Source organism: Paraburkholderia bannensis NBRC 103871, assembly GCF_000685015.1.
GTDB lineage: Bacteria > Pseudomonadota > Gammaproteobacteria > Burkholderiales > Burkholderiaceae > Paraburkholderia > Paraburkholderia bannensis.
This window is the reverse complement of the sequence record NZ_BAYA01000019.1, coordinates 55,763-151,563: the sequence shown is the minus strand read 5'-3', so window position 1 is coordinate 151,563 and position 95,801 is coordinate 55,763. Positions and strand designations below refer to the sequence as shown.

Below are 95,801 nucleotides of genomic sequence, written 5' to 3'. Positions count from 1 at the left end.
ACTGCTGTCGGCCACGCCCGCGATCTTCGAGGCAGACCGGCGCGTGAAGATCCGGCTCGAAGGCGAATTGCCGTCGCCGCTGAATCCGCCGTCGGGCTGCACGTTCCATCAGCGTTGCCCGTATGCGATCGAACGCTGCCGCCAGGAGGTGCCGCAACTTCGCGAAGTCGATGGGCGTCAGGTATCCTGCCATCGTGCTGAGGAGGTGGGGGAATAGCAGGGCATCGTGCAGGGCCGCCGCGCCCTGCACGCGTAAATCCCCATGTGTTCGCATCGCGCGCAGAGAGGGTGGTTCGCTGCCTTCTGATTTGAATCTAATAAATAGTTTGCAATCCGAATAATAATAAAACCTGAGCCTGCGAGGTCATGCTGCGCTGCTATGCCGATTGATTCGCATGTGCACGAACCTTGGTGTATTGATTGACCGGATGCGGGGCGGATAGATGTGCAACGCCATTTTGCATCCTGGTTGCTTGCGCTCAGCGTAATCTGATAGTCTGTTTTATAAGCAAGGCAAGCTGAATCGAAAGCGTGGCGCGCATGATCGTATGCCGTTAATTAACGTTTTGAGAGGTGGCTGCGTGATTGATTCAGAAATTAAAACTATAAGCTGTGCTTGCTATGAAAGCTGGCAATCCGCACGTGCAAATGCATTTTCCCCATCGGCTGCCGACAACGCGAATAAGATCGTCAATCTGTTAAATCAGGTGGCATCGCTAAATCGTCATAGCCACGTCGCATCGGGCTATTTTGATAGCGGTGCAAGCACTGATGATTTTCTGCTGGGCACGGCGTTGCATCTACGAGCGCCGACGGTGCAACAGTTCACGGCTGGATGTCTGTCATGAGCCGGCGCCCCACTTGCCTGCAATGGGCGGCGGCACTCATGCTCCTTCATGCCGCGTCAGTGCATGCCCAGGAGTTTTCGCTCTTTGGAGGTGGCTCGCGCGCTGGAAGCACAAACACATACACGTGGGCATTCAACTATCAGGAAGGTCTCGGCAAGTACTTTGCCGCGAGCTTTACGTGGCTCAACGAGGGCCATATACCCGACCACCATCGGGATGGACAGATAGTCCAGGTTTGGGCTCGCATTCCTGTCGGGAGTCCTCAATTTGTGCTGCAGGCAGGCGTAGGCCCATACCGGTACTTCGATACAACGACTGCTGACCAGGGCGGCAGTTATTCGGACGTACACGGCTGGGGCGTTGTCTACAGCGTGCGTGCGGCGTATTACGCTTCCAGTCGCTGGATTACCCAATTGCAGCTAAACCGCGTCCACGTGCAACGCGGCCCGGATTCCACGGGCGTGATGCTGGGCATCGGCTACCAGCTCGATGCGCCGGGAACGCCGGGCCCGTTGGACTGGGCAGCAGGCTCGGCATCAAAAGTGACGAACAACGAGGTCGCTGTGTATCTGGGGAAGACCATCGTGAATTCGACCAGTTCTCCGGCGGCATTAGGCGGCGCAATTGAATACCGGCGCGGCTTGATGAAATATATGGATATCACTGTCGGCTACCTGCACGAGGGCAGTAGCAAGACGGCGCGTCGCGATGGCATCACTAGCCAGTTGTGGGCGACACGGGCGTTCCTGAACGATCAGGTGACGCTGGGAGTGGGCGCGGGCGCGTACTACGCGATCAACGAAAACGAGAACAGTGAATCACCTGGGCCTGGCGCGGGGAAGTTTTCTGGTCTCGTTACTATTGCCGCCTCATATCGGTTCACCAGTCATTGGGACGGTCGGCTTGAGTGGAACCGCGTAGTCACCCGTTACAACCGCGATACGGATGTCATTTTTGCGGGGCTTGGATACCGGTGGTGATTCGACAGGCATGCCGGAGCCGATGCGGGCAAACATGCGGCTGTATCGCCTCCTGACCAGGCGCGATACAGCCTGCCGAGGGCCCGTGAATTACGGACGGCGGACGCTTTCAACGTAATGCTGCGCCTGCGCATCCCAGATCAAAGTGGCTCCCGAGGTGCTAACGGTTGTCGGCACCAGGCGTAACTGCGGCCATTCGGTCAGAATGCCTGAATATCCATCGCCGTTATCATTTTTATGCTTATTGGGAATGTCGTCGACCAGAACATCTAGCGGAATATCGGACGATGCGCAGCGACATGGTTCTACGCATGCAAGCAGACATGGCTCTTTTCTTACCCTGGAGCATCTCGTATATTTCGGCGTTTCCGAAATGATGGAATCCACAGCGAGACGGGGTATCTACGTGAATATCAGAGAATACGAATCTGGCGATCTCGACGAGATGGCGCAGCTTTTCAGCGACTATCGTGTGTTCTACGAGCAGCCGCGAAACCCCGACTTGGCAAAGCAGTTTATTGCTGAACGAAGCCGCGCAGGCGAGTCGGTCATTCTCGTCGCGGACTCCGGACACGGAGAACTGCTCGGATTTTGCCAGCTATATCCGACGTTTTGCTCAGTTGCCGCTGCGCCAATTTACGTACTTTACGATCTGTTTGTCTCCCCGGCGGCGAGGCGCTCGGGCGTAGCAACACGGTTGCTGCAAGCTGCAGCGGCGCGCGCGAGAGCGGACGGCAAAGTACGCATGGACTTGACGACCGCGAAAACCAATTTGCAGGCGCAGGCGCTTTATGAATCGCTCGGCTGGACGCGAGATGATGTTTTTTTCACTTATAACCTCACAATCCGCTGAATAAAAAACAGCCGCTATCTGACGCTCTTTGCGCCTTATTTCGCATGGCAGAACCGGCACTTGCGTCTACGACGCACAGAATCCCGATGTACTGAGGCAACGTGAGTGGCTGCGCCAGAGCAACGCAGCCTATCGCAGCGGCGATGGCGTCGCCACTAGCGCAGCAGCCATCAACGCGGCGGCGCGTCCTTCCAGACCATCCAATTGCCGCTCGATGTGCTTCATCAGCACAATGCAGGCAACCGGCGGCCATGTTGAACAATGCCAGCTTGAATCGTTGGCCCCCGGACTGAACAGCACGAACGCAAGCTAGCCTCTGATAAGCGGCGTTGGACGTGTTCGCAGACGGTGGGTAAAGTCGGCCATTTTGGTGTCGTTAACTTGCAGACATCGCGCAACGCTTGAATGGAGCGGCGTGTTACGTCTGACGATTGGCCGGGGCATGGCGACTGACGCGCTCCGTTCCTGTCGCCTTGCCTTTGTCTGAAGATCTGGAACTTTCTCCAGGCTTACAGGCTGCTTTTTACCCTGAGGTATGAGGAGTTTCATGGTCACACCCGCAGTGTCTTTTCCCCGCTCTGTCGGCACTTCAACGCGCATTGCGTGTGCGGACGGCCTCGTTGCTCATGTGTTCATGGTGGATGCCACGGTGCCGCTCTTCAACGTGGTGTGCGGGACGCTGAAGTTTCTCGCGAATCGCGAGCAGGTCGAGTCGCAGGTCGCAGGAGTCACGGGAGGCCGGATGCCCGCACCCGATTGGGAGTGGGTGCTGGACACCGGTTTCGATTCGTCAGTCGACGGTGCGGCTAGCAAGCAATGGCGGATGAAGCCTGTGGGGGCGGGGAAGGTCTGACGCCTGACGGGCGCGTGGCTGAACTACGCGACGCGGCGATGGAAGGCGAGGCGGACAGGTGGAGCGCACAGGCTATGCGCGTCGGCCGCCTCACATCGCCTTAAACCGATTCAAGCCGATTCAAACCGCCCGACTAACCAGCAGCGGATCGACTGCCCCAATCGCGTCGATATCGCGGCTCGCATACGGCAGCTTCTGAAGCACGTAGCGCATCGCATTCAAGCGTGCGCGCTTCTTGCAATCGGAGCGGATCACCGTCCACGGCGCTTCGGCCGTATCGGTCTGCGCGAACATCGCTTCCTTGGCCTGGGTGTAGTCGTCCCATTTGTCGAGCGACGCGAGATCGACAGGACTGAGCTTCCACTGCTTGAGCGGGTGAACCTTGCGCTCCTTGAAGCGCCGCCGCTGCTCGGCACGGCTCACCGAGAACCAGAACTTGATGAGGTGGATGCCGCTGCGAATGAGTTGACGCTCGAACTCTGGCGCCTGCTGCATGTAGTCGGCGTATTCGTCGGGCGAGCAGAAGCCCATCACGCGCTCCACGCCCGCGCGGTTGTACCAGGACCGGTCGAACAGAACGATCTCGCCCGCGGACGGCAGGTGCTGAACATAGCGCTGGAAATACCACTGGCCGCGTTCGAGTTCGGTGGGCTTCTCCAGCGCGACGACGCGCGCGCCACGGGGATTCAGGTGTTCCATGAAGCGCTTGATCGTTCCGCCCTTGCCGGCGGCATCGCGGCCTTCGAAGATGATCACGACACGCTGGCCGGTCTCGCGCACCCACGCCTGGAGCTTCAGCAGCTCGACCTGAAGCCGGTACTTTTGACGCTCGTACGCGCGTCGCGACATGAGGTTGCGATACGGATAGGTGCCTTCGCGCCAGCCGCTTGCAAGTTCATCGTCAGGGTGGCGCGTCTGGGAGCTCGCCCAGTCCGCGGGATTGCCTTCGAGAACAAGGCTGCGCAGGCGCGCACTCTCGTCGGGAGACAGCCCGCGCATGAGCGCGGTGATGGATTCGAGCAGTGTGGCGGGTGTCTGGGCATGGGTGGCGATCACATCGTGCATGGCGCCTGCGATGGCCTGCGAGGCGGCTTCGAGCGAGGCATCGACGGCGCGCAATTCCGCGCTGTGCGGCGTGACGCCGGGCTGGAGGGCGCCTGGGCCGTGGGCGTCATCATCCAATGGTTGCGCGATCGGTTTTGCAATAGGGGCTGGGCTCAGGCTAAGCGATTGTGACGCGGTCTTTGGCATAGTTTTTCTCGCGATTCTGGCTGGGCAAAGCGGGCAAACGTCCAGGCGACGGCCCGGATTGGCGTTCTCGCGCGGCAGGCGCAAGGGCATGCCGCGTAGCGAGAAGCGTTCTTGATGCTGGTAAATAGACGAGGCGCGTGAAGCTTAGACGTCAGCGGTCTTGCGCAGGATCGTGTAGAGCGAATCCTTGAGGTGCAGCTTTTCTTTCTTCAGATGCTCGATGGCCATGCCGTGGGTGGGGACGATGCCCGCTTCCATGTTCTTGATCTGTTGATCGAGTTCGTTGTGGCGATTGAAAAGCCGCGCGAAATGTTCGTCGTGGACTTTAAGGTGCGAGATCTGCTCTCTGTATTCGGGGAACACTCAATACTCCTTATAAAAATGAGATCTTTCAAAAACGGGATCCAGCCATTCTTCCACTTTCGCTGTGTGCCGTTCTTGATCGCCGTCAGTCTGCGCGGGCGAAGGTGGGCGAAGACAGACGAACAGGCCGGCTGCGTCCGAATGAGGCAAAACGCTGACGTCGTGTACTATCGGAGCGGAAACGCCGTCGCGCCAACGAGCCCCTGGAGCGTTCATGATCCGTCGTCTGGAACTCGTGCTGGATGTCATGCATATCGTGTCGCACGCCCCGGCGACTGCGAGTCGGGCTCCCCATTCGCGCGCTAGTGCGGCGGCGTTGCGCGCTGCACTACCTTCTCTCGCGGTTCAGGCCGAATCAGCCGGATCGTTCGCAACCGTAAGCTTCGACCGTGATGGCGCGCTTGCGAAGGCGGGCTGGCGCATTGCGGTCGAAACGCGCGCAACCGCGCGTTGTGTCATCGTGTCCAGCCGACGCACCTTGACGCCAGGCATCGTCGTCGTCGAGCCGATATTCTCGGCGCATCTCGAAACGAAAGGTCTTGACGATGCGCTTTTCGAGGCTGCGCCCGACGCGTTTCGCGAGGTGCTGGCGGCGGCGGGGCCGCTTGAGCCGTCGGCGTCGGTGGCGGCGGTGCGCACTGCATGGGTCTGGCCGCATGACGGCGCGCAAGTCGAGCTCCATCTCGACGCCGATGTGCGTGCGCCACGCGACGAAATGGCGCGCCTGGACGAAGTGCAACTGAGCGTGCCCTGGCCCGAGGACGCGCAGGCGTGGCCGCTCGTCGACGCGTTGTTTGCGTGCGCGCACGAACTGGTCGATGTCCTTCCCGTATTCGCGCGCGTGACCGACGCGCTCGAACGCGCGGCGCAAGGCGACCTTGCCGGTGACGCGCAGGCGGCCCACGCTGTGCCCGTCGATCTGCGCGGCGCGTCGAGCGCGCAGCAGGCGCTCGTGGCGATCGGCGCCAATATCAGCGCGCAATGGTTCGGCAACGATGCGGGCGTGCGCGACTCCGCCAATACCGAGTTCATCCATCAGATGCGCGTGTCGCAGCGGCGCCTGCGCACGGCCATGCGCATCTTTTCGCGCTGGCAGGACGCCGCGTGGCGCGAGCGCATCGCGCCCGATCTCAAATGGATTGGCGCGCTGCTTGGCGAGGCGCGCGATCGTGATGTTTTTGTCGAATCGACGCTGCCGGCCCTGGCGTGTGCCGACGACGATGCCGCGCGCTGGCAAGCCGTGCGCGACGAGGCCGAAGCCGGGCGGCTCGCCGCGCGTGCGAGAGTGAGCGAGGCGCTGGCGTCGCCGCGTTATGCGCACGCGGCGCTCGCCTGGCTGCACTGGCTGGCGAAGCTGGCGCAGCGTACGGACGCGCCGGATGAGTCGAGCGAGTCGGACGACGCCGGGCCGTCGCTGCATCGCCATGCCAAAAAACGTGTGCGCCGCTACTACGAGCGGCTCGCGCAGGCGCAGAAGCTCACCACCATCGACGAAGCGAGCCGCCATCGCGTACGCATCAACGCGAAGTATCTGCGCTATACGCTGGAGTTCTTCGCGCCCGTTACGTCGCGCCGCACGCGCACGCAGACCGCGCGCACGCTCGCGCGCCTTCAGTCCGTGCTGGGCGATGGCAACGATGCGGCGGTGGCGCTGCGTTTTCTCGAACACATGGACGCCGGGCCGTATCAGCTCGGCTTTGCGCGTGGCTGGTGCGAAGCTGTGAAGCGCTATACCGCGAAAGAGGGTGAGCGCCTGTTGCGCGAGCTGCGAGCGCCGAAGGTCGGGCGCGGAACCCCCTCTCTATAATCGGCGTCTTGCTTTGGCACTCGACTACTGCGACGCGCGATGAATACCGCTTCCTCAACTCCTTCTGATTTCGATTCCGACGATCGCGGCGCTGTGCCCGAACTGGGGCTCGGCGGCTCGGTCTGGTTTCAGGCCGGCCCGCAGGTGCTTGGCGGCAGCGCGCGCATTGCGCTGCTCGCGGCGATTCGCGATACCGGCTCGATCACGGGCGCGGCCAAGGCCGTCGGCATGAGCTACAAGGGCGCGTGGGACGCCATTGACGCCATGAACAACCTCGCGGGCGAGCCGCTCGTGGTGCGCGCGACGGGGGGCAAGGGCGGCGGAGGCACGACACTCACGCCGCGCGCGCTGCGCCTCATCGACACGTTTGCAGCGCTAGAGCACGAGCATCGGCGGTTCCTGGAGCGCGCGGCGCAGGCCGTTGGCGCGCGGGATGTGCAAGCGCGGCACAGCCTGTCCGGTGACCTGGCGGTGCTGGGACGCCTGGGTTTGCGCACGAGTGCGCGCAACCAGCTCTATGGAACGGTCGCTGCGCTCGTACGCGGCGCGGTCAACGACGAGGTGTCGATCGAGTTGCCGGGCGGCCAGCGCCTGGCGGCCACGGTCACGCGAGAGAGCGCTGAAGCGCTGGGCCTGGCCGAAGGCGCGGCGGTGGTCGCGCTGGTCAAGGCGTCGTCGGTCGTGCTGGTGGCGGGCGGGGAAGAGGCGGCGGCGCGACTATCGGCGCGCAACCGCTTGAGCGGCGTGGTGAATGGCGTGCGGCGCGGCGTGGTCAATGCCGAGGTGACGCTGGAATTGCCGGGCGGCATCGTGATCGCCGCGGTCGTCACCGACGCCAGCGTCGAGGCGCTCGGCCTCGACATCGGCGCAAGCGTGACGGCTGTTTTCAAGGCGTCCAGCGTGCTATTGGGCGTAGGAAGCTAGACGGCGCGTAGCGCGCCGCTGCACATTACGCGTTGCGCTGCGTGGCGGGCGTGAGGTTATCTCGCGTCTGGGAAATCGGCGCGGTCGGGGTGCCCGGCGTGCGCAGCGGCCGGTTGGCTTTCCACCTGGCGCGCACATACGGTTGATCGTGGCCCGACACAGTCAGAGCGATATCCGTGACCCAGCGGTGGGTAGGCACGCGCACATCATGCAGCGCGACGGTGAGCGCCGCGAGGCTGACCGTGACCACGGCCGTCGAAATCCCGCCCGAGCGAGCTTCCCACCAGTAGCGCACGAACACCAGCGCCGTCAGTGCGCCGACGATCGTGCCGGTCACCGCTTCCGACGGCGAATGGGCGTCCAGCACGACGCGCGAGAACGCCACCACCACGCCCACGACCAGGCCCAGCGCGACGCCCGCCGCGCGCAGCGTGGGCCGCGCGCCTTGCAGCATCAGGAAGAACGCTACCGGGTAAACCGAGGTCGACATCATCGCGTGGCCGCTCAGGCCCGTGAAATCGTACGAGCGAACCCCGACGCCCCAGCCCAGAAAGGCGATTTTCGTCAACGTGACGAGACCGATTGCCGCGCCGAGCAGCGCCACCCAGCTGGCCGCCATGCGCCACGAATAGCCTGCGGCGAGCCACAGCGCGATTGCTGCAGCAAGCGGGAACGTGAGACCGGCGCCACCGAGGTTGGTGATCGAAGTCCAGAGGTTGAGGGGCAAGTCGGGCATGAGTCGGCGCCGCGGCGGCGCATTCGCTAGAGGGTGTCGATTGAGTAACGCACGAGTGGCGGGTTGGGCCGACAGCGCGTCGCGGGAATTTCCAGTATAGCCGCGATTCATTGCGCTTAATGCGATGCAGCGAACCTCAAATTCTCTTTAGAACTCATTCGACTGCAGTGCTGTCAGATTGATGTTATTGTGCATCGCACAACAAGCGTATGTAGTGGATTTTTACTACGTATCCGACCCCTTTCAAGAGGCCCCTGATGACGAAAGATCTGACGAAGCTGTGGACGGGTGGTATGCGACGTCTGTTCGCCATCCAGAATCGGGCAGCACGCACCGCACTGCGTGAAGCCGGTTTGCGCGCCTCCGACGCCCAGGCATTGTGGCTCGGCGCGCAGGGCGCTGCGACAGCGCCTGCACCCACCGCAGACAAAACGAAACCGCGTCCGGCTGCCGCGCGCCCGGTTGCGCCGGTGCGCGAATCGCGCGTCGGCCCCCGCGCTGCAGCATGGGCGGCGGGCGAATGGCAACGCGCCGAACATCTGCCGAAGGGCGCATCGCGCGCGCTCGCTTACGGCCTTTATCTGCCGCCCGATCGCCCCACTGAAGGCATGCCGGTCGTCGTGATGCTGCATGGCTGCAAGCAGACCATGGATTCATTCGCCGAAGGCACGCGCATGAACCTGCTGGCCGACCGCCATGGCTTTGCTGTGGTGTATCCGGAACAGTCGATGCAGGCGCACCCGCACCAGTGCTGGCACTGGTACGACGCGCGCCAGCCGGCGGGCGGCGGCGAGATTGCGGCGATCGTTTCGCTTGTCGATACGCTCGTGCAGGAACGCGGCTTCGACCGCTCGCGCGTCTATCTGGCCGGGCTGTCGGCGGGTGCCGGTCTCGCGTCGCTGCTCGCGATGCGCGCGCCGGGCCGTTTTGCGGCGGTCGCATTGCATTCGGGGCCGGCGTTCGGCGAGGCGCGCTCGGGCGTGGCCGCGCTCGACGTCATGCGGCGCGGGCTGCACCACGATCCGGCTGCGCTGGTCGATGGCGAACTGGCGGGCCGCAAGCATCCCGGCATGCCCGCGCTGATCGTGCAGGGCGGCAACGACGCGGTCGTGGCGCCCATCAACGCCGAACAGCTGACCACGCAATTCCTGCATCTCAACGATCTCACCGATGGCGAAGGCGTACGCCAGGGTGTCGTCTCGCACGAACACGATGGCGACGGCTACACCGTCCACGACTACCTGAGCAATGGCGCGAGCGTCGTGCGTCTGTGTCGTGTGGATGCGCTCGATCATGCCTGGAGCGGCGGCGACGACACCGTGCCGTTCCACTCGTCCACGGGGCCGGACGCGAGCGCGATGATCTGGGACTTTTTCGAAATGCAACGCCGCGCCAAGGTCGACGACGCCTTCGACGACGAGCTGGCGCAGGGCGCAGGCTGATCTACAAGGGTTGCGCGGGGCGGCCCGCACCGGGCCTGCGACAATCCGCGTCAACTCAAGGGTTTGCCCTAATCAGGGTTTTCCCTATAATGGCTCTATTCCTTCCGAGGGCATGTGCCCGATAACCGGAGCCAGACCATGTACCTGCTTAGCCGCCTTTTCCTGTTCCTCACGAAATCGTCCGACGTCGCCCGCAAGGAGCGCGAGGAAGCCTACCTGGCCGAATCGGCCGACATCTATGACCTGGAATTCCGCATGCGCAAGCTCGACCGCGAGAAGACCGGCCGTCACCCGTCGTGGATGAACCACTACGGCTAAGCCGTAGCTGTTGTTGCGGCACCAGAGGCAGCAGCAATAAAAACGGGGCGCATGCTGGCGCCCCGCAGGTGTGTGTCCGGTGGTGTATCTGGTGTATCGATACCGCTGACGACGCCTAGCGTCCCGAATCGGGCGCTTCCTCGGCCGGTTTCTCCTGCACGCCGTAGCAGCCACGGTACGTGGCATAGAACGAGCAGTAGATCATCGTCGTCACGAGGATCAGCGCCGGCATCACGATCGCCAGTGCGTAATCGCCCGCGCCCAGCGCACGCAGCAGATTCGACAGGCCGATGGCCACGCCCATCGACAGCGCAAACCACAGTGCGCCGTACACGATGAACGCGCCCTTGTTGCGCCAGCAGCTCACGATGCTGAAAAACATCGCCTTGACGGGCGGCACGTCGTGCCACGCTGTCAGCACCGGCGCAAACCAGAACAGCATCGACACCGGCAGGTAGACCGCCAGCGACGCCAGCACGGCGAGCGGCACGTTGCTGTTTTCGATCGCCTCCGTATCCAGCGTCCCGCCCAGCGTCATCAGACGCAGCAGCTCGCCGCCGTCCACCAGGGCCGACGCCGCGAGCACCAGCGTCATCGCGACCACATAGATCCCGCCCAGCATGAACAGATGCTTCGTGACGTTAGGCCCGTACGAACGGAACCCGTCCACGAGGATGGTCGGAAAGACCGGCTTGCCCGCGATCGTGTCGCGGCACGCGGCCATGAAGCCGACCGCCACGCCCGGCACGAAGATGAGCGGCAGTACGCCGCCGATCAGCGGCACCGCCGAGATCAGCGTCATGGCCAGCAGGTAGGCGAAGAACAGCGTGAGAAACGCCAGCGGATTGCGGCGGAACAGCCAGATGCCCTGGCGGAACCACACATAGCCCTGCTTGGCGGGGACTTCGATCAGTTGCATGAGCGGGGCAGGCCAGAAAGTGCCTGGATCTCGCCAGGCGTGTGAGCGCGGCGCTCGCGCAGAATGCGTTCGAAATGGCCGGGATCGTGCGGCTTGAGCAGTTCGGCCGAGCGCGGCAGATAAAAATCATACAGGCGCGAGACCCAGAAGCGGTACGCGCCGGCGCGCAGCATGTCAGTCCAGTGGGCGATCTCAGCGGGCGCGAACGGACGCACCGTCTGGTAGGCGCGCAGCAGCGCTTCGACGCGGGCCGCGTCGAGCGTGCCGGTCGCGAGATCGACGCACCAGTCGTTGACCGTTACCGCCACATCGAACACCCATTTGTCGCAACCGGCGAAATAGAAGTCGAAGAAACCGCCCAGGCGCACCGTATGGCCCGTCGCTGGATTGGCGTGCGCGAACAGCGCGTTGTCGCGGAACAGGTCGCAGTGGCACGGGCCCCCCGGCAGCGCGGCATAGTCGTCGCTGGCGAAGAAAGCCTGCTGGTGCGCGAGTTCGCTCGTGAGCAGTTCGCGCTGTGCGTCGTCGAGGTACGGCAGCACCGTCGGCACAGTTTCTTCCCACCACGACAGGCTGCGCAGGTTCGGCTGGTCGCCTGCATAGTCGCGGCCCGCGAGGTGCATGCGCGCGAGCATCTGGCCGACTTCGGCGCAATGCTCGACCTGCGGGGCGAGTTCGGGCGCACCGTCGAGCTTCGTGACGATGGCCGCGGGCTTGCCGTGCAACATGCCGAACAGCGAACCGTCGGCGCGCGGCATCGGATCCGGCACCGGCACGCTGTGCGACGCGAGGTGGCGCATCAGGTCGAGATAGAACGGCAACTGCTGCGCCGTCAGCTTTTCGAAGATCGTCAGGACGTATTCGCCGCGCGTCGTCGTCAGGAAGAAGTTGCTGTTTTCAATGCCGGACTGAATGCCGCGAAAATCGACTACGTCGCCAAGATCGTAGTCGCGCATCCATTGGGCGAGCTGGGTGTCGGTGACAGCGGTGAAGACGGCCATGCGAGAGGTCGTGTGGTATTCGTAATGGGGCCCGGCTCGTGGGCGCTCAGGTGCGCTCAAGCACGATGGCCGGGGCGGGCTGGTGCGCCCGAGCGGGAGGCGGCGCGGACAGCGCACGCCGCCCACGCGCGAGGGCGGTGTGTCAGTAATGCAGGTTGATCGACGGCAGGCGCGTGCTGGCCTGGCCGTTCGGACGGACTTGCGGCGAGGTGTCGGGGCTGGAGCTCATCGTGTAACGCGTGCCGAAGTTCGAGTGCACGTTGATTTCGACGGGCTTGCCCTTGTCGCGGTATTCGGTGATTTCGGTGCCGGTCGGGCTCACTTCATGAAAGCTCGGCGTGCGCGGCACGTCGTTGATGTCGACCTTCGAGCTGACCTTCGCAGCAGGACGGTTGATTGCCGCGAGATCGGGCAGACCGGCCCGCTCGTTCTCGGACTGCGCGGACTGGGCCTCGACCGCCGTTTGGGCGTCGTCGGCCGGCGCCGCCATGGCCAACCCGCTAAACGCAAGCGTCGCGGCGAGGGCGGCAAGAAGATGCGACTTCATGGTGATTCTCCGATGGGATTCTCGGATTCTAGCAAATCCGCGCCGCGTCACCCGCCCCGGCCAACTGGCGGCGCGCGGGCCGGGGCGGGTGACGCGAACGCCCAGGGCGCGGTGCGGGGTTCCCCGCGCCGGATGAAGGGCGATGTCAGATTTTCCTGCTTCCGTGCTAATGTCGTTCAAACGAACCGAGGCGAACGACAATGAACAACGATACCAACCGGCGAACCTTCATGACGCCCCCGCACGATTTCCCGACCGAAGCCTTCGAAGATGCCGCCGACGCCGTCGCGCGTCTCTCCGCCATCTACGAAGCCAACACCGCGTTCCTGCGCGACGCCTTTGCGCGTTATCGGCGCGGCGAGTCGTTCGAGCGCCACGTGCGTGCCTGCTATCCGTTCGTGCGCATCCACACCGAAGTCAATACGCACATCGACTCGCGCCGCTCGTACGGCTTTGTCGCGGGCCCGGGCGTGTTCGAGACGACGATCACGCGCCCGGATCTGTTCGGCAACTACTACCGCGAACAACTGCGCCTGCTCGCGAAGAATCATCACGTGTCGATCGAAGTGGGCGTATCGGAACAGCCGATCCCGGTGCACTTCGCGTTTGCCGAGGGCATTCACCTCGAAGGCGATCTCGACCGCGAGCGTCTCTTTGCGATGCGCGACGTGTTCGATGTGCCTGATCTCGCGACGCTCGACGACCGCATCGTCAACGGCACGTATGAACCGCTGCCCGGTGAGCCGTTCCCGCTTGCGCTTTTCACGGGCGCGCGCGTGGACTTCTCGCTGCATCGGCTCAAGCACTACACGGCGACGTCGCCCACGCACGTGCAGAACTATGTGCTCTACACGAACTACCAGTTCTATATCGACGAATTCGTGAAGCTTGGCCGCGCGATGATGGCGCGCACCGACGACGCCGACCTGCGCAACTATCGCAGCGAATACACCTCGTTCGTGGAGCCGGGCGACGTGGTGACGTACAACGCGAACCTCGGCGAACAGGACGACGAGGGCACCGCGCCCGCGCGCCTGCCGCAGATGCCCGCGTATCACCTCAAGCGCGCCGACGGCAGCGGCATCACGATGGTCAACATCGGCGTGGGGCCGTCGAACGCGAAGACGATCACCGATCACATCGCCGTGCTTCGTCCGCACGCGTGGATCATGCTGGGGCACTGCGCGGGGCTGCGTAATACGCAGCGCCTGGGTGACTATGTGCTCGCACACGGCTATGTGCGCGAGGATCACGTGCTGGACGACGACCTGCCGCTGTGGGTGCCGATTCCGGCGCTGGCGGAAGTGCAGCTCGCGCTGGAGCGCGCGGTGGCCGACGTCACGCGCCTCGAAGGGGCTGAGCTCAAACGCGTGATGCGCACGGGCACGGTGGCGAGCGTCGATAACCGCAACTGGGAACTGCGCGATCACCGCGAGCCGGTGCAGCGTCTTTCGCAAAGCCGCGCAGTTGCGCTCGATATGGAAAGCGCGACGATTGCGGCGAACGGTTTCCGCTTCCGCGTGCCGTACGGCACGTTGCTGTGCGTCTCCGATAAACCGTTGCATGGCGAGCTCAAGCTGCCGGGCATGGCCGATTCGTTCTATCGCGCGCAGGTGGATCAGCATTTGCAGATCGGCGTGAAGGCGATGGAGATTCTGCGCACCAACGGGCTGCATAAGCTGCACAGTCGCAAGCTGCGTAGTTTTGCCGAGGTGGCGTTCCAGTAAGGCGCGTTACGTTGCGCGCTTCAGCGCTTCAGCGCTTCCGATTCCTGAGCGGGATATTGCATGCTTCATTCGGAATACGTACGACTACCTTCTGGGTCTAGCGGTCAGAGGTGAGTCACTGAACGCGATCCGGAACAAGCATGGGACATCGTTCGAATCGGGAACGCTTTCGCGTGCCGGCGGCCTTTGCTAACATCGCGGCACGGCACAGGCGCCGTAGCGGCTCGCAATCGGGCCCTGATTCGATGGTTTTGAGCTCGCCAGGCGTCGCTCGTTATCCGTATCGAGCGGCGCCTTTTGGTTTAACGCTCAAACGATCCGATTCACGCATGATTTCCAGGCCCGTTCTCATTGTTGCAACCGGAAGCACCTTTCCGCAGATCGCCGAATCCCAAGGCGACTTTGGGGCGTGGATCGCCAGAGGTCTGGGCGAAGACGTGCCCCATCGGCTGCTCGACGCACAAACCGCCGGGGTCTTGCCCAATCCTTCTGAAATTGCCGGGGTCGTGCTGAGCGGATCGCATTCGATGGTGAGCGATCGCGAGCCTTGGAGCGAGCGCCTGGCGCAATGGCTGACAAAGTGCGTCGAGGCGGACGTGCCGGTACTCGGCATCTGCTACGGCCATCAGTTGCTCGCGCATGCGCTTGGCGGCGTGGTATCGGATCGAACGAATCATGAGTTCGAGATCGGCACCCACACGGTCACGTTGAACGCGAACGCAGAAGGCGATCCGTTGTTCGACGCCATGCCGGCGCGCTTCGATGCGCAACTGGTGCATCGCCAGTCGGTTTCGCGCCTGCCGGACGGTGCGTTGCTGCTCGCGGGCAGCGAAGGCGAAGCGTGCCAGGCATTCCGCATCGGGCGTGCGGCATGGGGCGTGCAGTTCCATCCGGAGTTTTCGGCGCACGCCATGCGCGCTTACATCCACGAAATGCCGGTCGAAGCGCGCGACAAAGGCTACGACGCCGACGCGTTGAGCGCCGGCGTGAAAGAAACGTCCGATGCCGCGCGTCTTCTGCCTCGATTCGCAGCCATCGTCGAAGCTCACGAAAGCAAAGGCAAAAGCCTCGCGGGCGAAGCCGCTTAAACGGGATTGACAGGCCAGCCTGGCCGACCTACTGCCCGAACCCCGTCAACCCGATCAAACTCCCCGCCGCAAGCAGCCAGAGCGGGTGAATCTTCGTGCGGAACGCCAGCACCGCGCACACGCCGGTGATGGCCCACGCGATCCACGAAGGATCGGAGGCTTTCGCGATCAGCACCGCGCTCGCGGCCACGAGGCCCGCCGTCACCGGTACGAGCCCGCGCTGGGCGATGCCTCGCCAGGGCCTATCCTTGAAGCGATCCCACGCGTGCAGCGCCGCGATCGTCACGAGCGACGACGGCCCGAACTTCGCCACCGACGTTACCAGCATCCCCGCCCAGCCGGCCACGTGCCAGCCCACCAGCGTCACGATCATCATGTTCGGCCCGGGCGCGGCCTGCGCGAGCGCGAAGAGCGCGCTGAACTCGCTCGCGGGCATCCAGTGATGCACCTCCACGACCTGGCGCTGCATTTCCGGCAGGATGGTATTGCCGCCGCCAAATGCGAGCAGCGAGAGCTGGCTGAAAATCGTGGCGAGCGCGATCAGTGTGGCATTCATTGCGCGGCTCCTGAACGGCGCGCGGCACGCGCGGCCACGACAATGCCGATGGGCGTGAGCACGAGCATGGTCGGCAGGAGCGGCACGCGCAGCAGCGCGATGGCGACGAAGCCGAGCGCGGCGATCACGGCAGCGGCCGGATCGCGGCGCAACGGCAGGATGATCTTTATGGCCATCGATATCAGCAAACCCGCCGCAGCAGCAGCCAGGCCCACGAACAGATGCCGTACATGCGGATCGTTCTGCGTGCGCTCGTAAAGCACGCCCAGCCCGATCACCACCAGCGACGGCCCGGCAATCAGCCCGAGCAGCCCGGCGAGCGCGCCGCGCCAGCCTTGAAAGCGCATGCCGAGCGCGACCGACAAATTGATGACGTTGCCGCCGGGCAGGAACTGGCACAGGCCGAGCAGATCGGTGAATTCGGCGCCCGAAAGCCAGCGACGTTGCTCGACGATGGTGCGTCGCGCGAGCGGCAGCGCGCCGCCAAACGACGTGAAACCCAGACCAAGAAAGCCGAGGAACAAGTCCTTGACGCTGGGCGTCACGAGCGCGTCGTGAGCGTGGGCTTCGCTATAGGAATCGGGATGTGAGCCAGGATGTGGTTCGGCGTGTGGGGCGGGAGTGTGTTCCATGCTGGGGCCTCTGAGACAAGCTGGGAGCGTAGCGCCGAATCGCCCGGCGGCAAAACGATTTTTCCGCCGTTCCTTTGTGACTTAGAATCACAAGCATGGCACGTTCCCTCCCTCCGTTTCCCGCGCTGCGCGCGTTCGAAGCCGCCGCACGGCATAACAGCTTCACTGCCGCCGCGGCGGAGCTCCATGTGACTCACGGTGCAATCAGCCGGCAGGTTGCCGCGCTGGAGGCATGGGTGGGCGTGCAGGTGTTCCATCGGCATGGCAAACGTGTCGCGCTGACCGAGGACGGACGGCGTTACCTCGATGCGGTGCAGTCGGCTTTCGACAATATTGCGCGCGCGACCGAACAGTTGCGCGATACCGGTGTGGTTCACGTCCTGCGCGTGAATGCGTTGCCGACCTTCGCGATGAAGTGGCTGCTGCCGCGCCTGTCGCAATTCCAGCGCCTCAATCCCAATGTCGAACTGCGGCTGGCGACCTCGAATGCGCCGGTCGAAACGCTCGACGCCTTCGATGTCGCCGTGCGGCGCGGCCCTTCGCATTGGCCCGATTGCGCGAGCGGGCACTTTCTCGGCGAAACGGAGCTGCCCGTGTGCAGCCCGGCGCTGCTCAAACGCGTGCCGATCCAGAGCGCCAACGATCTCGCGCGCCATGTGCTGCTGCATTCCGATACGCGTCCCGACGCGTGGCGCACCTGGCTTGCCGCTGCGGGCGTGACGGCGAAGTGCCGCAAGAAACAGTCGTTCGACCATTTCTATCTGGCCTTGCAGGCGGCGGTGGATGGTCTGGGCGTCGCGCTCGGGCCGTTACCGCTGCTGGACGATGAGCTGGCGTCAGGGCGTCTCGTTGCGCCGCTCGCGGGGCCGCATCTCGATGCGCGTGGCTATTGGTGGGTGGCGCGACGTGAGGTGGCCGATACGCCGATCGTCGCGCAGTTTTGCCGCTGGCTGGAGGAAGAAAGCAAAGGAGGAGCAGTGCGCAATCTTCGCGCCTGAAAGCGTGAGGAAAGGCAGGCGGCGCGCAGAACGCGCGCCGCAGACAGCGTCAGGCCAGGCGATGAAACGCGGGCCGAAACCCGCGCCGCCGTGCATCAAGACGCATGCATCAGAGGTAGAACATGCGGTCTTCGTCCGAATCCGGACGGGCGGGATGTTCCTGGTCGTCGACTTCCTCGCCGCTGTCCTCGTAGAACTTCAGCACCGCTTCGAGCACCTGGTCGGGGTCGTCGATCACCTGCATCAAGTCCATGTCTTCCGGATTGATGAGACCCATCGGCACGAGCGCCGAGCGGAACCAGCCCAGCAGTCCTTCCCAGAACTCCGCGCCCACGAGAATGATTGGCACGTGGCGCGATTTCTTCGTCTGGATCAGCGTGAGGACTTCGGCCAGTTCGTCGAGCGTGCCGAAGCCGCCCGGCATGACGATCACCGCGTCCGAGTTCTTCACGAACGTGACTTTACGCGTGAAGAAATGGCGGAACCGCAGCGAGATGTCCTGCCACTGATTGCCCGACTGCTCGTGCGGCAATTCGATGTTCAGACCCACCGAAGGCGACTTGCCCGCGTGCGCGCCCTGGTTCGCGGCTTCCATGATGCCGGGGCCGCCGCCGGAGATCACCGCGAAGCCCGCGTCCGAGACTTTTCGCGCGATCGTGGAGGCCAGCTGGTAGTACTTTGAGTCCGGTTTCAGGCGGGCCGAGCCATAGATGCTGACCGCTGGCCGGATCTCGGACAGGTATTCGGTCGCCTCGATAAACTCTGCCATAATCGTGAACATCTGCCACGATGCGCGCGCCTTTTTGGCCGTTGCGCGCTCTTGATCTGCGAGTGAACGCAGACTCGGAATCACTTTTCTCTTGTCCATAATGCCTGAAGAACTACGCGTGGAAACGAAGCTACAAAATGAGCTGGAAGGTAAGACCTTGTTGCTGGTCGACGGTTCTAGCTATCTCTATCGGGCCTTCCATGCTATGCCGGACCTGCGTGGTCCCGACGGCGAACCCACAGGTGCACTGTACGGCATCATCAACATGCTGCGTCGTATGCGCAAGGACGTTACGGCAGAGTATAGCGCGTGCGTGTTCGATGCCAAGGGCAAGACGTTTCGTGATGACTGGTATCCCGACTATAAGGCCAACAGGCCTTCCATGCCGGAGCCGCTTGCTGCACAGATCGAGCCGATCCACGCAGCGGTGCGCGCGCTGGGCTGGCCGCTGCTGATGGTCGAAGGCGTGGAAGCCGACGATGTGATCGGCACGCTCGCCGCCCAGGCTGAAAAGCTCGGCATGAAGGTGATCGTTTCCACGGGCGATAAAGACCTCGCGCAGCTCGTGACGGACCACGTCACGCTCATCAACACGATGACGAACGAGTTGCTCGATCGAGAAGGCGTGATCGCGAAGTTCGGCGTGCCGCCGGAGCGCATCGTCGACTATCTCTCGCTGATTGGCGACACCGTCGACAACGTGCCGGGCGTGAACAAGTGCGGCCCCAAGACGGCGGTGAAGTGGCTCACGCAATACGGCTCGCTCGACGGCATCGTGGAGCACGCCGACGAAATCAAGGGCGCCGTGGGCGGCTACCTGCGCGATGCGCTCGACTTCCTGCCGATGGCGCGCAAGCTCGTCACGGTGGAAACGGCGTGCGATCTCGCACCGCATCTGGAGTCGATCGAAACCTCGCTCGCCACCCGCCCCGAAGCGCGCGAGGAAATGCGCGATATCTTCGCGCGTCATGGCTTCAAGACCTGGCTGCGTGAAATCAACGAGGCCGGTGTACAGAGCGAGACGGTAGCAGCGGCGACCAGCGGCAACGCGCCCGAGAAAGACGCGAACGTGCAGCCCGCGCTGTTCGTCGACGCGCCGCGAAACTACGAAACAATCCAGACGTGGGAGCAGTTCGACGCCTGGTTGAAGAAGATCGAAGCCGCGAAGCTCACCGCGTTCGATACCGAAACCACGGCGCTCGATCCGATGCAGGCAAAGCTCGTCGGCATGTCGTTTTCGACGGAGCCGGGCAGCGCCGCCTATCTGCCGCTCGCGCATCGCGGGCCGGACATGCCGGATCAATTGCCGATCGATGAGGTGCTCGCGCGTCTGAAACCGTGGCTCGAAAGCACGCAGCACCAGAAAGTCGGTCAGCACATGAAGTACGACGAGCAGGTGCTCGCGAATTACGACATCGAGCTGAACGGCGTCGAACACGACACGCTGCTCGAATCGTATGTGCTCGAATCGCATCGCACGCACGACATGGACAGCCTCGCGCTGCGCCATCTCGGCATCAAGACGATCAAGTACGAAGAAGTGGCGGGCAAGGGCGCCCAGCAGATCGGGTTCGATGAAGTCTCGCTGGAAAAGGCCGCTGAATACGCGGCTGAAGACGCCGACGTCACGCTGCAACTGCACCTCGCGCTGTATCCGCAGATCGAGCCGGAAAAGGGCCTGGAATACGTCTATCGCAACATCGAGCTGCCCACGGCGCGCGTGCTGCGCAAGATGGAACGCAACGGCGTGCTGATCGACACGGCGCGCCTTGAAAAGCAGAGCGCCGAAATCGCCGTGCGTCTCGTCGAGCTTGAAAAAGAGGCTTATGTGCTGGCGGAAGGCGAGTTCAATCTCGGCTCGCCGAAGCAGATTGGCCAGATTTTCTTCGAGAAGCTGCAACTGCCCGTCGTGAAGAAAACGCCGAGCGGCGCGCCGTCCACCGACGAGGAAGTGCTGCAGAAGCTGGCGGAAGATTACCCGCTACCGAAGCTGCTGCTCGAACATCGCGGCCTCTCGAAGCTCAAGTCGACCTACACCGACAAGCTGCCGCGCATGGTCAATGCGCAGACGGGCCGCGTGCATACGAATTACGCGCAGGCCGTGGCGGTCACGGGCCGTCTTGCTTCGAATGATCCGAATTTGCAGAACATTCCGGTGCGTACGGGCGAAGGCCGGCGCATTCGCGAAGCATTCATCGCGTCGCCGGGCTGCAAGATCGTGTCCGCCGATTATTCGCAGATCGAGCTGCGCATCATGGCGCATATCTCGGGCGACGAATCGCTGCTGGCGGCGTTCGCGCGCGGCGACGATATTCACCGCGCGACGGCCGCCGAAGTGTTCGGCGTGACGCCGCTGGAAGTGAGCAACGATCAACGCCGCATCGCCAAGGTCATTAATTTCGGCCTGATTTACGGCATGAGCGCGTTCGGGCTGGCGTCGAATCTCGGCATCACGCGCGATGCAGCGAAGCTCTACATCGACCGCTATTTCGCGCGCTATCCAGGCGTCGCGCGCTACATGGACGAGACGCGCATGGACGCGAAGTCGCGCGGCTATGTCGAGACCGTGTTCGGCCGCCGCCTGTGGCTGCCCGAGATCAACGGCGGCAATGGCCCGCGCCGCCAGGCCGCCGAGCGCGCCGCGATCAACGCGCCGATGCAAGGCACGGCTGCCGATCTCATCAAGCTGTCGATGATCGCCGTGCAGAAGTGGCTCGACGAACGCAAGATCGGCACGAAGATGATCATGCAGGTGCACGATGAACTGGTGCTCGAAGTGCCGGACGCGGAGCTGTCCGAAGTCCGCAAGTGCCTGCCGGAACTGATGTGCTCGGTCGCGAAGCTCAAGGTGCCGCTGGTCGCCGAAGTCGGCGTCGGCGCGAACTGGGAAGAGGCGCATTGATCGCGCGTCAGCGCGTGGTCACGATGTCATAGCCGTACGCGTGGCAATGCACAAGCGGGTGCGACACATTATCTCAATGCGCCCGCTGCGTCTTGCTGTCGCGTACTCCGTCAGCCGACAATGAACCGAAGGCCGACGCCGCAGCGCCGCTTCATGCGCGCGCGAGCGTCGGACGTTCTAACGCCCATCGACATGCACGGAGAAACTATGCATCGCTTTATCGTTGTAGGTGGGGGCGCAGGCGGGCTGGAACTGGCCACACGGCTGGGCGACCGCTATGGCAAGCCGGGCCGTGGCCGGCAGCCGCGCGCGACGGTCACGCTGGTCGACCGCAATCCGACGCACATCTGGAAACCGCTGCTGCACGAAGTCGCGGCGGGCAGCATGGACCCGTTCACTCAGGAACTCGAATATGCAGCGCAGGCGCGCTGGCATGGCTTCGAATTCCAGCAGGGCGAACTGGTCGAACTCGATCGCACTGCGAAACGAATCACGCTTGGCGCCGTGCAGGACGAAGACGGCGCGGCGATGCTGCCGGTGCGCGAACTCGAATACGACACGCTCGTGCTGGCCATCGGCAGCACGACGCACTTTTTCGGCGTGCCGGGCGCGGCGGAAAACTCCATCGCGCTCGATACGGTCGAGCAGGCCGAGCGTTTCCGCAAGCGTCTGATTGCAGCGTGCATGCGCGCCGAGCATCAGACCGATCCCGTCATCACGCGCGACCACGAAGGCAAGGAAGAGCCGCGCGTGCAGGTGGCCATCGTCGGCGCGGGCGCAACGGGAGTGGAGCTGTCCGCCGAGTTGCGCAATACCGCGCAGGTGCTTTCGGCGTATGGTCTGCACAAGCTCGATCCGAGTCATGACGTGGGCATTGCGCTGATCGAATCGGGGCCGCGCATTCTGCCCGCGTTGCCCGAGCGCGTTTCCACCGCAACGGCCGAATTGCTGGCGAAGCTCGGCGTGCGCATTCTGACTGGCGAACGCGTGACGGATGTTGCGCCTGGCGTCGTGCGCACGGCGAGCGGCAAGGCGATTCGCGCCGACCTCACGGTGTGGGCGGCGGGCATCAAGGCGCCGGCGGTGCTTTCGCAACTCGACGGCCTGCCCGTGAACAAGCTCGGCCAACTGGTCGTGCGCCGCACGCTGCAAACGGAAATCGACGATAGCGTCTTCGCGCTCGGCGACTGTGCTGCCTGCGTGTGGCCCGGCACCGAACGCAACGTGCCGCCGCGTGCCCAGGCCGCGCACCAGCAGGCATCGTTCCTGTTCAAGTCGATGGGCAACCTGCTCGATGGCCGTCCACTGCCTGAATTTACCTATCGCGACTTCGGCTCGCTGGTGTCGCTGGGGCACTTCAGCGCGGTCGGCAACCTGATGGGCGGGCTGATCGGCGGCAGCATGCTGATCGAGGGCCTGTTCGCGCGCTTCATGTATATGTCGCTGTACCGGCTGCATATCGCGGCGCTGCATGGCTATGCGCGCATGGTGCTCGACACCGTTGCGCACTGGCTGCGGCGCACGACATTGCCGCGCGTCAAGCTGCACTAATCGCTGAATCCACAATGCGCCCCAGGGCGCATTGTCTTTTTGATGGCGCTGTTTTTACGCAAGGAGCACTGCATGCTCAAGCCTGAAATCGATAGCCTCGTCCCGCATGTGCCGTTCGATCGGCGCACCTTCCTCAAGGCCGCGCTCGGCAGCGGTTTTGCCGCCGCCGTGCTGCCGGTTTCCGCCCAGACGATTCATACGGATGCCGAAGGACTGGAGGCCGGTGAGGTCGGCTTTGAATCGAACGGCACGCTCGTGCCCGCCTATCGCGCGCAACCGCGCGGCAAGACGCATCTGCCGATCATCATCGTGATTCATGAGATTTTTGGCGTGCACGAGCATATCGCCGATGTGTGCAGGCGCTTTGCGAAGCTCGGTTACCTGGCCATTGCGCCGGACTTTTTCGTGCGCGAAGGCGATGCGTCCGTGTATCCGACGATCCAGCAGATCACGCAGAACATCGCGAGCAAGGTGCCGGATGCGCAGGTGATGGGCGACATCGACGCGGCCATCGGCTGGGCGGGCGAGCACGGCGGCGACGTGAAGCGCGTGGGCATCAATGGCTTTTGCTGGGGCGGGCGCTATACGTGGCTCTACGCGGAGCACAATCCGCGCGTGAAGGCGGCGGTGGCGTGGTACGGGCGCGTGGTGGGCGACCACACGGCGAACACGCCGCAGAATCCGCTCGATCTCGCGGGCACGTTGCAGGTGCCGGTGCTCGGTCTTTATGGACGGCAGGACACGAGCATTCCGCAGGATACGTTAGAGCAGATGAAGGCGGCTATCGCACAGGGGCCGCAGGGCGGGCGCGGCTCGCAGATCGTCGTGTACGACGATGCGGGCCATGCGTTCTTCGCCGACTATCGGCCGAGCTACCGCAAGGCCGATGCCGAAGACGGGTGGAAGCGCGCGACGGCGTGGTTCAAGGAGCATGGCGTCGGGTGAGGCCGACGCCGCGCGATGCCGATAGCGTGCTCAGGGATTCGGGCCCGTCGCCACTGGCCGCGACGGATCTGCGACCCACTCGCTCCACGAACCGCCGTAGAGCGCCGCGCCGTGCATGCCCGCAATCTCCATCGCAAGCGCGTTGTGACATGCCGTCACACCCGAGCCGCATTGCAGCACCACATGCTCGGGCGTGACGCCCGGCAGCAGCGCGGTGAACTCTTCGCGCAACGTATGCGCCGACTTGAAGCGGCCATCGGCGGTGAGGTTGTCCTTGAAGAAGCGATTCTTCGCGCCGGGGATATGGCCGCCGACCGGATCGATCGTTTCGTTCTCGCCGCGATAGCGGTCGTTGGCGCGCGCATCGACGACGGTCAGTTCATGCGTAGCCAGATTGCGCACCACGGCGGCGACGTCGATGGTCACCTGCAACGGCGCCGCGGCCCTGAAGGTGCCTTGCGTCGCAGCCGGCACGTCCTTCGAGAGCGGATAACCCGCTGCTTCCCAGGCCTGCAGTCCACCGTCGAGCACGGCGACCGAATCGTGGCCTAGCCAGCGCAGCAGCCACCACAGGCGCGCGGCGTACGAGCCGCCCTGGGCATCATAGGCGACCACTTGCTGGCCTTCGTTCAAGCCCCAGTCGGCCAGCGTGGCGACGAGCGAGGCGCGATCGGGCAGCGGATGGCGGCCGTTCTTGCCGGTCTTGGGCCCGGAAAGGTCGCGGTCGAGGTGGAGGTAGCGCGCGCCCGGCAGGTGGCCGGCGGCGTAGGCGGCTTCGCCCGCTGCGGGATCGAGCAGATCGAAGCGGCAATCGACGACCAGCACGCTGCCCGGCGCAGCGGTCATGCGCTCGTGCAGGTTGGCGGCCGAGATCAACGTGGTGTAGTGCGTGTGGGGCATGACGGCTCCTTTGCCTGGATCGTGCGTGGCCGGCCCAGCGTGCGACTGCAGGAGTTGCGCGTGCTGGTGATGTGCCGGCCCGATGCCGTCAGTCTAAACAAAAAGACGGGCCGAAGCCCGTCTTTCCGTGAAGCGATCCAGTGGCCCTGGAGGCCGTGGACGTCAGATTTCGCCCAGCTCGCGGCGCAGGAACTCGTGGAAGTGCTGCATGCCGTCTTCCATCGGGCTCTGGTACGGGCCGACTTCCGACACGCCGCGCTCGAACAGTGCGCGGCGGCCCGCGTCCATGCGCTCGGCGATCTCGTCGTCCTCGACGGCCGTTTCCATATAGGCGGCGCGCTCGGCCTCGACGAACTCGCGCTCGAACAGCACGATTTCCTCGGGGTAATAGAACTCGACGATGTTCGTCGTCTTCTGCGTGCCGTTCGGAATCAGCCACGAGCAGATGAGCACGTGCGGATACCACTCGATCATCAGGCCGGGGTAGTAGACCATCCAGATCGCGCCGAACTCGGGCGGCTCGCCGTTACGGAAGCGCAGGACTTCGTCGTGCCACTTGCGGTACGTCGGGCTGCCCGGCTTGCCGAGCTGGCTGTGCACGCCGACCGTCTGCACGCTGTACCACTCGCCGAACTCCCACTTCAGGTCGTCGCACGAGACGAACTGGCCCAGCCCCGGATGGAACGGGACGACGTGGTAGTCCTCCAGATAGACCTCGATGAAGGTCTTCCAGTTGTAGTTGCACTCGTGAACCTCGACGTGATCGAACATATAGTCCGTAAAGTCGAGGTGTCTGGCCGGCCCCAGGCGTGCGAGATCGCGCGCGACATCGCGCCCGGCCGACTCGAACAGCAGGCCGTTCCACTTTTGCAGCGGGGTGCTGTTCAGGTTCAGGCAGGGCTTGTCCGCGAAGTGCGGCGCGCCGAGCAGTTCGCCCTTGAGGTCGTACGTCCAGCGATGCAGCGGACATACAATGTTGTCTGCCGTGCCGCGACCGTTTAGCATGATGGCCTGACGGTGGCGGCAAACGTTGGAGAGGAGCTCGATCTCGTTGCTCTTGTTGCGAACGAGTACGCGACCCTCTTTCTCGCCGGGCAGCGCAAAATAATTCCCCGCTTCAGGCACCATCAATTCGTGCCCGACGTAGCGAGGACCTTTCTGGAAAAGCGTGTCGATTTCGCGCTTCAGAAGCGCTTCGTCAAAGTAAGCCGTGACTGGCAGCTGACTGTGAATGGACTTCAGCTGCAATGCATTGCTCAGATTGGACATTCCCACTCCCGATTAGACGTGAAAGCAGTGAACAACCCAACCATCGAAGATTCGATTTAGGGAGCCGGCTAGTATATCCGGTTTACCCTTAAAAGGGTAGCTAAGTGGCTGATTTTTGCCGGAATTGCATCGAAAATCAGTCAGAATCCAGGTGGCACTGCGGGCAGTATCGGACGGGAAGGCGGCAGGAACGCGGTGCCAACCGCGCATAAAACGCCGTGAAAATAGCCTTCTGGAACTGATTTGGGCAACCCGCGGTAATGTGGTCGAGCGGGCACACGAGCCGGCGAGCGGGGCGGCCGGGGTGCTTTTGCCGTAGAATGTCCGCCTTGTTTCATTTTGGCGACCCCAGATGGCGAAATCCGCATCGAAAGACAGTGGAGCGCTCGGCGCAGCGGCGTCTCAGGCAGCCGCCGAGGCCCTGCCCGAGAGCTACGAAGCCGCTCTGGCGGAACTCGACGCGCTGGTGGCGCGCATGGAAGGCGGCAGTCTGAGCCTCGAGGAATCGCTGGGCGCGTACCGCCGCGGCGCGGTGCTGGTGAAGTTCTGCCAGCAGCAGCTCGAAAAGGTTGAACAACAGGTGCGCGTGCTCGACGGCGAGACGCTTCGGCCCGTGCCCCTCAATACGACATCCGCAACGGGCGGAGACGACGATCTATGAATTTTGACCAATGGACCCGGACGGTGCTCGATCGGGTCGAGAGCGCGCTTGATCACTATTTGCCGGCTGCCGACGTGCAGCCCGCTCCGCTGCATGACGCCATGCGTTATGCCGTGCTGGGCGGCGGCAAGCGCGTGCGCCCGCTCCTGTGCCACGCCGCAGGCGAACTCTCGAACGCCACGCCGGAGGCGCTCGACGCCGCCGCTTGCGCGCTGGAGATGATCCACGTCTACTCGCTGGTGCACGACGACATGCCGTGCATGGACGACGACGACATGCGCCGCGGCAAACCGACGGTACACGTCAAATATGACGAACCGACGGCGCTGCTGGTAGGTGACGCACTGCAATCGCAGGCGTTCGTCGCGCTGACGTCGGACGTGCTGGATGCACAGCGCCAGGCTGCGCTGGTGCGCGAACTCGCGCTGGCCAGCGGCTCGATCGGCATGGCTGGCGGCCAGGCGATCGACCTCGCGAGCGTGGGCCATTCGCTCACGCGCGAGCAGCTCGAAACGATGCACCGCCTGAAGACCGGCGCGCTGCTGCGCGCCGCAGTCCGCATGGGCGCGGTGGCGGGCGACACGCCCTCCGCTGAAACCCTCGCCGCGCTGGACAAGTACTCCGCGGCCGTGGGCCTGGCCTTCCAGGTAGTGGACGATATTCTCGACGTGACCGCCGACTCGGCGACTCTGGGCAAGACCGCTGGCAAGGACGCGAAGGACGGCAAGCCGACCTACGTGTCGATCATCGGTCTGGATGCCTCGCGTGCCCTCGCGCAGCAGCTGCGCGCCGATGCACACGCGGCACTCGAACCGTTCGGTGCGCGCGCCCAGCGCCTCGCCGAACTCGCTGACCTGGTCGTGAACCGGGTCAGCTGATTGCGCCAACCCGCCCGCGCGCATGAACGGGAAGTAATGCGCGACAGAAGTGCGGGAGCGCCCGATTTCCTACAATGGAACGACGATGTACGACTTGCTGAAAACCATTGACGACCCGGCGGATTTGCGCCGCCTCGATCGCCGCCAGTTGCAACCGCTTGCCGACGAACTGCGTGCCTTCGTTCTCGACAGCGTGTCGCAGACGGGCGGCCACCTGTCGTCCAACCTCGGCACGGTCGAACTGACGATCGCGCTGCACTATGTGTTCGACACGCCGCGCGACCGTATCGTCTGGGACGTGGGCCATCAGACCTATCCCCACAAGATCCTGACGGGCCGCCGCGACCAGATGTCCACGCTGCGCCAGCTCGGCGGCATTTCGGGTTTCCCGAAGCGTGACGAGTCGGAATACGACACGTTCGGCACCGCGCACTCAAGCACGTCGATTTCGGCGGCGCTCGGCATGGCCGTCGCGAGCAAGCTCAAGGGCGACAACGCCATGGGCATCGCTGTGATCGGCGACGGCGCGATGACCGCCGGCATGGCCTTCGAGGCGCTGAACAACGGTGGCGTCGAAGACGACGTGCCGCTGCTCGTGATCCTCAACGACAACGACATGTCGATCTCGCCGCCGGTCGGCGCCCTGAACCGCCACCTCGCGCGCCTGATGTCGGGCCGCTTCTACGCTGCCGCTCGTGCGGGCGTGGAACGCGTGCTGCGCCATGCGCCGCCGGTGCTCGATCTCGCCCGCAAGCTCGAAGAGCACGCGAAGGGCATGATCGTGCCGGCCACGCTGTTCGAGGAATTCGGCTTCAACTATATCGGCCCGATCGACGGTCATGACCTCGATTCGCTGATCCCCACGCTGCAAAACATCAAGGAACTGCGCGGCCCGCAATTCCTGCACGTGGTGACGAAGAAAGGCCAGGGCTACAAGCTCGCCGAAGCCGACCCGGTTCTGTACCACGGCCCCGGCAAGTTCAACCCGGCCGAAGGCATCAAGCCGTCGACGGCGCCCAGCAAGAAGACCTACACGCAAGTGTTCGGCGAATGGCTGTGCGACGCGGCGGAACTCGACTCGCGCGTGGTCGGCATCACGCCGGCAATGCGCGAAGGTTCGGGCATGGTCGAATTCGAGAAGCGTTTCCCGGATCGCTACTTCGACGTCGGTATCGCCGAGCAGCACGCGGTGACGTTCGCGGGCGGTCTCGCAGCCGAAGGCATGAAGCCGGTGGTCGCGATTTACTCGACCTTCCTGCAACGCGCGTATGACCAGCTGATCCACGACGTGGCGCTGCAGAACCTGCCGGTTGTGTTCGCAATCGATCGCGCGGGCCTCGTCGGCGCGGACGGTGCAACGCACGCAGGCGCGTACGATCTCGCCTTCATGCGCTGCATCCCGAAGATGATGGTCATGGCGGCGTCGGACGAAAACGAATGCCGTCAGATGCTCTACACGGCGCTCCAGCAGGACTGCCCGACGGCCGTGCGTTACCCGCGCGGTGCGGGCACGGGCGTGGCGACCGTCAAGCAGATGGCCGCGCTGCCGGTGGGCAAGGGCGAAGTGCGCCGCGAAAGCAACGCACCGGCTGGCAAGCGTGTGGCGATCCTCGCGTTCGGCACGATGGTTGCGCCGTCGCTGGCTGCTGCGGAAGAGCTGGACGCCACCGTGGCGAACATGCGCTTCGTGAAGCCGGTCGACGCGGAACTCATCAAGCAGCTCGCCGAGACGCACGATTACCTCGTGACCGTCGAAGAAGGCTGCATCATGGGCGGCGCGGGTTCGGCCTGCGTGGAATCCCTGCTTGAAAGTGGGGTTATCAAGCCCGTACTACAATTGGGCCTTCCCGACACCTTCATCGATCACGGCGATCCGGCGAAGCTGCTCGCGGGCGTCGGCCTCGACGCGGCAGGCATCGCGAAGTCGATTCGCGAGCGCTTCCTCGATGGCGCGGCGAACGCGTCGGGCAAGTCGGTGATGCGCGTCGCTTAAGGCGCACGCAGTAACCGGGCAGCCTGAGCTGCGCCTGCTGTGAGTGTCTCCATTGGAGACATAAGGCAGCGCAGCCGCTCACACACCTTGAACCGTCGGAAAGGGTTCACCCCCTGTTCCGCCAGCGAGCGCCGGCACATGCCGGCGCTTGCCATTTGCGCGCCATGTTCGGCGCGACTTGAGGATAAGAACATGAATCAGATGAACCCGGCTTTCGTGATGCCGGACGTCCAGAGCTCCGTCGACACCCGTCAAATTCCGATCCAGCGTGTGGGCGTGAAAGGCGTGCGCCATCCACTCACGGTGAAGACGGGCGCGGGCGACGTCCAGCCGAGCGTCGGCACCTGGAATCTCGACGTTCATCTGCCCGCAGACCAGAAGGGCACGCACATGTCGCGCTTCGTGGCGCTGCTCGAAGAGAACAAGACGCCGCTCGAACCGGCGACGTTCCGGGCGATGCTGGACGCGATGCTGGTGAAGCTCGAATCGCAGGCGGGCCGCATCGAAGTGTCGTTCCCGTACTTCGTGAAGAAGGTCGCGCCGGTGTCGGGCGTGGAAAGCCTGCTGGACTACGAGGTCACGCTCACGGGCGACACGCGCGACGGCGTCACGCGACTGTTCCTCAAGGTGCTGGTGCCGGTGACGAGCCTGTGCCCGTGCTCGAAGAAGATTTCGCAGTACGGCGCGCACAACCAGCGCTCGCACGTGACGATGGACGTTGAGTTCCAGGGCGACCTGCCGGTGGAAGAACTCATCGTGATCGCCGAGCAGGAAGCGTCGTGCGAACTGTGGGGACTGCTCAAGCGTCCGGACGAAAAGTACGTGACGGAGCGCGCCTACGAGAACCCGAAGTTCGTGGAAGACCTCGTGCGCGACGTGGCTGTGCGCCTGAACGCCGATGCGCGCGTGATCGCGTACACGCTTGAAGCCGAAAACTTCGAGTCGATCCACAATCACAGCGCGTATGCGGTGATCGAGCATGACAAGCGTGCGAGCTAACTCTTAACGCTTGCACTGATCGATTCGATACGAGTCGATCTGCAACGGCAGCTTGCTTCGCGGCAAGCTGCCGTTTTCGTTTCTGCCGTTTTCTGCCTGCGCCGAGCCTTCTTATGGACGCGCAGCGGTGTCCGACAATTCTCTGAATTAGTGCAATGCCTGGATTGGATGCCAATCCGGAGAATTTACTTCGTCATCCGAATGTTTGCGATTTGACAATGCCGGTGCCAGCCTTCGCCGCTATAACTCCACGGCAATGCCACGTCATGACAGGTCGGTCGACAAACAGGCAAATGGCGAAGGAGACACCATGCATCTTTGCAGAAAGATCATCGGCGCTGCGGTGCTAATACTTGCGGCAGGCGGTGCCCAGGCGCAATCGAGCGTCACCCTGTACGGCGTCGCGGACGCTTTCGTTCAGTTCCTCAGTAACGGCGGCAAATCGTCCTGGTCGCAGCGCAGTGGCGGCGGCGTGCCCTCGCGTATCGGCATGAAGGGCGTGGAGGATCTGGGCGGCGGCCTGAAGGCTGTATTTACGCTGGAAAGCGGCTTCAATATCAACAACGGCACCGGCTTCAGCGATACGGGCGCGATGTTCTACCGCCAGTCGTGGGTGGGTCTCACGCACGACCGGTACGGCACGTTCTCGCTGGGGCGCCAATACCAGCCGACTTTCTGGGTGCTCTATCCGGGTGACCCGTTTCAGGCCAATGAGATGCTTTCACTGCTCTCGGCAACCGGCAGTGTCGTCGATCGCAATACCCTTGGCTTGCAGGCAAGCGGCGGGCGTTCGAGTAATTCGCTCGTGTACCGCTCGCCAAAGCTCAAGGGATTTCAGTTGCTCGCCATGTACGCGTTTCAGTCCAGCGTGACGCAGCCCGCGCCGCAGACGAACGGCAATTTGCTCGACCTCGCTGCGACCTGGACGGGCTACGGCCTGAGCGCGGGAATTGCGTATCAGTATCAGCATCCCGGCACGAAGACGCTGGCGAGCTTGCCGTCGATTCTCAACACGGTGGGCACCGAGCATTTCAACAGCTCGCTGGCGTACCAGATCGGCATTGTGAATCTTCAGTTCATCTACGGATATCACCGCGCGAAGCACGACGATTCAAGTCTGCTCGCAACGAGCCTTGGGGCCGTGCATGCGTTCAGCCTGATGCAGGCAGGCGCCACGATCCAGGCCACGCCTGCGGACTCAATCGAAATCGCCGCGCTGCAACGCGTCGTGCGTGGCGTGCACGACAACGTGTGGAGTGTGCAACTGGGCGTCGACCACAATTTCTCGAAGCGAACGTCCGTCTATGCGCGCGCGGGCTATATCAAGAACAACGGCGCGTCGACGATGAGCTGGCCCGGCGTCAGCGTGACGGCCCCGGGCACGAAGCAGGTGCTTGGAGCTGTCGGCTTGACGCAGCGTTTCTGATCGACGCCGCCTGGGTGTGTGTTACTGCGCGCCGCCTGCGAGCGACGTCAGATCCCAGCGCGGCTTCACCGTGAACGCGTAATCGTGCGTGGCCTGGTCGGGCCAGCGTTGCAGACGCAGCGCGCCGGCCAGCGCGATCATCGCGCCGTTGTCGGTGCACAGCGAAAGATCGGGGTAGTGCACTTCGAAGCCGCGCTTTTGCGCCGCCGCCGACAGTTTCTCGCGCAACTGCTTGTTCGCGCCCACGCCACCCGCCACCACGAGGCGCTTCATCTTCGTCTTCTTGAGCGCGGCCAGCGACTTCGCGGCCAGCACGTCCACGGCCGCATCGACGAAACCGCGCGCGATATCGGCCTTGCCCTGTTCGCAGATATTCGGCCCGAGCTTCTTCACATGCGTGAGCACGGCCGTTTTCAGGCCGCTGAAGCTGAAATCCAGGTCGCCCGAATGCAGCATCGGACGCGGCAGCTCGATCGCGCCAGGCGTGCCGAATTCGGCGAGGCGCGAAACCTCCGGGCCGCCCGGATAGCCGAGGCCCAGCAGCTTGGCGGTCTTGTCGAAGGCTTCGCCAGCGGCGTCATCGAGCGTCTCGCCGAGCGTCTCGTACACGCCCACGTCGGTTACGCGCATGAGCTGCGTGTGGCCGCCCGACACCAGCAGCGCGACGAACGGGAAGGGCGGCGGCGCATCCACGAGCAGCGGCGAGAGCAAATGGCCTTCGAGGTGGTGAATGCCGACGGTCGGGCGGTTCCAGGCCATCGCGAGCGCATTGGCGATGCTCGCGCCCACCAGCAGCGCGCCCGCGAGGCCGGGGCCCTGGGTGAAGGCGATGGCGTCGATGTCGCTGCGCGCGGCGCCGCTTTTCGCGAGCACTTCTTCGAGCAGCGGCAGCGCGCGGCGGATATGGTCGCGCGAGGCCAGTTCGGGCACGACGCCGCCGTATTCGCGGTGCATGGCGATCTGCGAATGCAGCGCGTGCGCGAGCAGTCCGCGCTCGCTGTCGTAGAGCGCGAGGCCAGTTTCGTCGCAGGAGCTTTCGATGCCGAGAACAAGCATGGTGTGGCGTGCAACGGCGCCCGCTGAGCCGGAAAACAAGGCTGGCCGGGACAAAAACCGTCGCTAAATCAAAGTGAAAGGGAAGCCTGCAAGTATATCAGTGCACGTGAAAGCCGGTTGAAGCCGACTGGCGCGCGAACGACGCAGCCGGTCACCGGGCGTGGCGCACGGGTAAAATGCGCGCCATGGAATCTTTTGACATCGCCGTGATCGGCGCAGGGGCCGCCGGCATGATGTGCGCGGCGGTGGCGGGCCAGCAGGGCCGCCGCGTTGCGCTGATCGACCACGCACCGCGCCTCGCGGAAAAAATCCGCATTTCGGGCGGCGGACGCTGCAATTTCACGAATCTGCACGCCAGTCCTGCCAACTACCTCTCGAACAACCCGCATTTCTGCCGCTCGGCGCTCGCGCGCTACACGCCGCGCGATTTCATGGCGCTGCTGCGCCAGCATCGCGTGACCTGGCACGAGAAGCACAAGGGCCAACTGTTCTGCGACCAGTCGAGCGAGGCGATCATCGACGTCCTGCGCACCGAATGCGACGCCGGCAAGGTTGCATGGCGTCGCCCGCTGCCGGTCGACGAGGTGGCGCACGCGGACGGTGCGGGCTTCACGCTCGGCACGCCGCAAGGGTCGATCCGCGCGAAGGCGCTCGTGATCGCCACGGGCGGCCTGTCGATCCCGAAGATCGGCGCGACGGATTTCGCCTATCGCGTCGCCAAGCAGTTCGGCCACAAGCTGATCGATATGCGTCCCGCACTGGTGCCGCTGACTTTCGCGGCGCAGGAATGGGAGCCGTATGTACCGCTGTCGGGCGTCTCGCTCGACGTCCATGTCGCGACCGGCGAACGCAAGACCGGCGGCGCTTTCGACGAAGACCTGCTGTTCACGCATCGCGGCCTGTCCGGCCCGGGCGTGCTGCAGATATCGAGCTACTGGCAGCCGGGCCAGCCGATCCGCGTGAACCTGCTGCCGGATCGCGACGCCACTGGAGCGCTGATCGAAGCCAAAGGTACGACGAAACGCCAGATCGGCAACCTGCTCGCCGAGTGGGTGCCCGCGCGCCTCGCGCACGCGTGGCTGGAAACGCATGGCGTGCCGCTCGATGCGCGACTCGCCGACCTGCCGGACAAGACCCTGCGCCGTATCGGCGAGGGGCTTTCGCAGTGGGCCCTGACGCCAACGGGCACCGAAGGCTACAAGAAGGCCGAAGTCACGCGCGGGGGCGTGGATACGCGCGAACTGTCGTCGGCGACGATGATGAGCCAGCGCGTGCCGGGCCTCTATTTCGTGGGTGAAGCGGTGGACGTGACGGGCTGGCTCGGCGGCTACAACTTCCAGTGGGCGTGGGCGTCGGGCGTCGCTGCGGGTGAGGCCGCGGCCGAATTCACGCTGAACAGCGGCGCTTGATCGTCCCGGTCTGCCGCCTTCTGACGCACGCTGCGCAATCCTTCCGTCTCGCTTGACGCCCGTCATAGCTGGCTGGGCAGCCGGGGTTCACGCTTTCGAGTTCTTCCATTCAGGCGAGAACCACAACGTGAACCAGAACGTGAACCAGAACGTGAACCAGAACGACGGGAGAAGCCCGCGCACCACACCGATGCGGCGCATCATGATCGCTGTCGACGATTCGAACGCCTCGCGTCAGGCATTGCGCTTCGCCGCGCGCGTGACGCCGCCCGACGCCGAGGTGCGAATCGTCTGTGCGGCGGGACAGCCGGGTGCCTGGGCGGCGGGCGGCGCCTTCACCGCCGGTGACGCATGGATCACCGACACCATCGCCGCCGCGCGCAAAGGCCTGCACGCCGAGGCGGAACTCACGCTGGAACAGGCGATGGCGGCGTTCAAGGGCCGCTGCGCGACGGTCGAAGGGCTGGTGGTCGGTCGGGGCGGCGAAAGCGGCGCGGTCGTACAGGCAGTGAGCGCCGCCGCGCGCGACTGGAGCGCCGATCTGCTGGTCGTCGGTGCGCGTCATCGCGGGCGTGTGAAGCGCTGGGTGGACGGCTCGGTGTCGGGCGCGCTGGCGGTCAGCGCGCCGTGTCCGTTGCTCGTCGTTCCCGACGAATATGAAGGCGGCGAATATGAAGCCGACGATGTGCCGGGCCTCGCGCGCGTGGCGCTGGCGACGGACGGTAGCGCGCCTTCGACCCAGGCCATCGATGCGGCCATGCGCCTGATCGCGCCGCCAACGGCGTTGCGCGCGGTCTACGTGGTCGATCGCAGCGGCGTGGCAGCCGATCCGGTGCCGGGTTCCGCGCTGGAGGAGGCGCTTGCCGCTCAGGGCCGCAAGGCGCTGGCCGCCGCCGTCGAACGGCTCGCACCCGGCGGCTGCGTCACGGAAGCGGCGCTCGTTGCGACCGCCCTGATTCGCGACGACGTCGCGCACGCGGTGTTGCGCGACGCTCAGGCCTGGAGAGCCGATCTCGTGGTGCTCGGCACGCATGGACGCCGGGGCGTGGCCCGCTGGCTGCTCGGCAGCGTGGCGCAGCGCGCGGTGGAAATCACGCATGTGCCGTTGCTGCTGGTCGGCCCTTCGGAAGCCTGACATCAGGCGCTGCGCGCAACCTCCGCATCACACCAAACCCCGCTTCGGATAAGGCCGCGAGCGGGGCGGCCAGGATTGGGGTTTTCCTTCCTGCGGCCTCACTATGCGCAAGCATGGATTTGCTATACTGGCTCCCTTTACCCCAGATCCGTTATTGGAAAATGACGACCATCCGCGTAAAAGAAAACGAACCCTTTGAAGTGGCCATGCGCCGCTTCAAGCGCACGATCGAAAAGAACGGCCTGCTGACCGAACTTCGTGCGCGTGAGTTTTACGAAAAGCCCACGGCTGAACGCAAACGCAAGAAGGCAGCGGCGGTCAAGCGCCACTTCAAGCGTATTCGCAGCCAGACGCTGCCAAAGAAGATGTACTGATTTCGGCGCCGCCGTGGTTTTCCAGCTTTATTCGCGGAAATCCCTCGGCAGCGCAAAACAGCCGGCAGTCTGTGCGCCGCGCTGTCTCTCTGGTGTGGTCGCAACCAGTCGAACCCGCACCGACCCGCCTGGAAACGCTTCCAGGCGGGTTTTTGCATTCCTGCGATGCTTCGGTGTAAATCGGGTTCGAAGTTCTGGCTGGCGGCCGCGCTGCCCGGCAAGTCCGGGATTGTGCAAACCCCAACGCATTTCAGGTGAGTGATGAGCCTCAAAGACCGGATCAACGACGACATGAAGGCCGCGATGCGCGCCCGCGAAAGCGAGCGCCTCGCCACGATTCGTCTGCTGCTCGCCGCCATCAAGCAACGTGAAGTCGACGAGCGCGTGACGCTCGACGACGCTGGCATCACGGCGGTCATCGACAAGATGATCAAGCAGCGCAAGGATTCGATCAGCCAGTTCGAAGCGGCTGCCCGCGCCGACCTCGTCGAAAAGGAACAGGCCGAACTGGCCGTGCTGGCGACCTACATGCCCGAGCAGCTTTCGGACGCGGAAATCGCCGCCGAAGTCCAGGCAGCGGTGGCCGAGGTGGGCGCCGCTGGCCCGCAGGACATGGGCAAGGTCATGGGCGTGCTCAAGCCGAAGCTGGCTGGCCGCGCCGACATGACGGCCGTCTCCGGCCTCGTCAAGGCCGCGCTCACGAAGTAAGGGCCATCGCGGGCTCCCTGTGCTGCCATCAACGGCGGCGCGAGGAGCTTGCGGCGGGCGCGTGCGAGCGCGCCTGGCCCACCAGAAAGAACTGAGCGACCGAGCCCGATGATTCCGCATTCGTTCCTGCAGGATCTGCTTAACCGCGTCGATATCGTCGACGTGGTGGGACGCTTCGTGCAGCTCAAGAAGGGCGGCGCGAACTTCATGGGCCTGTGCCCGTTCCACAACGAGAAAAGCCCTTCCTTTACCGTTAGTCCAACGAAGCAGTTCTATCACTGCTTTGGCTGCGGCGCGCATGGTACGGCCATCGGCTTTCTCATGGAGCACGCAGGCCTGTCGTTCCCCGAAGCCGTCAACGACCTCGCGCAGTCGGTCGGCCTGACCGTGCCGCAAGAGCCGTCGCCCGTGCGCGGTGGCTTTGGCGGGCGTGGCGGGCAAGGCGAGGGAGGCGGCGGTTACGCGCCAGGCGTCTCGAAGGCCGTTTCCAACGCGTTGTCCGACGTCATGCAGACCGCCTGCGACTATTACCGCAAGCAGTTGCGCAGCGCGCCCAATGCAATCCAGTACCTCAAAAAACGCGGCCTGACCGGCGAAATCGCGGCCCGTTTCGGCCTCGGCTATTCGCCCGACGGGTGGCAGAACCTCGAATCCGCATTCGAGGACTATCGCGACGATTCGCTCGTCGAATCGGGACTCGTGATCGTCAGCGAAAAGCAGGACGCACAGGGCCAGGCGCGCCGTTACGACCGCTTCCGCGACCGCGTGATGTTCCCGATCCGCAACGTCAAGGGTCAGGTGATCGGCTTCGGCGGCCGCGTGCTGGACGGCGGCGAGCCCAAGTATTTGAATTCCCCCGAAACGCCGCTATTTAACAAGGGTAGCGAACTGTACGGGCTGTTCGAGGCGCGTCTGGCGATCCGCGAACAGCATTACGTGCTGGTGGTGGAGGGGTACATGGACGTGGTGGCGCTCGCGCAGCTCGGCTTCCAGAACGCCGTGGCGACGCTGGGCACGGCCTGCACGCCGATCCACGTCCAGAAGCTGATGCGTCAGACCGATACGGTGATCTTCAGCTTCGACGGCGACTCGGCGGGCCGCCGCGCCGCGCGGCGCGCGCTGGACGCCTGCCTGCCGCACGCGGCGGACAACCGCACGATCCGGTTCCTGTTCCTGCCGGCCGAGCACGACCCGGACAGCTACGTGCGCGAATTCGGCACGGAAGCCTTCAAGGAACAGGTCGAGCGCGCCATGCCGCTCTCGCAGTTCATGCTCAACGAAGTGATGGCGGGCAAGGAGCTGGATCAGCCCGAAGGCCGCGCCCGGGCGCTGTTCGACGCCAAGCCGCTGCTGCAGGCGTTGCCGGCCAACGCCCTGCGCGCGCAGATCATGCACATGATCGCGGATCGTCTGGACGTGCCGTTCGAGGAAGTGGCGGGGCTGTGCGAGGTCGACTCCCGCATTGCCCAGGCTGCGCGCCAGGCGCCCGCCCGCAAGGACCGGCACCTGGTGACCGGGATCGAGCGCAAGGCGTTGCGCAACCTTGTGATGCATCCGCGCATCGTGGCGCAACTCGACGAGGAAGCCGAACAGGCGCTCATCACGCTCACGCGGCATGGCGAACTGTTCGAGGAAGTGACCACACACGCCCGTGCGCTGGGCGATGCAGCCGAATTCCAGCTGCTGTCGGATCTGTTGAGAAATGGGGCCAACGCCCCCACCTTCGAGGAGATTTTTCGGGAAATTCTGGACTATGATGAAAACGTTCGGGATTTGCTGATGAAAAATCCAGAAGATGGCGCCGTGCTGGAGGAGCGCCGCGAGCAGGAACGGCTCGTGAGCGAGGAATTGACGGCGGCAATCCTGAAAATGCGTTTCGACGCCTGTAGCGAACGCCTGGAGGTGCTTTCGCGGCAGTCGCGGCATACGCCCGAGGAACTGGCCGAATACGTTAAATTGAATCAGGCGCGGGCTGACATGAAGCGTCAGCTCGGGCTGTAGGGGGAGGATCGCGCTCGGGCAATTATTACCGAGCGTGCTAAAATCGAAGGTTTTCAGCGGTTTGTTTTTGTTGTTTTTGTTTTTTCCGGGCGGGCAGCTCAAGTATCACTCGGAGGTCGTTTCGCCGGGTGATGCCGCAAGGTGTCCAGTTTCCAGCATGGGGCGGAATGGCAATGGCAAAGACTACAGGCGGAAAGAAGGCGGCAGGCGATAGCTCGACGGAGCAGACCGACACGGTCACAGACGCCACACCCGCTTCTTCCACCCGTCCCCGTCGCAAGACGGCGACCGCCAGTCATGAAGTTCCCGCAGTCCCGAAGAAAACCCGGACTGTTTCGGCCGCGCGAGCGGCGCCCACGCGTGCGGCGAAGGCTGTCACGCATCCGGCAACGAAGCGGTCCGGTGGTCCGAGTAGTGCAAGGCAAGTGCCTGCCGTTGCGGACGATGCGGCAGAGCGCGAGGCTCCAGTATCCACGGTTCAAGAGGCTGTTGTCCAACAGCCGCGAGTCGAGACTACAGCCGGTACGGCGAACTCCATGACGAAAAAGCTGAATGAAGTGTCCGTCGATGACGACGCGAACCAGAGCGAAGAAAGCACGCCCGCTGCTGCCGCCAAGGGTGAGAAAACCACCCGTGCGCGCGACCGGCGAGCGAAAGAGAAGGCGCTGCTGAAAGACGCATTCGCCTCCTCGCAGCCCGGGACCGTCGAAGAACTCGAAGAGCGCCGCAACAAGCTGCGCGCGCTCATCAAGCTTGGCAAGGAGCGCGGCTACCTCACCTACGCCGAAATCAACGATCACCTTCCGGATAACTTCACCGAAACCGAGGCGATCGAAGGCATCATCAGCACGTTCAACGACATGGGCGTCGCCGTCTACGAACAGGCGCCCGATGCTGAAACGCTGCTGCTCAACGACAACGCCCCCAACGCCTCTTCCGACGACGAAGTCGAGGAAGAAGCCGAAGTCGCGCTGTCCACCGTCGATTCCGAATTCGGCCGCACGACCGACCCGGTGCGTATGTACATGCGCGAAATGGGCACGGTCGAGCTGCTCACGCGCGAGGGCGAAATCGAAATCGCCAAGCGCATCGAAGACGGCCTCATGCACATGGTCATGGCCATTTCGGCCTGCCCGACCACCATCGCCGATATTCTCGCCATGGCCGAACGCGTCGCTAACGACGAGATTCGCGTGGACGAGCTCGTCGATGGCCTGATCGATCCGAACGCAGAAGACACCGACGGCTTCAACGCCAAGGAAGCGGAAGAGATCGAGAACGAGGACGAAAACACCGAAGAGGAAGAAGAGGAAGAGGGCGAAGAAGAGGAGGACGACGGCACGGCGCAGGCGACGGCCAATGCGGCGCAGCTCGAAGCCCTCAAGCGCTCTGCGCTCGAAAAATTCGCGCTCATCAGCGAATGGTTCGACAAGATGCGCCGCGCGTTCGAAAAGGAAGGCTACAAGTCGAAGGCCTACCTGAAGGCGCAGGAAACGATCCAGACCGAGCTGATGTCGATTCGCTTCACGGCGCGCACGGTCGAGCGTCTGTGCGACACGCTGCGCGCGCAGGTCGACGAAGTGCGCCAGGTCGAGCGCCAGATCCTGCATACGGTCGTGGACAAGTGCGGCATGCCGCGCTCGGAGTTCATCACGCGCTTCCCCGGCAACGAAACCGATCTGGACTGGGCCGACAAGGTCGTCGCGGAAAGCCATTCGTACAGCGCGATCCTCTCGCGCAATGTGCCGGCGATCCGCGAACAGCAGCAGCGTCTGCTCGATTTGCAGGCGCGTGTGGTGCTGCCGCTCAAGGATCTCAAGGAAACCAACCGCCAGATGGCGGCTGGCGAGCTGAAGGCGCGTCAGGCCAAGCGCGAGATGACCGAGGCCAACCTGCGTCTCGTGATTTCGATTGCGAAGAAGTACACGAATCGCGGCTTGCAGTTCCTCGACCTGATCCAGGAAGGCAATATCGGCCTGATGAAGGCGGTGGACAAGTTCGAATATCGTCGCGGCTACAAGTTCTCGACCTACGCGACGTGGTGGATCCGTCAGGCCATCACGCGCTCGATCGCCGACCAGGCGCGCACGATCCGCATTCCGGTTCACATGATCGAGACGATCAACAAGATGAACCGCATTTCGCGGCAGATTTTGCAGGAAACCGGTCTTGAGCCGGATCCGGCAACGCTGGCCGAGAAAATGGAAATGCCGGAGGACAAGATCCGCAAGATCATGAAGATCGCGAAGGAGCCGATCTCCATGGAAACGCCGATCGGCGACGACGACGACTCGCATCTGGGCGACTTCATCGAGGACAACAACACGGTGGCGCCGGCCGACGCCGCGCTGCACGCCTCGATGCGCGATGTCGTGAAGGACGTGCTCGATTCGCTCACGCCGCGCGAGGCCAAGGTGCTGCGTATGCGCTTCGGTATCGAGATGAGCACCGATCACACGCTGGAAGAAGTGGGCAAGCAGTTCGACGTGACGCGCGAGCGGATTCGCCAGATCGAGGCCAAGGCGCTGCGCAAGCTGCGTCACCCCAGCCGTTCGGACAAGCTCAAGTCCTTCCTGGAAGGCAATTAATCGCAAGCAAATGCGTGTGATGGATGGCCAGGCCGGCCCAGTTTCGTGTAGTATGTCGGCCTGCCGTCGGAAAGCCCGGCTCTGCTTCAGACCGGGCTTTTTTGTTGGCGCTTCCTCGTTTTAGCTTCGTGGGCCGGACGCCGTGTTGGTTGCAGGCAGCGGACTCATAATCCGCCGGAGAAATCCCGTCGTCGGTTCGAACCCGACCCGGCCCACCAGTTTCTCGTTTCTCCCAAGTCACTGGATGTTGTCCTGTCCGGCTTTCTTGTTGCGTCAATTGCTTCGGATCACGAAGCATTGTTCTAGATATCTCCCTCGCTTGCGCGCGGCGCACGCCCAGTCCAGCGCCGGAACGCATGGCGAAAGCTGCGCGGCTCGCTATAGCCCAGCCGCTCGGCGATGGCCGCGACCGTCAGCGCATCGTCGTCGAGTAGTTGAATCGCCGCGTGATGGCGCACCTCGTCCAGCAGCGCCTGAAACGACAGCCCATCTTTTTCCAGCCGCCTGCGTAACGTGCGCTCAGTCATATGCAGCGCGCTGGCCAGCGCCGTCATCGACTTGAAGCGCGCCAGGTCGCGTCTCATCAACTCCTTCGCGCGGTCGGCGAACCGCGTGCCAATCGACGCGGCCCATTCGCGCTCTAGCACTTCGCACTGACGATGCAGCGCGTTGAAACTCACCTCGTTGGCAAGGCGGGGCGTTTCCATGCCGCTCACCGCCGTGAACACGAGCGCGTCCTCGCCCGCATTGAAACGCACGCGGCAGCCGTAGTGTTGCGCGTATTCGGCCGCGTAGCGCGGCGTGCGGCGCGCCAGTTGAACCTCTGAAGGCCACACGGGCCGCCCGACCAGATCGGAGACGATCAGGCGCAGGCTCGACAGGCACATATCGGCCTGATAGGTCTCGATATCGGGCTCGCCGTTATAGCGGCCGATCGACACTGTCATTCCCGCCGAAGTCGCACGCGCACGCACGTCGAAGTACAGCCCCATGAACAAGGGGAACTGGCTCATGCAACTGAACGCCTGCATCACCGACCCACTGATCAGCATGGCGTAACCCGCGAGACCCAGCGTCGACACATGCAGCCGGCCACCGATGGCCAGCCCAATCGACGGACTGCCGCTGTGATGAAGAAGGTTGCGGAAGCAACGTTGTTCCTGGTTGCGGTTCACATGAATCGTGGGCGAAGCGACTTCGCGTGCTTCGAGTCCGGTGCCTTCGAGCAGCGCGGCATCGTCGATATGGCGCACGCGACATTCATCGAGCGCGGCTGCAATTGCATGGACAGTCGCCGGAATATCTTCTTGGCGTCCGATTGGATCCTCCAGGCCGAGCGACGATCGCAAGCGTCGTTCGGCGGTGCTTTGGCTATGGCGGGATTCGTCTTTCATGAACATGCACCTGCATATGGCATGACGCAAACATATCGGGAATGCGCGCCTTGCGCCAGTGCACGAGCGCTGCGATGAATGGCGCGAGCGGGATTTTCCGGGCCCGACATGGCGAGTGTGTCCGAAAATATCCCCGTATAACGTCCTCTTTTCTCATTCGTTGCCGACTTTTTGTCGTACCACACTCTCTCCTGAGCCACGACAGGAGACGAACCGTGCAAGAAGAAGTCAGTCATGCAGCAAGCAATACGCGAACGCGTCGGCTAGGCCTGTTCACGCTGGTAGTCTTCGGCGTCGCCTACATGCTGCCGATGACGGTGTTTACCACCTATGGCCTCGTCAGCAGCCAGACCAACGGGCACCTCGCCGCCGCTTATGCAGTCACGCTGGTCGCGATGCTGTTCACGGCATGCAGCTACGGGCACATGGCGCGCCTGATGCCGAGCGCGGGCTCCGCCTACACGTTCGCGACGCGCAATTTCGGCACATCGGCGGGCTTTATGGTCGGCTGGTCGCTGTTGCTCGATTACCTTTTCATTCCGATGATCAGTTACCTGGTGATCGGCGTGTACATGAAGCAGATTTTCCCGGCGGTGCCGGCGGCCGTCTGGGTCGTGGCGAGCATCGCCATCGTCACCGGATTGAACGTCTTCGGCATCAAACTTGTGAGCCGCGTGAACCTGGTGCTGATTGCGAGCCAGATGGTGTTCATCGCGGTGTTCCTGGTCGCCGCTTCGCGGCTGGCGGTTGCACACGATATGCCGGTGTCGTTCGCGCTGCCCCATGCGGGCAGCGCGAGCGCGATCTTCGCAGGCTCGGCCATTCTGTGCCTCTCGTTTCTGGGCTTCGACGCCGTCTCCACGCTCTCCGAGGAAACACGCGATCCGCGCCGCACGGTGCCGCGCGCGATCCTGCTCTGCACGCTGGCAAGCGGCGTGCTGTTCTTCCTCGTCGCCTTTGTCGGGCAAGTCGTCTATCCGGATTGGCATACGTTCAAGGATCTCGATTCCGCGAGTCTCGAACTCATGCAGCGTGTGGGCGGCAACACGCTGTCCGCGTTCTTCGTGGCCGTCTACGTCGCAGGCTGTTTTGCGAGCGCGATGGCGGGGCAGGCGAGCGTGACGCGCGTGCTGTTCGCCATGGGACGCGATCAGGTGCTGCCCGAGCGCGTGTTCGGACATTTGCATGCGCGCCTGGGCACGCCGGTGCGTGCGACGCTCGTGGTCGGCGCGCTGTCGTTTTCCGCGCTGTTCATCACGCTCGATCTGGCGTCCACGATGATCAGTTTTGGCGCGCTGGTCGCCTTCGCGGGCGTGAACCTGTGCGTGATGCGCAGCTATCTCACGCGGCGTGAAAACCGTCATTTTTCAGGCTGGATCAAATTCGGCGCAATGCCGGCAATCGGCTTCGCCATGAATGTATGGCTCTGGTCGGGGCTGTCGCGGCAGACGTTTTATGTGGGCGTGGGCTGGCTCGTGGTCGGGCTTTGCCAGCTCGTGTGGTTGACGCGCGGCTTCACGCGCCCGGCGCCGACGCTCACGATCAGTTGAGGCTAGCGGCGATTATTCGAGCAAACATTTTGTAGAACTCATGAACAAGGAGAGAGGCGATGAGCGATAAGCGCAACCAAATGGATTTGCAGGAACTCGGCAAGCGGCACCTGCTGATGCACTTCACGCACGCTGACGCATACGGCGACAAAGACCTGACGGTCTTCGACCGCGGTGAGGGTTGCTGGCTGATCGACCAGAACGGCAAGCGCTATTTTGACGCGCTGGCGGGCCTGTACTGCGTGCAGGTGGGCTACAGCCACGGCGCCGAGATTGGCGACGCCGTGCGCGAGCAGATGGTGCGCCTGCCGTTCGCAACCAACTGGGGCAATGGACATGAAAGCTCGATCCGGCTCGCGCATAAGCTCGCGGCGCTCGCACCGGAAGGGTTGAACCGCGTGTTCTTCACGTCGAGCGGCTCGGAGTCGAACGAATCGGCGATCAAGCTCGTGCGCCAGTACCACCAGGCACGCGGCGAGCCGCAGCGGCGCAAGTTCATCGCGCGCCGCGTGGCCTATCACGGCACCTCGTTCGGCGCGCTCGCGCTCAACGGCATGACGAACTTCCGCAAGCATTTCGAGCCGCTGATGGCAGGCGTGCGCCATGTCAACAACACGAAGCGCTATGGCCGCCCGGTCGGCGAAACCGAGGCGCAGTTCACGCGCTTCCTGCTGGACGAGATCGAATCGCTGATCGTTCAGGAAGGCCCGGATACGGTCGCCGCCATCGTCATCGAGCCGCTCCAGAACGCTGGCGGCAGCCTCACGCCGCCCGCAGGTTACGCAGAAGGCCTGCGCGAGATCTGCGACCGTCATGGCGTGCTGCTTGTCGCCGATGAAGTGATCTGCGGCTTTGGCCGTCTCGGCGAATATTTCGGCTCGAAGCGCTACGGGCTGAAGCCGGATGTCCTCACGTTCGCGAAGGGCATTGCATCGGGCTACGTGCCGCTTGGCGGCGTGATCGCGAGCGATGCAGTCGTCGATACCGTGCTCAAGGGCCCGCAGCAGATGTTCCTGCACGGTGCGACCTATGGCGGCCATCCGGTCGCGTGCACGGCTGCGCTCGCGAACCTGGCGATCATCGAACGCGAGGGCGTGATCGACAACGTGCGCGAAAACCAGCGTTATTTCCGCACCTCGCTCGATGCGTTGCTCGAATTGCCGTGCGTCGGCGACGTGCGCGGCGACGGCTATCACTACTCGCTCGAACTCGTATCGGACAGAGAGGCGCGTCGCTGGACAGCGGCGATGAGCGCACAGACGTTCGTCTCGACCGTGCTGGCTCCCGCGCTGTTCGAGGCGGGCCTGTTGTGCCGCGCGGGTGTCGATCACGAAGGCACGCCCATCTTGCAGTTCTCGCCGCCGCTCGTGATGACGCGCGACGAAATCACATGGTTCGTCGCGCAGATTCGCGACATCCTCGCCGCCGCCTATGCGCGTGCGATCTGAGGGAGATTGCGCAATGCGAATGACACGGCAAAGCTTTATCGCGGGCGAATGGCTCGACCCGGAGCGTGCGCAGGCAATCGACGTCATCGATCCGTCCAATGAGCATCCCTATGCACAACTGAAGATCGGTACGGAAGTCGACGTCGATCGTGCAGTGCGCGCAGCAAAACAGGCGTTCGACACGTTTTCGCGCTGGAGCGTCGAGCAGCGCGTGGCGCTGCTGGAACGCATCCTGGCGATCTATCAGCGCCGCTATGAAGAAGTCGCGCAAACCATCAGCCAGGAGATGGGCGCGCCCATCGCGTTCGCGCGCGCGATGCAGGCCGCTGTGGGCACCGCGCATCTGGAACAGACGATTCGCGCGCTCAAGACGTTCCCGTTCAGCAAACAGACCGATTCGATGCTGGTTTCGCACGAGCCGATAGGCGTGTGTGCGCTGATTACACCGTGGAACTGGCCGATCAACCAGATCGTCTGCAAGGTCGCGCCCGCGCTCGCGGCGGGCTGCACGATGGTGCTCAAGCCCAGCGAAGTCGCGCCGTTCAGCGGCATCCTGTTCGCGGAGATTCTCGACGAAGCGGGCGTGCCACCGGGCGTGTTCAATCTCGTGCATGGCTATGGGCACGTGGTGGGCGACGCGCTGTCGCGGCATCCCGATGTCGACATGGTGTCGTTCACGGGATCGACGCGCGCGGGCATCGAAGTCGCCAAAGCCGCCGCCGATACCGTCAAGCGCGTGCATCAGGAACTGGGCAGCAAGAGCCCGAACCTGATCCTGCCCGACGCCGATATCGCGCGCGCCGTGACGCTTGGCGCGCGCAGTTGCTTCAGCAATAGCGGGCAGTCCTGCAATGCGCCCACGCGCATGCTCGTGCACGTGGATCACCTGGCGATGGCCGTGCAGGCCGCCCGCGCCGAAGCGCAGCGCACGGTCGTGGGCGATCCGCGTTCGACGGAGACGGGCATCGGGCCGGTCGTCAGCCGCGTGCAGTTCGATCGCATCCAGCACCTGATCGGACAGGGCATCGAGGAGGGCGCGACGCTCGTGGCAGGCGGACTGGGTCGGCCGGAAGGATTGCGCGAAGGGTTCTACGTGCGGCCCACGGTGTTTTCCGATGTGCAGCCGCACATGACGATCGCACGCGAGGAAATCTTCGGGCCGGTGCTGTCGATCCTGACCTACCGCAGCGAAGAAGAAGCGATCGCGCTCGCCAACGATTCGGTCTATGGCCTGGCGGGCTACGTGCAGTCCACCGACCTGGAGCATGCGCGTCGTGTCGCGGCGCGCCTGCGGGTCGGCAACGTGCATATCAACTATCCGGCCTGGAATCCGGCCGCGCCGTTTGGCGGCTTCAAGCGCTCGGGCAACGGGCGCGAGTACGCGGAGTTCGGCCTCGTCGAATACCTGGAGATCAAGGGCACGACGGGTTACGCATAACCGGTTCGTTCGGTTTCGCCGCTGCTGTTCAAAGGCCCGGGCAATCCGGGCTTTTTTGTCTGCGTCACCCATCCACCTCAAATCCCTCTGGGTTTTCCCCGACTCTCTTGAGACACGTATTTTTGATAATGTTATAAACATAACAAAATGTGTTCCGATGATCTCACGCGATGAGATATTCAAGACAGATAAAGGAAGCAGACCGTGGATCTAAGGAGGAGACCGTGGCGAACCGCTCCGGAGGCAGCAACCCTATGCCGTGTCGCCGTAGCCGCACTCGCACTGACGGCGGCGCAAACGCGCGCCGACACGCTGGCCGAAACCGGCGGCACGCCGCCTGAACTGAACACGTCGGCCACGTCAGCCGTGAGCGCCGCGCAGCCCGCGCCGCGCTACCTGTCGGACTGGCTGCACCAGAGCCTCGGCGTGATTGGCTCGAAGAACATTCGCTTCGGCCCGTATCGCACCAACGACGTGTACCTGGAATACGAATACTTCGGCCGCAAAGGGCCGTTCGATCTCTACGGCTACGTCGACATGCCGCGCGCCTTCGGCGTGGGCAATGGCTACGACACGGGCATCACCAACAAAGGCTCGCCGCTCTTCTCGGAGCAGGAGCCGCGCGTTTCCATCGACGATCTGCTGGGCAAGCACCTGGGATTCGGGCCGTTCAAGGAGTGGTACGCCGCGTTCGACTGGATCTACGACCAGGGGCACAACGTCTCGGGCCGCCAGAACACGCTCTATATGGGCCTCGGCACCGATATCGCCACGCCGCTGCCGGTCTATCTGTCGGCGAACCTCTACGTGCGCCGCCAGTGGGAAAACTACGGCGCGGCCAATGCGAACAGCTGGGACGGCTACCGCGCGCAGATGAAACTGGTCTATCCGATCGGCGTCTACAGCGGCGGCAACCTCACGTTCGTGAGCTTTTTCAACTACGACTTCGGCTCGCGCCTGGCCGAAGAAACCGGCGGCAACACGCGCAGCGACACCGCTTTTGTCTCGACCAACGTGTTGATCTACGAGTTCAAACACTGGCGCTTCTGGACCGCGGCGCGCTATTTCCACAACGGCGGACAGTGGAATGGCAGCACGCTGAATTTTGGCAGTGGAACCTTCCAGAACCGCTCGACCGGCTGGGGCTATTACGCCAGCGTCGGGTACCGGTTTTAAAGCGGTTTTAAAGCGGGTTCTGAAGCAGGTTCTAAAACAACGCCTCCATTCCTCAAGGATTCGATATGGATATCCTGCGCAGTCTATGCGGCATTCTGGTGCTGCTGGTGTTTGGCTACTGTCTGTCGATGAACCGCAGCGCGGTGCGCCCGCGTACGGTGTTCGCGGCGCTGGCGACGCAAATCGTGATCGGCGCACTCGTGCTGTTCGTGCCGATGGGCCGCCACGTGCTGGCGCTCACCGCCAACGCCGTGAACGGCGTGCTCGAAATGGGGCAGCACGGGCTGACCTTCCTGTTCGGCGGCCTCGTCGGCGACAAGATGTTCGCGCTGTTCGGCGCGGACGGCTTCGCCTTTGGCCTGCGTGTGCTGCCGATGATCATTTTCGTGACATCGCTGATCGCCGTGCTGTATTACCTCGGCGTGATGAAGTGGATCATCGCGATCATCGGCACGGTGCTTTCGAAGCTGCTGGGCGTGAGCCGCGCCGAGGGCTGTTCGGCGGTCGCGACCATTTTCCTCGGCCAGAGCGAAATGCCCGCGTTCGTGAAGCCATTCGTGCGCCGTCTGACCGGGCCCGAGATTTTCGCGGTGATGTCGAGCGGCATGGCGTCGGTGGCCGGGTCGGTGCTGGCGGGTTACGCAGGGCTCGGCGTGAAGATGGAATATCTGCTGGCCGCCTCGTTCATGGCGATTCCCGGCGGCCTGCTGTTCGGCAAGATGATGTGCCCGTCGGTCGAGACCACGCATATCGATATCGGCGCGCTCGAATTCGACGAGAAGCGCGCCACCAGCGTGATCGAGGCCGGCGCCTCGGGCGCGAGCGTGGGCATGAAGATCGCGGTGAACGTGGGCACGATGCTGGTGGCCTTCATCGGCCTGATCGCGCTGCTCAATGCAGGCGTGGGCGTCGTGGCGGGCTGGCTCGGGTTCGCGCACGTCACGCTGCAATCCTTGCTGGGCGCGCTCTTTGCACCGCTCGCGTGGATGATCGGCGTACCGTGGCAGGATTCGGTGGTGGCCGGCAACTTCATCGGCCAGAAGCTGATTCTCAACGAGTTTGTCGCGTATAGCGGGCTGTCGCCGTACTTGCAGGACAGCGCGCACGTCGTGGCGGCGGGGCTGCCGCTGCTCACGCCCAAGACCATCGCGATCGTCTCGTTCGCGCTGTGCGGTTTCGCCAATTTTTCGTCGATTGCGATCCTGACCGGCGGCTTCACCGCCGTTGCGCCGGAACTGCGCGGCGACGTCGCGCGCTTCGGCCTGCGCGCGCTCGCTGCCGCGACGCTCTCGAATCTCATGAGCGCAACGATCGCCGGACTGTTTTTCTCTCTTTCCTGATGGGTTTTTCATGGAACAGGCACTGACACGCAACCAGCTCGCCGAGCGCGCATTGCAGGCGTTGCATCTCATCGATCTCACGTCGCTCAACGACGACGACACCGACGCGTCGATCGAAGCGCTGGCCGCGTCGGCGAATACGCCCGTCGGCACGCCCGCCGCGTTGTGCGTGTACCCGCGCTTCGTGGGCACGGCGCGCGCGGCGTTGACGGCGCAAGGTCTTGCGCTGCCGATCGCGACCGTCACGAATTTCCCGGCAGGCGCAGCCGACCCTGAAGCGGCGGCGCGCGAAACCGCCGCCGCCGTCGCACTGGGCGCCGACGAAGTCGACGTGGTGTTTCCTTATCGCGCGCTGCTTGCGGGCGATGCGCAGGTGGGCCGCGAACTGGTCGCGCAATGCCGCGTGGCGGCGGCCGACAAGTGCCTCAAGGTGATCCTGGAAACGGGCGAACTGCGCGACACGGCGCTGATCCGTCGCGCGAGCGAAATCGCCATCGACGCGGGCGCGGACTTCATCAAGACCTCGACGGGCAAGGTGCCGGTCAACGCCACGCTCGACGCGGCGGCGGCGATGCTCGCGGCGATCCGCGAGGCCGGGCGCACGGTCGGCTTCAAGGCGGCGGGCGGCGTGCGCACGGCGCAGGAGGCGGCCGCATATCTCGCGCTGGCCGAGCGCGAACTGGGCGTCGGCTACACGGTGCCCGCCAAGTTCCGTTTTGGCGCGTCGGGCCTGCTCGGCAGCCTGCTCGCCACGCTGGGTCACGGCAAGGATGCGAAGCGTCCGGCCGTCTATTGACCGCACATTAGAACGCACATTATTTGGAGAACAAACAATGTTTCTGCCCCAGGAATTCGTGCGCAAGGTGCGCGACCGCCAACCGCTCGACAAGCAGGAAATCGCGCAATTCGTCGAAGGCGTGACGAGCGGCCACGTGACCGAAGGCCAGATCGCGGCCTTTGCGATGGCGGTCTACTTCAACGAATTGCCGATTGACGCGCGTGTGGCGCTCACGCTTGCGCAGCGCGATTCCGGCGACGTGCTCGACTGGCGCGCGCTCGACCTGAACGGCCCGGTCGTGGACAAGCACTCGACGGGCGGTGTCGGCGACCTGACTTCGCTGCTGCTCGGGCCGATGGTCGCCGCGTGCGGCGGCTATGTGCCGATGATCTCGGGGCGCGGCCTCGGCCACACGGGCGGCACGCTCGACAAGTTCGAATCCATTCCGGGCTACAACGTCGCGCCCGACACCGACCTGTTCCGCCGCGTGGTGAAGGACGTGGGCGTGGCGATCATCGGCCAGACCGCGCGCCTCGCGCCCGCCGACAAGCGCATTTACGCGGTGCGCGACGTCACGGCCACGGTCGAATCGGTGTCGATGATCACGGCGTCGATTCTCTCGAAGAAGTTGTCGGCGGGCCTCGCCGGCCTGGCGATGGACGTGAAGGTGGGCTCGGGCGCGTTCATGCCGACTTACGAAAAGTCGGTCGAACTGGCGCGCAGCATCGTCGATGTCGGCAACGGCGCGGGCATGAAGACGACGGCCACGCTCACCGACATGAGCCAGTCGCTTGCGCCCTGCGCGGGCAACGCGCTGGAAGTGGCCTGCGCGATCGACTATCTGACCGGCAAGGCGCGCCCCCAGCGCCTGCATGACGTGACGATGGCGCTGGCTGCGCAGATGCTGATTATCGGCAAGCTCGCGAAGGACGAAGCCGACGCGCACGCGCGCCTGCTCGCGGTGCTCGAATCGGGCGCGGCGGCGGAGCGTTTTGCACGCATGGTCAAGGCGCTGGGCGGCCCGGCCGACCTGCTGGAGCGCCCGCATACGTACCTCGCGCGCGCCAACGTGATCGTGCCGGTGCCCGCGCCGCGCGGCGGGGCGATTGCGCGCGTCGATGCGCGCTCGCTCGGCATCGCCGTGGTGGGGCTGGGCGGCGGGCGCATGAAGACGACCGATACGCTCGATTATTCGGTGGGCCTGTCCGGACTGGTCGAACTGGGCGAACGTGTGGAGGCGGGCCAGCCGCTCGCCGTCGTGCATGCGCAGAACGAGGATGCCGCAAAGCGTGCCGTAAGCGAAGTGCAGCGCGCCTATGTGATCGCCGATTCGGTGGATGCACTTCCGCCCGTGATTCACGCACTGCTCGATTGAGCGCGGGAGACCTGCATGCGCGCAATCGTATTGGTGCTGGACTCGCTGGGCATTGGCGCGGCGCCTGACGCCGAGCGCTTCAACGACACCGGCTCGAACACGTTCGGCCACATCGCGCAGCGCTGCGCGCAAGGCGAATGCGATACCGCCGAACGCAGCGGCCCGCTCAAGGTGCCGAATCTCGAACGCCACGGCCTCGCGCTCGCGAGCCAGCTGGCGACGGGCGCGCTGCCCGCGGGCATGACGGCGCAGCCTGCTTTGCTGGGCGCCTATGGCGCGGCCTGCGAGGTCTCGTCGGGCAAGGACACGCCTTCGGGGCACTGGGAACTGGCGGGCGTGCCGGTGCGCTTCGACTGGGGCTATTTCTCGCAGCCCACGCAGACGTTTCCGCCCGAACTGCTCGACGTGCTCGTGCGCCGCGCGGGCCTGCCGGGCTATCTTGGCGATTGCCACGCGTCGGGCACGGAAATCATCACGGCGCTAGGCGAGGAGCACCTCGCGACCGGCAAGCCGATCTTCTACACCTCCGCCGATTCGGTGTTCCAGATTGCCTGTCACGAGGCAAGCTTCGGGCTGGAGCGGCTTTACGCACTCTGCGAGATCGCCCGCGAGGAAGTCGACCGCTACAACATCTGCCGCGTGATCGCGCGGCCGTTCACGGGCACGAGCCGCGCCGATTTCAAGCGGACTGGCAATCGCCGCGACCTGGCCGTGCCGCCGCCCGCGCCGACCGTGCTCGAAAAGCTCGCGCAGGCGGGCGGCGAAGTGATCGCCATTGGCAAGATTTCGGACATCTATGCGGGCGTGGGCGTGACGCAAAAGATCAAGGCCGATGGGCTCGACGCGTTGTGGCGCGCGACGCTCGACGCGGTGCGCGACGCCCCCGAATCGAGCCTCGTGATGACGAACCTGGTCGACTTCGACCAGCTTTATGGACATCGCCGCAATGTGGCGGGTTATGCGACGGAGCTTGAGCGCTTCGACGCCTTGTTGCCGCAGCTTTACCCGCTCATGCGCGAGGACGACGTGCTGGTGCTCACCGCCGACCACGGCTGCGATCCCACCTGGCCCGGCTCCGATCACACGCGCGAACACGTGCCGCTGCTCGCCTATGGCGCACGCGTGGCGCCGCAGAGCCTGGGCGTGCGCGGCTCGTTCGCGGATCTCGGCCAGAGTCTGGCGAACTGGTATGGACTGGAACCGTTTGCCGATGGTGTCGCGTTCCTGAACCGCACCTGAACCGCACCTGAACCGATTATCGAAGAGGACAAGGACAATGGAAGCACAGACACTGATCGATGCCGCCAAAGCCGCGCGCGAAAAAGCGTATGCGCCGTACTCGCGCTTCAAGGTAGGAGCTGCGCTGCACACGAAAGACGGCAAGGTCTTTCACGGCTGCAACGTGGAAAATGCCTCGTACGGCTTGTGCAATTGCGCGGAACGCACGGCGTTTTTCTCGGCGATTGCGGCGGGTTATCGGCCTGGCGACTTTGCGACGATCGCCGTGGTCGCTGAAACCGATGGCCCGGTCGCGCCGTGCGGCGCATGCCGCCAGGTGATGATCGAACTGGGCACGCCCGCGCTGGAAGTGATACTGGTGAATCTCAAGGGCGACGTGCGCGTGACCAGCGCGGACGCCTTGCTGCCTGAAGCGTTTTATCTGAAGCCTGCAGAATGAGGCTTTAAGGCGCGAATGCGCCAGGGTGGCGCGCTCGCGCCACCTCTTTAAACCGCACGCTCGCGCAGCGTCTGGCCGTTCTCGGTGATGATCGAATCGAACTCGCCGATCTGCGAGAAACGCGCCGCCTTCACCACGCCGAACTTGCTGCTGTCGACGACCAGGTGCCGCTCCACGGCGCTTTGCATCGCTGCCTGCTTGATGGCCACTTCGTGAAAATTCCAGCAGGTCACACCGCGCGTTTCATCCACGCCGCCCGCCGAAATAAACGCCTTGTTGATGCCCATGCGCCGCAGGATATCGAGCGTTTCATCGGCAGAAAACGAATCGGACGCCGGCATGTAAAGACCGCCTAGCAACATCATCCGCACGTTGGGCTTGCGGCGCAGGATCTCCGCGACGTTGAGCGAATAGCACACCACAGTCACTTGCAGGTCGGCTGGGATCAGGCGTGCGAGTGTGGTCAGCGTCGTGCCGCAATCGACGAATAGCGTGTCGTTATCGGCGATCAGTTTCGCTGCGATGGCAGAGGCTTCCGACTTGGCCTGCGCGAAGTGATCCTTTTCCTGTTCGAGCGAGTAACCCGTGCCGCCTTGCACGTCGGTCGCGCTGACGATATAGCCGCGCAAATAGGTGAACTGCTCGGGGCTGGCGGCGATGTCGCGCCGTACCGTCATTTCCGACACGCCCAGCAGCGCGGCTGCATCGCGCAGATGCACGACCTTGTGTTGAGCGATGGCATCGGCAAGTGCGGAAAGACGTTCAGATTTCAGCATGGAAGTCCTGAGGGACCGAATGCGGCGCAGTGCGCGTTTAAGACTTTAGGATGAAAGGATTATAACAAGAGCAGCGGCTCTGGCCGGGGCCGTTTGTGTAGTGCCGCACATTCGTGCGGAAATGAAGCGCCAATAGATCAGGATGGCGAAATATTGCATCGGCGTGAATTGTTGACTGGCAGTCAAGACACCCTGGACGGCGAAGCAGTTTTTACCGGGCCCTGAAGCAGGCACGCTGCGCGTTCGCAATGACATCAGGGACGCCGCCATGCGCGCGCAGATTGCCGAAGATGAAAACGACGAAGGCGCCTGCTCGCCATCGCTGGCGCTCGCCATGATGCATATGCAGGTCGACCTGGCGCAGAGCCTGCGCATCGACGATCTCGCGGCGCGCGTGCAACTGTCGCGTGCCTATTTCATCAGGGCATTCAAGCGCGCGACGGGCCAGACGCCGCATCAGTGGCGGCTGTTCGAACGCGTGCGCGCGGCGCAGTGCGACCTGGCGCGCGCCGAACTCAGCCCCGCGCAGATCGCGCTGAAATACGGCTTTTCGGATCAGGCGCATTTCACGCGCGTTTTCAAGCGGCTGGTGGGGGTGCCGCCCGCTAGCTGGCGGGCGCATGGTGCGATTCAATCAACAGCGAGCCGTCGCAACACGACATCGAGCAAAACACGCGCACCGTCGATCAGCTGAGCGTCGTCGGTATGCTCGCGCGGGTTGTGGCTGATGCCGCCCTGGCTTGGCACAAAAATCATCGCAGCAGGCGCAATACGCGCCATCATCTGCGCGTCATGGCCCGCACCCGACGTCATGCGCCGATGCGAAAACCCTAGCGCTTGCGCCGACGCTTCGATGGTCGCCGCAATGCTCGAATCGAATACCACTGGCTCGAAACGTACGAGTCGTTCCGTGGCGATGCGCACGCCTTCCTGTTGCGCGATCTGCTTGAGAAACGCCGCAAGCTTGCGCTCCGCGTCTTGCAGGCGTTGCTCGTCGGGATCGCGCAAATCCACCGTGAAAACCGCCTTGCGCGGAATCACGTTGATGACGTTCGGCTCGATGCGCAGCATCCCCACCGTCGCAAGCGTTGTCCCGGACGCCACCGCCAGCTCGCGCAAAAACGTGAGCGTCGCAGCGGCCACCCAGCCCGCGTCGTGGCGCAGATGCGTGGGCGTCGTGCCCGCGTGATTGGCGTTGCCTTGCACCGTGATTTGCTGCCACGAAATGCCCTGAAGGTTTTCCACCACGCCAATCTGGATCTGTTCGGCTTCGAGTATCGGGCCTTGCTCGATGTGCAGTTCGACATATTCATGCGGCACGATGGCGCCCGGTTCCAGATCGCCTGCGTAGCCGATACGCGCAAGCTCGTCGCCCAGGCGCGTGCCGTCGATGCCGATGGTCGCGAGCGCTTCATCCACGCCAAGACCGCCCGCATACACGAGGGAGCCCATCATGTCGGGCTGGTAGCGCACGCCTTCCTCATTGGTGAACGCGCCAATGGTGATCGAGCGGCCCGGCTTCACGCCTGCTTCGCGAAACGCGCGCGCGACCGCGAGTGCGGCCAGCACGCCATAACAACCGTCGAGCGCGCCCGCGTTCTTGACGGTGTCGATGTGCGAACCCATCATCAGCGGGCGGTGCGTGCCATCGCCGTGATCGGCTTGCGCGCGCAGCGTGCCGAACAGATTGCCGATGCGGTCGACACGCACGTCGAGATCGAGTTCGCGCATCCATGCCGCCACCTGGTCGCGGCCCGCGCGTTCGGCATCGGTGAGTGCGATGCGGGTGCGTCCGCCCGCTTCGGCGTCCGCGCCGATTTCGCCAAGTTGCTGAAGTTGCCGGATCAGGCGCGCGCCGTCGATGCGCAAGGTCGTATCGGTAGTCATCTGCTGTCTGTCGTGTGTGAAAGGGCGAGGCGCTTCAGCCGCGCGGCAACGCAAGCCGCGCGATTTCCGCGAAGTAACGCGCACCGGTTTCCAGAATCTCGTCGTTGAAATCGTAGCCCGCGTTATGCAGCGGCACGCCGCCGCGCGCGTTCGTCTCGCCGTTGCCGATAAAGATAAAGTTACCGGGCACGGCCTGAAGAAAAGCGCCGAAGTCTTCGGAAATCATCATCGGCTGCACGTTCGCATCGATCGAGTTTTCTCCGGCCACATTGCGCGCTGCCGTCACCGCGAGATCGACGTATTCCGGCGAGTTCACCGTCGGCGCGAATTCATGCGTGTATTCGAAGTGGCATTGCGCGCCATGCGTGCGGCAAATGCCTTCGCTGATTTCGCGCATGCGCGTTTCCAGCAGCGCCTGCACGTCCTTCGAATAGCTGCGCGTATCGCCCTTGATGGTGACGTTCGACGGGATGACGTTGCGAATGCCGTCGGTAATGAATTCCGTGCACGAGATCACGGCTTGCAGTCCGGGGTCGAGATTGCGCGACACGATCGTCTGCAACGCGAGCACGATCTGCGAGGCAATCACGATAGGATCGATGCCCATATGCGGACGCGCCGCGTGCGTGCCGCGCGCCTTGATATGGATGACGAAGTTATCTTCGCTGGCCATGATGCCGCCCGAACGCGTGGCGAACGTGCCCGCACGCATCCCGGGCATGTTGTGAGCGCCGAAGATCGCGTCCACGGGAAAGCGCTCGAACAGCCCGTCGGCCATCATGGCCTTCGCGCCGCGTCCGTGTTCCTCGGCGGGCTGGAAGATGAAGCGCACGATGCCGTCGAAATCGCGTCGTTCGGCGAGCAGGCGCGCCGCGCCAAGAATCATCGACATATGGCCATCGTGTCCGCACGCGTGCATCTTGCCCGCGTTGAGCGAGACGTGGGCGCGGCCCGGGGCCTGCTCGGCGATGTTGAGTGCGTCCATGTCGGCGCGCAGGCCGATGGCGCGCGCGCTGCTGCCCGCGCGCAGCGTCGCCACCAGCCCGGTGCCGCCGATGCCGCGTTCCACTTCCAGCCCGAGCGTCTTCAGGATGTTCGCGACGTAAGCCGACGTGTCGACTTCCTCGAAGCCCGTTTCGGGACGTTGATGCAGATGATGACGCCAGCTCTTGAGTTGACCTTGCAGCGTGCTTTCCATGAGCGTGTCCTTGTTTTTTGCGTTGGCGTTGGCGTTGGCGTTAAGGTGCGGTTGCGGCGGCCAGGCGTTCGTCACGACGCGCCGCGACCGCTGCGGCGGGTTCGCCGACGAGCGATGCGTAGACGAGCGGCGCGGTCGCGCCTTCGGTGCTGATCAGCAGCACGCGCGATTGCGCATTCAGGCCGGCAGCTTGTGCGAGTTCCGCGTCGTTCTTGAGCTTTGCCAGTCCCGCAAAGCCCGCCGCGCCCGATTCGCCGGAAACGAGCGGCACGTCGCCGTGGTTTCCCGCCGCGAGCGCACGCATGGCGGCGACTGCATCGTCGTCTTCGATCAGCATGAAGTCATCGACGCACGCTTCGAGAATCTGCCACGCAAGCGGCGAAGTCTCTCCGCACGCGAGTCCCGCCATCACCGAATCGACCGAGCCCGTTGCCCTGGCCGCACGGCCTGCGCGTGCGCTCTGATAGAGGCAATCCGCCTGGCTCGGCTCGACGACGATGAAGCGGGGCCGCGCTGCGCCGTGAAGCTCCCACAGATAGCTGGCCACGCCCGCCGCGAGTCCGCCCACGCCACCTTGCAGGAAGACATGCGTGAAGGCGGCGTCGCGCGCCTGCTCGGCGATTTCCGCTGCAATCGCACCATAGCCCTGCATCACGTCGCGCGGAATCGCTTCGTAGCCTTCGTACGAGGTATCGGAGACGACATGCCAGCTATTGTCGCGCGCGAGCGTCGCGGCGTGCTCGACCGATTCGTCGTAATTGCCCGCGATCCGCACGATGCGCGCGCCGTAGGCGGCGATGGCCTGCTCGCGCTCGATGCTCACGTTGGCGTGCAGCACGATTACGCAAGCGCAGCCGATCGATTGCGCGGCGGCGGCCAGCGCCTTGCCATGGTTGCCGTCGGTCGCGCTGATGACGGTGAAATGCGTGAGCATCTCGCGGTAGCGGCCTTCGATCAGCGCTTTCGGATCGAGTCGGTGATCGGGCCACAGGCGCAAAATGAGGCGCATCAGCGCGATAGGCGCGCCCAGCGCCTTGAAGCTGCCCAGCGGCGAGCGCAACGATTCGTCCTTCACGCACACGCTCGCCACGCCGAATTGCGCCGCCGCTCCAGGCAGCTCGACGAGCGGCGTGGGCTGAGGGTTGATTGCGTCCCAATGCGACAGCCACGCGCGGCTTTCGTCGCCCGCGGCGACATTGAGAATGCGCGCGAGCGCTTCGGGATAGGCGGCGCGCACGGCGCGGGGATTGGCAACGAACATCGCATTCGACATGAAAAAGCACTCCTGGGCGACAAGGCCCAACGTAGATCGGTGGCGCAGCAAACGCCCTCAGTGCTGAAATGATATTGCGCGAGCCCCGCGAAAAAATCGCATAATCGCGTGGCTTTCTGCAAAAAATTCTCGTTTCTCCTGAGGCACGCGGTATGGCGACCGAACTCGACGCTTTCGATTGCAAACTTTTAATGGAGGTGCAACGCGACGCCCAGATTCCACAAAGTGAATTGGGCGCGCGTGTGAATCTCTCGACGGCGGCCGTCAACCGTCGACTGCGACGCCTCGTCGACGAAGGCGTGATCGAGCGTTACGCGGCAATCGTCTCGCCCGAAAAAACCGGCCATCCAATTACGGTGGTGGCGAACGTGGAAGTGGAGAGCGAACAGATCGACCTGCTCGATGCGATGAAGCGCACCTTCGCGCGCTGCCCGCAGGTGCAGCAGTGCTATTACGTGGCGGGGGAGTGGGATTTCGTGCTGATTCTCGCGGTGCGCGACATGGACGAGTACACGGAACTCACGCGCCAGCTATTCTTCTCGAACAACAATGTGAAGCGCTTCAAGACGCTGGTGAGCATGAGCCGCGTGAAGGTCGGGCTGGAGGTGCCGCTCGTTTCTTCCGGGGAATAAATTCGATCGGAACACTCAAGGAGCCAATTCATGAGCACGGAAACGCTGACCGCAGGCATCGACCATATCGGCTTGACCGCAAAGGATCTCGCGGCGACTAGCGCGTTTTTTATCGAGTGCCTGGGCTGGAAGAAGGTGGGCGAGCGGGCCGAGTATCCGGCTATTTTCGTGTCGGACGGCCATGTGCTCGTGACGCTCTGGCAGCGCACGGATCCGGACAATGGCGTCGACTTCGACCGCAAGGCCAATATCGGGCTGCATCACCTGGCATTGCGCGCGGCCAGCGAAGCAGCGTTCAACACGCTATTCCATCGCGTATCGAACTGGCCTGGCGCGCGTGTTGAGTTCGGGCCCGAACTGCTGGGCAAGGGCCCGAAACGTCACATGATGGTGTACGAGCCGGGCGGGATCCGGATCGAGTTCGATCTCGCACCGTCTGCATAACGGCTGCATGACGGCCGCATAAATCGCTTACGCGACGATATCGACGACGACCTTGCCTTCGGCCTCGCGCGCTTCCACGAGTGCGTGCGCATCGTCCACGTTGGCGAGCGTGAAGCGGCGCGGGTCGAGCGTCACGTCGATCTTGCCCTGTTCCGCGAGCTTGCCGGTTTCGCGCAGGATCTCGCCATGCGCCGCGCGTCCTTCGCCGCTGAGCAGCGGCAGCAATGTGAACACGCCGGAATAACTGGCCGCGCGAAACGACAACGGCGCGAGCGCATGTGTGCCCCAGCCAAGCGCGCTGACGACATGGCCGAAGCGCGCCACGGCATGAAACGCATGGTCGAGGCTTGCGCCGCCTGCGGTGTCGTAGACGATGTCGAAGCCGCGGCCGTCCGTGTAGTGCGCGACGACTTCCTGCACGTCCGTCGTGGCGCTATCAATGCTTTGGATGCCGAAGCATTCAACCAGCGCACGGCGCGATGCGCCTGCTGTGGCGAATACCCTCGCGCCCAGCGCCTTCGCGAGCTGGATTGCGGCCTGGCCCACCGCGCCCGTGCCGCCCAACACCAGCACGCTTTGACCCGGCTGCACGCGCGCGCGATCGACCAGGCCCTCCCACGCGGTGATGAACGCGAGCGGCAACGTCGCCGCTTCACGCAGGCTCAAGGTCGACGGCGCGGGCGCCAGCAGCCGCGCATCGACAGCGGCGAATTCCGCAAGCGAGCCTTGCACGCCGCCGACACCGCCCGTCATGCCATACACCTTGTCGCCGGGCTTGAACGCAGTGACGCCTTCGCCAACTTCCGCGACTTCGCCCGCCATATCGATGCCGAGGATCGCGGGCAACGGATGCTGCGCATGCCCGGCAGCGCCGCGACGGATCTTGGTGTCGAGCGGATTCACCGCGCTCGCGTGAATGCGCACGAGCACTTCGCCTTTGCCTGCCTGGGGGCGTGGCACGTCGGTGAGCGTGAACGGTGCATTGGGCGCGGCGAGCAGTGCGGCTTTCATGGTGTGGGACGACATGGGGTCTCCGGGCTACGGATTTAACGAAGCATTCGCGCGCAAGCGCTCGATCGCCAGATCGAGAAACGCGCGCACTTTGCGCGTGGCGTGACGGCCTTCGCGGTGCAGAACATGGATGGGCAGCGGATGTGGTTCGTAGTCGGCCATCACGATCCGCAATTGGCCCGCTTCGAGTTGATGCGCGACTTGATACGACAGCGCCTGCGTCAGGCCAAAGCCGTCGACCGCGGCGGCAATCGCGGCATCGTTGGTCGTGACGGACAGGCGCGCGCGCTTTTGCGCCGTGGTGCGCGGCGCGTGCGCGCCAAAGCGCCATTCGGGCAACGACGACGCGCCGCTCACGGTAATCAGCACATGTCCGTCGAGCTGATCGGGCCGCGGCGGCACGCCATGTTTGTCCAGATAGTCCCGCGACGCGACGACCACGCGCCGCACTCTGCCCACGCGCACGGCCTGCATCGACGAATCGGCCAGCTCGCCGATCCGCACGCCCACGTCGATGCCCTCGTCGATCAGGTTGACCAGCCGGTCGAGAAACCAGCAGCGCACGTCGGCGTCATCATAGGTGCGCAGATATTCGAGCACGACGGGCATGACGAAAATGCGCCCGAACAGCACGGAGGCGGTAATGCTCAGGAGTCCTCGCGGGACTTCAAGGTTGCCCGCGACGTTATGATCGGCTTCCTCGATATCGCTGAGAATACGGCGGCAGCTTTCGGCATAACCTTCGCCCGCCTCGGTCACGCGCACGATGCGGGTGGTGCGGGTGAGCAGGCGCACGCCGAGCGTGTCTTCCAGCTCGCCGACGATACGCGTGACGACGGACGGCGAGACCTTGAGCTTGCGCGCTGCCGCGGCGAAACCGCCGTTATCCACCACTGAGAGGAAAGCGGTCATCGCCTGCAGACGGTCCATGGCGCGGGGTCCGCGCGAGGGCGGAACGAGGGTGACAGGTGCCCGCAGTATACAGTGGGGTGACATCGTCGCGTGGCGCATCGGCTTACAGGTCGAGCACCAGCGTGGCCGCTGCGCCAGCGTCGGGGGCGGCAGGCACCGCGCAGCAGATCAGTGCTTCGTTTTCGCTGACGGCAGCGGCGGGCGGCTGGCCCGGATAAGCGACCGCGCCTTCCAGAATGCGCGTGCGGCAGGTGCCGCAACTGCCGCCCCGGCAACTGAATTCCGGCGCGAGACCGTTGGCCTCGGCGAGTTCGAGCAGGGTGCCGCTGGTTTGCGGCGTCCACAGTGCGTCTTTGGTCGAGCGCGCGAAACGCACCGGCGCGTCAACGGTTGCTGCGGCGCGCGGCGGCGTAGACGGTTGCGCTGCTGCGTCCGGCTGGCGCTTGAGCGCGGCGGGGCCGAACGCTTCCGCGTGAATGCGCGAATCGGCGATATTCAGGCCGCGCAGACCATCGTAGATCGACTGCATGAAGCCGCCTGGGCCGCACAGATAAAAGTCGTAATCGTTGAAAGGCAGCACTTCGCCAAGCATGCCCATGTCGATGCGGCCCGATGCCTGGTAGTCGCGTCCCGCCCGTGCGTCGGTCGAATCGCTGAGCACGTTGAACAGCTTGACCGCTCCGCCCGCCGCCCGCACGAGCGCCTGGAGTTCTTCGTCGAACGCGCGCTCGGCTTTCGTATGGGCTGCGTAGATAAACCACGTCGGACGAATGCGGCGCGTGCGCAGCCCCTCGTAGACGATGTGGCGCAGCATCGCGAGCATGGGGGTGACGCCCACGCCTGCCGCAAGCAAGACCGCCGGTCTCGTTGCGTGCGCATCGATCGTGAAATCGCCCGCTGGCGCGCGCGCCTCGATTCGATCGCCCGCTTTGAGCGTGTCGTGCAGATAGCTCGACACGCGCCCTTCGCGTTTCACGCTGATGCGGTACAGGCCGTCCGAAGGCGCGACGGAAAGCGTGTAGGTGCGCAGCGTTGGCTTCGTGTCGCCTGGCAGCGTGACGCGGATCGGCAGATGCTGGCCGGCTGCGTGGCGCACGAGACCCGCGTCGTCGGCGGGTTGCAGGTAGAACGAGCGGATCGTGCGACTTTCGTCGGCGATGCGCTCGATGGTGAAGGGCCGCCATGCGTTGGCGAGCGCTTGCGCCTTGATGCGTTCGGCGGCTTCAGACCAGTCGCCCGTGAGCGCCGAATTGGCCGACGCGCCGTTGGCGCGCGACGTCCAGCGCAACGGCAACGCACCGGCGCGAAACACCACGCGTTGCGGCGTGAAGCGCCACAGACGCTCCGCGCCCTGGAACGCGGCGATCTCCGGCGAGTCGAGCACGACTTCGGCGCTGCCGGTCAATTGCAGCAGGTCGCCGCTCGCGTAATCGACGAACACAAGCCCCGCGCGCGGATTGGCGAAGATATTGCCGAGCGTGTTGAAGAACAGGTTGCCCGCGAAATCGGGCACCGTGAAAACGCCTTGTGCGTCCACGCGCACGAAGCCCGCCTTGCCGCCGCGATGGGAAACATCGACCTGACGATGGCCGTCCTCGCGATCGACATAGGTCGCCACGTAAAACGAGTCGGCGCGCTCGACGATGGCGCGCGCCCGCTCATCGAGGCGATCGCTCACGACCGGCGCGATATCGCTGTGCAGGTCGGGGTCGCGCACGAACTGGGCGTCACGCTGGAAAATATATTGCGGGCAGTTGCCATAGCTATGCTCGACCAGCAGATCGAAACCCACGCCGTCGCCTTGGGCCGTCCGTTGCACGCTGCCGTTCAGTCGATTGCGCCGGCGCGTCGGCAACTCGATGCCGAGCAGGGCGAGCGCCGCGCCGTCGTTCATGCCCGCATCGGCAGGATCGTCCGGGTCGCGATCGAGCGCGACATGCAGATGTTTCGCATCGGGCGCGTGCAGGAAGCCGGGCCGATGCGCGCGCACCGTCGCCCATACATCGCCCGATGGATCGACGGCGCCCAGCACCACGAACGGCAACTGCGGATAGAAATGCCGATGCTGCTCGATCAGATGGTCGCGCAGATTGCGCCGCCCGACCCCGTCCATGCGTTGTTCGACACCGGCAGCGCGCTGCATCGCCAGTTCCCCGGCGTGCCAGGGTGAGGGCGTAGTGGCGGGAGAGACGGTTGCGGTGTCCATGATCGGATGTCCTGGCGGCGCTTTTCGCGCGTTGGTGATCAGGCGCGCAGGCCTACGCGGCTCTGCGGGAACGGCACGAAACCCGGCAGCGCTTCGACTCGCCTGAGCCACGCGACGACATGACCGTAGGCGCCGATATCGACATTGCCTTCGGGCGCGTTGGCGATATAGCTGTAAAGTGCGACATCGGCGATGGTCGGATGCGTGGCCGCGATCCATTCGCGTTGCGCGAGTTCGGCGTCGATCACGGCGAGGCTCGCGTGGGCTCGGGCAATCACTTCATCGGCGTTGAAGGCGGCATTGAACAGCGTGTTCAGGCGCGCCGCGCATGCGCCATAAGCGATCTGGCCCGCCGCGACCGACAGCCAGCGCTGCACCTGCGCCGCGCCCAGCGGCGTTTCGGGCAGCCAGTCGGTGCGTGCGTACTTCTTCGCGAGGTAGACGAGGATCGCGTTCGAATCGGCGATCACGACCTCGCCGTCTTCGAGCACCGGCACCTGGCCGAAACGGTTCATCGCGAGGAACGAGGGCGTCTTGTGCTCGCCGGCGGGGAGGTTGACCGGCACGAGTTCGTGCTCGACGCCGAGCAGCGCGAGGAACAGTTGCGCGCGGTGCGCGTGACCCGACAACGGTGTGTAGTGCAGCTTCATGGGGCAGCTTCCTGGACTGGGTTAAAAACACGGCAGCGACCGTGATGAAGACCAGTCTAGGTAAGCACGCGTGCGAACAGAATCGGGCGCAGCGCGATTTCACAATTGCGCAAACGCGAATGGTGGATCAGGCCTGTCATGCGAAAAGCATACATATGGTAATGATAGTGATTTGCATTTACAATTCATGCGCCTTGAAACATGTGCCTCAGGTCACGGCGCTTACTGCGCTCACGGCGGGCGCAGACCGGATGCAGCGATTCGGCTTTCACAGGGGAACTCACTGATGCGACTGGGTAACGACGCTGACGGGCTCGGTGCGCTCGTGGAGCAGGGCGCGTGAGCATGACCCATATCCTGCTGCCCGCGCACGGACGATGGCCTGCCGATGTGGCGCTCTGGCATGTACCGCTGGACTTGGCGAGCGCGCAAATCGAAGGCTGGTCGACGCTGAACGCGCAGGAGCGCGAGCGCGCGGCGCGTTACCGGCAGGACGCGGATCGCGTGCGCTTCGCGGCCACGCGCGCCGCGTTGCGTGCGGTGCTTGGTGACTGTGTGGGCGAGCCGGCACAGAGCCTGCGCTTCGACCTGTCGGCGCGCGGCAAGCCTGCGCTGGCGGGGCTGCCGGAACATCTTGCGCGAATCTCGTTCAACGTCTCGCACGCGGGCGCCCATGCGTTGATCGCGGTGTCGCGTACGCGCGGCGTGGGCGTCGATATCGAACCTGTCACGCAGGATCTCGACTGGCAGGACATCGTGGCCGAGGTCTGCACGGCGCGCGAGCGCAGCCTGCTCGACGCCACGGCCAGCCCGCAGCGCAGTGCACGGTTCTTTCGCTACTGGACGGCCAAGGAAGCCGTGCTCAAGGCGCGTGGGACGGGCATAGCGGAGGACGGCGTGCTACGGGAACTGGAGATCGACGAAGAACGGCGCGAGTGCCGCGCGCGCCACGCAGACCATCATGGCGTGCTGCGTTATACGTGGATCGACGATATCGCGGGGCATATCGGCTGCCTGGCTTTTAATATGGATTGCTGACTAAAATGCGCGCACCATGGAACAAGACGAACTGAAGGAAGCCGCCGCCGATGATCCTGCGATGGATGATGCGGCGGTGTGTGCTTTCCTGCGTGCGAGAGGACTCAATGCGACCCGGGCGCGGCGGCATGTGCTGGCGCTGCTCAGCGGCTTCGACCGCCCTGTCAACGGCGAGGCGCTGTTTCGCCACATCATCCTGAAGCGCAAGAGCATGAGCAAGGCCACGATCTATCGCACGCTCGTGGAGTTCGAGAAAGCGGGCGTGGTGAGCCGCCAGTGGGTCGCGGGCCATACCGGCGCACGCGCGGCCTACGTGTCGCTGCAAAAGCCAAGCGGGTCGGCCGTGCATGAACTCGTGTGCCGCGAATGCGAGCGGCGCCACGCGATCATGGACGACGGCGTGCTCGACCGTATTCGCCTTGCGTCGCAGAACGCCGCCGCTATCGGCAGCCTGCCGCAGCCGCTCACGATCTACTACCAATGCGCGGGCTGCGCCGCTGCGGCCAACTCGCTCGAATCAATCGATTCGGGCGGTGCGAACAGTACGAACGCTTAAGCCCGCGCTCTCGACGACGCCGCTTCCAGCGATTTCAGCCCGTCAGGCAACTCCAGTTCCGGCAAGGGCCGCTTTTCCAGCGTCGTGAGCAATGCAGCCTTCACCCCCAGCGCGCCCAGCGCGAGTTTCATGACCGCGCGCGGATGCTCGCTCGACGCCGCGCCAGACAGCACCGTTTCGATGCTCTGGTAAATCGCACCGATCACCAGGTCCTTTGCCGCGCGCGTGTTGTCGAAATGGGCGATGCCGCGCTCGCGCGCCGCCTCCAGGTCGCGCGGCAGATAAATGTCCGTCAAGCGCCCGCTCGCGTTGCCGCGTATGCCTGTCCGCGTGATGAACGCTCCCCACTCGGGATGCGTGAGCGCCACCTGCACATAGGTCTGGCAGCCGAGCCAGATGCGCTCGACCGGATTGTCGATGTTCTCGACGCACATTTCGATGCCCGCGATCACCTCGTCGCTCAACTCCGACGTCACGGCGTCCAGCAACTCCGTCGTGGTCTTGAAGTAGTTGTAGAACGTGCCGCGCGCGACGCCGGCCGCCGCGATGAAATCGTCGATCGAGGCGGCGTCCGGGCCCTTTTGCGCGAACACGCTAACCGCCGCGCTCAGCATCTTGCGGCGCGTGGCCTCGCGGCGCACGGCGCCCGTGCGGATGCGGTGATCCTCTTTCTCCTGTTTTTCCAGCTCCGGCGCGGGTTTGGCCGCCCTGGCCGATTTTGCTTGCCTGGCCGTCACGGCTGCACCTCGGGTTTCCCCCATTGAATTGATGATCTTATCAAGTTGACAATACAGTCCGAATTGTACAGAAATGTCATTTTTAAAAAAAGCCGTTGGACGAGGCTCAAAGCCAAACCCGAACAAAATCCTAATCCGGAGAACACATGGAGGCAGACCAGAGCGTCGACGTCGCAATCGTCGGCTACGGCCCAACCGGCCAGTTGCTCGCGCTCATGCTCGCCCGCGCGGGGCACAGCGTGGCCGTGGTCGAGCGTTGGCCCAATCTTTACCCGCTGCCGCGCGCGGTTCACTTCGACCACGAGATCGCGCGCATCTTTCAGGGCTGCGGGGTCGTCCATGATATCAACAGCATCGCCGAGATCACCGACCGCTATCAGTGGCGCAACGCGAATCACGAACTGTTGATGGATTTCCAGTGGGGCGGCAACGGCCCGAGCGGCTGGCCGGTGTCGACGATGTTCTCGCAGCCTGAACTGGAGCGCGTGCTCGACCGGCACGTCAAGCAGCTGCCGAATGTGACGGTGCGCCAGGGCTGGTCGGCCACGGCGCTGCATCAGGAAGCGGACGGCGTGCGCCTGAATATCGAAGCGGGGCGGCTGGTCGAGGGCAAGTGGCATGCGGGCGGCGAGCGCGCCACGATCCACGCGCGCTATGTAGTGGGCGCCGATGGCGCGAATTCGATGGTGCGCCAGGCGCTGGGCATTGAATTCGAAGACCTGGGTTTTGCGTTCGACTGGCTGGTGGTGGACGTGAAGCCGCTCACGGCGCGCGAATGGACGCCGAAGACGTGGCAACTGTGCGATCCCGCGCGCCCGACCACCATCGTGCCGGGCGGCCCGGGGCGACGCCGCTGGGAATTCATGCTGCTGCCGGGTGAAACCGCGCAGCAGATGAACCAGGATGCGGTGGCGTGGGATCTGCTGGCGCGCTGGGACGTCACGCCGCAGAACGCCGAACTGGAGCGCCACGCCGTCTACACGTTTCGCGGGCGCTGGGCGAAGGACTGGTGCGCGGGCCGCGTCGTGCTGGCGGGCGATGCTGCGCATCTGATGCCGCCGTTCGCCGGACAGGGCATGTGCAGCGGCCTGCGCGACGCTGCCGCGCTGGGCTGGCGGCTGGATGCGATCTTGCGCGGCAAGGCGGGCGACGCGCTGCTCGACAGCTACGGCCCGGAGCGCTGCAATCACGTGCGCGAAATCATCGATTTTTCAATCTCGCTGGGCAAGGTCATTTGCATCACCGATCCGCAGGCGGCTGCCGCGCGCGACCGCGAGATGCTGGCCGCTCAGGCGACGCCAGGCTTTACCGCGCCGGACGCGCCGCAACCGCGCCTGGGCGCTGGCCTCTACGATGCGCACGCGTCGGGCAGCGGCTGGCTGACGCCGCAAGGACTCGTCGAATTCAACGGCCGACGCGGCCTGTTCGACGATGTGTTTGGCGTACGTTTCGCATTGGTGGCCAGCAATCAAGCCGTGCTCGACTCGATTAGTCATGCTAATCGACAGGCGTTGCAGGAGCAGGGCGCGATCGTCACGCATTTCGGCGCAGGCGGCTTTGTCGACGTGCAAGGCGTCTATGCCGGTTACCTCGCGAAGCATGAGGCAGCAGCCGTGCTGGTGCGCCCCGACTTCTACAGCTTTGGCGCGGCGCGCGATGCGCAGTCGCTCGATGCGCTCGTCGATGCGTGGCGCGAAGCGATGCACTAATCACACACAGGAGACGCAGATGACCCACACCCGCCGGCACGACCGCCTCGGCATTCATTCCATCGGCGAATTTGGCATGACGGTGCCGTCGCTCGACGATGCACAGCGCTTCTATACCGCCTTCGGACTCGACGTGCAGCCCGATGGCGCAGGTGGCCTGCTGATCCGCACGGCTGGCTCGCCGCATGTATGGGGGCGCTTGCGCGAAGGCGCGCGCAAGCGTTTCGATTCGGTGACGCTGCATTGCTTCGAGGACGAACTGGATGCGTTGAAGACGCGTGCGCACGAAGCCGGTGCGGAATTCATCGCGCCGCCGCCAGGCGCGGATACCGCTGGATTCTGGCTGCGCAATCCCGATGGCATCGCCTTGCAGATTCGCGCTGGCGTGAAAACCACGCTGGACGAGGCGAATCATCGTCAGCCCGCATTGCCCGAAAACGGAGTGCGTTGCGCGCCGTATCGCCGCCACACCGCGAAGGTGCAGCCCGAGCGTCTTTCGCACATTGCTTTTGCGACCTCCAGCGTGCCCACGCAGATTGCATTCTGCGAGCGCGTGCTGGGACTGCGGCTTTCGGATCGATCCGGCGACGGCGTGGCCTTCCTGCACGCGCCGCACGGCGGCGATCACCACCTGTTTGCCTTCGCGATGAATTCCGGCCCGGCGCTGCATCACCTGAGCTGGGACGTGCCGACCGTCGAGGATGTGGGCCTCGGTTACATGCAGATGGCCTCGGCGGGCTATCGCACCGGCTGGGGCGTGGGACGCCACGTGCTGGGCTCGAATTATTTTTATTACGTACAGGATCCGTGGGGCAGTTTCTCGGAATACAGCGCGACGATGGATTTCATTCCGGCCTCGGTGGACTGGGTGGCAGAAGATCACGCGCCGGAGGACGGCATGTATCTGTGGGGCCCTGACCTGCCAGCTGTGTTTATTGAGAACTCCGAACAGGATAAGTGACGCAATCACGCCGCCACCGTGTTCATTTTTTAAATTGATTCAGAAGGATCGACATGAAACTCGTTACTTTCCAGAGCCGCGGCTATTGCTCGATCGGCAAGGTCGAAGGCCAGCAGGTGATCGATTTGCCCGCGAGCGATCCCGCGCTGCCGCGCACGATGCTCGAACTGCTTCAAGGCGGCCCTGCGCTGATGCAGCGCGCGCGCGACGTGCGTCTTGAGCAGGCCGTGACCTGGCCGCTCGCCGATGTTCGCCTCGACGCGCCGGTGCCCAATCCGTCGAAGTTCCTGGCCATCGGCATGAACTATCGCCGTCACGTGGAAGAGGCGCGCGCGGCGGGCATCCAGGTACCGGACAGCCAGGTCTGGTTCAACAAGCAGGTCTCGTGCGTGAACGGGCCATTCGATCCCGTGCATATGCCGAAGGTCTCGGACAAGCTCGACTACGAGGCGGAACTGGGTGTCGTGATTGGCCGCCGCTGCCGCCATGTATCGGAGGAAGAGGCCGCTTCGGTGATCGCGGGCTATGTGGTGTGCAACGACGTATCGGTGCGCGACTGGCAGATGCGCTCGCCGACGATGATGCTCGGCAAGTCGTTCAACACGCATGGCCCGTTTGGCCCGTGGATCGTCACGCCTGACGAAATCGCCGATCCGCACGCGCTGCAGATGCGCATGTTCGTGAACGGCGAATGCCGCCAGGAAGTGCGCACGGGCGAAATGATCTTCAACGTATGGCAGCAGATTGCGTATCTGTCGACCGTGATGACGCTCGAACCCGGCGACGTGCTCGCGACCGGCACGCCTTCGGGCGTGGGCGCTGCGCACAAGCCGCCGCGTTTCCTGAGTATCGGCGACGTGCTGCGCGTGGAAATCGACGGCGTGGGGCATATCGAAAACGTCGTCGTGGCCGAGCCGGTTTAATTGGACGCGGAGAATCGACATGGCACGTAAAGTCATCATCACCTGCGCGATTACCGGCTCCATTCACACGCCGAGCATGTCGCCGTATCTGCCCGTCACGCCCGATGAAATCGCGCAGCAGGCCATCGACGCCGCGAAGGCGGGCGCGGCAATCCTGCATCTCCATGCGCGCAATCCAGAGGACGGTCGCCCTGCGTTCGATCCCGCTGCGTATCGACGCTTCCTGCCGCGCATTCACGCAGCCACCGACGCGGTCATCAACATCACGACCGGCGGCGCGGTCAGCATGACGCTGGACGAGCGCCTGGCCGCCGCCATCGACGTATCGGCGGAAATGGCCTCGTGCAATATGGGCTCGCTGAACTTCGCGGTGTTTCCGGTGCTCGACAAGCTCAAGACCTTCAAGCACGAGTGGGAGCGCGACTATATCGAGGGCACGCGCCGCGCGATCTTCCGCAATACCTTCGCCGATATCGAGGACGTGTTTACGCGGCTCGGGCAGGCGCATGGCACGCGCTTCGAATTCGAGTGCTATGACGTGGGGCATCTGTACAACCTCAAGCACTTCGTCGATCGTGGGCTCGTGAAGGGGCCGATCTTCCTGCAATTCGTGCTGGGGATCCTGGGCGGCATCGGCGCCGATCCGGAGAACCTCGTGCACATGAAACGTATCGCCGACAAGCTGTTTGGCGACACGTATCAATGGTCGGTGCTGGGCGCGGGGCGCAACCAGATGCCGCTCATCACGCAGGCGGCGCTGATGGGCGGCAACGTGCGCGTGGGGCTGGAAGACTCGCTGTCGATCGGGCCGGGCAAGCTCGCGACGTCCAACGCCGAGCAGGTCGAGCTGATCCGCGACGTGCTCACGCGTCTGGGCTTTGAGATCGCGACGCCCGACGAAGCGCGACAGATGCTGGGTCTCAAGGGGCGCGACAAGACGCGGCTTTAAGGAGGCTGCGCGCCATGCGCTGTTAAGCGTGGCGCGCATAGTGACAGGGACATGACCATGACGAGTCAGGAAAGCGCGAAATGCATTCACGCGCTGGAAGAACAGCGCCGGCTGGCGATGCTGGCGGCGGATACGCAGGCGCTTGAAGCGCTTTTTGACGAGGCGCTTGTCTATATCCATTCGACCGGCGGACGCGACAGCCGTGCGAGCTATCTGGAGAAGCTCTCAAGCGGTGCGATGCGCTACGAAGCGGTGTCGCTCGACGTGAGCGACGTTATCGTGCGCGAGCGCTTCGCATTGTTGAGCGGCACGATGACGGCCACCGTTCGTGTCGCCGCCGCAACGCCTGCTGTGCTGGCAATTGCGAGCCGTTACGAAGCCGTGTGGATGCAGTCGGAAGACGGCTGGCGCGTGGTTGCGATGCGTAGTTTCATCGCATAGGAAGACTGGAGCAAGGTACCGGCGTTAAGCCGGGCAATAAACATAGGAATACAAATCAAAAATTGGATGTTCGATTCGAGTCCCTAGAGACGCATAACGAACGAATGAGGTTGGAGAGACAATGGAAGAGACGAAAAAGGCATGGCGCATCGCGACGCTGCTTGGCACGGCCGCGACAGCCTTGATGATTCCTGCCGCGCATGCGCAAAGCAGCGTCACGCTATACGGCATACTCGACGTTGGCGTCACCTATGCGTCGAATGAGAACGGCCACGCTGCGTTTCTCGCGCAGGATTCGGCGTACACGCCCAGCTTGTGGGGACTGCACGGCATAGAGGATCTCGGCGGCGGCTACAGGGCCGTCTTCGACCTGCAATCGCAGTTCTTCGTGGATACGGGGGCAGGCATTCCCGGCCCAAATGCCGACTTCAATCGCGGCGCGTATCTCGGCATCGAGAAGGACGGGATCGGCAAGATCACGTTTGGCCAGCAGTACAACCTGTTATTCGATTTTCTGTTCTTCCCGCCAGCGCGGCTCGACGGCGCGTTCCTTTATGGCGGCTTGTTCAACATGCGTCAGGGGCCGTTTTCAGCGCTGGCGATTCCCGGCAATATGACCGGCTCGCTCGACTTCGACGAGACCGCTGGCATGACGCGCGTGTCGAATTCGGTGAAGGTGACATCGGCGGTGTTTGACGGTTTCCGGTTTGGCGCGCTGTACGGATTCGGCAATACGGCGGGCAGCCTGTCGGCCAACAATACGGTTGGCTTCGGGATGAACTATGTTTTCGGCACGTTCAGTGCGGGGGCGGCCTATAACGAAACCCGCTACGCGTCGATGAACGACGGCCATGACGGGATACGCAATATTGGCGTGGGCGTGGGCAATACGTTTGGCGATCTTTATGCCAGTGCGCTCTACACGTACACGAGAAACACGCAGACGGGCGCCACGGCGCAGGTGGGGCAGATCAGCGGACTTTACTCGTTCAATCCGTTCTGGCGGCTGGGTGCGAACTATCAGTACATCAAGGGCAATGCGCAGCTCGATCACAATTGCGCCCAGCAGGTGACGACGGCGCTGCAATACTCGCTCTCCAAACGCACCATGCTGTATACCGATGCCGCTTATCAATGGACGAGCGGCGATGTGGCGGGCACGCATAACGCGTGGATCGGCGGGCTGATGCCGTCCAGCAACAATCATCAGTTTGCCGCGCATATCGGTATGCAAACGTTCTTCTGATGACAGTCGGCGTGCGCGGTGCGGGAAGCGTGAAAGCGAGGTCAATTGTTGATTGTTTGCATTGCGATGGGCAGGGCTTGACGGCAGGCAAACCCGCCTGGTAGTCCTGAGGCTATGCTTGCGCCGGCCAACTCCGGAGCAAAACCATCATGAAGAAAATCATCCTTGCGTCCTGTGCGCTTGCACTTTCGCTCGGCCTGGGCCATGCGGTCGCGCAGACGCCTCCCGCGCCGCCTGCCGCCGTTTCCATCGATCAAGCCGACGGCTTTTTCGGCCTGTGCCAGCGGGAGGAGAATATCAACGCTTGTGCAATGTATCTGGCAGGCTATTCGAACGGCGTGCTGGTGCAGACGCTGATCGACAAGCAGCGGCCCCGTTTCTGTCTGCCGCAGGGCTTCACGCGCAGGGATCAGTTGCGCGTGGTGCTCACGTATATGAAGGGTCATCTCGAACAGATGCTCGAACCGACCGGGGCCGTCCTCTACAAGGCGCAGCTTGCCGCTTTCCCCTGTAAATAGGGCGCGGCCTTTCAGACCACGAGATGCGTCGTGATCTGTTCGATACCGCGGCGCATGCGGCTCACCGCTTCCGCCGCATTGACCACCTTGCTATAGGTAGGGCTGAATTCCGGGCCGCGCGACGGATGGCTCTCGAAGCCCTTGATGGCGTCGGCATCGAGCACGGGCACGATATGCGAACCGCTGTTAAAGAGGTGGCGCGGCAGATGGGGTTCCAGCATCTTGAACAACGCGGCGAATTCGTCGTTGGCGAGGCGAACCTGCTCGTGCAGCAGTTCGAATGCGTCGTTGAGCCTGGGAACGCCCGCTGTGTTTGCCGCAGGCGTCGAACCTGAAAGCGCGTCGGTCTGAAGGCCTGCCTGTTGCAGACGCTCCATCGCGATCGCAGCAGTGACGGTGGGCGCCGCTTGGCGGCTATCGCTTTGAGTCATGTCCATCGATGAGTTCCTGTTGCCGGTGATTCCGGATATGCCATGTGTCGCGACCTGAATGGCATAAAGCCAGTCGCGCGCGGGATTCTAAGTGGCCTTGGTTGCCTTTCATCCTGAAAACAAGGCCTCGCGCGCGGGAGCGTGCGGGAACTTCATCGCTACTTCATCAGCGACGCACCAGCATGCAGAGATTGCGGAACTGCCGCCGCTCTTCCTCGTAGCCGGTCAGCGCGCCCTGACACCACCAGTAACGTTGTTGAAGGCGCGCTTCTTGCGCGAGCTGTTCGGCGGTGGGAATCCAGTAGCGGTTGTCCGCCGATCGTCCGGCTTCGCGCAATGCACCGGATTTGAGGGCCTGCGCGAGCATGCCGTTGAGCGCCGGAGCACGGATGCCGAGCAACTTGCCGAGCTCGCGCGCGCTATACCGCACGCCCGCTTTCATGACAGCGAAGATGGTCGCGACATCGGGCGTTGTTGTCGTGCCATCGTGAGTGGCTTCCTTAAATTCAACAGGCTGGGTGGACATGGATTTCTCCCGTGGTGATCGAAGTACACGGGCAGCCACGTTGAATGGATAAGGCCGCGTTTACCGCGCCGGATGCAAAACATGAGGCCGCTCGTGACCCGTGACTATAGGCGGCCGGTTCATGAGCGAAATGACGCGTATCAAGGGTCAGGCGCGGCGATTTCGCCAATTGCGTGCGGGATGATCCATGCGCCATAAAGCGCATTGCAGAGCGTTAAGAAGGGTTAGATTCGATGCGCGCGAAGGACGCAGACTTCGGGTAAGATCGCGGCTTGAATGGAAGGGCGGCGATGCCGCAGAGTGTACGAATGGATCAGAAGAAAGCCGAAAGCCTCCTCGTCGATGCGGACAGGATGGCCGATTTCGTTCTCAAGTGTTTCGACCTTACGCTGGAGTCGCAGCCGGGCCGGGATTTGTATGAACGTGCGTTCGGGACGTATATCCGCACCGAAGTCGGCGATATGCCGATGGCCGAAATCTACGACGCCCTCAAGACCGAGCCGGTTTTTGACCCCACGCTCGCGCATGACTGAAAGGGCGAATATCGAACCGTGAATGGCAACGCGGCTCGCCGGTATTGCCGGACGAGCCGCATTAGTTAGCTATTTAGCTGGCGGACGACATTCACGCAAAGAACGTCATCTGCACGACCTTCACGATCACCAGCAACACCGCTACCAGCAGATAACCGCGCAGCACGCCCATCCAGACGCGCTTGGCCAGGGTGAGGTTCGGCGCAGGGAGCTCAGCGAGCGGCGGCATGCGCCACATATCGCGTGCGCCTTGCGGCCAGCTTTGCGTCGGCGCGACGGGTTCGCGGCGCAGCTTGCGCAACGCGAGCGTGGCCGCATAACCGGCGACGGCCAGCAGCGTGCCGCCAGCGAGAATCTCCAGAATCGTCTCGCCGCTCATGTCGGGATACATGACCGACGCCGTGAGCACGATCGACAGCATCACCAGAACCCACACCACCGCGCCCGTAAACAGGTTCAGCGCCTTCGAGTTGACCCACGGGCCCAGCACGGCCTTGTCGTTGCAAAGCAGCAGCAGGAACACGGTCGCGCTTGGCAGCAGCACGCCTGCGAGCGTCTGCACCGCTTCGGTCAGGAGGCCGAGCGGGCTGCCGGGAATCAGCACGATGGCCGCGGCCATGGCGACGATGCCGAAATACACGAGATAAAAGCCCTTGGCATCGGACACGCCGCGATGCAGCGAATGGCGGATCTTGAACACGTCGCCGATGGCATAGGCCGTCGAAAGCGAGACGGCCGCCGCACCGATGATGGCCGCGTCGAACAGCGCGATCGCGAACAGCACGGCCGAGGTATGGCCCGCATATTTCTCCAGGCCTGCGATCACGCCGCCTGCATCGCTGAAGTTGCCGAACTCGGGCTTGCCGGCGTAAAGCTGCGCGCAGAACGCGATCATGGCCACCGCGCCGATCAGCACGAACAGAATGCCGATCCACAGATCCGCTTTCTCGTACTTCATGAAGCGCGGGGTGATGCGCTTGTCGATCACATAGCTCTGCTGGAAGAAGAGCTGCCACGGCGCGACCGTCGTGCCGACGATGCCGATCACGAGCAGCATGACGTCGGAGAGTTTTGCGTGAGCGGGCCAGTTGGGCACGAAGAAGTCGCGCGATATCTGGCCAACGGGCGGGTGGATCGACACCAGCACTGGCACGAGCAGCAGGCTCAGGAGACACAGCACCACGGCGAAACGCTCGAAGCGCCGGAAATTGCCGGTGCTGACCGCCGCCATCGTCAACGCCGCGGCGACGCACACGCCCGCAATCTTTGGCAGACCGAAGAAGTCCAGCACAAACGTAATGCCGATGAATTCGGTGACGATGGTCAGCGCGTTGAGCACGAAAAGATCGATGACGCTGAAAGCGCCCCAGAACTTGCCGAAGCGCTCGAAAATCAGGCGTGCGTGGCCCACGCCGGTGACCGCGCCCAGGCGCAGCACCATTTCCTGGTTGACGTAGAGCACGGGCACGAGCAGCAGCAGCGTCCAGAGCAGCGTGGTGCCGTAATTCTGGCCAGCCTGCGTATAGGTGCCGAAAGCGCCCGCGTCGTTGTCGCCGACCATCACGATGAGGCCGGGGCCCAGGATGGCGAGCAGCGTGCGAAAGCGCGCCCACCAGGTGGTGCGCGGCGCGAGGTCGTGACGAGAGATGGTGCCGAGCGCACCGTGGATGTCGCCCACATGGGCTTCGTCGAGTACGGCGCTGCGTGGCGGCGACACATTCGACTGGGGGAAGTTGACTGGCGTGGACATGATGGTTCCGGTTTATCGTTGTGGCCAGGATGGCGGGTCTGTGCGTCCTGCTGGCTTAGCAAAAGCGTGGCGCGATGCGCTGGAAAAGCCGGGCAATGCGGGAGGCAACGCGAAGACCGGGGCGGCCTGGCGTGGGTGCGTGCAGTGCGAGCATGCGGTCGTAGTGGCCGCGTGCTTCATCGACGTGAGGAAGGCTGGAAAGCAGGAATGCGAAGTTCATGATGTTGCTCCGGGCGTCGGGTTGACGCGTTCGCGGGAAAGCCAGCGGACCGGAGCGGCCGTGCGCGTAGGGCGCAGGCGTCGAACGTCTACTCGCTTCCCCCGTTCGGGGACGATGGATTCAAGGGCATGGGTAAGGGATAACTGTCACTGTCCGGCATGGCGGCTCCTTTATCGGCAAGGCGCATTTGTCCGACGATGCGCGTGTTGATCCACGCGTTCGTGTGCGACCGCGCTGGCCGTAACCGCGATGGCAAAGGCAGGCGCGCACGAACGCAGTCGCGGGGGCTGGCCCGCGACGGGAAACCATGCGGACGTGCGAGAGCAACGGCCGGATGGCACGAATTAAGGGTGCACGAAGAGTTACTGCGGCGCGCACCGTCTGCCTGCTGGCAGGACGGCGGCTACGGAAGGGAGCGCGGACGTCGAGCCGGTCAGGCGGCGAAACAGTTCGAAGATCGACTACTGCTGGTGTCCAAGGCGTCTGCCCCTTTGTGAAGATTCCGGGATTCTAGGCACCAGGCGTTTGATGCGTCAACCCGTTTCTCGCATTCGATGCAAATGAATGGCGATTCGCGCCACAGGAATAAAAATGAAAGAATCGGCGTTGTCGATTGCATAGGAAACCTGTCCATCGGCTTGCGCCTTGATTGCAGTTGCACGGTGCTTATATTGCGTCGCATTGGCATAATGACGCCGAAAACAACGCCGCGATTATTGATGTGTTTTTTACTTGCGGTTTTGCGCAAGTGCCGAATACAATCCGCCCCGTCACATCGAAAGGAGTCCCTCGTGGACACATGCTCTAGCAGTGGAAGTTGGATGCCGGCCCGCGCCGGCGTCTCATCCGCGAGTTAGGCGCCGCAGGATATTTCCTTCGCCGCCAACTCGCTCTGGTCGGGTTGGCGCGCTCCGTGGTTTCTTCGCAGTTTCGTCGTAGCACGCTCCCTCTGTTGAACCGTCTTTCGCAGGCACGCCTGCGAGGCGTCGGCACGTCTTCGCGCGTGTCTTCATTCATCGCCCGATAAAGCCCGATTGAACCGGGCGGGCGGAGGTGGGCTCATGTCCGTCAAATTCATCGTTACGTCATGCCTGGGCGGATCCCGTCCGCCGTGTCCGCGTGTCGCGCCTGCCGTGCTCATGCTGGCGCTGACCGTTGCAGCCATCGCGCTTGCAGCGGTGCTGTGCGCATCGTCCGCTTCCAGCGAGATTGATCGCGCACTGCGTCTGAACTGGTGGTTTTCCTAGTCGTATCAAGCGCTGTGCTCGCACTGCGAGCCGCAATTAAACCGGATCGCTTTTCGCAATCGCTTCGCCTTTGCGCGGGCAAACTCGTCCCCATAAAAAACATCATGAAAAAGCACCTCAACATTACGCCGTCGTTCCGGGTTTCACGTTTGGGCGCCGCCGCGCTGCTGGCCTTCGCGTTTTCGCCTGCGGCGTTCGCACAAGCGAGCGACGCGGCCGCGCCGGCCGCACCGCCAGGTCTTTGGGATCGCGCGACCCTGTTCGGCGACATGGGTGGGCTGCGTCCCTGGCTCGGCGATCGCGGGATCTCGTTCGGCTTGCAGGAGACCAGCGAGTACCTGAACAATCTCTCGGGCGGGATTCATCGCGGCGGGGCTTACGACGGGCTCACCGAAATGAGCGTCGGCGTGGATACGCAAAAGGCCTTCGGCTTGCCGGGCGGCATCTTCAATGTGTCGGCGTTGCAGATTCACGGCACGAATCTCACGCAGCGCAATCTGCTAGCGTTGCAGCCCGCTTCGGGTATTGAAGCCGATGCGACGACGCGTCTGTGGGAACTCTGGTACCAGCAGGGTTTCGCGGGCGGCAAGGCCGACGTGAAGATCGGCCAGCAAAGTCTCGACCAGGAGTTCATGACGAGCCAGTACGCCAATACGTTCATGAACGCGACCTTCGGCTGGCCGGTGCTGCCGTCGGTCGACATGCCGGCAGGCGGCCCCGCGTATCCGCTTTCGGCGCTGGGCGTGCGCCTGCGCGCCATGCCGACCGACACGTTGACGGTGCTGACGGGCGTGTTCGACGGCAATCCGTCGGGCAACGGGACGGGCGACCCGCAAAAGCTCAACGCACACGGCACCAATTTCAACCTGCACGATGGCGCGCTCTTTATCGGCGAAGTGCAATATGCGCTCAATCCCGCGCCGTCCGATGCGGCTGCGGCAAAGACATCAGGATTGCCAGGCACTTACAAGCTGGGATTCTGGTACGACACGACGCAGTTTGCCGATCAGCGTTTCGATAACACTGGTCTTTCTCTGGCGAATCCGGCAAGCACCGGCGTGCCGCGCCTGCATAAAGGCGACTACGGCGTTTATGCGGTCGCAGATCAGATGATCTGGCGTCCCGCTGCGGACAGCCCGCAATCGCTGGGTGTTTTCGCGCGCGTGATGGCCGCGCCCGGCGACCGCAATCTCGTCGACCTGGCCGTGAATGCCGGCGTGAGCCTGAAGGCGCCGTTCAAGGGCCGCGACAACGATGTGGTGGGGCTGGCCGTGGGATACGCGCAGATCGGTTCCCACGCGCGGGATCTGGCGAGCGACACGGCCGCCGTGACGCCGGGGTATCCATCGCGCAGTGCGGAAACCGTGCTTGAAGCGACGTATCAATACCAGGTCGCGCCGTGGTGGCAGGTTCAGGCCGACTTCCAGTACCTGTTCAGGCCGGCGGGTGGCATTCCCGATCCGCAGAATGCCACGCGCCGTGTGGGAGACGAGGCGATCGTCGGCGTGCGCACGACGATCGCATTCTGATGCTGAAGGCGTCCGTAGGGACGCCGCAGAATTACCAGGCAGCGGCCCAGTGGCCCGGAATCCATTCCCAATGGTTGCCTTCCCAGCGGTAATGGCCCTTGACCCAGTGGTAGCCGGGTTGGGGCGCGTGCGGCACGACTTCGACGCGCGGCGGCGGTTGCGCGGGCCGCGCGGGTTCGACCACGCAGGCGGACAGCAGGACGGCGCTGATGAGTGCGGCGAAAACGAGTTTTGTTTTCACAGTGTATTCCTCCTTGATGACGGTTTTAATTGGCTTGAGTTATGGTGCGAGACTTCGGTAAATGAATTTTGGATGCCGAAGTAAATGGTCTCCTCGCACTGAATCCGTCACTTGCTGCTGGCAGATCGTTGGCATCAGGCACGCACGAGTCCTGTGATGGGCCGCGTCGCGCCGGCTTGCGAAAATAGCGTGGCTGCTGTGCGTTGCGGGTCGAGCCGCAGGGCTTCTGCGGCGGCGCCCGCAATCAGGCCGTCGAGTGCGGCAGTCGGTTTGAGGTCGCGCGATTCATAGAGGTCGCCCGGACGCAGGCCGGGCCAGTCGGCGATCACGCGCCCGCCCGCAACGGCGCCGCCCGTCAGCATCGCCACCGATCCCTGGCCGTGATCGGTGCCGCCGGTGCCGTTGGCCGCCGCCGTGCGGCCGAACTCGGTCGCCACGAGCACGGTCGTGTTGTCCCACACCGGCCCGAGGTTGTCGCGCAGCGCCGCGACCATGGTGTCGAGCGCCTTCAACTGGTTCGACAGGCGTGCGTTCTGCGCGCTATGCGTGTCCCAGCCGCCGGTTTCGATCATGGCGATACGCGGGCCGTCCGCACGCGCGAGAAAGCCGGCCGCGAGCTTGCCGACGCTCGCGGGATCCTGTCGCGCGCTCGCGTCGCCTGCCAGTCCGCGCGCCGTCATCGCCGAATTCCATAAGCCATGCAATTGCGCATCGCCTTCATAGAGCGCGGAGACGCGCGTGAGCAGATCGTCGGACGCAGCCGGCAGCGCGGAAGGCGCATACGAAGTTGCGCGCGCCGAACCGCGCAACGCGAGCGGCATGGTCGGCGCGAGCGCGATGGCGTTTTCGCGCGTGCCGCCCACTTGCGCGACGAGGCGGTTGAGCCAGCCGTCCTTCACCTGATAGGGCGCGCGCCCACCAGTCTCCAGCACGTTCTGGCCGTCGAAGTGCGAGCGGTCGCGATACGGCGACGCCACTGCATGCACGAACAGCGCCTGGCCCGTCTTGTACATCTGTGCGGTCTGTGCGAGCGAGGGATGCAGGGCAAACGTGCCGTCGAGTTTCGTGGCGTTCGCGCTGTCGATGGCGAGCGCGCCGCGCAGGCCCGCATAAGCGGGCTCGGCGTACGGGACGACGATATTGAGGCCGTCCGCCGCGCCGCGCTGGATCACGAAGACGAAGCGGCGGTCGGTGGCGGCGCTGGCAAACACGATCTGCGGCGCGACGAGCATGGCGCCTGCGCCAGCAGCGGCGACGCGCAGGAAATGGCGACGGGAGAGCATGGCGGTTATCTCCGCAAAAAGTCAGGCGAAACGAGCAACAGGGCGAGCGCGGTGGGCGCGCTTTCTGCATGGGCGACGGCGGTGGCGGTGGCCGGCGTCAACGTGCCGGGCAATACCGTGGGTGCAAGCTCGCGCGCGTCGATGCGGTCGCCCACGCGCGCGGCGAAACGCTGCGCGACTTCGACGCGCCTGACCAGCGCATCGGGCGCGGCCCAGCTTGCGGCGATATCGTCGTAGCCCGCGGGCGACCCTGGCCGCCAGATGGGCTGGCCCAGTTGCGTGAGCAGCGGCGCGGCCTTGAGGTCGCCAAGGTCGCGCCAGCCAAGCGCGCGCATCGACGACACCGTCCATTCCCACGGCGTCTTGAATTTGGCGTCGGGCGCGGCCCACGCTTCGGGCGCCGTTGCCAGCGCGTGATAGACCGTGGGCAGGTCGCCGCCGCTTTGCTCGAAGGCCTGCGCGAGACGTTCGGTGAGCGCAGGAGGCGGGTTGTCGGCGACGAAGTGGCGTACCAGCTGAAAGGCGACATGGCGGCTAGTGGCGCTCGCGCGGGCGAGGTCGTGCAGGATCGCACGGGCCTGTAGTTCGCCATCCTGATCATATTGGCGGCCCATCACCGTGCGCGTGCCCGGCTCGTGCAAGGCGGGGCGGAACACGAACGATCCGGGCGGCGCATTGCCCGGCTGCGGGCCGCGCGCGGCGGCCACGCTCCAGCCGGTCAGGGCCCGCGCGAATTCGGTCACGTCTTCTTGCGTATAGCCGGTGCGCACGCCCAGCGTGTGCAGTTCCATGATCTCGCGCGCGAGGTTCTCGTTGAGGCCGCGCTTGTGGGCAGGATCGCGTTGATCGGCGCGCAGTGCGGCGCGGCTGTCCGGCCCGACCGAGCGGGCCTGGTCGAGAAAGAGCTGCATCGCCGGATGTTGCTCGACGGCCACCAGCATGTCCTCGAAATTGCCGAGCACGTGCGGGCGGATCGCTTCCATTTCGAACGCACCGGCCAGGCCCGCGATGGCCGCCTTGTCGACGGACACGGCAAAGTGATTCGACCAGAAGTGGACAAGGCGCTCGACGAAGGGCGTATCGGTTTGCAGCGCGCTGGTGAGGCGCGCGTTGACCGCGCTGCGATAGACGTCGGCGCCTTCGCGGCGGATGGCGCGATTGACGGCCTGACGGGCGGCCTGTGGGTTCGATGCGGCGTCGCTGTTCGCGGTCTGGGTTTGTGCGTTGCTGGCTGCGTTATCGGCCATGCCTTGCTGGCGTTCCTCGCCAAAGCGCGTGGCGAGCGCGACCGCGCCGGGTTCGTCGCGCCACGCGGCAGGCAGCGGCGCGTAGTGCGCGAACTGGTCGAGCAGCCAGCGTTGCGGATCGGCGGGCGGTGCTTCGCCAGCGCGCGCACCCAGGCCGAAGCGGTTCATCGCGATCGCGGCGTCGCGGGCGGTGGGCGGGCTGTCCATGCGCGTTCCTCGTCAGGGCAGTGAAGGGCGATTAAGGGCGTTCGTTGTGCGGCTTACTGTCCTTAAACGCGGCCCGCGCAAGAATCCGTCGCTGTCCTGCCGATATTTTTATTGCCTTCGGTTACCGGGCCGAAATACGGGGCGATTACTGCGTCTGTTGCGCCGCGCTTGCCTGCGATTCGGCCTTGCGCTTTTGCGGCGGCAGACGCCATTGCCCGCTGCGCTCCAGGCCTTCGACAAACTTCACGCGTTCCTCGGGCGTGAGCGTGGCCGCGTAATCGGCGACGCCGCTTTCGACTTTCGCGCGCAACGCGCTATCGGACGCCCGCGTGCGTGCGAGCGCGGCATCGAGCGCCGCGCGGTCGAAATTCGGCGCGGCCAGCAGGTCGAGCACCTGACGGCGATCGTCGCGGGCGGCGCGCGCATCGTCGCGGCCTTCGCGGCGCGCGGCCTTCAGGGCATCGACGAATTGCTGCTGCCTGTCCGGCGAAAGATAGTCGGTGGCGAAGCGCAGCGCCGCGCGTTGCGCGGGTTGCCCCTGTATGGGCGCCTGCGCCTGCGTGACGTCGCGCGAGGCGAACCAGCGCCACGCGCCGCCCGCAATCCCGCCGAGCAGAAATACATTGAGCAGGACGGATCCCGCAATCAGCACCTTCAACGAGCGTGCGTTCATTCATCACCCCAATCGGCGTTCGAACCGCCGAAACTCGTACCCAGATAGCTGCTTTCGTGCGTGGCTTCATGCAGCAGCTCTTGTTGTGCGCCGTGGCCGCTCGCGAGCGTGTTGCCCGCGAGCATGACCGACATCGCCACCGCTCCAGCAACGGCGCCCGCCAACCCGACGCCCGCGAACGCCGCTCCCGACCACCAGAAGCGCCTGCGCCGCGTGCGATCCGCGTTGGCCTGCACCGGCACGGCCACGGGCGCGCTCTCGACGATCTGCTCGAAGAGCGCGCGCGAGGGCGGCGCGACCATGTCGCGTGCGAGCCAGGCGTCCAGTTCCAGCGCCGCTTCGAGCACGGCGTCCGCCTGGTCGCGATGCGCGCGCGCCCACGCGAGCGCATCGGCGCGCTCAAGCTGCGGCCAGCGGCGCGGGTCGGCGCCATAGGCTTCGACGAGTGTGTGGAATCGTTCGGGTGTCATGCTCGATCCTTGCCGGGCCCTTCGCCGGCCAGTTGTGCGCGCAGGGTGCGCCGCGCGCGCGCCAGCAGGCTTTCGAGCGCATCGACTGTGATGTCCATGAGCGCGGCCGCCTCGGCGTTCGAAAGCTCCTGATAATAAGTGAGCACGAGAGCCTCGCGCTGACGCACCGGCAACGCAGCCAGCGCGTCGCGCACGCGGGCGTCGCGTGAACGGGACTCCATGCGTTCGTCGGGGCGCGCGGCCGGATCGGCCACTTCGTTCAAGGCGTCGGCGTCGGGCGCGAGCGTCTCGCGCTGGCCGCGCAGGCGGTCATAGCAGAGGTTGAGCGCGACGCGGTGCAGCCACGTGTCGAATTTCGCCTCGCCGGTGCGCCAGTGCGGCGCCTGTTTCCAGATACGCATGAACGCCTCCTGGGCCACGTCTTCGGCTTCCATGCGGTCGCCCAGCATGCGCGTTGCGAGCGCGAGCAGACGCGGCAGCTTGTTCATGACGAGCGAGCGCACTGCGCCCGCGTCGCGCGCGCCGACGCGGGCGATCAGGTTCGCATCAGGATCCGCTTCGGCGGCCCGTGACGCAGCCGACGCCGGTTCGCGCGCGGATGCGCGCTCCTGTCCGTCGTTCAAGGCGCGGCCCGTCGGCGGCGCGGCGTGCGCGCGCGGATCGGCAGCGGCCTGGGCCGTGCGGGTCTCATCGTCGTGCCCTCCCAGGGCGTGCGCCGGTTCGGGCCGCGCCGCCGTGGCGGCGGCGTCGGCCGGTTCGCGAGCGTTCAATATACGACGACCGCGGGCCGGTAATACGCAGGGCGTGCGGGTTCGACGATGCAGCCCGTGAGAACCGCCGCGGCCAGTGCGATGATAAGCAGAGTCTTCATGATCGGCGCCTTGATCGTCGACTTAGGCCCAATGGCCCGGTACCCAGCGCCAGTTCGGGCCGTGCTCGATCCAGTGGCCCGGCACCCAGCGGTGGCCGACGCGCACGGGCTGCCAGTGGCCCGGCGCCCACACATAGCCGCCGTGGGCCCAGCGCCAGTGGCCCGGATCCCAGGCGTAGCCCGCGCGCGCGGGCGGCACGACTTCCACGCGCGGCGGCGGCGGCGCGTTCGGCGCGACGATGATGGTCTGGGCGATGGCGCTGCCGCCCGCGAGCGCCAGCGTGGCGGCGACGAGCAGCGATCGGAACGACTGAAGCGTCTTGCGGGACATGGAATCCCTCCCGTTGTTCATGAGTTGTTCGTGATGGGCGCACAGCGTTCGTGCGTCCTTGTCACCCTTGAACGGGGGCCGCGGGAGAAATCCGTCGCTATCCGGCGAAATATTTTTCCGGTGCGCTTCGAGTTGCGCTTTCAGGTGCGCTTACAGGTGTGCTTAGTCGCGCCGTGGGCCCGGAAAGTGGGCGCAGGCGTCGATGGCGTCGCGCACGCGGGCCACGGCGGCGTCGCGCAGCGCATTGGCGCGCCAGCCCAGTTCGATCGGGTAGCCGGGCAGCGCGAGCGGGCATTCGACGAGCCGCAGCCCCGTGAGCGCCGCGATGGCGCTGGCGGCGTGGCGCGGAATGGTCGCGACGGCCCGGCTGCCCTTGAGCAGATGCGGCAGCGCGGCGAAGTGCGTGGTCGATGCGATCACGTTGCGCTTCAAGCCCTGTGCGGCCAGTGCTTCATCGACGATGCCGACCACGCCGCCCGAGGACACCAGAATGTGCCCGCGCGCGACGAAGGCTTCGAGCGTGAGCGCGCCGTGGCCCTCGTCCGGCAGCGAAGCCGCATCGACGAGACACGCATAGTCGCCCTGGCCGAGCGAACGATGGCTCAGCCCGCGCGCGCCAAAGCCGCCCGCCGCAATGGCCAGGTCGATCTCCTGGGTGGCCAGGCTGTCGCTCACGATCTGGCTGTAAGTCTGGCGAAAGATCACGCGCAGACCCGGCGCATGGCGCGCGACATGCTCGATGATGGGCTGGCCCAGCGCCAGCTCGAAATCGTCGGAGAGCCCGACGGCCACGGCGCGACCCTGAAAGCTCGCAGGATGCGGCGAGGCAATCGCGAGACTCTGGCGCACGCGATCGAGCGCCTCGGTCACGACGGGCTTGAGCTCGCGCGCGCGGGCGGTGGGCGCGAGGCCGCGGCCGGTCGGCGTGAACAGGCGGTCGTCGTAGAGCACGCGCAGGCGCTTGAGCGCCGCGCTCACGGCGGACTGCGTCATGTCCAGCCGGATCGCGGCGCGGCTGGCGCCGCCTTCTTCGAACAGGGCTTCGAAGATCTTCAGCAGGTTCAGGTCGACGCTGGCGATATCACTGGCAGGCATAGCAGAAAGTGGTGCCGCGCGTGGGCGCGAGGTTGTGACCCCGTCATCATACGGATTCGCCTTGTTATGTGGCTCAACACCAATAACCCCGGATCACGGAGAACCCTCATGCCGAAATCGACTATCGCCGCCTTGCAGATCGGCTCACTGCCGCAGGGCAAGGCCGCCACGCTCGACCATATTCTTTCGTTCGAAGCGGATATCCGCGCTTCGGGCGCCGCGCTCGTCGTCATGCCCGAGGCGTTGCTGGGCGGCTATCCGAAGGGCGAAATCTTCGGCACGCGGCTAGGCTACCGGCTGCCCGAAGGCCGCGAAGCGTTTGCGCGGTACTTCGAGAACGCCATCGACGTGCCGGGCCCGGAAACCGATGCGCTCGCCGCATTGTCGGCACGTTGCGAAGCGTCGATCGTGATTGGCGTGATCGAGCGTGCGGGCAGTTCGCTCTTTTGCACGGCGCTGTTCTTCGATCCGCGCGAGGGGCTGGTGGCGAAGCATCGCAAGCTCATGCCCACGGGCACCGAACGGCTGATCTGGGGGCAGGGCGACGGCTCGACGCTGCCGGTGGTGCAGACCGGCGCGGGCCTTGCGGGCACGGCGATCTGCTGGGAGAACCATATGCCGCTGCTGCGCACGGCCATGTACGCGAAGGGCGTGCAGATCTGGTGCGCGCCGACCGTCGACGAACGCGAGGTCTGGCAGTGCTCCATGCGTCATATCGCGCATGAGGGACGTTGCTTCGTCGTGAGCGCGTGCCAGGTGCAGCCGTCGCCTGCGGCGCTGGGTATCGAGGTGCCGGGCTGGGATCCGGCGCGGCCGCTCATCAACGGCGGCAGCGTGATCGTCGGGCCGCTGGGCGATATTCTTGCCGGGCCGTTGCATGGCGAGACGGGGCTCGTGACGGCGCAGATCGATACCGATGAACTCGTGCGCGCCCGATACGACTTCGACGTGACGGGGCATTATGCGCGGCCCGACGTGTTTTCGCTGACGGTCGACGAGCGGGCGAAGCGCACGGTGAATTTTGTGGGCGATTGAGGTCGTCGCCCTAGTGGTGCAGATAGTTTGGATGACTGATTAACTGACGTGGCATAGGGGGCGCGCATTATTGTCGCCGCTGTCAGTCATTGATGCGTGTTTGGGCATTGATCGCAGCGCCCGGCTCTGTCAGGCTCCCGGATGGCCCGCGCCATGCCGCCGGCCCTTGTCCATCACACGCGTAATCCATGTCTGCACCCCAATCCCTCGCGCCGCTCAGCGGCGGCAAGCTCGCGCTCGGCACGGTGGCCGTGTCGCTGGCGATGTTCATGAACGTGCTCGATTCGTCGATTGCCAACGTCGCGATCCCGACGATCTCGGGCGACCTCGGCGTGTCGGTCGACGAAGGCACGTGGGTCATCACCATCTTCGCGGCGGCCAATGCCGTCTCCATTCCGCTGACCGGCTGGCTCACGCAACGCTTCGGCACTGTGAAGCTATTCGTCAGTTCTATCCTGCTGTTCGTGCTTGCCTCGTGGCTGTGCGGCATCGCGCCCAATCTGCCCACGCTGCTCGGCGCACGGATTCTGCAAGGCGTCGTGGCCGGGCCGCTCGCGCCGCTTTCGCAGGCGCTGCTGCTGGGCTCGTGGCCCAAACAGAAGTCGTCGACCGCGCTCGCGCTCTGGTCGATGACGGCGCTGGTCGGCCCGATCGCCGGGCCGTCGCTGGGCGGCTGGATCACGTACGACTACAACTGGTCGTGGATCTTCTATATCAACATTCCCGTGGGCCTGTTCGCCGCCGCGATCACGTGGGCGATCTATCGCGAGCGCGAATCGGCCACGCGGCGCATGCCGATCGACGGCGTCGGCCTGATGCTGCTGGTCGTCTGGGTGGCGTCGTTGCAGATCATGCTCGACAAGGGCAAGGATCTCGCGTGGTTCGACTCGCCGCTGATCGTCGCGCTTGGACTGATCGCGCTGGTGGGCTTCGCGTTCTTCATCGTGTGGGAACTCACTGCAGACAATCCGGTGGTCGATATTCGCCTCTTCACGCAGCGCAATTTTGCTGGCGGGACGATTTCGATTTCGGTGGCCTACGGCATGTTCTTCGGCACGCTGGTGCTGCTGCCCCAATGGATGCAGGGCTATCTGGGCTATCGCGCCGTGGATTCGGGGCTGGCGACCGCGCCGCTGGGCGTATTCGCGGTGTTGCTTACGCCTATCATCGGCCGGCTGCTGCCGCGCAGCGACCCGCGCTACATCGCAACGGTCGCCTTTGTAGGCTTCGCGGTGGTCTTCATGATGCGCACGCAGTTCTATACCGATGTTTCGCACTGGGACATCGTGTTGCCCACGCTGCTGCAAGGCATTCCGATGGCGATGTTCTTCGTGCCGCTCACCTCGATCATTCTCTCGGGCCTGCCGCCCGAAAAGATTCCTGCTGCGGCCGGGCTGTCGAACTTCGCGCGCACGTTCTGCGGCGCGGTGGGCACGTCGCTGATCGGCAACGCGTTCAACGATCGCACGATCCTGCATCACGCGCGCCTCACCGAGCAGGCGAACCCGACCAATCCGGTCTTCACGCAGCAGATGGACACGCTGCACGGCGCGCTGCATCTGAGCGGCGACTCGGCCTATGCGCTCTTCAACAACTCGGTGGATTCGCAGGCTGCGGTGATGGGCCTGAACGACATCTTCTATATCTCGGCGATCATCTTTATCGCCATCATTCCGCTGATCTGGATTACGCGACCTTCGCGTAGCGCTGCCGATGCGTCGAGCGCGGCGGGCGCGCATTAATAACGGTCTTTATCACGCGCTTAAAGCGCGGATTTACAACCCGTAATCGAGTGTTACGGGTTGTAAATTAACTGGCGGATTTTCCGGGAGCCGGTGTGCCGATTATCGGTGCGCCGGCTTTTTCTCGTCCGGAGGCTTTCAGGATGGTGACGGGCCACAAATAAAAATGGGGTGGCCGCAGACTCGGCCACCCCATTAGTCCTTGGCAACTGTTCCGGAGTTACCACAGAGGGCGAAATATTAGCATAGGGGTTGAGTCCAAATTGAGCTTCTTTTGACAATAATCAAATTCACTAACTTGACAACAGCGTCGCGTGATTGCCACAGCTGTGTGACAGCCAGATGACGAACGCAGTAGGAATTTTCCCTTTTGAGACAAGGTTTTAAGCGCCAAAAACTCGATATTTCCATATTTCGCAAATATCTGTTCCACCGTGTAAATCATCCGCTTTACCGTCTGTGGCACTTAAACTTCGCCGGAGATTGCGGGATGGCACCTATACCCGGAGCCGTCTCATTGCGATCTGCAAGTCAAAGCAAGTCAAGCAAGTTTATTTAGGAAAGTCATGAAGAACACTCTGATCATCGCGGGCGTCCTGAGCGCGTTCGCAGTTTCGGCTCACGCACAAAGCAGCGTCACGCTGTACGGTTCGCTGGATGCGGGTATCGTCTACGCGAACAACGCTGGCGGCCACTCGGCATGGAACCAGGGCAGCGGCTCGCTGTCGGACACGTACTTCGGCCTGAAGGGCAGCGAAGACCTGGGCGGCGGTCTGCATGCAGTCTTCACGTTGGAAAACGGCTTCAACCTGGGCAACGGCAAGCAGTCGGAAAGCAACACGATGTTCAACCGTCAAGCGTTCGTCGGTCTGCAAAGCGACCGTTTCGGCACGCTGACGCTGGGCCGCCAGTACGACTCGATGGTTGACTTCCTGTCGCCGCTGTCGGAAGCAGGCGCTGGCTACGGCAACAACCTGGCCGCTCACCCGTTCGACAACGACAACCTCGACCACTCGTTCTCGATCAAGAACGCAGTGAAGTACACGAGCGTCAACTACGCTGGCTTCAAGTTCGGCGGCCTGTACGGCTTCAGCAACGACGCTGGCCAGTTCTCGAACAACCGCGCATGGAGCGTTGGTGCTTCGTACAACAACGGCCCGCTGAACGCATCGGCAGCTTACCTGCAGATGAACAACTCGATTAACCAGTCGAACCAGTCGAGCGGCGCAGTCAACGCAGGCAACAGCAGCAACTTCAACCTGACGGCGCAAACGCAGCGCACGATGGGTGCTGGCGTGAACTACACGTACGGCCCGGCAACGGTCGGCTTCGTGTGGACCCACACGCAATACGAAAACCTGCTGGCTGGCTCGCAAGACGGCGCAGCGACGAACTTCGTCGTTCCGACCGGCACGAACCTGCACCTCGACAACTTCGAGCTGAACGGCCGTTACGCACTGACCCCGGCCCTGAGCCTGGACGCTTCGTACACGTTCACGGACGGCAAGCTGAAGAGCTCGGCTGGTTCGACCGATCCGAAGTGGCAAACGGCTTCGCTGCAAGCTGACTACTCGCTGTCGAAGCGCACCGACGTGTACGTCGAAGGCGTCTACCAGCACGCTTCGGGCTCGTTCGGCAATGGCCGTGCGAACGTTGCTATGATCAACACGCTGTCGCCGTCGACCTCGCAAAACCAGGTCGCTGCAACGGTTGGTCTGCGTCACCGCTTCTAATCGAAGCCTGACTGCTTCATACGCAGGCTGAATAGCGCGCGCGGCGGATCGGCCGGTTCGCCCGCGCGTTAGACGGCAAGCGTCACAGCTGGCCCGTCGTGCGAAATGTGCTCACAAGGCATGTTTCGCCGACGGGCCGGTTGCGTTTTGGGCCTTGTTTTATAGGGCCATTGTTGCTTCGAAAGCCCCGCGATAGCGGCGCGCCAGGTCGTCTGCTGTGTGGCGAAGTAGTGCGGCGTCCGTTTGCAATGCAGCGCCGATCGCCTCCGCCAGTTCTTCTCCATTCGCCGTTGCGGCGACTTTCCGTGGCTCCCATGTCGCTGCAAAAGCGGCTTGTTTGGGCGGCTGCAATCTCTCCTCTCTGTGCACGATATTGACGCGCGGTATCGCGCAGGCCATCGCCACGATCCTGCCGTGCAGGCTGCTGCCAGCGTAGACGCGGCTCGATGCGATCAGCGCGCAGATGTCCCAGATGTTCGGCGAATCGAATAACGTGGTCTGCGCGGGAAGACGCTGCTGCAGGCGCGCGTATGCGTCGAGGTCGTCGTGCCACGGCGCAGCGCCTGCACGAAACAGGACGATGGCGAGGCCATGCTCCTTCGCGACACGCGAGAGTTCGCGCGCCAGCACGTCGAGCATGGCGTCGTCGCCAAAACTTGCGTCGAATTGAATGGCCGCGTAGCCCTGTGGGAAAGCGTCGACGATGGCGCGTGCCGCATGAGCGCGCAGGCGTGCGCCAAATAATTCGGCGACCATCACGGCAGGATCGGGGATCAGCGCCGCGTCGATGCCCCGCGCGCGCAGATGAGCGTGTGTCCGGCGATCGCGCACGCTGACTTGATCGGCTTGCTTGAGTTTGTCGATGACTTCGTCGCGAAAGGCCTCGTCACGACGATCGAGGCCCGCGCCGCCCATCGCATGAAAGATCAAGCACGAGCGATGCAATGCGGCTTTAGAAAGGACATAAGGCGCGCGAGCCGCCAGGCCGAGGTGACGTTGCGACCACGCAAGCGGATCGGCCTTCCATGTGTTTTCCTCGGCAATGAGCGCCGGCACGCGCTGCGGCGGTGCAAGCATCACCGCGGCTTCCCATGCATCGCAGGTCAATAGCTCACCGCCCGCGTGAACGAGATCGAACGCGTAGCCGCTGGCGGCGATTTCATCGATGGCGATGATTCGATGTCCGCCGAACGCGCGCAGGTCACGCGCAGCAAGCCCTGCAAAATGAACCTCGCGTGGGGCAAGCATGTGCGAGAGCACATGAGGAAACAATAGATCGCCGAGATTGTGGCGATCGAACGCACCGAATAGAACGACGGGAGCAGTCGAGGGCATGGGCGCCGCTCCTGATGAGCCGGACGCCTTCGATACTACGCCACTGATCCACTGATCCACCGATTGCGCGCCGCTGCGAACCGCCTTAATCTGGGGCGCTTGAACCCACGAGAGGAGCGAACATGCAGGCGCTACCTTTGCGACTGTCGCCTGGCGATGACCTGCGCGATGCGCTTGGCCGTGCGATCCAGCAGCAGCGCGTGAACGCGGTCTATGTCGTGCAGGGGATCGGCAGCCTGAGCGCCGTGGCATTGCGCTACGCGGGTATCGATGAGCCCACGACAATGTACGGAGACTACGAAATTCTCACGCTGGCGGGCACGTGGTCGCCCGATGGCCCGCACCTGCATATGAGCGTGTCCGATGCGCAGGGACGTGTCTCTGGCGGTCACGTCGCGCACGGCTGTATCGTTCGCACCACGGCGGAAGTGCTGGTGATGCTGCTGCCGGGTTTTCGCTTTGCGCGCGAGCATGATGCGCAGACGGGTTTTACGGAACTCGTCGTACGCAAGGACGAATAGAAAAACGGCGGAGCGCCGGTCATCACGACCATTCGCTCCGCCGCATTCACGAATTGAATTCGGGCTTTCGCCCGAATCGTTCGAATCATCAGAACTTCAGGCGCATGCCTGCTGCCACCACGGCCTGCGTGTTGCTCGACGAAGCCGCGAGGTTGTAGATCGACGCATTGCCCAGCACCGAGATGCCGTTGGCGCCCGAAACGCGCTGGTACACGCCTTCGAGGTACAGGTCGGTGCGCTTCGAGAGTGCGTAGTCGGCCTGCAGCATGAACTGGTTCCAGTGCGGCGACGCATTGCCCGACGTGCGGCTCAGCGAACCGTCCGTGTACACGTACGAGCCGCCCAGGCTGAATTGCGGCGTGAGCTGGTAGCGGCCGTTCAGTTCGAAGTTGTTGAACGTCAGGTAGTCGGCGGAGAACGAGTTAAGCGAGCCGCCTTGCGCGATTTCCGTCGGCGAAGCGATCATCGAGCGCGTGAACACGAGGCCGACCTTGGCCGCGCCGATCGTGTAGCTGCCGCCCGCGCCCAGCGTGCGGGTGCGGTTCGAGACGAAGATCGGATCGTTGTCGGTGTTGGTGCCTGCCGACAATGCGCCGCTCGTGGTCGAGCCCGGTTCGTTGCCCTGGAAGTACGCGACCGCCAGGTTGATCGGGCCGCCGTTCCACGATGCGCCGAACGTGTAGGCGCTGTTCTGCGCGAACGCGCCGCCCGCGTTGCTGAACGCATAGGCCGCTTCGGCCTGGAAGCCCGCGTAGGTCGCGCTGCGGAACTTGATCGCATTGTTCATGCGGACGTCGTTGTTCAGGTTGTCGTTGTCGAACGGGTGATCGGCAATGTTGCCGCCGAAGCCCGAACCGGTTGCCGACATCGGCGCGATCATGTCGACCAGCGCGTCGTACTGGCGGCCCAGCGTGAGCGTGCCGTACTGGTCGCTCGACAGGCCCACCCAGGCCTGCCGGCCGAACATATAGCCGCCGTTCGAGCCCTTGCCGGTCACGGTCGAGAAGCCGTTTTCAAGGTCGAAGATCGCCTTGAGGCCGCCGCCCAGGTCCTCGGCGCCGCGCAGGCCCCAGCGGCTCGTGCTGACGTTGCCGGACTGCATGCCATACGTAGCGCCGTGACCTGCCGACGATTTCTGGTTGCTGATGTAGTCGAGACCCGCATCGACCGTGCCGTACAGGGTGACGCTGCTTTGCGCGTGCGCCATCGACGACGCAGCCAGGGTGGCGAGCGCGAGAGTATTCAACAACGCTTTTTTCATGTCGGTTCCGTAGTAGAAAGATAAGTCACCATGCGTATGGACGAGCGTGTGGTTAGGAGTCCAATTCACATGGTTCGCAGCGATGCAGCAGGAACCGAGAATTTAAGGAAATGCAATTACAGGTACATGTCGAAAATGGCCTGCAAAATGAAACTTGGTTTAGGTTTTTGACATGAAAAATTTAAGTGCGAGTCAATCGCAAAGCCGGGAAAGGCCGATGAAAGCGGATGGATGCGCGGGCGAATGCCGCGCGGCGGGGCTGAACCGTTAAATGTCTTTGGCTATCCTGGGCGTCGAGGCGGGGCCTGCGCTGCCATCGCGGCAACGCAGGCCCGCACCGCTAATCGACGATCTTCTTCGCGACGAACACCCCGAGCAGCAGGAATGCAACGCACAGGATGAGGAAGATAAAGAACAGGATCTTGGCGATGGCGGCCGCGCCTGCGGCGACGCCCGTGAAGCCGAGCAGGGCCGCAATGACGGCCACGATAGCAAAGAACAGGGCCAGTTTCAGCATTTCGATTTTCTCCTCGCGTGTGGGCGGCGCCAGGCGCTCGCCAGGACTGGGCTGATTGGATGCTGTAAGGTGGCAGCAAGCGGTGTGCCCGGCCCGGCCCGGCTCGCGAACGAAAATCCCGCTCAACGTACCGGGCGTGCCGCCAGGGCTCCCAGGCTTCCCGGGAACGGCACGAACGCCAGGCTGCAATCGACTGGCGGATTGGCCGCGCCGCTTGCCGATTGCGTGAGCGTCACGCTGCTGCCCAGGCCTTGCAGCGGCAGCGTCGTGCCGCCCGCACCGACGGCGATCTGCGCGTCGGCGGCCACGATGGACAGCGGCGCGACATCGGCCACCACGTTATTCAGCGTGATTTGCAGCGGATTGATCACCGGCGGATTCGGCAAACCGCTCGCGCCCGCCGACCAGCCCTTGCCCGCGAGAATCGGGCTCGTCGTATTGAAGCCCTGGAACGTATAGCCCGATGCATTGACGATGCGGATGCCGTCAAGATTGATATTGCGGAAGTTCGGATAGAGCCCGGCATTGGTCGTCGCGCTGTAGTAGGGCGAGAAAATCAGCGCCTGCGGTTTCAGGGAGGCCGTGGGATCCGCCGTGCGAATACAGACGTTCGAATAATTGATATTGGCGATCAGCCCGCTGCGGCTCCAGTCCGATTTGATGCGCAGGCCGTTGTCTGCGCCGTCCATGACGAGGTCGTAGACATTCACGTTGCTCACGCTCGGATAGGTGCCATCGACGGCGGTGACATCGGTATTGGCCGTTCCGTTGTCCGAACCCGCGGACTCGCTGCCGATCGACATGCCGTGGCCTTCGTAGAAGTGGCTGTGCGCGACGGTGACGTTGTAGGTGCGGCCATTGACGGCGCCCGTGCCGCCCTTGATGGCCATGTTGTCGTCGCCGGTGCGGATCGACGTGTAGGCGACGAGGATATTGCTGGCGTCGCCGCTGAGCTTGCCGGGGTTGCCAGGATTGCTCGTGATCGGCCCGGAACTGGCGGGGTCGATGCCATCGGTGTTCTTCGCGTTGAGCGTGCTGTAGGGCGCGCCCAGGTAGTTCGTCATGGCCTCGTAGGCGGCGGTCGGCGTGAAGATCTTGACGCCCCACGCGACGAAACCGTCGATGCCGCTGGGCACGACATGGAACTTGGGCGCGTTCTGCAGCGTGATGCGGTAGAGCGTGAAGTTGCGGCCGTTGTTGACCTGGATGAGGCGCGGATTGTTCTGCGAGGCGTTCTGCACGACGTTGGCCTGCCAGCCGATATCCCACCAGCTCATGGCGCTGCCGTCGGGCCGCTTGAGCAAGGCCGGATCGCCGGCAATGCTGCTGACGAGCGGGCTGCCGCCGCGACC

92 protein-coding genes and 1 tRNA gene (1 of these 93 cut by a window edge) are annotated in these 95,801 nt (G+C 64.0%); 55 read left to right on the top strand and 38 right to left on the bottom strand.

Going from position 1 to position 95,801, the window contains the following annotated elements; all coding sequences use genetic code 11:
- From BBA01S_RS26725 to BBA01S_RS42935, 5 genes are all read left to right on the top strand, one after another.
- Positions 1-217, top strand: a 217-nt coding sequence (locus tag BBA01S_RS26725; protein WP_027819124.1) for an oligopeptide/dipeptide ABC transporter ATP-binding protein, incomplete at its 5' end; no start/stop codon positions are given.
- Between the two features lie 364 nt (positions 218-581).
- Positions 582-848: a hypothetical protein gene (locus BBA01S_RS47050; protein ID WP_156966094.1), complete on the top strand. Its 267-nt coding sequence runs from the start codon at positions 582-584 to the stop codon at positions 846-848.
- 38 nt (positions 849-886) lie between these two features.
- The gene (locus BBA01S_RS26720) at positions 887-1,828 is read left to right on the top strand and encodes a hypothetical protein (RefSeq protein WP_027819123.1); all 942 of its coding nucleotides are present in this window, start codon (positions 887-889) and stop codon (positions 1,826-1,828) included.
- A gap of 373 nt (positions 1,829-2,201) precedes the next feature.
- Positions 2,202-2,681 carry a GNAT family N-acetyltransferase gene (locus tag BBA01S_RS26715; RefSeq protein ID WP_281176995.1) on the top strand — a complete coding sequence of 160 codons (480 nt, stop codon included), beginning with the start codon at positions 2,202-2,204 and terminating at the stop codon, positions 2,679-2,681.
- A gap of 547 nt (positions 2,682-3,228) precedes the next feature.
- The gene (locus tag BBA01S_RS42935) at positions 3,229-3,534 is read left to right on the top strand and encodes a hypothetical protein (protein ID WP_156966093.1); all 306 of its coding nucleotides are present in this window, start codon (positions 3,229-3,231) and stop codon (positions 3,532-3,534) included.
- Between the two features lie 120 nt (positions 3,535-3,654).
- On the opposite strand, the gene ppk2 is transcribed toward BBA01S_RS42935, so the two are convergent.
- Together ppk2 and BBA01S_RS26700 are read right to left on the bottom strand one after the other, a co-directional pair.
- On the bottom strand, positions 3,655-4,785 hold the full coding sequence (gene ppk2, locus BBA01S_RS26705) for a polyphosphate kinase 2 (protein WP_407668338.1): 1,131 nt from the start codon (positions 4,783-4,785) through the stop codon (positions 3,655-3,657).
- A 144-nt stretch (positions 4,786-4,929) separates the two neighbouring features.
- Positions 4,930-5,148: a YdcH family protein gene (locus BBA01S_RS26700; RefSeq protein ID WP_027819119.1), complete on the bottom strand. Its 219-nt coding sequence runs from the start codon at positions 5,146-5,148 to the stop codon at positions 4,930-4,932.
- Positions 5,149-5,362: 214 nt separating this feature from the next.
- Here BBA01S_RS26700 and BBA01S_RS42930 point away from each other — a divergent pair, with 214 nt between their 5' ends.
- Both BBA01S_RS42930 and BBA01S_RS26690 read left to right on the top strand, forming a co-directional pair.
- Positions 5,363-6,955 (top strand): CHAD domain-containing protein, encoded by a 1,593-nt coding sequence (locus BBA01S_RS42930; protein WP_052391907.1) that lies wholly within the window; start codon positions 5,363-5,365, stop codon positions 6,953-6,955.
- A 39-nt stretch (positions 6,956-6,994) separates the two neighbouring features.
- Positions 6,995-7,879 (top strand): TOBE domain-containing protein, encoded by an 885-nt coding sequence (locus BBA01S_RS26690; RefSeq protein ID WP_084162565.1) that lies wholly within the window; start codon positions 6,995-6,997, stop codon positions 7,877-7,879.
- Positions 7,880-7,904: 25 nt separating this feature from the next.
- Here BBA01S_RS26690 and BBA01S_RS26685 read toward each other — a convergent pair whose 3' ends face one another.
- Positions 7,905-8,615: a phosphatase PAP2 family protein gene (locus BBA01S_RS26685; protein ID WP_027819117.1), complete on the bottom strand. Its 711-nt coding sequence runs from the start codon at positions 8,613-8,615 to the stop codon at positions 7,905-7,907.
- 257 nt (positions 8,616-8,872) lie between these two features.
- Here BBA01S_RS26685 and BBA01S_RS42925 point away from each other — a divergent pair, with 257 nt between their 5' ends.
- Positions 8,873-10,057: an extracellular catalytic domain type 1 short-chain-length polyhydroxyalkanoate depolymerase gene (locus tag BBA01S_RS42925; RefSeq protein WP_042297940.1), complete on the top strand. Its 1,185-nt coding sequence runs from the start codon at positions 8,873-8,875 to the stop codon at positions 10,055-10,057.
- A gap of 138 nt (positions 10,058-10,195) precedes the next feature.
- The gene (locus BBA01S_RS26675; RefSeq protein WP_027819116.1) at positions 10,196-10,375 is read left to right on the top strand and encodes a DUF3563 family protein; all 180 of its coding nucleotides are present in this window, start codon (positions 10,196-10,198) and stop codon (positions 10,373-10,375) included.
- A gap of 115 nt (positions 10,376-10,490) precedes the next feature.
- On the opposite strand, the gene BBA01S_RS26670 is transcribed toward BBA01S_RS26675, so the two are convergent.
- The 3 genes from BBA01S_RS26670 to BBA01S_RS26660 form a co-directional block, all read right to left on the bottom strand.
- Entirely contained in the window at positions 10,491-11,294 is an 804-nt protein-coding gene (locus BBA01S_RS26670) for a BPSS1780 family membrane protein (RefSeq protein ID WP_027819115.1), read from the bottom strand.
- Positions 11,285-12,295, bottom strand: a complete 1,011-nt coding sequence (locus BBA01S_RS26665) for a homoserine kinase (RefSeq protein ID WP_027819114.1) — start codon at positions 12,293-12,295, stop codon at positions 11,285-11,287. Before BBA01S_RS26665 ends, BBA01S_RS26670 begins: the two co-directional genes overlap by 10 nt.
- Positions 12,296-12,437: 142 nt before the next feature.
- Entirely contained in the window at positions 12,438-12,842 is a 405-nt protein-coding gene (locus tag BBA01S_RS26660) for a hypothetical protein (protein ID WP_027819113.1), read from the bottom strand.
- A 200-nt stretch (positions 12,843-13,042) separates the two neighbouring features.
- Between BBA01S_RS26660 and BBA01S_RS26655 the strand changes: the two genes are divergently transcribed.
- Both BBA01S_RS26655 and BBA01S_RS42920 read left to right on the top strand, forming a co-directional pair.
- Positions 13,043-14,569 carry an AMP nucleosidase gene (locus BBA01S_RS26655; protein WP_027819112.1) on the top strand — a complete coding sequence of 509 codons (1,527 nt, stop codon included), beginning with the start codon at positions 13,043-13,045 and terminating at the stop codon, positions 14,567-14,569.
- 329 nt (positions 14,570-14,898) lie between these two features.
- Entirely contained in the window at positions 14,899-15,657 is a 759-nt protein-coding gene (locus tag BBA01S_RS42920; protein ID WP_042297939.1) for a glutamine amidotransferase, read from the top strand.
- Between the two features lie 28 nt (positions 15,658-15,685).
- Here BBA01S_RS42920 and BBA01S_RS26645 read toward each other — a convergent pair whose 3' ends face one another.
- Both BBA01S_RS26645 and BBA01S_RS42915 read right to left on the bottom strand, forming a co-directional pair.
- The gene (locus BBA01S_RS26645; RefSeq protein WP_027819111.1) at positions 15,686-16,213 is read right to left on the bottom strand and encodes a chromate transporter; all 528 of its coding nucleotides are present in this window, start codon (positions 16,211-16,213) and stop codon (positions 15,686-15,688) included.
- Positions 16,210-16,845, bottom strand: a complete 636-nt coding sequence (locus tag BBA01S_RS42915; protein ID WP_084162564.1) for a chromate transporter — start codon at positions 16,843-16,845, stop codon at positions 16,210-16,212. The genes BBA01S_RS26645 and BBA01S_RS42915 overlap by 4 nt, the downstream gene beginning before the upstream one ends.
- Before the next feature lie 95 nt (positions 16,846-16,940).
- Here BBA01S_RS42915 and BBA01S_RS26635 point away from each other — a divergent pair, with 95 nt between their 5' ends.
- The gene (locus tag BBA01S_RS26635) at positions 16,941-17,843 is read left to right on the top strand and encodes a transcriptional regulator GcvA (RefSeq protein ID WP_027819110.1); all 903 of its coding nucleotides are present in this window, start codon (positions 16,941-16,943) and stop codon (positions 17,841-17,843) included.
- A gap of 109 nt (positions 17,844-17,952) precedes the next feature.
- On the opposite strand, the gene BBA01S_RS26630 is transcribed toward BBA01S_RS26635, so the two are convergent.
- Positions 17,953-18,711, bottom strand: a complete 759-nt coding sequence (locus BBA01S_RS26630; protein ID WP_027819109.1) for an LOG family protein — start codon at positions 18,709-18,711, stop codon at positions 17,953-17,955.
- A gap of 1 nt (position 18,712) precedes the next feature.
- Here BBA01S_RS26630 and polA point away from each other — a divergent pair, with 1 nt between their 5' ends.
- The 3 genes from polA to BBA01S_RS26615 all read left to right on the top strand — a co-directional run bounded on the left by polA (position 18,713) and on the right by BBA01S_RS26615 (position 24,010).
- On the top strand, positions 18,713-21,514 hold the full coding sequence (gene polA / locus BBA01S_RS26625) for a DNA polymerase I (RefSeq protein ID WP_027819108.1): 2,802 nt from the start codon (positions 18,713-18,715) through the stop codon (positions 21,512-21,514).
- Between the two features lie 207 nt (positions 21,515-21,721).
- Positions 21,722-23,065 carry an NAD(P)/FAD-dependent oxidoreductase gene (locus tag BBA01S_RS26620; RefSeq protein ID WP_027819107.1) on the top strand — a complete coding sequence of 448 codons (1,344 nt, stop codon included), beginning with the start codon at positions 21,722-21,724 and terminating at the stop codon, positions 23,063-23,065.
- A gap of 72 nt (positions 23,066-23,137) precedes the next feature.
- A complete protein-coding gene (locus BBA01S_RS26615) occupies positions 23,138-24,010 on the top strand; it encodes a dienelactone hydrolase family protein (RefSeq protein ID WP_027819106.1) in 873 nt (290 codons plus the stop codon).
- Between the two features lie 30 nt (positions 24,011-24,040).
- Here BBA01S_RS26615 and BBA01S_RS26610 read toward each other — a convergent pair whose 3' ends face one another.
- Both BBA01S_RS26610 and BBA01S_RS26605 read right to left on the bottom strand, forming a co-directional pair.
- Positions 24,041-24,910, bottom strand: coding sequence for a sulfurtransferase (locus BBA01S_RS26610; protein WP_027819105.1), 870 nt, complete (start codon positions 24,908-24,910; stop codon positions 24,041-24,043).
- Positions 24,911-25,072: 162 nt separating this feature from the next.
- The gene (locus tag BBA01S_RS26605; protein ID WP_027819104.1) at positions 25,073-26,179 is read right to left on the bottom strand and encodes an aromatic ring-hydroxylating oxygenase subunit alpha; all 1,107 of its coding nucleotides are present in this window, start codon (positions 26,177-26,179) and stop codon (positions 25,073-25,075) included.
- Positions 26,180-26,531: 352 nt separating this feature from the next.
- On the opposite strand from BBA01S_RS26605, the gene BBA01S_RS26600 reads away from it, so the two are divergent.
- The 5 genes from BBA01S_RS26600 (at position 26,532) to BBA01S_RS26580 (ending at position 32,136) form a co-directional block, all read left to right on the top strand.
- Positions 26,532-26,840, top strand: coding sequence for an exodeoxyribonuclease VII small subunit (locus BBA01S_RS26600; protein WP_027819103.1), 309 nt, complete (start codon positions 26,532-26,534; stop codon positions 26,838-26,840).
- On the top strand, positions 26,837-27,718 hold the full coding sequence (locus tag BBA01S_RS26595) for a polyprenyl synthetase family protein (RefSeq protein WP_027819102.1): 882 nt from the start codon (positions 26,837-26,839) through the stop codon (positions 27,716-27,718). Before BBA01S_RS26600 ends, BBA01S_RS26595 begins: the two co-directional genes overlap by 4 nt.
- Positions 27,719-27,803: 85 nt before the next feature.
- Entirely contained in the window at positions 27,804-29,711 is a 1,908-nt protein-coding gene (gene dxs, locus BBA01S_RS26590) for a 1-deoxy-D-xylulose-5-phosphate synthase (protein WP_027819101.1), read from the top strand.
- A 192-nt stretch (positions 29,712-29,903) separates the two neighbouring features.
- The gene (folE2, locus tag BBA01S_RS26585; RefSeq protein WP_027819100.1) at positions 29,904-30,710 is read left to right on the top strand and encodes a GTP cyclohydrolase FolE2; all 807 of its coding nucleotides are present in this window, start codon (positions 29,904-29,906) and stop codon (positions 30,708-30,710) included.
- Between the two features lie 310 nt (positions 30,711-31,020).
- Positions 31,021-32,136 carry a porin gene (locus BBA01S_RS26580; RefSeq protein ID WP_027819099.1) on the top strand — a complete coding sequence of 372 codons (1,116 nt, stop codon included), beginning with the start codon at positions 31,021-31,023 and terminating at the stop codon, positions 32,134-32,136.
- A 21-nt stretch (positions 32,137-32,157) separates the two neighbouring features.
- On the opposite strand, the gene tsaD is transcribed toward BBA01S_RS26580, so the two are convergent.
- Complete coding sequence (gene tsaD / locus BBA01S_RS26575) at positions 32,158-33,192, bottom strand: tRNA (adenosine(37)-N6)-threonylcarbamoyltransferase complex transferase subunit TsaD (protein ID WP_027819098.1); 1,035 nt, start codon at positions 33,190-33,192, stop codon at positions 32,158-32,160.
- Positions 33,193-33,377: 185 nt separating this feature from the next.
- On the opposite strand from tsaD, the gene BBA01S_RS26570 reads away from it, so the two are divergent.
- The 7 genes from BBA01S_RS26570 (at position 33,378) to BBA01S_RS26540 (ending at position 41,625) form a co-directional block, all read left to right on the top strand.
- Complete coding sequence (locus BBA01S_RS26570) at positions 33,378-34,601, top strand: BaiN/RdsA family NAD(P)/FAD-dependent oxidoreductase (protein ID WP_027819097.1); 1,224 nt, start codon at positions 33,378-33,380, stop codon at positions 34,599-34,601.
- 127 nt (positions 34,602-34,728) lie between these two features.
- Positions 34,729-35,736, top strand: a complete 1,008-nt coding sequence (locus BBA01S_RS26565) for a universal stress protein (RefSeq protein ID WP_084162563.1) — start codon at positions 34,729-34,731, stop codon at positions 35,734-35,736.
- Between the two features lie 161 nt (positions 35,737-35,897).
- Positions 35,898-36,110, top strand: coding sequence for a 30S ribosomal protein S21 (rpsU, locus tag BBA01S_RS26560; protein WP_027819095.1), 213 nt, complete (start codon positions 35,898-35,900; stop codon positions 36,108-36,110).
- Between the two features lie 261 nt (positions 36,111-36,371).
- Positions 36,372-36,818, top strand: a complete 447-nt coding sequence (locus tag BBA01S_RS26555; protein ID WP_027819094.1) for a GatB/YqeY domain-containing protein — start codon at positions 36,372-36,374, stop codon at positions 36,816-36,818.
- Positions 36,819-36,926: 108 nt separating this feature from the next.
- Positions 36,927-38,819: a DNA primase gene (gene dnaG / locus BBA01S_RS26550; RefSeq protein ID WP_027819093.1), complete on the top strand. Its 1,893-nt coding sequence runs from the start codon at positions 36,927-36,929 to the stop codon at positions 38,817-38,819.
- 173 nt (positions 38,820-38,992) lie between these two features.
- Complete coding sequence (gene rpoD, locus BBA01S_RS26545) at positions 38,993-41,407, top strand: RNA polymerase sigma factor RpoD (protein ID WP_084162562.1); 2,415 nt, start codon at positions 38,993-38,995, stop codon at positions 41,405-41,407.
- Between the two features lie 130 nt (positions 41,408-41,537).
- Positions 41,538-41,625 (top strand) — tRNA-Ile (locus tag BBA01S_RS26540).
- A gap of 84 nt (positions 41,626-41,709) precedes the next feature.
- On the opposite strand, the gene BBA01S_RS26535 is transcribed toward BBA01S_RS26540, so the two are convergent.
- Complete coding sequence (locus BBA01S_RS26535; RefSeq protein ID WP_027819091.1) at positions 41,710-42,801, bottom strand: AraC family transcriptional regulator; 1,092 nt, start codon at positions 42,799-42,801, stop codon at positions 41,710-41,712.
- Positions 42,802-43,016: 215 nt separating this feature from the next.
- Here BBA01S_RS26535 and BBA01S_RS26530 point away from each other — a divergent pair, with 215 nt between their 5' ends.
- The 9 genes from BBA01S_RS26530 (at position 43,017) to cdd (ending at position 53,584) form a co-directional block, all read left to right on the top strand.
- On the top strand, positions 43,017-44,351 hold the full coding sequence (locus BBA01S_RS26530) for an APC family permease (RefSeq protein WP_027819090.1): 1,335 nt from the start codon (positions 43,017-43,019) through the stop codon (positions 44,349-44,351).
- A 59-nt stretch (positions 44,352-44,410) separates the two neighbouring features.
- Complete coding sequence (locus BBA01S_RS26525) at positions 44,411-45,799, top strand: aspartate aminotransferase family protein (protein ID WP_027819089.1); 1,389 nt, start codon at positions 44,411-44,413, stop codon at positions 45,797-45,799.
- Between the two features lie 13 nt (positions 45,800-45,812).
- Positions 45,813-47,237, top strand: a complete 1,425-nt coding sequence (locus BBA01S_RS26520; protein ID WP_027819088.1) for an aldehyde dehydrogenase family protein — start codon at positions 45,813-45,815, stop codon at positions 47,235-47,237.
- Between the two features lie 204 nt (positions 47,238-47,441).
- Complete coding sequence (locus BBA01S_RS26515) at positions 47,442-48,413, top strand: nucleoside-specific channel-forming protein Tsx (RefSeq protein ID WP_052391905.1); 972 nt, start codon at positions 47,442-47,444, stop codon at positions 48,411-48,413.
- Positions 48,414-48,478: 65 nt separating this feature from the next.
- Positions 48,479-49,753, top strand: coding sequence for a NupC/NupG family nucleoside CNT transporter (locus BBA01S_RS26510; RefSeq protein WP_027819086.1), 1,275 nt, complete (start codon positions 48,479-48,481; stop codon positions 49,751-49,753).
- 10 nt (positions 49,754-49,763) lie between these two features.
- Positions 49,764-50,549 (top strand): deoxyribose-phosphate aldolase, encoded by a 786-nt coding sequence (deoC, locus tag BBA01S_RS26505; protein ID WP_027819085.1) that lies wholly within the window; start codon positions 49,764-49,766, stop codon positions 50,547-50,549.
- A gap of 37 nt (positions 50,550-50,586) precedes the next feature.
- Complete coding sequence (gene deoA, locus BBA01S_RS26500; RefSeq protein ID WP_027819084.1) at positions 50,587-51,906, top strand: thymidine phosphorylase; 1,320 nt, start codon at positions 50,587-50,589, stop codon at positions 51,904-51,906.
- Positions 51,907-51,921: 15 nt separating this feature from the next.
- Positions 51,922-53,145, top strand: coding sequence for a phosphopentomutase (locus tag BBA01S_RS26495; RefSeq protein ID WP_027819083.1), 1,224 nt, complete (start codon positions 51,922-51,924; stop codon positions 53,143-53,145).
- A gap of 37 nt (positions 53,146-53,182) precedes the next feature.
- Positions 53,183-53,584, top strand: a complete 402-nt coding sequence (gene cdd / locus BBA01S_RS26490; protein WP_027819082.1) for a cytidine deaminase — start codon at positions 53,183-53,185, stop codon at positions 53,582-53,584.
- A 47-nt stretch (positions 53,585-53,631) separates the two neighbouring features.
- Here the strand turns inward: cdd and BBA01S_RS26485 are convergent, their stop codons facing one another.
- On the bottom strand, positions 53,632-54,360 hold the full coding sequence (locus BBA01S_RS26485; RefSeq protein ID WP_027819081.1) for a DeoR/GlpR family DNA-binding transcription regulator: 729 nt from the start codon (positions 54,358-54,360) through the stop codon (positions 53,632-53,634).
- Between the two features lie 268 nt (positions 54,361-54,628).
- On the opposite strand from BBA01S_RS26485, the gene BBA01S_RS42910 reads away from it, so the two are divergent.
- Entirely contained in the window at positions 54,629-55,054 is a 426-nt protein-coding gene (locus BBA01S_RS42910; RefSeq protein WP_052391904.1) for a helix-turn-helix domain-containing protein, read from the top strand.
- Here BBA01S_RS42910 and BBA01S_RS26475 read toward each other — a convergent pair.
- From BBA01S_RS26475 to BBA01S_RS26465, 3 genes are read right to left on the bottom strand one after another with little or no spacing between them, the layout of a single operon-like run.
- Positions 54,991-56,247: a Zn-dependent hydrolase gene (locus BBA01S_RS26475; protein WP_027819080.1), complete on the bottom strand. Its 1,257-nt coding sequence runs from the start codon at positions 56,245-56,247 to the stop codon at positions 54,991-54,993. The two genes, BBA01S_RS42910 and BBA01S_RS26475, sit on opposite strands and share 64 nt — an antisense overlap.
- Before the next feature lie 34 nt (positions 56,248-56,281).
- Positions 56,282-57,445 carry a M20 aminoacylase family protein gene (locus tag BBA01S_RS26470; protein ID WP_027819079.1) on the bottom strand — a complete coding sequence of 388 codons (1,164 nt, stop codon included), beginning with the start codon at positions 57,443-57,445 and terminating at the stop codon, positions 56,282-56,284.
- Between the two features lie 40 nt (positions 57,446-57,485).
- Positions 57,486-58,706 (bottom strand): diaminopropionate ammonia-lyase, encoded by a 1,221-nt coding sequence (locus BBA01S_RS26465; RefSeq protein ID WP_027819078.1) that lies wholly within the window; start codon positions 58,704-58,706, stop codon positions 57,486-57,488.
- A gap of 164 nt (positions 58,707-58,870) precedes the next feature.
- Between BBA01S_RS26465 and BBA01S_RS26460 the strand changes: the two genes are divergently transcribed.
- A complete protein-coding gene (locus BBA01S_RS26460; protein ID WP_027819077.1) occupies positions 58,871-59,350 on the top strand; it encodes an Lrp/AsnC family transcriptional regulator in 480 nt (159 codons plus the stop codon).
- 30 nt (positions 59,351-59,380) lie between these two features.
- A complete protein-coding gene (locus tag BBA01S_RS26455) occupies positions 59,381-59,794 on the top strand; it encodes a VOC family protein (protein WP_027819076.1) in 414 nt (137 codons plus the stop codon).
- Between the two features lie 27 nt (positions 59,795-59,821).
- Here the strand turns inward: BBA01S_RS26455 and BBA01S_RS26450 are convergent, their stop codons facing one another.
- The 4 genes from BBA01S_RS26450 to BBA01S_RS26435 all read right to left on the bottom strand — a co-directional run bounded on the left by BBA01S_RS26450 (position 59,822) and on the right by BBA01S_RS26435 (position 64,573).
- Positions 59,822-60,820 (bottom strand): zinc-dependent alcohol dehydrogenase family protein, encoded by a 999-nt coding sequence (locus BBA01S_RS26450; protein ID WP_027819075.1) that lies wholly within the window; start codon positions 60,818-60,820, stop codon positions 59,822-59,824.
- Positions 60,821-60,832: 12 nt separating this feature from the next.
- On the bottom strand, positions 60,833-61,735 hold the full coding sequence (locus tag BBA01S_RS26445; protein WP_027819074.1) for a LysR family transcriptional regulator: 903 nt from the start codon (positions 61,733-61,735) through the stop codon (positions 60,833-60,835).
- An 85-nt stretch (positions 61,736-61,820) separates the two neighbouring features.
- The gene (locus BBA01S_RS26440; protein ID WP_027819073.1) at positions 61,821-63,923 is read right to left on the bottom strand and encodes a 2Fe-2S iron-sulfur cluster-binding protein; all 2,103 of its coding nucleotides are present in this window, start codon (positions 63,921-63,923) and stop codon (positions 61,821-61,823) included.
- Between the two features lie 38 nt (positions 63,924-63,961).
- Complete coding sequence (locus tag BBA01S_RS26435; RefSeq protein ID WP_027819072.1) at positions 63,962-64,573, bottom strand: glutathione S-transferase family protein; 612 nt, start codon at positions 64,571-64,573, stop codon at positions 63,962-63,964.
- Between the two features lie 345 nt (positions 64,574-64,918).
- Between BBA01S_RS26435 and BBA01S_RS42905 the strand changes: the two genes are divergently transcribed.
- Positions 64,919-65,611: a 4'-phosphopantetheinyl transferase family protein gene (locus tag BBA01S_RS42905; protein ID WP_052391903.1), complete on the top strand. Its 693-nt coding sequence runs from the start codon at positions 64,919-64,921 to the stop codon at positions 65,609-65,611.
- Between the two features lie 16 nt (positions 65,612-65,627).
- A complete protein-coding gene (locus tag BBA01S_RS45300) occupies positions 65,628-66,167 on the top strand; it encodes a Fur family transcriptional regulator (RefSeq protein WP_027819071.1) in 540 nt (179 codons plus the stop codon).
- On the opposite strand, the gene BBA01S_RS42895 is transcribed toward BBA01S_RS45300, so the two are convergent.
- Entirely contained in the window at positions 66,164-66,904 is a 741-nt protein-coding gene (locus BBA01S_RS42895; protein ID WP_052391902.1) for a TetR/AcrR family transcriptional regulator, read from the bottom strand. The two genes, BBA01S_RS45300 and BBA01S_RS42895, sit on opposite strands and share 4 nt — an antisense overlap.
- 146 nt (positions 66,905-67,050) lie before the next feature.
- Here BBA01S_RS42895 and mhpA point away from each other — a divergent pair, with 146 nt between their 5' ends.
- The 7 genes from mhpA to BBA01S_RS26380 all read left to right on the top strand — a co-directional run bounded on the left by mhpA (position 67,051) and on the right by BBA01S_RS26380 (position 73,651).
- Positions 67,051-68,613, top strand: a complete 1,563-nt coding sequence (gene mhpA / locus BBA01S_RS26410) for a bifunctional 3-(3-hydroxy-phenyl)propionate/3-hydroxycinnamic acid hydroxylase MhpA (RefSeq protein ID WP_027819070.1) — start codon at positions 67,051-67,053, stop codon at positions 68,611-68,613.
- Positions 68,614-68,632: 19 nt separating this feature from the next.
- A complete protein-coding gene (locus tag BBA01S_RS26405) occupies positions 68,633-69,574 on the top strand; it encodes a VOC family protein (protein ID WP_027819069.1) in 942 nt (313 codons plus the stop codon).
- Positions 69,575-69,627: 53 nt separating this feature from the next.
- Positions 69,628-70,497, top strand: coding sequence for a fumarylacetoacetate hydrolase family protein (locus tag BBA01S_RS26400; RefSeq protein WP_027819068.1), 870 nt, complete (start codon positions 69,628-69,630; stop codon positions 70,495-70,497).
- A gap of 19 nt (positions 70,498-70,516) precedes the next feature.
- Positions 70,517-71,446 (top strand): BKACE family enzyme, encoded by a 930-nt coding sequence (locus BBA01S_RS26395; RefSeq protein WP_027819067.1) that lies wholly within the window; start codon positions 70,517-70,519, stop codon positions 71,444-71,446.
- A 57-nt stretch (positions 71,447-71,503) separates the two neighbouring features.
- Positions 71,504-71,887 (top strand): nuclear transport factor 2 family protein, encoded by a 384-nt coding sequence (locus BBA01S_RS26390; protein ID WP_167336046.1) that lies wholly within the window; start codon positions 71,504-71,506, stop codon positions 71,885-71,887.
- A 121-nt stretch (positions 71,888-72,008) separates the two neighbouring features.
- Entirely contained in the window at positions 72,009-73,133 is a 1,125-nt protein-coding gene (locus BBA01S_RS26385; RefSeq protein WP_156966091.1) for a porin, read from the top strand.
- A gap of 149 nt (positions 73,134-73,282) precedes the next feature.
- Positions 73,283-73,651, top strand: coding sequence for a Rap1a/Tai family immunity protein (locus BBA01S_RS26380; protein ID WP_027819064.1), 369 nt, complete (start codon positions 73,283-73,285; stop codon positions 73,649-73,651).
- A gap of 11 nt (positions 73,652-73,662) precedes the next feature.
- Here the strand turns inward: BBA01S_RS26380 and BBA01S_RS26375 are convergent, their stop codons facing one another.
- Positions 73,663-74,088 carry a hypothetical protein gene (locus tag BBA01S_RS26375; protein WP_027819063.1) on the bottom strand — a complete coding sequence of 142 codons (426 nt, stop codon included), beginning with the start codon at positions 74,086-74,088 and terminating at the stop codon, positions 73,663-73,665.
- 160 nt (positions 74,089-74,248) lie between these two features.
- The gene (locus tag BBA01S_RS26370) at positions 74,249-74,608 is read right to left on the bottom strand and encodes a hypothetical protein (RefSeq protein ID WP_156966090.1); all 360 of its coding nucleotides are present in this window, start codon (positions 74,606-74,608) and stop codon (positions 74,249-74,251) included.
- A 308-nt stretch (positions 74,609-74,916) separates the two neighbouring features.
- Here BBA01S_RS26370 and BBA01S_RS26365 point away from each other — a divergent pair, with 308 nt between their 5' ends.
- Positions 74,917-75,141, top strand: coding sequence for a hypothetical protein (locus BBA01S_RS26365; protein WP_042297937.1), 225 nt, complete (start codon positions 74,917-74,919; stop codon positions 75,139-75,141).
- 91 nt (positions 75,142-75,232) lie between these two features.
- On the opposite strand, the gene BBA01S_RS26360 is transcribed toward BBA01S_RS26365, so the two are convergent.
- Positions 75,233-76,891 (bottom strand): NRAMP family divalent metal transporter, encoded by a 1,659-nt coding sequence (locus tag BBA01S_RS26360; RefSeq protein WP_027819060.1) that lies wholly within the window; start codon positions 76,889-76,891, stop codon positions 75,233-75,235.
- A gap of 55 nt (positions 76,892-76,946) precedes the next feature.
- Complete coding sequence (locus BBA01S_RS47645; protein ID WP_167336045.1) at positions 76,947-77,111, bottom strand: hypothetical protein; 165 nt, start codon at positions 77,109-77,111, stop codon at positions 76,947-76,949.
- A 1,061-nt stretch (positions 77,112-78,172) separates the two neighbouring features.
- Between BBA01S_RS47645 and BBA01S_RS26355 the strand changes: the two genes are divergently transcribed.
- The gene (locus tag BBA01S_RS26355; RefSeq protein WP_027819059.1) at positions 78,173-78,358 is read left to right on the top strand and encodes a hypothetical protein; all 186 of its coding nucleotides are present in this window, start codon (positions 78,173-78,175) and stop codon (positions 78,356-78,358) included.
- A gap of 104 nt (positions 78,359-78,462) precedes the next feature.
- Positions 78,463-79,887 carry a carbohydrate porin gene (locus BBA01S_RS26350; RefSeq protein WP_042297936.1) on the top strand — a complete coding sequence of 475 codons (1,425 nt, stop codon included), beginning with the start codon at positions 78,463-78,465 and terminating at the stop codon, positions 79,885-79,887.
- Between the two features lie 31 nt (positions 79,888-79,918).
- Here the strand turns inward: BBA01S_RS26350 and BBA01S_RS26345 are convergent, their stop codons facing one another.
- From BBA01S_RS26345 to BBA01S_RS26305, 8 genes are all read right to left on the bottom strand, one after another.
- Complete coding sequence (locus BBA01S_RS26345; RefSeq protein ID WP_027819057.1) at positions 79,919-80,128, bottom strand: YXWGXW repeat-containing protein; 210 nt, start codon at positions 80,126-80,128, stop codon at positions 79,919-79,921.
- Positions 80,129-80,262: 134 nt separating this feature from the next.
- Positions 80,263-81,411: a DUF1501 domain-containing protein gene (locus BBA01S_RS26340; protein WP_042297935.1), complete on the bottom strand. Its 1,149-nt coding sequence runs from the start codon at positions 81,409-81,411 to the stop codon at positions 80,263-80,265.
- A gap of 5 nt (positions 81,412-81,416) precedes the next feature.
- Positions 81,417-82,865 carry a DUF1800 domain-containing protein gene (locus tag BBA01S_RS26335; RefSeq protein WP_027819055.1) on the bottom strand — a complete coding sequence of 483 codons (1,449 nt, stop codon included), beginning with the start codon at positions 82,863-82,865 and terminating at the stop codon, positions 81,417-81,419.
- Positions 82,866-83,010: 145 nt separating this feature from the next.
- Positions 83,011-83,538 carry a periplasmic heavy metal sensor gene (locus BBA01S_RS26330; protein ID WP_027819054.1) on the bottom strand — a complete coding sequence of 176 codons (528 nt, stop codon included), beginning with the start codon at positions 83,536-83,538 and terminating at the stop codon, positions 83,011-83,013.
- Positions 83,535-84,008 (bottom strand): hypothetical protein, encoded by a 474-nt coding sequence (locus BBA01S_RS26325; RefSeq protein WP_027819053.1) that lies wholly within the window; start codon positions 84,006-84,008, stop codon positions 83,535-83,537. The genes BBA01S_RS26330 and BBA01S_RS26325 overlap by 4 nt, the downstream gene beginning before the upstream one ends.
- Positions 84,005-84,778: an RNA polymerase sigma factor gene (locus BBA01S_RS26320; protein ID WP_084162560.1), complete on the bottom strand. Its 774-nt coding sequence runs from the start codon at positions 84,776-84,778 to the stop codon at positions 84,005-84,007. Before BBA01S_RS26320 ends, BBA01S_RS26325 begins: the two co-directional genes overlap by 4 nt.
- A gap of 123 nt (positions 84,779-84,901) precedes the next feature.
- The gene (locus BBA01S_RS26310; RefSeq protein WP_027819050.1) at positions 84,902-85,210 is read right to left on the bottom strand and encodes a YXWGXW repeat-containing protein; all 309 of its coding nucleotides are present in this window, start codon (positions 85,208-85,210) and stop codon (positions 84,902-84,904) included.
- Positions 85,211-85,372: 162 nt separating this feature from the next.
- Positions 85,373-86,305 (bottom strand): LysR substrate-binding domain-containing protein, encoded by a 933-nt coding sequence (locus BBA01S_RS26305; RefSeq protein ID WP_027819049.1) that lies wholly within the window; start codon positions 86,303-86,305, stop codon positions 85,373-85,375.
- 108 nt (positions 86,306-86,413) lie between these two features.
- Between BBA01S_RS26305 and BBA01S_RS26300 the strand changes: the two genes are divergently transcribed.
- From BBA01S_RS26300 to BBA01S_RS26290, 3 genes are all read left to right on the top strand, one after another.
- Positions 86,414-87,340 carry a carbon-nitrogen hydrolase family protein gene (locus tag BBA01S_RS26300; protein ID WP_027819048.1) on the top strand — a complete coding sequence of 309 codons (927 nt, stop codon included), beginning with the start codon at positions 86,414-86,416 and terminating at the stop codon, positions 87,338-87,340.
- Positions 87,341-87,528: 188 nt separating this feature from the next.
- Positions 87,529-89,082: a DHA2 family efflux MFS transporter permease subunit gene (locus tag BBA01S_RS26295; RefSeq protein ID WP_027819047.1), complete on the top strand. Its 1,554-nt coding sequence runs from the start codon at positions 87,529-87,531 to the stop codon at positions 89,080-89,082.
- Positions 89,083-89,648: 566 nt separating this feature from the next.
- Positions 89,649-90,815, top strand: coding sequence for a porin (locus BBA01S_RS26290; RefSeq protein WP_027819046.1), 1,167 nt, complete (start codon positions 89,649-89,651; stop codon positions 90,813-90,815).
- A gap of 159 nt (positions 90,816-90,974) precedes the next feature.
- Here the strand turns inward: BBA01S_RS26290 and BBA01S_RS26285 are convergent, their stop codons facing one another.
- Positions 90,975-92,150, bottom strand: coding sequence for a polysaccharide pyruvyl transferase family protein (locus BBA01S_RS26285; RefSeq protein ID WP_027819045.1), 1,176 nt, complete (start codon positions 92,148-92,150; stop codon positions 90,975-90,977).
- Positions 92,151-92,272: 122 nt separating this feature from the next.
- On the opposite strand from BBA01S_RS26285, the gene BBA01S_RS26280 reads away from it, so the two are divergent.
- Complete coding sequence (locus tag BBA01S_RS26280) at positions 92,273-92,671, top strand: PPC domain-containing DNA-binding protein (protein ID WP_027819044.1); 399 nt, start codon at positions 92,273-92,275, stop codon at positions 92,669-92,671.
- A gap of 88 nt (positions 92,672-92,759) precedes the next feature.
- On the opposite strand, the gene BBA01S_RS26275 is transcribed toward BBA01S_RS26280, so the two are convergent.
- From BBA01S_RS26275 to BBA01S_RS42890, 3 genes are all read right to left on the bottom strand, one after another.
- Positions 92,760-93,932: a porin gene (locus BBA01S_RS26275; RefSeq protein ID WP_027819043.1), complete on the bottom strand. Its 1,173-nt coding sequence runs from the start codon at positions 93,930-93,932 to the stop codon at positions 92,760-92,762.
- A gap of 340 nt (positions 93,933-94,272) precedes the next feature.
- On the bottom strand, positions 94,273-94,449 hold the full coding sequence (locus BBA01S_RS46125) for a DUF1328 domain-containing protein (RefSeq protein WP_027819042.1): 177 nt from the start codon (positions 94,447-94,449) through the stop codon (positions 94,273-94,275).
- A gap of 122 nt (positions 94,450-94,571) precedes the next feature.
- Positions 94,572-95,801, bottom strand: partial view of a glycoside hydrolase family 28 protein gene (locus tag BBA01S_RS42890; RefSeq protein WP_084162559.1) — the 3' portion only. The gene runs 816 nt beyond the window's last position; 1,230 of the gene's 2,046 nt are visible here — the last part of the coding sequence; the start codon falls outside the window, past its right edge — the gene reads right to left on this strand; its stop codon occupies positions 94,572-94,574.

What these genes read in the sequence shown, in the direction of transcription:
- BBA01S_RS26720 (WP_027819123.1), top strand. Translation starts at nt 887, where the DNA reads ATGCTCCTTCATGCCGCGTCAGTGCATGCCCAGGAGTTTTCGCTCTTT.
- BBA01S_RS26715 (WP_281176995.1), top strand. Translation starts at nt 2,202, where the DNA reads ATGATGGAATCCACAGCGAGACGGGGTATCTACGTGAATATCAGAGAA.
- BBA01S_RS42935 (WP_156966093.1), top strand. Translation starts at nt 3,229, where the DNA reads ATGGTCACACCCGCAGTGTCTTTTCCCCGCTCTGTCGGCACTTCAACG.
- ppk2 (WP_407668338.1), bottom strand. Translation starts at nt 4,785, where the DNA reads ATGCCAAAGACCGCGTCACAATCGCTTAGCCTGAGCCCAGCCCCTATT.
- BBA01S_RS42930 (WP_052391907.1), top strand. Translation starts at nt 5,363, where the DNA reads ATGATCCGTCGTCTGGAACTCGTGCTGGATGTCATGCATATCGTGTCG.
- BBA01S_RS26690 (WP_084162565.1), top strand. Translation starts at nt 6,995, where the DNA reads ATGAATACCGCTTCCTCAACTCCTTCTGATTTCGATTCCGACGATCGC.
- BBA01S_RS26685 (WP_027819117.1), bottom strand. Translation starts at nt 8,615, where the DNA reads ATGCCCGACTTGCCCCTCAACCTCTGGACTTCGATCACCAACCTCGGT.
- BBA01S_RS42925 (WP_042297940.1), top strand. Translation starts at nt 8,873, where the DNA reads ATGACGAAAGATCTGACGAAGCTGTGGACGGGTGGTATGCGACGTCTG.
- BBA01S_RS26675 (WP_027819116.1), top strand. Translation starts at nt 10,196, where the DNA reads ATGTACCTGCTTAGCCGCCTTTTCCTGTTCCTCACGAAATCGTCCGAC.
- BBA01S_RS26670 (WP_027819115.1), bottom strand. Translation starts at nt 11,294, where the DNA reads ATGCAACTGATCGAAGTCCCCGCCAAGCAGGGCTATGTGTGGTTCCGC.
- BBA01S_RS26665 (WP_027819114.1), bottom strand. Translation starts at nt 12,295, where the DNA reads ATGGCCGTCTTCACCGCTGTCACCGACACCCAGCTCGCCCAATGGATG.
- BBA01S_RS26660 (WP_027819113.1), bottom strand. Translation starts at nt 12,842, where the DNA reads ATGAAGTCGCATCTTCTTGCCGCCCTCGCCGCGACGCTTGCGTTTAGC.
- BBA01S_RS26655 (WP_027819112.1), top strand. Translation starts at nt 13,043, where the DNA reads ATGAACAACGATACCAACCGGCGAACCTTCATGACGCCCCCGCACGAT.
- BBA01S_RS42920 (WP_042297939.1), top strand. Translation starts at nt 14,899, where the DNA reads ATGATTTCCAGGCCCGTTCTCATTGTTGCAACCGGAAGCACCTTTCCG.
- BBA01S_RS26645 (WP_027819111.1), bottom strand. Translation starts at nt 16,213, where the DNA reads ATGAATGCCACACTGATCGCGCTCGCCACGATTTTCAGCCAGCTCTCG.
- BBA01S_RS42915 (WP_084162564.1), bottom strand. Translation starts at nt 16,845, where the DNA reads ATGGAACACACTCCCGCCCCACACGCCGAACCACATCCTGGCTCACAT.
- BBA01S_RS26635 (WP_027819110.1), top strand. Translation starts at nt 16,941, where the DNA reads ATGGCACGTTCCCTCCCTCCGTTTCCCGCGCTGCGCGCGTTCGAAGCC.
- BBA01S_RS26630 (WP_027819109.1), bottom strand. Translation starts at nt 18,711, where the DNA reads ATGGACAAGAGAAAAGTGATTCCGAGTCTGCGTTCACTCGCAGATCAA.
- polA (WP_027819108.1), top strand. Translation starts at nt 18,713, where the DNA reads ATGCCTGAAGAACTACGCGTGGAAACGAAGCTACAAAATGAGCTGGAA.
- BBA01S_RS26620 (WP_027819107.1), top strand. Translation starts at nt 21,722, where the DNA reads ATGCATCGCTTTATCGTTGTAGGTGGGGGCGCAGGCGGGCTGGAACTG.
- BBA01S_RS26615 (WP_027819106.1), top strand. Translation starts at nt 23,138, where the DNA reads ATGCTCAAGCCTGAAATCGATAGCCTCGTCCCGCATGTGCCGTTCGAT.
- BBA01S_RS26610 (WP_027819105.1), bottom strand. Translation starts at nt 24,910, where the DNA reads ATGCCCCACACGCACTACACCACGTTGATCTCGGCCGCCAACCTGCAC.
- BBA01S_RS26605 (WP_027819104.1), bottom strand. Translation starts at nt 26,179, where the DNA reads ATGTCCAATCTGAGCAATGCATTGCAGCTGAAGTCCATTCACAGTCAG.
- BBA01S_RS26600 (WP_027819103.1), top strand. Translation starts at nt 26,532, where the DNA reads ATGGCGAAATCCGCATCGAAAGACAGTGGAGCGCTCGGCGCAGCGGCG.
- BBA01S_RS26595 (WP_027819102.1), top strand. Translation starts at nt 26,837, where the DNA reads ATGAATTTTGACCAATGGACCCGGACGGTGCTCGATCGGGTCGAGAGC.
- dxs (WP_027819101.1), top strand. Translation starts at nt 27,804, where the DNA reads ATGTACGACTTGCTGAAAACCATTGACGACCCGGCGGATTTGCGCCGC.
- folE2 (WP_027819100.1), top strand. Translation starts at nt 29,904, where the DNA reads ATGAATCAGATGAACCCGGCTTTCGTGATGCCGGACGTCCAGAGCTCC.
- BBA01S_RS26580 (WP_027819099.1), top strand. Translation starts at nt 31,021, where the DNA reads ATGCATCTTTGCAGAAAGATCATCGGCGCTGCGGTGCTAATACTTGCG.
- tsaD (WP_027819098.1), bottom strand. Translation starts at nt 33,192, where the DNA reads ATGCTTGTTCTCGGCATCGAAAGCTCCTGCGACGAAACTGGCCTCGCG.
- BBA01S_RS26570 (WP_027819097.1), top strand. Translation starts at nt 33,378, where the DNA reads ATGGAATCTTTTGACATCGCCGTGATCGGCGCAGGGGCCGCCGGCATG.
- rpsU (WP_027819095.1), top strand. Translation starts at nt 35,898, where the DNA reads ATGACGACCATCCGCGTAAAAGAAAACGAACCCTTTGAAGTGGCCATG.
- BBA01S_RS26555 (WP_027819094.1), top strand. Translation starts at nt 36,372, where the DNA reads ATGAGCCTCAAAGACCGGATCAACGACGACATGAAGGCCGCGATGCGC.
- dnaG (WP_027819093.1), top strand. Translation starts at nt 36,927, where the DNA reads ATGATTCCGCATTCGTTCCTGCAGGATCTGCTTAACCGCGTCGATATC.
- rpoD (WP_084162562.1), top strand. Translation starts at nt 38,993, where the DNA reads ATGGCAAAGACTACAGGCGGAAAGAAGGCGGCAGGCGATAGCTCGACG.
- BBA01S_RS26535 (WP_027819091.1), bottom strand. Translation starts at nt 42,801, where the DNA reads ATGAAAGACGAATCCCGCCATAGCCAAAGCACCGCCGAACGACGCTTG.
- BBA01S_RS26525 (WP_027819089.1), top strand. Translation starts at nt 44,411, where the DNA reads ATGAGCGATAAGCGCAACCAAATGGATTTGCAGGAACTCGGCAAGCGG.
- BBA01S_RS26520 (WP_027819088.1), top strand. Translation starts at nt 45,813, where the DNA reads ATGCGAATGACACGGCAAAGCTTTATCGCGGGCGAATGGCTCGACCCG.
- BBA01S_RS26510 (WP_027819086.1), top strand. Translation starts at nt 48,479, where the DNA reads ATGGATATCCTGCGCAGTCTATGCGGCATTCTGGTGCTGCTGGTGTTT.
- deoC (WP_027819085.1), top strand. Translation starts at nt 49,764, where the DNA reads ATGGAACAGGCACTGACACGCAACCAGCTCGCCGAGCGCGCATTGCAG.
- deoA (WP_027819084.1), top strand. Translation starts at nt 50,587, where the DNA reads ATGTTTCTGCCCCAGGAATTCGTGCGCAAGGTGCGCGACCGCCAACCG.
- BBA01S_RS26495 (WP_027819083.1), top strand. Translation starts at nt 51,922, where the DNA reads ATGCGCGCAATCGTATTGGTGCTGGACTCGCTGGGCATTGGCGCGGCG.
- cdd (WP_027819082.1), top strand. Translation starts at nt 53,183, where the DNA reads ATGGAAGCACAGACACTGATCGATGCCGCCAAAGCCGCGCGCGAAAAA.
- BBA01S_RS26485 (WP_027819081.1), bottom strand. Translation starts at nt 54,360, where the DNA reads ATGCTGAAATCTGAACGTCTTTCCGCACTTGCCGATGCCATCGCTCAA.
- BBA01S_RS42910 (WP_052391904.1), top strand. Translation starts at nt 54,629, where the DNA reads ATGCGCGCGCAGATTGCCGAAGATGAAAACGACGAAGGCGCCTGCTCG.
- BBA01S_RS26475 (WP_027819080.1), bottom strand. Translation starts at nt 56,247, where the DNA reads ATGACTACCGATACGACCTTGCGCATCGACGGCGCGCGCCTGATCCGG.
- BBA01S_RS26470 (WP_027819079.1), bottom strand. Translation starts at nt 57,445, where the DNA reads ATGGAAAGCACGCTGCAAGGTCAACTCAAGAGCTGGCGTCATCATCTG.
- BBA01S_RS26465 (WP_027819078.1), bottom strand. Translation starts at nt 58,706, where the DNA reads ATGTTCGTTGCCAATCCCCGCGCCGTGCGCGCCGCCTATCCCGAAGCG.
- BBA01S_RS26460 (WP_027819077.1), top strand. Translation starts at nt 58,871, where the DNA reads ATGGCGACCGAACTCGACGCTTTCGATTGCAAACTTTTAATGGAGGTG.
- BBA01S_RS26455 (WP_027819076.1), top strand. Translation starts at nt 59,381, where the DNA reads ATGAGCACGGAAACGCTGACCGCAGGCATCGACCATATCGGCTTGACC.
- BBA01S_RS26450 (WP_027819075.1), bottom strand. Translation starts at nt 60,820, where the DNA reads ATGTCGTCCCACACCATGAAAGCCGCACTGCTCGCCGCGCCCAATGCA.
- BBA01S_RS26445 (WP_027819074.1), bottom strand. Translation starts at nt 61,735, where the DNA reads ATGGACCGTCTGCAGGCGATGACCGCTTTCCTCTCAGTGGTGGATAAC.
- BBA01S_RS26440 (WP_027819073.1), bottom strand. Translation starts at nt 63,923, where the DNA reads ATGGACACCGCAACCGTCTCTCCCGCCACTACGCCCTCACCCTGGCAC.
- BBA01S_RS26435 (WP_027819072.1), bottom strand. Translation starts at nt 64,573, where the DNA reads ATGAAGCTGCACTACACACCGTTGTCGGGTCACGCGCACCGCGCGCAA.
- BBA01S_RS42905 (WP_052391903.1), top strand. Translation starts at nt 64,919, where the DNA reads ATGACCCATATCCTGCTGCCCGCGCACGGACGATGGCCTGCCGATGTG.
- BBA01S_RS45300 (WP_027819071.1), top strand. Translation starts at nt 65,628, where the DNA reads ATGGAACAAGACGAACTGAAGGAAGCCGCCGCCGATGATCCTGCGATG.
- mhpA (WP_027819070.1), top strand. Translation starts at nt 67,051, where the DNA reads ATGGAGGCAGACCAGAGCGTCGACGTCGCAATCGTCGGCTACGGCCCA.
- BBA01S_RS26405 (WP_027819069.1), top strand. Translation starts at nt 68,633, where the DNA reads ATGACCCACACCCGCCGGCACGACCGCCTCGGCATTCATTCCATCGGC.
- BBA01S_RS26400 (WP_027819068.1), top strand. Translation starts at nt 69,628, where the DNA reads ATGAAACTCGTTACTTTCCAGAGCCGCGGCTATTGCTCGATCGGCAAG.
- BBA01S_RS26395 (WP_027819067.1), top strand. Translation starts at nt 70,517, where the DNA reads ATGGCACGTAAAGTCATCATCACCTGCGCGATTACCGGCTCCATTCAC.
- BBA01S_RS26390 (WP_167336046.1), top strand. Translation starts at nt 71,504, where the DNA reads ATGACGAGTCAGGAAAGCGCGAAATGCATTCACGCGCTGGAAGAACAG.
- BBA01S_RS26385 (WP_156966091.1), top strand. Translation starts at nt 72,009, where the DNA reads ATGGAAGAGACGAAAAAGGCATGGCGCATCGCGACGCTGCTTGGCACG.
- BBA01S_RS26380 (WP_027819064.1), top strand. Translation starts at nt 73,283, where the DNA reads ATGAAGAAAATCATCCTTGCGTCCTGTGCGCTTGCACTTTCGCTCGGC.
- BBA01S_RS26375 (WP_027819063.1), bottom strand. Translation starts at nt 74,088, where the DNA reads ATGGACATGACTCAAAGCGATAGCCGCCAAGCGGCGCCCACCGTCACT.
- BBA01S_RS26370 (WP_156966090.1), bottom strand. Translation starts at nt 74,608, where the DNA reads ATGTCCACCCAGCCTGTTGAATTTAAGGAAGCCACTCACGATGGCACG.
- BBA01S_RS26365 (WP_042297937.1), top strand. Translation starts at nt 74,917, where the DNA reads ATGGATCAGAAGAAAGCCGAAAGCCTCCTCGTCGATGCGGACAGGATG.
- BBA01S_RS26360 (WP_027819060.1), bottom strand. Translation starts at nt 76,891, where the DNA reads ATGTCCACGCCAGTCAACTTCCCCCAGTCGAATGTGTCGCCGCCACGC.
- BBA01S_RS47645 (WP_167336045.1), bottom strand. Translation starts at nt 77,111, where the DNA reads ATGAACTTCGCATTCCTGCTTTCCAGCCTTCCTCACGTCGATGAAGCA.
- BBA01S_RS26355 (WP_027819059.1), top strand. Translation starts at nt 78,173, where the DNA reads ATGTCCGTCAAATTCATCGTTACGTCATGCCTGGGCGGATCCCGTCCG.
- BBA01S_RS26350 (WP_042297936.1), top strand. Translation starts at nt 78,463, where the DNA reads ATGAAAAAGCACCTCAACATTACGCCGTCGTTCCGGGTTTCACGTTTG.
- BBA01S_RS26340 (WP_042297935.1), bottom strand. Translation starts at nt 81,411, where the DNA reads ATGCTCTCCCGTCGCCATTTCCTGCGCGTCGCCGCTGCTGGCGCAGGC.
- BBA01S_RS26335 (WP_027819055.1), bottom strand. Translation starts at nt 82,865, where the DNA reads ATGGACAGCCCGCCCACCGCCCGCGACGCCGCGATCGCGATGAACCGC.
- BBA01S_RS26330 (WP_027819054.1), bottom strand. Translation starts at nt 83,538, where the DNA reads ATGAACGCACGCTCGTTGAAGGTGCTGATTGCGGGATCCGTCCTGCTC.
- BBA01S_RS26325 (WP_027819053.1), bottom strand. Translation starts at nt 84,008, where the DNA reads ATGACACCCGAACGATTCCACACACTCGTCGAAGCCTATGGCGCCGAC.
- BBA01S_RS26310 (WP_027819050.1), bottom strand. Translation starts at nt 85,210, where the DNA reads ATGTCCCGCAAGACGCTTCAGTCGTTCCGATCGCTGCTCGTCGCCGCC.
- BBA01S_RS26305 (WP_027819049.1), bottom strand. Translation starts at nt 86,305, where the DNA reads ATGCCTGCCAGTGATATCGCCAGCGTCGACCTGAACCTGCTGAAGATC.
- BBA01S_RS26300 (WP_027819048.1), top strand. Translation starts at nt 86,414, where the DNA reads ATGCCGAAATCGACTATCGCCGCCTTGCAGATCGGCTCACTGCCGCAG.
- BBA01S_RS26295 (WP_027819047.1), top strand. Translation starts at nt 87,529, where the DNA reads ATGTCTGCACCCCAATCCCTCGCGCCGCTCAGCGGCGGCAAGCTCGCG.
- BBA01S_RS26290 (WP_027819046.1), top strand. Translation starts at nt 89,649, where the DNA reads ATGAAGAACACTCTGATCATCGCGGGCGTCCTGAGCGCGTTCGCAGTT.
- BBA01S_RS26285 (WP_027819045.1), bottom strand. Translation starts at nt 92,150, where the DNA reads ATGCCCTCGACTGCTCCCGTCGTTCTATTCGGTGCGTTCGATCGCCAC.
- BBA01S_RS26280 (WP_027819044.1), top strand. Translation starts at nt 92,273, where the DNA reads ATGCAGGCGCTACCTTTGCGACTGTCGCCTGGCGATGACCTGCGCGAT.
- BBA01S_RS26275 (WP_027819043.1), bottom strand. Translation starts at nt 93,932, where the DNA reads ATGAAAAAAGCGTTGTTGAATACTCTCGCGCTCGCCACCCTGGCTGCG.
- BBA01S_RS46125 (WP_027819042.1), bottom strand. Translation starts at nt 94,449, where the DNA reads ATGCTGAAACTGGCCCTGTTCTTTGCTATCGTGGCCGTCATTGCGGCC.